Here is a 114,016-nt window from a genome sequence, read left to right on the forward strand (position 1 = left end):
AACTGGCACACCAACCAGCCAGTCCTACGGTCCCTGACCGCATACGACCACTGACCCCCTTGGAATAGATCGTCTAGAGCACGCCCGGCAAGGGTGACATTTCCCGCCGGGTCCGCTTCTTCCGCGCCATGTTACCGGCGGGTTAACGTTGGCCCATGCCGATTGAGTCGTCCCGCGACGCCGTCATCGTCGCTACCGCCCGCTCCCCCATCGGCCGGGCGCACAAGGGCTCCCTGCGCGATGTCCGCTCCGACGACCTCGCCGCGACCATCGTCCAGGCCGCCCTCGACAAGGTCCCCCAGCTCGACCCGACCACCATCGACGACATCTACCTCGGGTGCGGCCTGCCCGGCGGTGAGCAGGGCTTCAACATGGCCCGCGTGGTGGCCACCCTACTCGGCCTGGACACCGTGCCCGGCGCCACGCTGACCCGCTACTGCGCCTCCTCGTTGCAGACCACACGGATGGCCCTGCACGCGATCCGCGCCGGGGAGGGCGACGTGTTCGTCTCCGCCGGGGTCGAGATGGTCTCCCGGTACGCCCGGGGCAGCTCCGACGGCCTGCCGCCGGAGGCACAGGCGCTGGTCGGCGGCGGCTGGGAGAACCCGCGGTTCGCGTCCGCCGCCGAGCGCTCGAAGCGCCGCGCGCAGGGCGGCGCCGAGACGTGGACCGACCCGCGCGACACCGGCGACCTGCCGGACATCTACCTGACGATGGGGCAGACCGCGGAGAACCTGGCCCAGGTGTACGACGTCACCCGCGCCGACATGGACGAGTTCGGCGTACGCAGCCAGAATCTCGCCGAGAAGGCCATCGCCGACGGTTTCTGGGCCCGGGAGATCACCCCGGTCACCACGCCGGACGGCACCATGGTCAGCACCGACGACGGCCCCCGACCCGGCGTCACCCTCGACGCGGTCGCCGGCCTGAAGCCGGTGTTCCGCCCCGACGGCCGGATCACCGCGGGCAACTGCTGCCCGCTCAACGACGGCGCCGCCGCCGTCGTCGTGATGAGCGCCCAGCGGGCCGAGGAGCTGGGCCTGACCCCGCTGGCCCGGATCGTCTCCACCGGCGTGACCGCGCTGTCGCCGGAGATCATGGGCCTCGGACCGGTCGAGGCGTCCAAGCAGGCGCTGCGCCGGGCCGGCATGACCATCGGTGACGTCGACCTGGTCGAGATCAACGAGGCGTTCGCAGCCCAGGTCATCCCCTCCTACCGCCAGTTGGGCATCCCCGAGGAGAAGCTCAACGTCATGGGCGGCGCGATCGCGGTCGGCCACCCGTTCGGCATGACCGGCGCCCGGATCACCGGCACCCTGCTCAACGCCCTCGAGTGGCACGACAAGACGATCGGCCTGGAGACCATGTGCGTCGGTGGCGGCCAGGGCATGGCCATGGTGCTCGAACGACTGAGCTGAGCCCGGTGCTCGAACGGCTGAGCTGAGCCCGGTGCTCGAACGGCTGAGCTGAGCCGTAGTCAGAGCGCGTTGCGGGTCGCCGTCACCTCGGCGGCGGCCCGCGCCAGCACCTCGGCGTCGGCCCCGGCGGCCAGCAGGTCCGCCGTCACCACCCGCACCTGGTCGGGCAGCGCCAGGTCGTTGTTCAGCCGCGGCACCGTCCGGCGCGGTATGCCCTCGGCGTCGGCGGCCAAATTGGCGATCTCCTGCGCCAGCCGGTGCACCAGGTCGGTGCGGGGCACGTTGCCGGTGGGCGCCGTCGCCGCCCAGCGCGGCTGCTCCCAGTGCCCGACCTGACGGACCAGCAGCTGTACGGCCTTGTCCAACTCCGCTGCGCTCACCGCGCCGAGTCTACGGCCGGCGTACGCCACCAGCCGGGGGACCGGTCAGCGGCGCAGGTAGCTGAGCAGTCGCAGCAGCTGCCAGTAGAGGAACACCAAACCGGTCACCAGGCCGAACGCGCTCAGCCACGCGTACCGGCGGGGTCGGCCGTCGCGCACCGACCGCTCGACCAGGTCGAAGTCGAGAATGAAGCTGAACGCGCCGGCGATGATCGCCACGACCGAGAAGGCGTACGGCAGCCAGCCGACCTCCCCGCTGACGCTGTAGACCGCCAGGCCCGGCCGTCCGGAGATCAGGTACGACACGAGGTTGACCACGCTCAGCACGGCGATGCCGAGGAGCGTGCCGATCACCAGGCGGGCCAGCCGGGGCGTGGCGCGGATCACCCGGGCCCGGTACAGCGCGGCCATGCCGAGGAAGACGCCGAAGGTGCCGGCCACCGCCTGCACGACGATCCCCGGGTAGACCTGCTCGAAGGCCCGGCTGGCCACCCCGAGCAGCAGCCCCTGGAGGATCGCGTAGCCGACGATCGGCACCGGGTTGGTGATCCCCCGCAGCGAGATGACCAGGACCAGCACGATCGAGGCCAGGGCGGTGCCGGCCAGGGCCGCCCCCAGCCACACCGCGTCGGGCACCACCGCCCAGGACAGCGCGGCGGTCGCGCCAGTAAGCAGGAGCAGTCCGACGGTACGCACCGACACGTCGTCGACGGTCATCGGCTCGACATCGCGGGAACTGACCACCCGGGACTCCAACCGGCCGGTCTCGTCCAGCCGGTTGAGCACCGGGTTGTTACTGCGCACCGTCGCCTCCATCGCCCGCGTACCCCTGGCAGTCACTCTGCCAAGGGCGGCCCGGCGGCGGCGAAACGGCGCGGACGACGGCGCCCGCCCCACGGGAAGCGGGAGCGGGCGCCGGTCGTGGGACGGACGAGGTCAGTCGTCGTCGCCCTGGAAGTAGCTCAGCAGGCGCAGGATCTCGATGTAGAGCCAGACCAGGCTGACCAGGATGCCGAACGCGGCGACCCAGGAGTAGCGCTGCGGCAGGCCCATCCGGACGCCGTCCTCGATCTCCTTGAAGCTGAGCACGAAGCTCAGCGAGGCGACCACGATGCAGACGAGGCTGAAACCGATGGCCAGCGGGCTGCCGTCCCGCAGACCCGTGTTGATGCCGAACAGCGCCAGCACCAGGTTGATCAGCATGACGGCGGCGAGGCCGACGATGGCCGAGGTCACGACCTTGACGAAGACCGGGGTGGCCCGGATGATCTTCGCCTTGTAGATGATCGTCATCACGAAGAAGATGCCGAAGCTCGCCACGGAGGCCTGGAGCACGATGCCGTCGTAGAAGGTCTCGAACGCCTTGCTGACTATGCCGACGAAGACGCCCTCGACCACCGCGTACGCGATGACGAGCGCCGGGTTGGCCATCCGGGAGAACGAGATGATCAAGCCGAGTACCAGGCCGACGACCGCCGCGCCGCCCCAGACGAGACCGAGAAGCGCGTCGGGCACGAGCACCCAGGCTGCCGCGGCGGTGATGCCGAGGACGCCGAGTAGGGCGACCGTCTTGACGACCACGTCGTCGACGGTCATGGGCGCCACCGTGGGCGGTGCGGCCGGGTAGCCGGCCTGGGACGGGTACTGCTGCGGAATGCCGGGCTGTCCGTACGGCCCGGTCGGTGCGTACCCGGCGGAGCGCTCCCGCTCGGCCGCCTGGCCGAGCCGGGCGAGCACCGGGTTCGAGGTCTTCACTGTCTGGCCTCCCTCAGGGGGTCGTTTGCACGTGAACGTGCACTTCAAGAGTAAACTGCCCGACCCACTCCTGGTGATCACGGATGGGAACGCGAGGCCGTGGACGACTGGTGCCCGGGGCGGGGGTCGAACCCGCACGCCTTTCGGCAGCCGCTTTTAAGGCAGCCGTGTCTGCCGTTCCACCACCCGGGCAGGTGGCACCCGCGCGTCGACACGCATGGTGCAGTGTCACCGTAGCCGGTGGGTGGCGGCCCGGCGTACCCCGCCAGGCTGACCGCATTAGGGCCTGTCTTGTGGATCAGGTTTCACGGGCGAGGTCGCGGAGCCAGATCTTGAGGTGATCCGGTAGTGGGCGGCGGCGCTCGGTCAACCAGTCGCGTAGCCCGTAGAGCTGGTTGGCGAGGTCTTCGTCCGGCTCGATGCCCGGATACAGGCCGGGTGGCTGATGGACGCGGCGACCACCGCGCGCGTCGAACACTGCTGCTCGGCGCGCGCCATCACGGCCCGGTCGGTCAGAACGAGGGCTCGTCGTTGCTGTTGCTCTCTCACGGGTTCGCCTCGGCCGTAGCCCGCGCGCTGTCACCGGTGCGGGTCAGGTTCTAGACCTGCGCGGTCGTGTAGCGCGACGACGAGCCCACCTCTTCCACGTCCAGCTGCCTGGCCTGGCGGTTCTCGGCCTCCGCAAGGCATGTGGGGCACTTCATAGTCGACTTGGCGAACCGTTCCTGGAGTGGACGCGTTGCTGAGTCCATCCCTACCAGAGGAGAAACCTCATGAACCGTAAGGCTTCCTGGCTGCGCTCCCTGCGCACGGCTGGTGTGGCGATCGCCACGACAGCGGTAGCGGTCATCGTCATGCCGACCGCCGCACACGCGACCTACATCAGCCAGTGCACCTCCGCCGCGACCCGCATCGATGCCGCGAACGGCCCCTGGTGCTTTGCTGGCTCGGGCAAAATCCCAGTCAACCTCTCCAACGCTGTATACATCAGCGCGGGCGACCGGGGTGTGGCCCTTTATTATTCCGACGGCTCGATCCAGTTCGTGGACAGGGGCCTTACAAGCTGCGTCTCTGTCCACCGCAACCTCTGCGAGGCCAAGAGCGTGGTCAGCATCAACCGCTTCTGAGCTGCCCTCTCGCGCGGCGGCGTCCCCCGATCCGAGTCCAGCGGTCTGGGCTAGTACTGCTACTAGGTGACTGGTGTTAATTATGGGATCCGGAGGGCCGCCGCGACCCTCGTCGGACGCAGCACGGCGGCCAGAGACCAGCACAACCGTGTTTTTGCCAACACGGCACGTGGTTCTTCCGTTTAACACCAGTCACCTAGGGTCGATGCCGTGAGCAGCACAGCCCCGACGGCACCCGATGCCGCCCCTGACCAGGCCATCCGCCTCGCCGATAGGGTCGAGGGCACCACCCGGGCCGTACGGCTGCGCACCGGCATCCGCCGCCACCGGACGGACCTTCTGGTCGCCCTCGTCTGGGTGGCACTGGCCGGTTGGTTGACCCACGGGCTGTGGCCCGACCCGGGTGGGCGCACGTTGGCGCTCAATCCCGAGGACCAGACGCTCTACGAATGGTTCCTGGCGGTCGACGCGAGAGCGCTGCTCGGTGACTTCCACCTGCTGACCGACCGGCTCAACGCCCCGGACGGGATCAACCTGATGGCCAACACCACGGTCATCGCGCTCGGCGTGCTCTGCGCGCCCGTCACATTGCTGTTCGGTGCGCCCACCACCTTCGCGCTGCTCTCCGCCGCCAACCTGGCCGGCACCGCCCTCGCCTGGTACCTGCTGTTCCACCGGACATTGCGCGTCCGTCGCCTCGCCGCCGCGCTCGGCGGGAGCCTGTGCGGCTTCGGTCCCGGCATGGTCTCGCAGACCAACAGTCACCTGCACATGACGGCGCAGTGGCTGGTACCGGTCATCGTCTGGCTGGTGGTACGGCTGCTGCGGGCGTCCGATCCAGGGCCCACGACACTCGACGGGACCGGGCGCGCCGGTTCGGTCGGCCCCGACGGACGGCGGATGGTCAGCTCCGCCGTAGGACTGGCGGCCGCCGTCACCGCGCAGGTGTTCGTCGGCGAGGAGGTGCTCTTCCTCTGCGCCGCCACGCTGCTGGTGATGGCGGTCGGTTACGCCGTCGCGGACCGGGACCTCGCCCGGCGGGCGCTGCCCGGGTTCGCCGGCGGGCTGGCGATCGCCGCCGGCCTGGCGCTGCTGGTGCTCGCCTACCCGCTGTGGTTCCAGTTCGCCGGACCGCAGGGCGTCGCCGACGGCATGTTCAGCCCGGCCTACTTCTCGGCCGACCTGAGCAGTTGGTGGGCGGTCTCCCCGCTGTCGGTCGCCGGCAGCGACGAGGCGTCCCGGCTCACCACCGGCCCGGCCGAGTACAACAGCTTCCTCGGCTGGCCCCTGCTGCTGGTCACCGCCGCCTGCGCGATCTGGGCCGGGCGACGCCGGATCGTGCTCCCGTGCGTGGTGGCGGCCCTCGTGATGGGCGCACTCTCGCTCGGCCCGGAGGTCGTGCTCGGCGGCACCCGCACCGCGCTGCCCGGCCCGTACGCCCTGCTGGACGGCCTGCCGGTGGTGGACGGCGCGCTGCCGATGCGGTTCGGCCTGGCGCTGCTCCCGATCGTGGCGACGCTGCTGACCCTCGCCGTCGACCGGGCGCTGCGCGGCACCGGACGGGCGCGCCGGCTGGTACCGCTGGCCGTCGTCGCGGCTCTGCTGCCGATCTTCCCGACCCCGCTGCCCACGGCCGGGCGGCCCGCCGTGCCGGAGTTCATCACCGCAGGGCACTGGCAGCAGTGCGTCGAGCCCGGTGGTGTGCTGGTCCCGGTGCCGCTGCCCACTCCCCAGGAGCCGTGGCCGATGCGCTGGGCGGCCGCCGCCGACGCCGGGTTCGGCCTGCCCGAGGGGTTCTTCATCGGCCCGTACGGGCGCGATGGCACCGCCGCCATGGGCACCTTCACGCAACCCACCTCGGCGCTGCTGGCCGACGTCGCCCGCCGCGGCGGCCAGCCGGCCATCGGTGACGAGCAGCGCCGGCAGGCCGCGAAGGACGCGGACTTCTGGGGCGCGTCCTGCGTGGCACTTGCCGACGATGCCCCACACGCGGCGAGTCTCAAGACCACCCTGGAGCAGCTCTACGGCCCGGCCACCAGGATCGCCGACGCGTGGACCTGGAAGGTCTGACCCACCCCGGACAGCGCGAAAGGGCCCCTCCTTCGCGGAGGGGCCCTTTCGTCACGGTCTGGTCAGACGCGCGGAGCGTCTACCGGCTGGGACGCCTCGACGAACTCCTCGCGGGGGTCGTGGAGCTGACCCAGCGCGACGACCTCACGCTTGAGGAAGAACGCCAGCGACCAGTCCACCACGACGCGGACCTTGCGGTTGAACGAGGGAATCCGGCTCATGTGGTACGTCCGGTGCATGAACCAGGCCGGCCAGCCGGTCAGCTTGATGCCGTACACCTGGGCGACGCCCTTGTGCAGGCCGAGGCTGGCGACGCTGCCAGCGTGCTTGTGCTTGTAGTTGACCGGCTCGCGACCCCGGATCACCGCGACGATGTTGTCGGCCATCCGCGCCGCCTGACGCACGGCGTGCTGCGCGCTCGGCGAGCAGAAGTTGCCCGGCTCCTTGGTCAGGTCCGGCACGGCCGCACAGTCACCGGCGCTCCACGCGCCCTCGACGACCCGGTCACCGTCGACCACCTGGAGGGTGGGGATGCAGGTGACCCGTCGGCGCTCGTCACGCGGGAAGTCCGTCGCGTCCAGCATCGGCGACGGCTTCACACCCGCCGTCCAGACGATCGTGTCGGACCGGAAGCTGTCCCCGTCGGAGAGCTTGACCACCCCGTCGACACAGGACTCCAGGCGGGTGTCCAGCCGAATGTCCATGTTGCGCTTCATGAGCTGCTGCACCGTGTAGGCGCCCATGTCCCGGTCGACCTCGGGCAGCACCCGCTGGGTCGCCTCGACGAGCACCCAGCGCATGTCCTCCGGCTTCAGCTCCGGGTAGTAGCGCAGGGCGTCGCGGGCCATGTCCTCCATCTCGGCGAGCGCCTCGATGCCCGCGTACCCGCCGCCGACGAACGTGAAGGTCAACGCCGAGCGACGGACCTCCGCATCCGGGGTCACGGCCGCGACGTCCAGCCGGTCCAGCACGTGGTTACGGAGGTAGATCGCCTCACCGATGGTCTTGAACCCGATGCCCTGCTCGTGCAGGCCCGGAATCGGCAGCGTCCGAGACACCGAACCCGGCGCGACGATCACGTGGTCGTACGCGATCTCCCGGGCCGGGCCGACGATCGGCTGCACGGTCGCCACCTTGCGGTCGTGCTCGACACGCGTCACCGCCCCCGCCACCACCGTGCACCGGCGCAGCTCGCGGCGCAGCGGCACCACGGCGTGCCGGGGGGAGATGTTCCCCGCCGCGGCCTCGGGGAGGAACGGCTGGTAGGTCATGTGGGGCTGGGGGTCCACGACAATGACCTCAGCCTCACGGGAGCTGAGCTTCTTCGACAGGCGCAGGGCGGCGTAGAGACCGACGTGCCCGGCACCCACCACAAGGATCCGCTTCGGATTCACGTCATATATCTTTCCCCGCCCTCCTCAGGTAATCCCGCTCGCGCCCCCCATCTGTGACGGAACACAACCCCTGTGACCTGCGTAACCCTGCCGCATCACAGGTTCACCTACGCCGCAGCAGCCAGCCCAGCAACGCGGCGACACCCACCGCCACCAGCAGCCCCAGCACCGTCACCCACTGGTGCCCGGTCTCCCCGCCCAGCCCCGCCACCTGCAACAGCAGCACCCCGAGCACGGCCGTACCCAGCAGCACCGCCGCCGCCCGCAGCAACCACCGGGTGATCAGCTCCGGGTCCACCACCCCGTCGTAGGGCAGCAGCGCCGCCAGCGCGCACAGGGAGTGCCCCAGGTACAGCAGCGCGGCGACGGCGAGCAGCCGCCACAATGCCACCGGTCGGCCGTAGCCGTCGGTGGCGAGCAACCAGCCACCGGCCATCACCAGCGCCGCGAAGGTGGGCCACAACCGCCGCGGACCCACCGCGGGCAGCAGCGCGGCCACCGCCAGGAACAGCAGCGGCCGACCGGTCAACACCTCGGCGGGGAACGCCACCGCGAACCCGACCAGCGTCGTGACGAAGATCGCGGCCCGCACCAGCAGCGGAACGGCGCTGATCCGGGCCACGGCGTCCTGAGCAGCCCGCGCCCGCTCCACGATGGCGTTCATCGCGCTCCTGTCGTTCGCGACTGCGGGGCTCGCAGACCCGGCTCACTCCTCGCGCTCACCGGCCACCCACCCTCGGGGCCGTCGCCAGCCGCGCCACGTCCCGCAGCACCTGGTCGAGGCTGCCCGCGCCGGCCCAGCGCACGACGGGTACGCCGTGCTCACGGAGCTGCCCGATCATGGTCTCCCGGTCCAGTCGCCACAGGCGGTACGCCACCTCGGCCCAACCCCGGTCCTTCGGCGGCGTCAGGTCCGCCGGCAGTGTGTCGACCGCCACCACGAACCGGCCGGCGCGGGCCAGCCGCGCCAGCATCTGCGCCGAACGCTCGTCCAGCAGCGGGGTGAGGACGACCACCAACGCGTCCGAGGAGAGCAACTGCGGGCCGAAAACCTGGTCGTACGGCTCGTGCTGGGCAGCCTCGGCGCGTACGTCGAGCAGCCACTCCAGCACCGTCAGGTACTGCCGGCGGCCGGCGGCGGGGCGCAGCCGGCGGGCTCCCGGCCCGTACTCCAGCAGCGACACCCGGTCTCCCCGGTGCAGGTAGTGCTCGGCGATCGCGGCGGTGGCCCGCACGGTGGTGTCCAGCACGGACGCGGCACCGTCCACCCCGCCGGAACGGCCCGCCTCGGCGAGCACGTCGAGCAAGACCACCACCTCCGCGTCGCGGTCGGACAGCGTGGCCGCCACGTGCAACTGCCGGGCCCGCAGCGACACCCGCCAGTCGACGCGTCGGAGCCGGTCGCCCGGGGCGAAGACCCGCACCCCGGCCAGTTCGCCGCCCTCTCCGGGACGGCGGGAGTGGTGCGCGCCCACCAGACCGGCGGCGCGGGGCATCGCCTCCACCGCCTCGAACGGCTCGGTACGCGGGTAGACCCGCACCCCGACCGGTTCGGTGATCACCGCACGGGACACCAGCAGGCCCCCCGCCGCGGCGACCCGCGCCCCGGCCGGTCCGACGGGGTGCCGACCCCAGCGCAGAGCCCGCCCGGCCAGTTCCAGGTCCACCGCCGCCTCGGCGGGCACCGACGTCACGAACGGCCGATCGGCGACCGAACGTCCCCTGCCGGCAGCGGTCGAGGTCTCGGCGGGCGGCGGCGCGTCGGCGGGTTCGGTGCTGGCGAAGCCGGCACGGCTGATCCGCAGCCACGGCGAGACCCGCGACCGCACCACCACGACGTCGTAGTCGACAGTGTCCGGGTTGCCGACACCTACCGCCGCCGACACCTCGCCGCCCTCGACCAGCGGGCCGTCCTCCGCGCTGGTGATCCAGACCTGCGGCAGCGCGGTGGGCCGGCGACGCAGGGCGTACGCGGTGCCCAGCGCGAACGGCGCCGCCAGCACGACGAGGTCGACGCGTCCCAGCAGCACCCCCGCCACCAGCAGCAGGCCGGCAAGCAGCACGGCGCGACCGAGCGCAGGGGTGGGCGCCCAGCCGGCGGTCGACTCCTGCTCGGTGGATCGCGGCGCGGACGCGGTCGGGCCGGACATCAGTGGCGGAGCCCGCCGGCGGCGTAGCTGGGCAGGGCGCCACTGGCCGGGGCGGGCGTCGCCTCCAACACCTCACCGACCACGAACGCCGGGTCGACGCGGCGGAGCCACATCTCGGGGCGCAGGGTGATCCGGTGGGCGAGGGCGGGCGCGGCGACCTCCTTGACGTCCTCCGGCACCACGTAGTCCCGGCCGTCGAACACCGCGCGTACCCGGGACAGCAGCAGCAGCGCCAACGAGCCACGCGGCGAGGCGCCGACCAGCACCGACGGGTGTTCCCGGGTGGCCGCGGTGAGCGCCACGATGTACCGGCCGATCGAGTCCTCCACCACCACGTCCTCCAGGGCGGCCTGCATCGCCCGCAGGGTGGCGGCGTCCACCACCGGTTTGATGTCCGCCTCCTCGCGACGGCGGCCCATCCGGCGGCGCAGCACCTCCCACTCCTCCTCCTGCTGCGGGTAGCCGAAGGAGACCCGCAGCAGGAACCGGTCGAGCTGCGCCTCGGGCAGCGGGTAGGTGCCCTCGTACTCGATGGGGTTGGCGGTCGCCAGCACATGGAAGGGTTCGTCCAGCTTGTACGTCACACCCTCGACCGAGACCTGCTTCTCCTGCATGGCCTCGAGCAGCGCGGACTGGGTCTTCGGCGGCGTCCGGTTGATCTCGTCGGCGAGGAGCAGGTTGGTGAAGACCGGCCCCGCGCGGAAGGTGAAGTCGCCGTTGCGCTGGTCGTAGAGGAACGAGCCGGTGACGTCGGCGGGGAGCAGGTCCGGGGTGAACTGGAGGCGGCGGAAGTCCAGCCCGAGCGCCTGCGCGAAGGAACGCGCGGTGAGCGTCTTGCCCAGACCGGGCAGATCCTCCAGGAGCACGTGCCCACCGGCCAGGATTCCGGCGAGGACCAACTCCAACGCGTCGCGCTTGCCGACCACGACGGTGCCGACCGCGTCCAGGACGGCCCGGGCCAGGCGACCGACCTCGGCGGCGGGCATGCTCCGGTCCACGTCGTTCATCAGATCTTCTCCAGTTCGGCGACGATCACCGCGAGATCGCGCGGCGACGGGGGGCGTCGGGGCGGGGTTTCCAGGAACGTCCACAGCCGGTCGCCCAGCAGGGCGCGGGCGCGGACCGGGTCCAACTCACGGGTCACGGAGTGCTTCAGGCGAAGCCGCTCGTCGGCCAGTTCCGCGAGCCGGGGCAGGATGACCTCGGTGAAGCGTTCGGGTCGGGTCGTGGACCAGTCCAGCGGCAGTTCCCAGCCGTTGATCGCGGCGCGCAGCGCGTCCCGGGCACCCCAGTTCCAGCTGCCGTCGTCGTACTGGGCGAGCGGAGGGCGGGACCTCGCCGCCGGTGGCGGTGCGAGCGCGGCGGCGACCCGGCGTACCGCGGACACGGCGAACACCCCGGCGACCAGGATCGCCAGCGAGACCTGTAGGCCGACCGCCCGGAGGCCGACGATGAGCACGGCCACCAGAGCTGCGTTGCCGGCCAGCGCCCGGAACACCCGCCCGGCCCGGCCACCCTGGCCTCGATCGTCGCGCCTCGGTCGCTCCTCCTCGAAGGTGAGCAGGTCGTCGATGCTGGCGCCGCCGCTCATGCCGGCACCTCGGGAGCAGCCGTCGTGACGATGGTGAGTTCGCCACGCAGCCGCCGCAGAGCGGCACGGGCCTGGTCGCGGGTGTCCGCGCCGACCTCGCGGGTGGCGTACCGGGCCTCGCGGTAGACGTGCGCGAACTCGGCCAGCACGTCGGCGCTGACGATCGCCGGGACTCCGGCCGACTCGTCGCCCCGCAGCAACCGCGTGACCAGGTCGGTCGGCGTGTCGCCGGGACGCCGGGACACACCTGCCGCGGCGGCCGCCTCCTCCAGACGTACCCAGCAGGCGATCACCGCGACACGGGGATCGGTGGCCTGGTCGTCCAACTCGACGAGGCCGGCGTCCAGGGCGGCGACCACCTCGCGGGCGGTGCCCTCGGCCGTACGCCGGGCCCGCTGCGCCGGCAGAGCCCGCGAGGTACGGCGCAGCGCGCCACGGAGCAGGATCCAGGTGAGGTAGCCCAGCGCCGCGAGGATGGCCAGCCCGAGCAGGGCCATCGCCACGGTGGCGATCCACTGCGGGATGTGCGCCTGGGTGGCCTCGCCGGCGTCTCTCGGCTCGACCGGGATCGACGGGGACGGCACGTCGGTCGGATATTCCGGCACCCAGGGCACGTTCTCGGCAGCAGGCGGAATCCGGCTGGCGCCGATCGACGAGTGGGCGGACGCCAGCGCGGCCGCCGCGAGCAGCGCTGCCACCGTGCCCACCGGCCACCAGCGGCGCAGCAGGCCGAGCACCGGGCGGACCACACCCGGCCCGGCGGGTGGCGACGGCACGGGCGGGCGTGTTCCGTTCGTCATCGCCACCACCCCACGGGTTCTCAGTCCACTTCGGCCAGTTGTTTGGCCCGGCCGAAGACGTCGTCCAACATCCCCGGTGTCAGCCGCCCAGTGAAGGTGTTCTGCTGGCTGACGTGGTAGCAACCGAGCAAGTCCGGCACGGCCGCGCCGGACCAGTGTGCCCCATGGCCGAACGCGGGTCGCGGGCTGGGCGGGCGCTGCTCGTACACCTGGCGCAGCACCGGCCACCACGCGGCCCAGGCGAACGCGCCCAGCGCCACCACGACGCGCAGGGTGGGCCGGATCAGCGTGACCTCGCGGTGCAGCCAGGGCGCACAGGTGTCCCGTTCGTCCGGGGTGGGCTTGTTGTCCGGGGGCGCGCAGCGGACCGCCGAGAAGATTCGGGTGTCGCGCAGGGCGAGGCCGTCGTCGGCGGCGACGCTTGTCGGCTGGTTGGCCAACCCGGCCCGGTGCAGGGCCGCGAAGAGCACGTCGCCCGAGCGGTCGCCGGTGAAGATCCGGCCGGTGCGGTTGCCCCCGTGCGCGGCGGGCGCGAGCCCGAGGATGGCGATCCGCGCGTCGCCGGGGCCGAAGCCCGGCACCGGTCGGCCCCAGTACTCCTGGTCGCGGAAGGCGGCCCGCCGGACGCAGGCCACCTCCTGGCGCCACCGAACGAGCCGGGGGCAGCCGAAACAGTCACTGACCGCCGCGTCGAGGTCGGCCAGGTCCGTCGCCCGCGCGGCGCGGGCGACGACCTGATCGGGGGTACGCGACTCAGCCAAGTTTGGCCCGGAAGAGTTCGAGGGTGCGCGCCCAGGCGCTGGCGGCGGCGCGCTGGTCGAACGCCTCCGGCCGGTCGTCGTCGAAGAACGCGTGCGACGTGCCCGGGTAGTCGTAGAGCTGGCAGGTGCCGCCGGCCTCCTCGATGGCCCGGCGGACGGCCTGCACACCCTCGTCGGTCGAGGTGCCGTCCTCTTCGGAGCAGTGGATGATCGCCGCCTTGCCGGCGTAGTCGACCCGGTCGGTACGCGTCGACTCCCCGGACAGGACGGGATAGAAGCCGGCGGTGGCCACGATCCGCTCGGAGAGGGACGCCGACCTGAGGGCCAGGCTGCCACCGGCGCCGAACCCGACCGCGCCGACCTTTCCGGTGACCTCCGGATGCCCGGCGAGGTAGTCGGCGGCGTCGGCGATGTCCTTCGCCGCCTCGTCCACCCGTGTCGCCAGCAGGCGCTGCGCCTCGGCGGGCTCGCCAAGCGCCGTACCGTGCCGGACGTCCGGGGCGAGTGCGACGAAGCCGGCCTCGGCGAACCGGTCCGCGACCGACCGGATGTGCGGGACGAGGCCCCACGACTCCTGTAGGACGATGACGGCGGGGCTGGCCGTGCCGCTCGCGGGTATCGCGAGATACCCCTCGCTCGTACCCCCGTTGCTGCGGAAGCTCACCATTTCGCCCATCGGCCGTCCTCCTAGCGGTCAGTCATCGTTGGCTGGTCGCCCAGTGGTCCTACGTGCCGGTAGCCTGCCACGCCGTGACCCCGGCCGGGAAGACGTCGGAACAGTGGCATTCACCTCCTGTTCGCCAAATAGTGACTGCGGGTACGCCGACGGCGGCGGGGAAGGATCCCCGCCGCCGTCATCGGTGCCTCAGGCCTGTGGCCAGGCCTTCTTGGCCAGGCCTTCTTGGCCAGGCCTTCTTCGTCAGGCCTTCTTCGTCAGGCAGAGCACGTAGCCCTTCTTGCCCGGCTCGATGTTGTAGAAGACGTACCCCTCCTCGCCTTCCTTGAAGAACTCGTTGCAGGTGGTGTCGGCCTTGGCCTGGGCCTCGGTCTGCCCGTCGACCCGACCGACCACGTTGTACGCCGCGTCGGTGGAGGTGCACTTGACGACCTTGGCGCCGTCGACCTCCTCCTCCTTGTCACCCTTGATCTCGGGCAACTCGGCGATGCAGTCGCCGGCCTTCGCGTCGGCGGTCTCGTCCTTGTTCACGAAGTTGCCGATGGCCGTGGCGAGGCCGAACTTCAGGCCGGCGATGACGAGGAAGATGACGACCGCGCCGATGATGCCGAGCGCCTTCTTTGCACCGGACTTACCCTCCGGCTCGGCCGGCGGCGGCGTCTCGACGGCCGGCTGGGCCGGCGTCTCGACGGCCGGCTGAGCCGGCGCGGCGTCGGACGCGGGGGGCGGTGCAACCTGCTCTGACACGGGGGTTCCTTCCGAGGGATGAATGAGCAGACGACACCGTAACGATCATTGATTTCCGGCGTCGTCCCGCTCACCTCGTCCGTTCAGCTATTTCCCAGCATCATGTGCATGATGTGGTTCACATCGATCCTCAGCTCGTCGGGGTCGGGGTGGGGGTCGGCCCGGACCCGCGCCACGTAGTCGGTGATCTCCTGCTCCGTGCTCCATCCCCCGATCGTGCTACTGCAGGCTCCAGGCGACGCCGTCCAGGATGTCGTGCTCCGACGCCACCACCGACGGCATGCCGGCCCGCTCCATGATCACGCGCAGCACCAACGCCCCCGCGCCGATCACGTCGGCCCGACCCGGGTGCATCACCGGAATCTCCAGCCGCTGCGCGCTGGTCCGCCCCAGCAGGTCCGCGGTCACCCGAGCCACCGCCTCGTACGACACGCGGGCGTGGTGGATGCGCTCCGGGTCGTACCCCTGAAGGTTCTGGGCGATGGCGACCACGGTGGTGACCGAACCGGCGAGGCCGATGAGGGTGGCGGCCTCCCGGCCGGGCACTCGGGCGAGCGCTTGGTCCACGACCGCGGCGATGTCGGCCGCCGCCGCCGCGACCTGCTCCGGCGTCGGCGGATCACCCGGCAGGTGCCGTTCGGTCATCCGGACGCAGCCGATGTCCACCGAGATCGCCGACCGCACACCGCCCCGGTCACCGACCACGAACTCGGTCGAGCCGCCACCGATGTCGACGACCAGGAAGGGCTCCTCGGCGTCGGACGGCAGCCCGCGCACCGCCCCCGTGAACGACAGCCGGGCCTCCTCGTCGCCGCTCACCACCTCGGGCGCCACGCCGAGGGTGCGCTGCACCATCTCGGTGAAGTCGGTGGCGTTGGCGGCGTCCCGGGAGGCCGAGGTCGCGCACATCCGTACCCGCTGGGCGCCCAACTTCTCGATGTCGGCGGCGTACGACGCCAGCGCCACCCGCGTCCGCTCGATCGCCTCCGACGCCAGCCGGCCCGTCCGGTCCACGCCCTGCCCGAGGCGGACGATCTCCATCCGCCGGGTCACGTCGGTCAGCGGGGCCTGCGGCCCGGCCGACTCCTCGGGCAGGTCGGCGACCAGCAGTCGGATCGAGTTGGTTCCGCAGTCGATGGCCGCCACACGCGTCGTCACCCGGCAACCCTACGACAGCCAGCCGCCGACGCCGCTCGGCTGGCGGCGGCCAGTCTCCGATGAGCGTGATGCCTCTGGGTCATCTTGATGACTCTCAGGCATCACGCTCAACCGAGCGGCCGGCCCCGACAGCTCGGCGCCGACGGTAACTACAACCGCAGCAGCATCCGGGTGTTGCCCAACGTGTTCGGCTTGACCCGTTCCAGGTCCAAAAATTCCGCGACACCCTCGTCGTACGAGCGCAGGAGCTGCTCGTACACCGGCTGCGGCACCGGAGCGCCGTCGATCTCCCGGAAGCCGAACGAGCCGAAGAACCGGGTCTCGAAGGTGAGCACGAAGATCCGGGCCACGCCCAGTGTGCGGGCAGCGTCGATCAGCTCGCTCACCAGCCGGTGCCCGATCCGCTGACCCCGGCAGGACGGGTCCACGGCCACCGTACGGATCTCGGCCAGGTCCTCCCACATCACGTGCAGCGCCCCGCAGCCCACCACGACGCCGTCGTCCGCTCGGACCGCGACCCGGAACTCCTGCACGTCCTCGTACAGGGTGACGGTGGCCTTGCTCAACAACCGCCGGTCGTCGGTGTACGTGTCGACCAGCCGGCGGATGCCCCGCACATCCCGGGTGCGGGCACGCCGCACCCGGATCTGCCCCTCGGCCTGTGCGGTCATTCGCTGTCGGGCACGTCCACGCACGGGCCCGCCGTCCACCACGGCTCGACCAGCGCCAACGTCTCGTCGCCGAACGGGTTCACGCCGGGGCCGGCGCCCAGGGCGTGGCCGAGGTGCACGTGCAGGCACTTCACCCGGCCCGGCATCCCACCGGCCGAGATGCCGGCGATCTCCGGCACCTCGCCGATCGCGTCCCGACGGGCGAGGTAGTCCTCGTGCGCCGCCCGGTAGTGGGCGGCCAGCTCCGAATCGGTCGCCAACCGGTCGGCCATCTCCCGCATCAGACCCGCCGACTCCAACCTGCTGCACGCCGCGGTCGCCCGGGGGCAGGTCAGGTAGAACAGCGTCGGGAAGGGGGTGCCGTCGGCGAGGCGGGGCGTCGTCTCCACCACGTCGGGCAGGCCGCACGGGCAGCGGTGGGCCACCGCCCGGGTGCCCCGGGGCGGGCGGCCGAGCTGCGCGGCCACCGCGGCCAGGTCGGCCTCGGTCGCCGGTTCCCGCTGCGGCAGGGGTACGGAATCCGCCGCCGGCTCCGACGGGGGTACGACAGTCACGGTGCTCGTCTCTCCTGGTGTGCTGGTCGGTGGGTCACTTGCCCGGCTGCTGGCTGTCCGCCGCGCGCACGCTCGACCAGAGGGTGTCGTACCAGGTCGAAGGCCCGGCCGGGGCACCCGAACCGGCCGGCTTGCCGGCGTCGCGGGCCGCGCCCTCCGCGTCGTTCAGGACCACCATCATCTTCTCGCCCGGCCGCCCCATGAAGAACCGCTCCCGAGCCTTGGTCTCGATGTACTCCTTGTCCTTCCACTTGGCGGCCTCGGCGGCGAGCTTGGCGATCTCCTCCTCCTGCGCCGTCTGCGCGGCCTCCATCCTCTCGATGTCGGCCTGCTGGTCCAGGTAGACCCGCACCGGATAGGTGTACGCCAGGGCGAGCGCGATCAGCACCGCGAACAGCACGGTGGCGCGGCCGGTGAAGCGACGGGGATGGGGTGCGGCGAGGCGCTTGACGGCACCACCACCGGCGGCGGTACGCCGAGCGGCGGCCGGTCGGCTCGCGGAGCGCACGCCCTCGGCGCCCCGGACCCCGCCCGGGGCTCGACCGGCGGCACCGCGCGCCTCGGCGCGTACGCCAGTGTCCCGGAGCGACCCGCGGGTGGCCCGCCCGGCGCCCGGCCGGCCGGACTGACCCGGTCGGCGGGCGGGTCGTTGACCACCCGGTGTGCGGCGCTGCATCGTCACACCCTCCCCCGAGGCTACGTGTGTTGCGTACGTTGGCCGGGAAGCCCCACCGCCGTGTGAGGCATCCCGGCGATCACACTCAGGCCGAACGGTAACGCGGGAACGCACCCGCGCCCGCGTAGCGCGCCGCGTCGGCCAGCTCCTCCTCGATCCGGAGCAGCTGGTTGTACTTGGCGACCCGGTCCGAGCGGGCCGGAGCGCCGGTCTTGATCTGACCGCAGCCGGTGGCGACCGCCAGGTCGGCGATGGTGGTGTCCTCGGTCTCGCCGGAGCGGTGGCTCATCATGCACTTGAAGCCGGCCCGGTGGGCCAGGTCCACCGCGTCCAGGGTCTCGGTCAGCGAACCGATCTGGTTGACCTTCACCAGGACCGCGTTGGCCGCCCTCTCGGCGATGCCACGGGCAATGCGCTGCGGGTTGGTCACGAACAGGTCGTCACCGACGATCTGCACCCGGTCACCGATCGACGCGGTCAGCGTCTGCCAGCCGGACCAGTCGTCCTCAGCCAGCGGGTCCTCGATCGACACGATCGGGTACTCGTCGGCGAGCTTGGTGTAGTAGGTGCTCATGTCCTCGGCGGACTTCGCGGCGCCCTCGAAGGTGTACGTGCCGTTGTCGAAGAACTCGGTGGCCGCCACGTCGAGCGCGAACACGATGTCGGTGCCGAGCCGGTAACCGGCCTTCTCGACCGCCTCGGCGATCAGGTCCAGAGCGGCGGCGTTGGTGGGCAGGTTCGGCGCGAAGCCGCCCTCGTCACCGAGCCCGGTCGACAGGCCCTTCTTCTTCAGCACCGACTTCAGCGCGTGGTAGACCTCCGCGCCGGAGCGCAGCGCCTCGCGGAAGGTGGGCGCGCCGATCGGCGCGATCATGAACTCCTGGACGTCGACGTTGGAGTCGGCGTGCGCGCCACCGTTGAGGATGTTCATCATCGGCACCGGCAGCAGGTGCGCGTTGGGGCCGCCCAGGTAGCGGAAGAGGCTCAGCTCGGCGCTGCTGGCGGCGGCCTTCGCCACCGCCAGGGAGACCCCGAGGATGGCGTTCGCGCCCAGCTCCGACTTGCTGTCGGTGCCGTCGATGTCGAGCATCTTCTGGTCGATGAGCCGCTGCTCGCTGGCCTCGTAGCCGATGAGCTGGTCGACGATCTTGTCTTCGACGTTGGAGACCGCCTTCTCCACGCCCTTGCCCTGGTAGCGGTCGGCGTCACCGTCGCGCAGCTCGATCGCCTCGAATGCGCCGGTGGAGGCGCCGGAGGGCACCGCGGCGCGGGCCACCGTGCCGTCGTCCAGGCCGATCTCGACCTCGACCGTCGGGTTGCCCCGCGAGTCGAGAATCTCCCGGGCGACGATTCCCTCGATGGTTGCCACTGAGTCGCTCCTCGTTGTTGTGATCCGGTCCGTGGGGGGGGCCGCGACGGTGCGGCTGAGGCAGATGTTGAACGCAGCGTATCGGGCGGCGAGATCGGACACGGCGTCGCCCGCGCACCCGAGTCGCCCCGCGATGACGGACATTCCCGGATTTCCGGGAGTCAACCGGCAACGGGTTTGCGCTGCGCCGACTAGATCCACCAGGCTGGTCGCCATGCCCGCCGCCACGACCACCCTCCGCATGCTCGCCGTGTCGGTCATCGCGTCGCTCACGGTCACCGGCTGTCAGACAATCGAGGACGCCGGCAGCGCCATGGGTCGCTCGGATCTCGTCAACGACCTCGCCGCCCGCCTCGACCGTGCGCTGGAGTTGACCTACACGGCCGACTACCAACTGCCCGGCGGTCAGACAGCCGCGATCGTGCAGGCGCAGGACCCGGCCCGCTCCGCCTACACCTACCCGGGTGGGCGGCTGACCGTCACTCCCGACGCCGTCACCCGCTGCACAGCGACCGGTGACCGGATGGCGTGCACGCTCGTCGCGCCACCCACCCCCGGCAGCAAGCCCACCGTGGCGCTGTTCACCGAGGCGAACCAGCAGGGTCTCGTCACCCCGCCGGTGGCGGTCGGCCTGCTAACCGCCGCCGCCCTCGACCCCCAGGCAGTGATCAAACAGAGCGACACCACCGTCGCCGGGCATCACGCCGCCTGCGTCGAGGTGCAGCGCTCGGACGGCGACTTCAGCGCCTGCGTCACCACCGAGGGCGTGCTCGGCAGCTTCCTCGGCTCGGTCGACGGCAAACCGATGGAGCTGGCGTTGAGCGACTACTCCGAGACGGTCGAGAAGAACGCGTTCGACCCGCCCGCCGGAGCAGGCGTGGTGGACAACCGGCCCGGCGCCTCCTGAGGTCCCTCAGACGCCGAGCAGGGTGCGCAGGTGGCGTGGGGGCGGGCAGTCGTGGGCGAGCATCGCGTCGTGCCAGTCGCGCGCCGACACGCCCTTTGGACGGGCGGCGGCGATCTCGGCCACCTCGCTGTACCCGACGAAGTACGTGGAGAGCTGCGTCGAGGTGAGCAGGGACCGGCGCCACTTGCCGGCAGCCTCGCCCTCCTCCTGGAAGCCGCGACCGGTCATCAACGCCATCGCCTCGACCTCGGGCAGCTCCTCGGCGTGCACCAACTGGTCGAGCAACGCGTTGATGGTCATGCGGAGCTGCATCTTGAGCTGCTGCAACCGCACCGGCAGACCGCCGAAGCCGAGACCGGCCATCAGCTCCTCGGCGTACACCGCCCATCCCTCGACGAACGGGCCGGAACGGGCCAGCGCCCGCACCCGCGTGCCGCCGACGTGACGTCGGGCGTGGGCGAGCTGGAGGAAGTGGCCGGGCATCGCCTCGTGCACGGTCAGGTTGCGGACCATGTGGTCGTTGTACTCGCGGTAGAAGGAGTCCACGCGCTGCGCCGACCAGTCCGCCGGGGTGGGCGCGATGCAGTAGAACGTCGGCACCGCCGCGGTCTCCAACGGGCCGGGCGAGTCGCAGTACGCCACGGCGACGCCCCGCGCGAACTCCGGCATCTCCTGGATCACGCACCGGTCGTCGACGAGGGTGACCAGGTCGTGCAGCCGGACGAAGTCGCTCGCCTCGTCCAGGGTCACACCGGCCAGCTCGACGATCGTCGAGTCGTCCGGGTGCTCGGCGGCGAGCACGTTCAGCGCCCGGCGTACCGTCTCGTCGTCGGCCGGGCCACCGACCAGCTCGACGGCCGCCGCTCGGATCTCCTCGGTGACCCGGTCCAGGTTGGCCCAGGCGCGGCGCTGGATCTCGGCGGCCCCCAGCTCAGTGTCGAGGGTGTGCCAGAGCCGCGCCTCCCAGCGGCGGCGGCCCAGTCGCGGGTCGCGGCCGGGGCCGGCGTCGGCGGCCAGGCCGGCACGCAGCCAGGCGACGAACTCCTCCAGCGCGGCGATCGCGGCGGTGGCCGCCGGCTCGACCTTCTCGAAGCCGCCGGGCGCCTGGGCGATCAGCCCGGGCAGCTCGTCGCGGATCAGCGCCGCCGTGCCGGTGAACTGCCCGACCGCCGTCTCCGCGTGGATCCGCGGCATGTCCCGCAGCGTCGCGCGGGCGGTGGCGAGGGCATCCGGTACGGCGGCGAGCCGGCCGGCCAGCTGCGCCAGGCGCACCTCGGCCGGGGCGTACGGCCGGGCCAGCGGCGGGTGCAGCAGCGGGCCGGGGTTGTGGCGCAGCGGGTCCCACTCGTGCGACCGGATCTCGGTCAGCTCGAACAACTCCCGGTCGACGAAGGAGGTGAGCAGCGCGTGGTCGACCTGCTCATCGACGTCCAGCGAGTCGGGGTCCAGTTCGGACAGCGCATTCGCCGCGTCGGTGAGCATCACCCGGTCGGCGGCCAGCGCGTCAGCAGACAGATCGGGGAGCCGATCGTCGAACCGGTGATCCCCAGCAGCGGTGGCGACCCCCGGCCGCGATTCCAGCAGTGCCTCGACCACGCGCTCGGCGAGTACCCCAAACTCCTCCACCCGCCAACCCTACCGACCACCCCTGCCCCTTCCGTTGATCATGAGGTTGTTACCCGCCGTGTCGGCGTGTCGCGGCAACAACCTCATGATCAGCGCGGTTCGGCGGGGGTGGGTGGAGGTTGGGGTGGACGTTCGGCGGCGCGGACGGTGTCGGCGTGGGCCAGGGTTGCGCTGCGTAGGGCCGCCTCGGGGTCCAGGTTGGTCTTGCGGGCTTCCGTCACCAGCGCCAGGAGGGTGGCGCCCAGCTTCGCCTCCTCGTCCACCGCGGTGTCGGGCGGTGGAGGCGGGACGATCAGGCCCGCACGGGCGGCGCGGTCGAGGATCTGCGCGGCCAGGGACAGGGCGGGTTGGCTGAGCGCCACGCCGTCCAGCACGGAGTCACGCGCCTTCTCGGCCCGCTTGATCCGCTCCCAGTTGGCGGTGATCTCCTCCAGACTGCCCGCCTCCGCACCGGCGAAGACGTGCGGGTTGCGCCGGATCATCTTGTCGACCAGGCCACCGGCCACGTCGTCGATGCTCCACCGCTCACCCTCCGGCAACTCCTCGGCGAGCCGCGCGTGCAGCACCACCTGGAGCAGCACGTCGCCCAACTCCTCACGGAGCGCGTCGGTGTCGTCGGCTGCGATCGCGTCGTACGCCTCGTAGCTCTCCTCCAGCAGGTAACCCGCGAGGCTACGGTGCGTCTGCGCCCGCTTCCACGGGTCGCCGCCCGGCGAGGCCAGCCGGTCCAGCACGGCCACCGCGTCGAGCAGCCGGGCGCCCGGCGGGTCCCACGAACCGTACATCAGCTCCATCTCGGCCAGCCCCGACTCCCGGGCCAGCCGCAGACCCAACTCCCGGGCCAACGACTCGTCACCGGCCGGGCCGGCCAACCAGACCGCCGTGCCGTGCGCCGCGACCGTGTCCAGCAGCGCCTGCGTGGCCGGGCCGTCCACGACGGTCACCTCGGCGCCCGCCTGACGCACGGCCGTGGTCAACTCGCTCTCCGCACCGGCCAGAACCGGATGCTGGCGTACGACGTCCCAGGCGGCCGAGGTCAGCAGGCCGGCCGGCAGCCGGGGTGACGTGACCAGCAGGACGATCCGTGCCGTCATGCTCAGCTTGCCGTGCCCTCGGTGTCCGGGTTGGGGCTCGACGGCGAAGCGTCCGGGGTCGAGATGTCGGTGACCGGCCCCTCCTCGTTGATGTACGGCAGCGAGTAGAAGATGACCGACTGACCGCTGCTCACCAGCGAGGGCACGCCCACCTCCCGGTACCGCGGGTTGATCGAGACGTCGGCCCGGTCGGCCTCGTCCTCCAGCACGACACTGAGCGCGGTGGCGCTGCCGACGAAGGCCCCCTCGCCGAACCTCTGACGGACCTCGGTCACCGGCAGCCCGCCCGGGATCGCGCCGACTTTGGCCAGCGCCTGGTAGACGGCCATCACCGACTCGTCGCTCACCTCGGCCGGCGGAAGCTGCTGGTTGAACGCCTGCAGCAGGTCGACCCACTCACCCCAGAGCTTGGTGTACTCGGTGGTGGCCGGCACCCGCAGGCTCTGCTCCAACTGCTGCGGACTGACCTCGTCGGGCACCTGGATGTTCTTGGCCTTCGCCACCCGCTTGCCCAGCTCCAGGCTGACCAGCAGGTTCACCACGTCCTGCCGGGTGACGGGCGACCGCAACTGCTCGGGCGACGGCGTCGCGCCGGTCTGGCCGGCCGCCTGACGGACGACGTCGCCGTACTTCGCCTGCGCCTCGTCGTAGATCCCGTCGACCCGGTCGAGCGAATACGTCGTGTCACCGACGTACGCGGCGACGTCCGGCGCGGACCTCTCGCACGCGGCGAGGGAGAGGACACCCAGAGCCGCGACGCTGGCGGCGGCGATCACACGGCGAGCACGCATGCCCGTCACTCTCTCATGCCCTCCCGGTCGCTGTGACGGCCCCCACCTCCCCATGCGGCCCGCGCGCCACGACACCCAGGTGGTCGTGGCGCGCACACGGCCGTCGCCCGCGCGGGGCCTTGACGCGCGTGCCGCCCTCAGGGGCCGTGCGGTCCTGGCCCGCACGCCGCCGTCAGGCGGTCGCGGCGGCGAGCGGGGCGGGGGCGCCCAGCACGTCGGAGAGCAGTTGCGCGCACCACTCGAGCAGCGCCTGGTCGCGCAGCGGTTCCCCACCGATCCGGCGGGTGCTCGGCCGGGGCACGCTGACCTGGTCGGTGGCCTGCTTGTAGACGGCGTCCGGGTGGTAGCGCTTGAGCCGCAGCTGCTTCGAGTCCGGCAGCGGCAGCGGCCCGAACCGCACGTGCTTGCCCTGCATGGACACGTCGCTGAGCCCGTACCGGCGGGCCAGCAGACGGAACCGCGCCACCGCCACCAGGTTCTGCACCGGCGCGGGCGGCTCGCCGTACCGGTCGGTCATCTCGGCGACGACCTCCCGCAGACGGTCCTCGTCGCGCGCCTCGGCGAGCTTGCGGTACATCTCCAGACGCAGCCGCTCCACGCCCACGTAGTCGTGCGGGAGGTTCGCGTCGACCGGCAGGTCGATCTTGACGTCGGTCTCCTCGTCCTGGCGCTCGCCCTTGAACGCGGAGACCGCCTCGCCGACCATCCGCACGTACAGGTCGAAGCCGACGCCCTCGATGTGGCCGGACTGCTCGCCGCCGAGCAGGTTGCCCGCGCCCCGGATCTCCAGGTCCTTCATGGCCACGTACATGCCGGCGCCCAACTCGGTGTGCTGGGCGATGGTCGCCAGCCGCTCGTGAGCGTGCTCGGTGAGCGGCTTCTCCGGCGGGTAGAGGAAGTACGCGTACGCCCGCTCCCGGCCCCGGCCGACCCGACCACGGATCTGGTGCAACTGGGCCAGGCCGAGCAGGTCGGCCCGCTCCACGATCAGGGTGTTGGCGTTCGGGATGTCGATGCCCGACTCCACGATGGTGGTGCAGACCAGGACGTCGAACTCCTTCTCCCAGAAGCCGACCATGACCTTCTCCAGGGCCTCCTCGCCCATCTGACCGTGCGCCACGGCGACCCGCGCCTCGGGCACCAGCTCGCGCAGCCGCCGCGCCGCCCGGTCGATAGACTCGACCCGGTTGTGCAGGTAGAAGACCTGCCCGTCGCGCAGCAGCTCGCGGTGGATGGAGGCGGCGACCTGTCGGTCGTCCTGCGCGCCGACGAAGGTGAGCACCGGGTGGCGCTCCTCCGGCGGGGTGGCGATGGTGGACATCTCCCGGATGCCGGTGATGGCCATCTCCAGGGTGCGCGGGATCGGGGTGGCCGACATGCTCAGCACGTCCACCGACGCGCGCAGGGTCTTCAGGTGCTCCTTGTGCTCGACCCCGAAGCGCTGCTCCTCGTCGACGATGACCAGGCCCAACTGCTTGAACCGGGTCGCCGTCTGCAACAGCCGGTGGGTGCCGATGACGATGTCGACGGTGCCGTCGGCGACCATCTCCAACGTCCGCTCGGTCTCCTTCGCGGTCTGGAACCGGGACAGCTGCCGGATCTGCACCGGGAACTGGCTCATCCGCTCGGCGAACGTGTTGTAGTGCTGCTGCACCAGCAGGGTCGTCGGCACCAGCACCGCCACCTGCTTGCCGTCCTGCACGGCCTTGAACGCCGCCCGGACCGCGATCTCGGTCTTGCCGTAGCCGACGTCGCCGCAGATCAGCCGGTCCATCGGGACGGTCTGCTCCATGTCCCGCTTGACCTCGTCGATCGCGGCGAGCTGGTCGGGCGTCTCCTGCCACGGGAAGGCGTCCTCCAACTCCCGCTGCCACGGGGTGTCCGGGCCGAACGAGTGACCCTTGGACGCCTTACGCGCGGCGTAGAGCTGGATGAGCTGCGCGGCGATCTCCCGGACCGCCTTGCGCGCCCGAGCCTTGGACCTCTGCCAGTCCGAGCCGCCCATCTTGTGCAGGGTCGGCTGCTCACCGCCCACGTAGCGGGAGAGCTGGTCGAGCTGGTCGGTCGGCACGAACAGCCGGTCGCCGGGCTGGCCGCGCTTGCTGGCCGCGTACTCGATGACCAGGTACTCCCGGCTCGCGCCGTTGACGGTGCGCTGCACCAGCTCGACGTACCGGCCGATGCCGTGCTGCTCGTGCACCACGAAGTCGCCGGCCTTGAGCTCCAGCGGGTCGATCGTGTTGCGCCGGCGGCTCGGCATCTTGCGCATGTCCCGCGTCGAGGTGCCCCGACCGCCGGTCACGTCGTTGCCGGTCAGCAGCACGAAACGGGACGCCTCGTCGACGAATCCGCTGGTCAGCGCGCCGCAGGTGACGACCAGGTCACCGGGTGCGGGTGCGGTGGGCACCTCCTCGGTGAGCCGGGCGCCCAGGCCGGCGTCACGCAGCACCTCCACCGCCCGCTGGGCGGGGCCGTGCCCCTCGAAGACCAGCGCGATCGACCAGCCTTCGCCTGCCCAGCGCTTGAGGTCGTCGACCACCCGCGCGGTCTCACCGTGGTAGAGCGGGGCCGGCTGGGCGGAGAGGGTCACCGCGATGGCGTCGTCCGGGGTGACGCTGGCCTGCTCGGGCGCGTCCTCCCAGGGCTGCCGCGCCTCGGCCGTCTCTGCCTCCACCAGGCCGAACGGGGACAGCGTCCACCAGGGCTGGCCGAGCGTGCCGGCGGTGGCGCGTACCTCGGCCAGAGTGCGGAAGGCGGCGGCGCCGACGTCCACCGGGGCCTGGCCGCCCACGGCGGCGGCGGCCCAGCTGGCCTGCAAGAACTCCTCAGAGGTACGCACCAGGTCGTGCGCCCGGGTGCGGATGCGCTCCGGGTCGCAGAGCAGGACGTGCGTGCCGGCCGGCATCGCGTCCAGCAGCAGCTCCAGCGAGTCGGGGCCGACCAGCACCGGGGCCAGCGACTCCATCCCCTCCACCGGAATGCCCTCGGCCAGCTTGTCCAGGATCTCGGCCAGCTCGGGATGCTGCTCGGCGAGCGCGGCAGCCCGCTCGCGGACCGCCGGGGTGAGCAGCAGCTCGCGGCAGGGCGGCGCCCACAGCAGCGGCACCTGCTCGATGGTGCGCTGGTCGGCGACGGCGAAGGTGCGGATCTCCTCCACCTCGTCGCCCCAGAACTCGACCCGGGACGGGTGCTCGTCGGTGGGCGGGAAGACGTCCAGGATGCCGCCGCGCACCGCGAACTCGCCGCGCTTGGTGACCAGGTCGACCCGGGCGTACGCCATGTCGGTGAGCCTGCGGGCGACCTCCTCCAGGTCGGCCTCCTCGCCGGCGGCGAGCTGCACCGGCTCCAGGTCACCCAGCCCCTTGAGCTGCGGTTGCAGCAGTGACCGGACCGGGGCGACCACCACCCGCAGCGGCCCGGTCCGGCCGTGCGCGTCGGCCGACTCGGGGTGCGCGAGGCGGCGCAGCACGGCCAGTCGTCGACCCACCGTGTCCGAGCGTGGGGACAGCCGCTCGTGCGGCAGCGTCTCCCAGGAGGGGAAGACCACCACCTGCTCCGGGGGCAGCAGCCCACCCAGCGCGGCGGCCAGGTCGTCGGCCTCCCGGGTGGTGGCGGTCACGGCCAGCACCGGTCGCCCGGCACCGCCGGTGTCGGCGGCGACAGCCGCAACAGCGAACGGGCGCAGCGCGGCGGGAGCGGTGATGTCGAGGCCGTCGACCTGGGCAGCACCGGAGCGCGCCAGGTCACGCGCCCGGGCCAGCCCGGGATCGGCCAGGGCGGCGGAGAGCAGACCGGTGAGCAAGGGAAACCTTCCAGGGTGGTCGACGCACACGAGCGAGGCCCCTCGTCCAGCCGGACGGGGGGTGTACGCCGACAAGCCTATCCCCGTCCACCGACACCCAACCCCTTCCGCCCAGGTCCCGCGCGCCCCACGTCCCGCGCCCCACACCCACGCCCCACACCGCGACGGCATGGCCACCCTGCCCGGCTGGCCGGGGCCACGGATCACCGACTGGCTGACGTACGAGGCGTCCCGGGAGCGGTACGCCCCGGGGACCGAGTTCCACGTGGCCCGGATCGACATGATCGCCAACACCGGCACGTACGTGGACACCCCCGCGCCGGACGGTGGCCGGGGTCGGACATCCGCAGGTAGAAACGTCGCAATAGCGGCATGTCGCCCCCTAGGCTGGCCTGGTGGACGAGGCGCAGGAGATCCGGGTACGCGACCAGCTCCCCCGTACCGTCGGCCTGCTGCTCGGCACCCTCGCGCTGGCCGTCGCGTTCATCGCCGCGTACGTCGGCGCCCTGCACCAACCCCACCCCCGCGACGTGCCGGTCGGCGTGGCGACCGGCGACCAGGCCGCACGCACGGTCCTGGCCGCCGTCCGCGACCGAACCGACAAGATCAAAGCCACCGAGTACGCCGACCCGGGCGCCGCCGAAGATGCCCTGACCAGCCGCGAGGTGTATGGGGTGCTCGGCTCCACCCCCGACGGCGGACTCGTCCTGACCACCGCCAGCGCCGGCGCGCCGGCCGCCACCGACGTGGTCGTCCAGGTGCTCACCACCGCCGCCGAGCAGGCTCGCCTGCCACTGCGGGTGACCGACGAGGTGCCGGTCGCCGACACCGACCCGCGTGGTCTGGTTCCGTTCTACCTGGCGATCGGGTACGTCCTCGGCGGGTACCTGGCCTCGACCGCGCTCGGCATCTCCGTCGGCACCACCCCGCGCACCCTGCGCCGCGCGGGCCTGCGGATCGGGGCGCTCGCCGTCTACAGCGTGGTGCTCGGCATCGCCGGTGCGGTGATCGTCGGCCCGGTGCTGGACGTCTGGCACCACGACCTGCCGGCCGTCGCCGGCACCGGCATGCTGGCCGCCTTCGCCGCCGCGATGGTGGCCGCCGCCGTACAGGGGTGGTTGGGCGTTCTCGGCACCGGACTGGTCATCCTGCTGCTGGTGGTGCTCGGCAATCCCGGCTCCGGCGGCATCTACGCCCCCGAGTTCCTGCCCACCTGGTTGCGCGGCATGCACCGGTGGAACGTGCCCGGCCTGGCCACCGACCTGATCAAGTCAGCGGTGTACTTCGACCGGCGCTCGATCGGCTGGCCGCTGACCGGGCTGGCGCTGTGGGCGGTGCTCGCCCTGGCGGCCCTGCTCGCCGCGACAGCGGTGCGGGGAGGTCGGGCAACCATCCGCGCAAGACCCTGAAGTGATCTCCGGGGTGTTCCGTTTCACGGCGCGGCATGTGGAGAGCCCCTCCTGCCGGCCGGCCCGACGCGGATACCATCCAGGGAGTCGGACAGCGCTGTCCTTCGTACTCACGTAAGGAGCGCATCGTGACCGACCAGCACGACCACGACGGCCCGGACGCCGCGCTGCGCGCCGACATCCGCCGGCTCGGCACCCTCCTCGGCCAGACCCTGGCCCGCCAGGAGGGCCGCCCGCTGCTCGACCTCGTCGAGGAGATCCGCGCCCAGGTACGCACCGACGTCCCGGCCGCCGCCCAGCGGCTCGGCAAGCTCGATGTGACGACCGGCACCAAGCTGGCCCGCGCCTTCTCCACCTACTTCCACCTGGCCAACATCACCGAGCAGGTGCACCGCGCACGGGACCTGCGCCGCCGCCGCGCCGTGCAGGGCGGCTGGCTGGACCAGGCGGCCAAGATGATCGCCGAGCGGGGGGTACCGGCCGAGGAGATCGCCGCCGCCGCTCGGCGACTGGCGGTCCGGCCGGTGTTCACCGCCCACCCGACCGAGGCTGCCCGCCGCTCGATCCTGTCGAAGCTGCGGGCCATCGCCGACGAGCTGGACACCGAGACCGCCAACGCGATCCTCTACGGCGCGAGCGACGAGGGCCCGGCCAACCGCCGGCTGGCCGAGCTGCTGGACCTCATGTGGCAGACCGACGAGCTGCGACTGGACCGACCGGACCCGACCGACGAGGCGCGCAACGCCATCTACTACCTGCGCGACCTGTACGCCGAGGCCGCCCCGCAGGTGCTCGACGACCTGGCCGACACGCTGCGCAATCTCGGCGTGGAGACGTCGCCGACGGCCCGCCCGCTGAGCTTCGGCACCTGGATCGGCGGCGACCGCGACGGCAACCCGTTCGTCACCCCGGCGGTCACCCGCGAGGTGCTGGCCATCCAGCACGAGCACGGCATCGCCGCCACCGAGAAGGCGATGGACCACCTGATCAACGAGGTCTCGGTCTCGCGCCGGCTGCGCGGGGTGTCGCTGGACCTCTCCGCCAGCCTCGCCGCCGACCTCGACGCGCTGCCCGAGGTGGCGGCCCGGTTCCGTCGGGTCAATGCCGAGGAGCCCTACCGGCTCAAGGCACGCTGCGTGAAGGCGAAGCTCGCCAACACCCGGCAGCGGCTGCGCCAGGGCACCGCCCATGTCCCGGGTCGTGACTACCGCGGCTCCGCCGAGCTGATCGCCGACCTGGACCTGTTGCGCGCGTCGCTGGCCCGCAACTCGGGGCAGCTCACGGCCGTCGGCCGGCTGGCCTCCACCATCCGGACGGTGTCCGCGTTCGGCCTGCACCTGGCGACCATGGACGTCCGGGAGCACGCCGAGGCGCACCACGCGGTCCTCGCCCAGCTGTACGAGGCCGTCGGTGAGGTGTCCGACTACCCGTCGTTGAGCCGGCTGGAACGCACCAAGCTGCTCGCCGACGAGCTGACCGGCCGCCGGCCGCTCTCCACCGCGGACACACCCCTCTCCGAGCTGTCCCGCAAGACGTTCGACGTGTTCAGCACCATCCGGGAGGCGCAGGACCGGTTCGGCGGCGAGGTCATCGAGTCGTACATCATCTCGATGACCCTGGGCGTCGACGACGTGCTCGCCGCCGTGGTACTCGCCCGCGAGGCCGGGCTGGTCGACGTGCACAGCGGCCGGGCCCGCATCGGTTTCGTGCCGCTGTTGGAGACCCCGGGCGAGCTGAACGCCGGCGGCGAGATCCTCGACGAGCTGCTGTCGCTGCCCGCGTACCGGGCGCTGGTCGCGGCTCGGGGCGACGTGCAGGAGGTCATGCTCGGCTACTCCGACTCCAACAAGGAGGCCGGGATCACCACCAGCCAGTGGTCGATCCACCGGGCCCAGCGCGCGCTGCGTGACGTGGCCGCCCGGCACGGCGTACACCTGCGGCTCTTCCATGGCCGCGGCGGCACGGTCGGGCGCGGCGGCGGGCCGACGCACGAGGCGATCCTGGCCCAGCCGTACGGCACGCTGGACGGTGCGATCAAGGTGACCGAGCAGGGCGAGGTCATCTCCGACAAGTACACCCTGCCCTCGCTGGCCCGGGAGAACCTGGAGCTGACCCTCGCCGCGGTGCTCCAGGCGACGCTGCTGCACACGGCGCCCCGGCAGCCGGCCGAGATGCTGGAACGCTGGGACGCGACCATGGACGTGGTCTCCGAGTCGGCGTTCCGGTCGTACCGGTCGCTCGTCGAGGACCCGGACCTGCCGGCGTACTTCTGGGCGTCCACCCCCACCGAGCTGCTCGGCGCGCTGAACATCGGCTCCCGGCCGGCGAAGCGCCCCAACACCGGCGCCGGGCTGTCCGGGCTGCGGGCCATTCCCTGGGTGTTCGGCTGGACGCAGACCCGGCAGATCGTGCCGGGCTGGTTCGGCGTCGGCTCGGGCCTGGCCGCCGCCCGGGAGGCCGGGTTGGCGGACGTGCTGGCCGAGATGCACCGCAACTGGCACTTCTTCCGCACGTTCCTGTCGAACGTCGAGATGATGCTGACCAAGACCGACCTCAGCATCGCCCGCCGGTACGTCGAGACCCTCGTGCCGAAGAAGCTGCACCCGATCTTCGAGCAGATCGAACGAGAGTACGAGCTGACCAAGCGTGAAGTGCTGGCGGTTACCGCCTCGCCGGCCCTGCTGGAGAACTCCCCGGTGCTCCAGCGCACCCTGGCCGTGCGCGACACCTACCTGGAGCCTCTGCACCACCTCCAGGTGGCGCTGCTGCGCCAGTACCGGGAGTCCGGCGCGGCGGGCCGGGCGGTCGCCACCGCACCGGGTGGTCGACGCGCTCCGAGCGACGGCACGGCACTGGAGCGGGCGCTGCTCACCACGGTGAACGGCATCGCCGCCGGCATGCGCAACACCGGTTGATCAGACAGCACGGCAACGGGCCCCGGTCGAGTCGACCGGGGCCCGTTACGCATGTCGGCCAGCGTTGTTCACGGGTCGCTGCCCCGCCGTTCACCAGTCGCCGCGCTCAGTCAACGCCGCCGACGCCCACCAGTCGCCGCGCTCAGTCAACGCCGCCGACGCCCACCAGTCGCCGCGCTCAGTCAGCGCCGCCGAAATCGCCGCCGCCGAAATCGCCGCCGCCGAAGTCACCGCCGGCATAGTCACCGCCGCCGAAGTCGCCCGCCTGGTCGGCGCCACCGAAGTCGCCACCCTGGTCGCCGTAGTCGCCGCCCTGGTCGCCGTAGTCGCCGCCCTGGTCGCCAGCGTCGGCGCCCTGGTCGTCGGCGTGGTCGGCGCCGTCGCCGAAGCCCTCCTGATAGCCCCGGTCGTAGCCGTACCCCGGATCGGCGAAGGCCGGCGAGAACAGCGCGTCGGCGATCAGCACGCCGCCGAGCACGCCGGCGCCCGCGCCCAGCGCGGTCTTCCACCACGGCGTCGAGTACCAACCGGCCGGCACCGGTCGGCCCTGGTACCGGCCGCCCGGGTAGTAGTAGGGCGTCTCCCGACCCGGCTGCGGGCCCGCCCGGAAGGTCTGGCCCTGCACGTCGACCTCGCGCTCCTTCGTGAGCTGCCCGACACCCCGCGCGGCGGCCAGCGCCGGCAACTCGGGCCCGGGATCGATGCCCAGCGCGGTCCGCGCCGCCCGGATGTACGCCAACCCCTCCAGCGCGGTCTCCCGGGCGAGCGCGAACTGGTGCGGCGTACGCGCCTGCTCCAACTGGGAGCCGGCCGCGTTGTAGCGCTCCCCCGCGTCGGCCAGCGCCTGCCGGACGGCGGGCTCCTCGCCGTGCAGGGTCAGCAACTGGCCGCCGAGGCGCTCGTACCACCGTTGCGCGTCGGCGCGGGCGTCGCCGAGCGCGGCGCGCCGCTGGGCGTTGGCCCGGGAGTAGGCGAGCAGGCCGGCACCCACCAAGCCGGCGAGGATGACCGCGAGGCACAGCAGAGCTTCCATGTCAACGAACGTACCCCCGGGTGTCACGTCGTACCCGTCTGGCAAGCTCCGATGATGGACGTCTCGACGTTGCTGGTGGTGGTCGTGTGCCTCGGTGCCGGCGGGGCGGTGGGCTGGCTCGCGGCCCGCTCCCGGTCGGCGGCCGACATCGCCAGACTGGACGCCACCCTGACCGCGACCCGCGAGGGCGAGGGACGGCTCGAGCAGTCCATGCGGGCGTTGAGCTACGAGGCCACGGCGCAGTCGCAGGAGGCGGTGGCCCGTGCCGTGGCACCGCTGCACGACAGCCTGCGCCGCTACGAGCAGCGGGTGGCCGAGCTGGAACACGACCGCGTCGACGCGTACGCCGAGCTCCGCGAGCAGGTCCGCTCGATGAACGCGGTCTCCGGGGAGCTGCGCACCGAGACCAAGCAGCTGGTCGCCGCGCTGCGCGCGCCGCAGGTGCGGGGCCGCTGGGGCGAGCACCAACTGCGCCGCATCGTCGAGGCGGCCGGGATGCTGGAGCACTGCGACTTCTCCGAACAGGTGACCGCCGCCACCGACGACCAGGTCGTCCGCCCGGATCTGGTGGTACGCCTGCACGGCGGCCGGTCGGTGGTGGTGGACGCGAAGGCGCCGTTCGACGCGTACCTCACCGCCATGGAGGCCCGCGACGAGCGTGGCCGGAACACCTACCTCGATGCGCACGCCCGGCACCTGCGGGGGCACGTCGATGCCCTGGCCGCCAAGTCGTACTGGTCGGCGTTCGACAGCTCGCCCGAGTTCGTGGTGCTGTTCGTCCCGGCCGACCCTTTTCTCGACGTCGCGCTCCAACGCGACCCGACGCTGCTGGAGCACGCGTTCGCCCGCAACGTCGTGCTGGCCACACCGGCCACCCTGGTCGCGCTGCTGCGCACGGTGGCCTACTCGTGGCGGCAGGAGGCACTGGCCCGCAACGCGCTGGCGGTGCACACCCTCGCCCGGGAGCTGTACGGCCGGCTCTCCACCCTCGGCGACCACGTGGGCAAGCTCGGGTCGTCGCTGGCCGGGGCAGTGACCGCGTACAACCGGGCGGTCGGCTCGCTGGAGGCGCGGGTGCTGGTCAGCGCGCGCAAGCTCGCCGAGCTGGGCGTCTCGGACGAGGAGCTGGCGGCCCCCGCCCAGGTCGAGCTGACCCCCCGCCAGCCGCAGGCCCCGGAGCTGCTCAACGACGCCGACCGCTGACGGTCGTTCGGGTCGCCGGCTAGCCGCGGTTGGCGCTCTCGACGACGAACGGGGTGCCCTGCTGGCACGTGCTCATCATGCCCGTCTCCACCCGACCGGTGACCCTCACGCGGGCTCCGGCGGTCAGCACGTCCCGGGGGCCGCCCACCAGCAGGTACCCGTCGAGAAGCAGGCAGTTCGGCTCCACCCCGGCGGTGACCGTGCCGATCAGTTCGGTGGCGCCGACCCGCGGCGGGACGGTGGGCCCGCCCGGCGACGTGAGCGGCGGGGCGGGAGTGCTCGGCGACGCGGGGGCGGGCTGCCCGGTCGTCGCCGACGGCGCGCCGGGGGTGGCGGGGCCGTCGGTCCCACCGCAGGCGCTCAGCGCCGCGCAGACGACCAGGGCGGGGACGACCAGCCGAAATGTCCTCATGCCGCCTTCGACGTACGGAACGGGCCAGGCGTTCCCACCGCGACGCGTGCGTCGCGGTGAGCGTTCGACGTGGCCGTGTGCGGCGGCGCTGCTACCGGGGCCGGGCTCGTCAGCCGCGGGTCGCGGCGGCCTTCATGTCCCGCTTCAGCTCCTGCGGAAGCGAGAAGGTGAGCCGCTCGTTGGCAGTGGTGATCTCCTCGACGTCGGCGAAGCCGCGCTCGGCCAGGTGCGTCAGCACGTCGCGGACCAGGTCCTCCGGCACGCTCGCGCCGGAGGACACGCCGACCGTCCGGGCATCGGCCAGCCAGGCGTCGTCGATCTCGTGGGCGAAGTCGATCAGGTGACCTGCGCGTGCTCCGGCGTCCAGGGCGACCTCGACCAGCCGGACCGAGTTGGAGGAGTTCGTCGAGCCGACGACGATCACGACGTCGCACTCCGGGGCGATCTCCTTGACGACGTGCTGCCGGTTGGACGTGGCATAGCAGATGTCGTCGCTGGGCGGGGACTGGAGTAGTGGCAGCCGCTGCTTGAGGCGGGCGACCGTCTCCAGGGTCTCGTCCACCGAGAGCGTGGTCTGGGAGAGCCAGACCACCTTCTCCGGGTCACGCACGGTGACCTTGTCGACGCCGTCCGGGCCGTCCACGAGCTGGATGTGCGCGGGCGCCTCACCGGCCGTGCCGATGACCTCCTCGTGCCCCTCGTGACCGATCAGCAGGATGTCGTAGTCGTCGGCGGCGAACCGCTTCGCCTCCTGGTGCACCTTGGTGACCAGTGGGCAGGTCGCGTCGATGGCCTTCAGCGAACGCTCCCGCGCCTGCTCGTAGACCTCGGGTGCCACGCCGTGCGCGGAGAAGATCACGGTCGAGCCCTCCGGCACCTCCTCGTTCTCCTCCACGAAGATCGCGCCCTGGGCCTCCAGGGTCTGCACGACATGCTTGTTGTGCACGATCTGCTTGCGGACGTAGATCGGGGCGCCGTACAGCTTCAGCGCCTCCTCGACGGTCTGCACGGCGCGGTCCACACCCGCGCAGTAGCCGCGGGGCTTGGCCAGGAGCACGCGCTTGCCGGTCCGGAGATCAGTCACCCCCCCATCGTACGTGCCCGACTCCGACCCACCACCGGGCCCGAACCTCGGTGATCTCAAGAAGTTTGCGTCAGGAACGCGCCCGGATCTGATGCAAACTTCTTGATCACCGAGGGTGTCCGTAGGGTTGAGGGGTGAGTGGTGTGGGTGGGGACGCTGCGCGGAGCAGCGCGGAGGAGCCCTGGCCTGTTCGGGTTGTTTCGCAGAAGGTCGGGGCGTGGATCGCCAAGCTGGGCTGGGTGTGGGTGGACGGGCAGGTGGCGCAGATCAGCCGCCGTCCCGGGGCCACCACGGTCTTCCTGACCCTGCGTGACCCGTCCGCCGACCTGAGCCTGACCGTCACCACCAACCGTGACGTGCTCGACGCGGGCGCACCGGAGCTGCGCGAGGGCGCCCGCGTGGTGCTGCACGCCAAGCCGGAGTTCTACGCCGCCCGGGGCACGTTGAGTCTGCGGGCCGACGAGATCCGGCAGGTGGGGCTCGGTGAGCTGCTGGCCCGGTTGGAGAAGCTCAAGAAGCTGCTCGCCGCCGAGGGACTGTTCGACCGGGCCCGCAAACGCCGGCCGCCGTTCCTTCCCGGCCGGATCGGGCTGATCACCGGCCGGGCGTCCGCCGCCGAGCGGGACGTGCTGACGAACGCGCGGCGGCGCTGGCCCGCCGTGGAGTTCCGCACGGTCAACGTGGCCGTGCAGGGGCCGTCCGCGGTGCCGCAGATCATGGACGCGCTCAAGGTCCTGGACGCGGATCCGAGCATCGACGTGATCATCATTGCCCGGGGTGGTGGAGGCATCGAGGATCTGCTGCCCTTCTCCGACGAGGCGCTCTGCCGGGCCGTCTTCGCCTGCCGTACCCCCGTGGTCAGCGCGATCGGCCACGAGACGGATGCTCCGCTGATCGACTACGTCGCCGACCTGCGGGCCTCCACCCCGACCGACGCGGCCAAGCGGGTGGTCCCCGACCTCACCGAGGAGGTACGCCTCATCGGCCAGGCTCGGCACCGACTCGAGCGGGCGGTGCGCAACCTGGTCGACCGCGAGTCCCACCGCCTCGACGGCCTGCGGTCCCGACCGGTGCTGGCCCGACCCCAGGTGATGGTGGAGCACCGCGCGACCGAGCTGGCGGCACTGCGTCAACGCGCCAACCGTTGCCTGGACCACCGGCTCGCGGCCGCCGACGACGACCTGCGGCACACCCTCGCCCGGCTACGCGCCCTCTCCCCCGCCGCGACCCTGGACCGGGGGTACGCGATCGTGCAGCGCGCCGACGGGCACGTCGTCCGGGCGGCGGCCGAGGTCGGCAAGGGCGACCCGCTACGGGTACGCCTCGCCGAGGGGGAGCTGGCCGCGACGGTCGACGGGGACGTGGCGACGCGGTGACGCCGACCGGGGTGTGCTGAGATGGACGCGATGACTGACGACACGAAGGCCGGGCCCGACGAGCGGCTCAGCTACGAGCAGGCCCGCGCCGAACTGGCCTCGGTGGTCGAGCGGCTGGAAGCCGGTGGCACGTCCCTGGAGGAGTCGCTGGCGCTCTGGGAGCGCGGCGAGGCGCTGGCGGTGATCTGCCAGCGCTGGTTGGACGGCGCCCGTGCGCGGATCGACGCCGCCCGCCAGGACCCGTCCGCCTGACCGCGGACCGAAGGTGACGCCGCCCCAGGGCGGCGGCGACATCGCGAACGACCATGTCTGGTGCGTACCGGGGTGCGGGGCAGATGAAGGGACCGGCACCGTCGGTGGGGCGACCGGAGCCACCCCACCGACGTACGGCGGGTCAGTTGAACAGGCTGTACAGCTCGGCGGGCGCCTCGACGACCTGGTCCGCCGGGGGCTTCTGTGCCGGGGTGGCGGAGCCGTAGTCGGAGTACGTCATCTTGATCTCCTGGGCGGTGGTCTGCCCGGAGGCCGGGAGTTGCAGCACCAGCTCGCTCAGCCGGCCCTGCGGGTCGACCTTCGCGGTGAACGGGACCGTCTTCGCCTGGGTGCCGAGCGCGGCGATCGTGGCGGCGTTCAGCGAGCCCGCCTCGGCGGCCTTGGTGACGTCGATGGTGCCGGCGTACGTGCCGGTGCCGGTGCTGCGGACCTCGGTGATGCCCTGGGTCAGCACAGCGCTGCCGGCCGGGTCGACCTTGTCGAAGTCGAAGCCGAGGTTCTTGTTGCCCTTGATGCGGGCCTGGTCGAGGTGCTGGTACTTGCCGAGGTTGAGCTGCTTGATGGCGGGCAGGCTGTCGGCGGTGGGGCCGGTCAGTTCCAGCTTCACCCAGCTGCCCGGCTTGGCGTGGATCACGTCGAGCTTCATGGCCAGGTCGGAGGAGGGACCGCCGACGGCGAACTTCAGAGCGGCGCTCTGACTCGGCTGGTGCACCTGCCCCTCGGCCGTGGACCCGGCGCCGGAGAGGGTGAACCGGAAGTTGCCGTTGCTGATCTCCTTGGTGGAGTCGAGCAGGGCCTGCTTGGCGTCACCGGACACCGGCGCACCGCCGGACTGGCTCGGCGCGCCGGACGCGCTCACCGTCGGGGACGCGGTCGAGCCGGCGGTGCCGGTCGTACCGCCGGCGCAGGCGGCCAGGGCGGGCGTGAACAGGGCGGCGGCTACCAGGCCGGCGCCGAGTCGTCGAACAGTCATACGTGTCTCCCAAGGGGTCACCCGACGACCTTGTCGGCGCCGGAAACCGGACGACGCGGCAGCCCTTCGGCCGCGTCGCGCGATCCGGGCCGAGCGGCGCGCCCGGATCACTCCCTCCTTGTTCCCTGCCGACGGGTCGGACAATCCCCTTGTGTCCGATTGCTCGGCACAACCGGCCGCGGACAGGCAGGACCGGGGTGACCCGTGGCCACCCCGGTCCGCGGTACCGCCTACTTGAACAGCTCGTACGTCTCAGCCGAGGCCTCGACGACCTTGTCCGCCGACGGCTTCTTCGCGCCGGTGCCGGTGCCGTAGCCCGCATACCCGATCTTGATGTCGTGCGCCGCGGTCTCGCCGGCGGCCGGCACCGAGATGACCAGCTCGGTGAGGCGGCCCTGCGGGTCGAGCTTGGCCGTGAACGGCAGCGCCTTGGCCTGCGCCCCCAGCGCCTTGGCGACGTCCTCGTCGAGGGCGACCGACTCGGTGGAGGCGGTGATGTCGATCTTGCCAGCGTACGTGCCCTCGCCCGTCTTTCGCACGTCGGTGACGCCCTTGACCAGGGTCTCGCTGTCGAGCGGGTCGAGCGTCTCCGGATCGAGCTGAAGGTCCTTGACGTCCTTGACCTTGGTCTTGTCGAGGTGCTGGTACTTACCCTTGTTCTTCGCCGCGCCGGGGATCATGGCGGCCATGGCGCCACCGATGTCCATCTTCACCCAGCTCTCCGAGTCGATGTAGAGAAAATCCATCTCCATCGACACGTCCTGGGAGGCGTCGCCCAGCTTCATGGTCAACTGCGCGCTGTTGCTGGGCTTGTGCACCAGGCCACTGCCGGTCAGGTCGGCGCCCGTCAGGGTGAAGGTGAAGTCGCCCTTGGCCATTTCCTTGGTGGAGGCGAGCAGCGCCTCCTTCGGGTCGGCCGGCACGGCCGGGGCGGACGGGCTGGGTGCGGCGGCCGGCTCGGCCGCGTCGGACTTGCACGCGGCCAGGCCGGGGACGAGCAGGGTGGCGGCGAGGAAGCCGAAGCTCCACCGTCGAATGTTCACTGAGTTCTCACTTCACCGAGATGGACATGGCCCGGCCGCAGCGTGCGGACCGAACCGAGCCGAGGCAGCGTAACGGATGCGCCACACGGCGTGGGGGCTTGTCGACGGTGGACTCGTCAGCGCAGCGCGCCTGCGAGTTCCCGCAGCTCATTGTCCCGTGCGTCGCCGATCACGAGCACCGCACGGCTCGGCTCGAGCAGGACCAGCGCCTGCTGGTTCCCGCGGGCCGTGTACCGCTGCCAGGTGCGGCCATCCAGCTCGGTCTGGCCCTGTGGCTGGCCCTGGTCGGTCAGCTCGGCCGGGAGCAGCCGCTCGGCCGGCACACTGCTCTGCACGAGCTGGACACCCCGCCCCTCCGGCGTGAGGTAGCCGATCCGCAGGGTCGCGCCGCCATCGACGGTCTGGTAGCGGGCGCTGACCGTACGCCAGCCAGACCCGAGCCCCTGCGGCTCGCTCACCGCGAAGGTGTTCGCGGACCGCGCCTGCTCGATGGCCGGGGCCGGGTCGACGGTGGTGGCCTGGTCGCCGCCGAGGAAACCCCGGTAGAACGCCAGCAGCAGCGCGATCGGGATGAGCAGCACCAGCAGCGAGATCGCCATGTCCTTCGGCGACCGCTCGGCCTTGGTCGTCGTCGCCGCGACCCGGGGCGGCGGCGCGGGCCGTTCACCGGTTCCCGTCACGTCGTCAGGCCCACCGGCGACGTCACCCGGCACCGGGTCACCCGGCACCGGCCGGGCCACCGAAGGCTGCACCGACGGGTCCGGCGCGACCGGCACCGGCTCACCGGCGACGAGGGCCGGCTCGCCGGCCCTCGTCGCCGGGTCCGTCGCGGCAGGCTCGGGGGCCACGAGGTCGGCCGGCGGCTGTCCGTCGGGCGGCGTGCGGTCGGCGGGTACGCGGTCAGCAGGCTGTGCGGGTTCCACCCTGCCATCTTCGCAGCAGCCCGACCGGCGGTATCCGGCCCATCACCGCCCCGCACCGCCGCTCGGTCGGCCATCGTGTGAGGATCAGCGACAAAGCCGGCAGCGGTGCCGCTCCGCCGCCGGCCGTCCCCGCACCGTCGCGAGGAGGAGCAGCCGTCATGACGAACACCAGGACGCGGATCCCACAGGATCTCGACCGTAACCTGGCCCTCGACCTGGTCCGGGTCACCGAGGCCGCGGCGATGGCCGCCGGCCGCTGGGTCGGTCGGGGCGACAAGGAGGGCGGCGACGGAGCCGCCGTCGACGCCATGCGCAAGCTGATCAACTCGATCCAGATGCGTGGAATCGTGGTGATCGGCGAGGGCGAGAAGGACAACGCCCCGATGCTCTTCAACGGCGAACACGTCGGCGACGGCACCGGCCCGGAGGTGGACGTCGCGGTCGATCCGGTCGACGGCACCACCCTGATGAGCAAGGGCATGCCGAACGCCCTCGCGGTGCTCGCCGTCTCCGAGCGCGGCGCGATGTTCGACCCCAGCGCGGTCTTCTACATGGAGAAGCTCGCCGTCGGCCCGGCGTACGCGGACGTGATCGACATCAACGCCGGGGTGGCCGAGAACCTACGCCGGATCGCCAAGATCAAGGGCACCGACGTCTCCGAGGTGACGGTCTGCGTACTGGACCGCAGCCGCCACGACGACCTGGTCACCCAGATCCGCCGGACCGGGGCGGGCATCCGGTTCATCTCCGACGGCGACATCGCCGGCTCGATCGCGGCGGCCCGCGGCGAGTCGGACGTCGACGTGCTCATGGGTATCGGCGGCACACCGGAGGGCATCATCTCGGCCTGCGCGCTCAAGTGCATGGGCGGCGCGATGCAGGCCAAGCTCTGGCCGCGCGACGCCGAGGAGCGGGAGAAGGCCCTCGCCGCCGGGCACGACCTGGACCGGGTACTCGGCACCGACGACCTGGTCACCGGGGACAACTGCTTCTTCGTGGCGACCGGGGTCACCTCCGGCGACCTGCTGCGCGGGGTGCGGTACCGGGCCGGTGGCGCGTACACCCAGTCGATCGTGATGCGCTCGAAGAGCGGCACCATCCGGGTCATCGACTCGTACCACCGGTTGGAGAAGCTGGCGCTCTACTCGGCGGTCGACTTCGACGGTCGTCCCCTGGCCGAACAGGAGTGAGCGGCACCGGCACCGCGACACCGCCGACCCTGCCAGCCACCCGCCGGATCGTCGGTGTCGCTCTGGCGTCGGCCTCCGGGGTCGCGGTGGCGGTGCAGTCCCGGATCAACGGCGAGCTGGGCGTACGCCTGGGCGACGGTTTCGCCGCCGCGGTGGTCTCGTTCGGGCTGGGCCTGATGGTGCTGCTGGTGCTGGTGCCGGCCACCCCGGGCGGACGGCGGGGGCTGCTCGCGGTACGGCGTGCCCTCACGGCCGGCACCCTGCGCCCCTGGCAGTGCCTGGGCGGGATGTGCGGCGCTTTCCTGGTGGCGACGCAGGGGCTCACCATCGGTGCGCTGGGGGTGGCGGTCTTCACCGTGGCGGTGGTCGCCGGTCAGTCCGGCAGCAGCCTCGCGGTCGACCGCGCCGGTATCGGCCCGACCGGTCGGCAGCCGGTCACCCGCCAGCGCCTGGCCGGCGCGGTGCTCACGGTGCTCGCGGTCGTCCTGGCGGTCGGTGACCGGCTCGGCGACCCCGGAGGGCTGGCGCTGGCCCTGCTGCCCCTGCTGGCCGGGGTGGGTATCGCCTGGCAGCAGGCGGTCAACGGCCAGGTCCGGGCAGCGGCCGACAGCGCGTTGACCGCGACGCTCGTCAACTTCGCCGTGGGCACGGTCACGCTGCTGGTCGCGTTCGCGATCGACATCGTCGTACGTGGCTGGCCCACCGGACACCTGCCGAGCGAGCCGTGGCTGTACCTGGGCGGTCCGATCGGCATCGTGTTCATCGCGATCGCCGCCGCGATCGTGCGCTTCACCGGTGTGCTGCTGCTCGGCCTGGCCACCATCGCCGGCCAGATCGTAGGGGCCGTCCTGCTGGACCTGTTGCTGCCCACGGCGGCCTCCCACCCCGGCGTGAACACCCTGCTCGGGGCCGCGCTGACGATGGTGGCCGTGCTGATCGCCGCGCTGGCGCCACCCGCCCGCCGCTGAAGCGGCTCAGTGGCAATCCCGCCCTGGCGGCACGACCTCGGGCCGCCTCACCCGCCATCGCTGGCGATCTTGGATACTTTCCGTAAGCAGCTAACGGAAAGTATCCAAGATCTACCCTGTCAGCGTGCAGGCGTCAGTGGTACGGCGCCCGTGGCGGCAGGGGTTGGTACGGCGGGTAGGGCGGCGTGTCGCGCCGGTTCTCCTCGCGGGTCGGGTCGGCCACCCAGCGGCCCGGCGCGGGGCCGAGCCACGGTACGAGGAGCAGCACCGCCGTCCGGTGACGTACGGGTCGCTTCCGGGCCCGTGTCCAGATCCACCACGCCAGGCCGAGCGCCGGAAGGGCGAGCAGGTCGGTCAGAATCGAGGGTCAGCCCGCGTCGGAGGAGTGCCCGGGGAACAGGTGCGCGCTCGGGTCGATGGCCACCGCCGCGTTGTTGACCGCCGTCGCGGCCTCGCCGAAGCCGGTGGCGATCAGGCGCACCTTGCCCGGGTACTCGGTGATGTCGCCGGCCGCGAAGACCCTCGGCAGGTTCGTCGCCATCGCGCTGTCCACCACGATGTGCCGGCGGTCGAGCCGGAGCCCCCATTCGGCGAGTGGGCCCAGGTCGGCGGTGAAGCCGAGGGCGGCGACCACCGTGTCCACCGGCAGGGTCTCGGCCGCGCCACCGCGCACGGTCACCTCGGCGCCGGTCACCGTGGCGTCCCCGATCAGGCGGGTGACCTCGGCGTTGACCACCACCCGTACCGGCAGGGACAGCACCCGGGCGACCGTGGAGGCATGTGCCCGGAACTTCTCCCGCCGGTGCACGAGGGTCACCGAGCGGGCCAGCGGTTGCAGGGCGAGTGCCCAGTCGAAGGCCGAGTCGCCGCCGCCGACGATCAGCACGTCCCGGTCGGTCAGCTCGGCCGGCTCGGTCACGAAGTAGACGATGCCGTCGCCGGGGGCGCCGCCGGCGCAGGGCAGCGGCCGTGGGCTGAAGCTGCCGAGCCCGCCGGTGACCACGACCGCGCCGCAGCCGAGCTGCTCGCCGCCGGCCAGGCCGAGCACCGGCCGGTCATCGGCGTACGACAGCTTCTCGGCCCTCGTGCCGAGCAGGTACTGCGGACCGAAGGGCGCCGCCTGGGCGACCAGGTTGGCGACCAGGTCGCGACCCTTGACGGCGGGGAACCCGGCGACGTCGAGGATGAGCTTCTCCGGGTACATGGCGGTGACCTGCCCGCCCGGCTCCGGAAGCGCGTCGATCACCGCCACGGACAGGCCTCGGAAACCCGCGTAGTACGCGGCGAAGAGGCCGGCGGGACCGGCCCCGATCACGGCGACATCGACCTCGCGCATGGCTACCGTCGCTTTCCCCTCGCGGATCAACGCGTGCTGATCTCGACGGTAGGCGGGGCGCAGCGGTCGGGCAAGCATGTCCCAGAGGCGCGCCGACGAGCAGGTCAGGGCAGGCTGAGGGTGGACCCCGAGTAGTAGTCCGGACCGTCCACCGTGGGCCGGCGACGACGGAACAGGATCGCCGCCACCACGCCGCCGAGCAGCCCGAACAGGTGTCCCTGCCAGGAGATCCGCTCGTCGGTGGGGAGGATGCCGACGAGCTGCCAGCCGTACAGCAGGCCGACGAGCAGGAAGACGGCGAAGTTCCACCAACTGCGCTCGACGATGCCGCGGGTGAGCAGGATGCCGAGGTAACCGAAGATCACCCCACTCGCGCCGACGACCACCGAGTTGGGTGAGCCGGTGAACCAGACCCCGAGCCCCGAGACCAGGATGATGATCAGGGTCGACCACAGGAACCGGCGCGCGCCGGCGGCCAGCACGAAGGTGCCCAGCAGGATCAGCGGGATGCTGTTGCTGTAGAGGTGGTCGAAGCCGTGGTGCAGGAACGGCGAGAAGAAGACCCCGTCGAGGCCGTCGATGCGGTGCGGGATGATGCCGGCGGTGGCGTCGAGGCCGAACCCGAGCCCCTGGTCGATAGCCTCGATGAGGAAGAGGAACGGGACCACCGCGCACATGGCCACGAAGGCCCGGCCGAGCGCGGCGTAGAACGCCTCGGTGCCGAACCGGAACGGGTCGCCGCTTGGCGGGTGCAGGCTCACCCCCCAACTGCTATCAGCAAAAGGGGCCGACCGCCACTCGCGTCCCGACCGGGGTACGCGCGACGGCGGGGCGGGTGGTCGTCCACCCGCCCCGCCGTCGGACGTCGTGTCAGTAGTGGCCGTTGTTCTGGAAGTAGGTCCAGGCGCCACAGGGCGACTTGTACTTGCCCTTGATGTAGCCCAACCCCCAGATGATCTGGGTGGCCGGGTTCGTCTGCCAGTCGTCCGCGACCGAGCCCATCTTGCTGCCCGGCAGCGACTGCGGAATGCCGTACGCGCCGGAGGAGGAGTTGCTGGCCTTGTGGTTCCAGCCGCTCTCCTTGGTCCAGAGCTTCTCGAGGCAGGGGAACTCGGCGATGCCGAAGCCCTTTTCGAGCATCAGCGCGCAGCCGATCTTGCGGTTGCCGCTGTACTCCGCGCAGGACGCCGGGATCGGCCCGTCGTACGGCTTGGCGGCCTTCTCTGCGGCGTCCCGCTCGCGCTTGCGCGACGCCGCGGCGGCCTCGGCCCTACGGGCCCGCTCGGCGGCCTCCTTGGCAGCCTGGGCCGCCCGCAGCTTGGCCTGGTACTCGGCGGCCCGCTGCCGGGCGAACGCGACCTGGTGGCTGGCCTGACGCTCGCGCTGGTAGGCGAAGTCGACCCGGTCGACCTCAACGCCGACCTGCGCGGTCAGGCCCTGCTGCTGAGTTTCCCGGTCTTCGCCCAGGTAGAAGCCACCGGCGACGCCCACGGAGAGCAACGCGACAGCGGCCGTACGGGCGCCCAACCGGCTCCACAGCCGACTCACGAAGTAGTCCCTTCGTCGGGGGCAAGGACACGGCGCGGCACCGGGCCACGTCAGCCCTCAGCCGTGCCATGAGCGCCCCGACCGGTGAGCCGGTCGCGCCGACGTACCGACCGTCACTGATGCCGCCCCGACCTGGGACGAACAATCACCGACGATGCCTGTGGTGCGTGGGCGCTCGTGGGACACCATCGCGCACAGTGAGGCACATGGGAAACCGACCGAGCTGTTTGTGATTCGTGCCACACAAAAAATAGGGATGAACAGCTACGAAACACCCATCACAGCGGGATGTCCTCCAAGAGATCGGTCACCATCGCGGCGATCGGCGACCGCTCCGAACGGCTGAGCGTGACGTGGGCGAAGAGAGGATGACCCTTCAACGCCTCGATCACCGCGGTCACACCGTCGTGCCGACCGACCCGCAGATTGTCCCGCTGGGCCACGTCGTGGGTGAGCACCACCCGCGACCCCTGCCCGATCCGGGAGAGCACGGTCAGCAGCACCCCGCGCTCCAGCGACTGGGCCTCGTCCACGATCACGAAGGCGTCGTGCAGGCTGCGCCCCCGGATGTGGGTCAACGGCAGCACCTCGAGGATGCCCCGCGAGGTGACCTCCTCCAGCACGTTCTCGTGCACCACGGCGCCGAGCGTGTCGAAGACCGCCTGCGCCCACGGCGACATCTTCTCCGACTCCGACCCGGGCAGGTAGCCCAACTCCTGGCCGCCGACGGCATACAGCGGGCGGAAGACGATGACCTTCTTGTGCCGGCGACGCTCCATCACCGCCTCCAGGCCGGCGCAGAGCGCCAGGGCCGACTTGCCGGTGCCGGCCCGGCCGCCCAGCGAGACGATGCCGATCGACTCGTCGAGCAGCAGATCGAGGGCGACCCGCTGCTCGGCCGAGCGGCCGTGCAGTCCGAACGCCTCCCGGTCGCCCCGGACCAGCCGGACCGACTTGTCCGGAAGCACCCGGCCCAGCGCGGAACCACGCGACGAGTGCAGCACCAGGCCGGTGTGGCAGGACAGACCCGCCGCCTCGTCGAGGTCGAGCGTCTCGCCGGCGTACAACGCGGAGATCTGCTCCTCACCCAACTCCAGCTCGGACATGCCCGTCCAGGTGGGGTCGCCGGCCTGGCCGTGGCGGTACTCGTCGGCGCGCAGACCCACCGAGGCGGCCTTGACCCGCAGCGGCATGTCCTTGCTGACCAGCGTGACCTCCCGGCCCTCGGCGGCGAGGTTGAGCGCCACGGAGAGGATCCGGGCGTCGTTGCTCTCGGTGCGGAACCCGGGAGGCAGCACGCCGTCGTCGGTGTGGTTCAGCTCGACCCGCAACGTGCCGCCGGCGTCGTTGGCGGGCACCGGCGTGTCCAGCCGGCCGTGCTCGATCCGCAGCTCGTCCAGCATCCGCAGCGACTGCCGGGCGAACCAGCCCAGCTCCGGGTGGTGCCGCTTGCCCTCCAACTCGGTGATGACCACCAGCGGCAGCACCACCTCGTGCTCGGCGAACCGATGGAACGCCGCGGGGTCGGACAGCAGCACGGAGGTGTCCAGTACGAACGCCTGGCCCGCTGGTCGCGGCTCCTTGGGGTCGGCCGGCGCGGCGTCCGCCCTACGGCGGCTCCGGGTGGCGTGGCGGGTCGTGGCAGTCGCGGCCGGGGTCTGGTCGGCACCGGCGGTGGTACGGCGAATCGTCACAGGCCTGCTCCGACGGATGGGCACCCGGCCACCCGTGTTCCGCCTCGTCCGGTGCCCGGGGACACGGGGTCGGATGCGGAACCCCGTGCGCGAGGTCGCAGATCCGGGCGGACCGGCTGGCTCGGGAGAACCCCGCGCCATGCCTAGACGCTAGCGGCGGCGGACCGTCCCGGCTAGGGGCGATCGTGGATCTCTGGAGACGGCCATGTGAACAGCGCCGAACGGACGAGCCGGCGAGTGGACGTCGCGCCACTGCTCGGCAACGCCTGGTTGGACGCCTCGACCGCGCGGCGGTGTCGTCGCGCGGCAGCGCCGACGGGAGCGACACGGCGAGCCGGCCGGGATGCATGCCCCCTGCGCGCATCCCGGCCGGCGGGGCCACCGTCACCGGTCTGACGTGGCCCCGACGGTGCGTGTCCGTCGCGGACGACGCACCGCGTTCCCGCGCGCCGGTCGGCGGGACGCTCGCGGCGGCCCGCCGGCCGGCTCAGCCGGTCCGTCGAACGAGCGTGCCGGTCGGGTACCGCCCGGTGATCGGGGCGGCCGGCGCGGTGAACGACGAGCCGGTGTAGGTGGTGCCGGGGCGGGCGGCCGCGGCGGGGCGGACCACCGTGCCGGCGGAGCGGACGGACGCGGGCGAGGAGACCGACAGCGCGGAGGCGATTGCCGCCTGGGCGTCGCGCCGACGGCGGTTCCAGGCGCCCCGATCGCCGTCGAAGTAGCCCTGGCGGTAGCCGAAGCGGTAGCCGATGCGGTAGCTGAGCTGTCCGTGCAGGCGACCGGCGGCGTAGCTGGTGGCGCCGAGCACCAGGACGAGGAAGACCACGAGGAACGGGCTCATCGGGCGGCCCCGACCCGGCCCGGACGCCTGCTCATCGCTCCTCCGGCTCGACGGTGGTGGGATCGGCGGTGGGGTCCGCGACCAGCAGCCGGTCCAGGTCGTCGGTGCTGACCTCCTCGACCAACTCGACGCTGATCCGGCAGCCGTCCAGCACGACCTCGGCGACCGAGGACCGGCGGATCTCCCCGCCGGCGTCGTAGACCCGGACGCTCAGCTCGGGGCAGCCGAGGTGGGTACGCCAGGCGTTCCACTCGGTGCGGTCGCCGACGCTCAGCGACAGGTATCGGCAGCCTCGGGCGAGGTAGAGGCGCCACGGGGCACTCAACCCCGCGGCCACTCCCTCGGCGATCAGCCCGAAGGCCTGGGCTCGGGTGGCGAGCTCGGTCACCACACCCCCTCGGCGCCGGGGGCGTGACGCATGTGAGCACCAGTCGTCTCATGCACGTGACACACCGTAGATTGTCCCATGAGCGTGACAGTATCAGCTTTTCGTCCGCTTACATTCGCCACGACGGGCATCTATTCTGCCCGGGTGACACCCCTCCAAAGCGGTTCTGGATCGTTTACCGCAAACCCGAGAGTGCTGTCACGTTCGCGTGACAGCAGCGTGCCTGGGCAAACACCCATGGACGCCTGGTCGTACCGTCACGGGGTGACCGAGACGGCCAACGCGCGAAAAATCGCCTTCGCCACCTTCGTTCGGCGCGCTCTCGAGGAGGCGCGGGCGACGCGCGCCTGGAGCGGCACCGAGGTGTCACGACGTACCGGCGTCTCACGGCAGACGATCAACCGGTGGGTCCGTGGCGACTGGGCCAGCGACCCCGAGGCCGAACGCGTGGTCGCCTTCTGCGAGGGCCTGGGACTGAATCCCGCCGCCGCCTTCGCCGCGCTCGGCTGGGACCGCACCGCGAGCGGTCCACGCGCCGGCCAGCCGGCCCCTCCAATGGACCCGGACGTGGAGGCTCTACTGCGCCGCCTGGTCGACCCGAACGTGTCGGACGCGGAGAAGTTCCACATCCGCGAAACCATTAGGTACCTCGCATACCGCCCAACGCTGCCCGTCGATGTCCGAAAAAGAGGCAATCAGGCCGGGTAGTTCCTCAGATGGCGAAAGAACGCCTGGTCAGGTTCATTCGTTTCGCTCCGGGGCAGGATCGGGCACGCTAGCGTCCCTATTCGTACTGCTTGGGCTCGTCATCGGCGGGGGGACGGGACAAGGCCGAACCCAGCCCTGCGGGACAGAAGGAGGGGTCTGTCCATGACCCTGAAGTGGTGGGCAGTCGTGGTCGCCACGGTGTCGTTGACACTGTGGGCGACCGGCAACGTGGTGACCCTCGCGGTCAACGGTGGGCAGCTACCGCTGCTCGTCAACCTTCTCGCGCTCACCAGCGCCGGCACGGCGGTCATCCTGGCCGTCGTCGCTGAGCTGCACGAGCGGCTCAACGACCGGATCAGCGCACTCACCGAGTTCCTGGTGGCACGCCTCACCGAGATAGAGACCCACACCGGGGATCGCAACAGCGGCTTCGTGGAGGGCTACCTGCTGAGCCACGGCCAGGAGGCGGCGGTGGTGCCGTTCGGCCGCCGTGGACGAGGAGCCGCCGAACGCTGACGAGCGCCGCCGAGTGGGTCCGCTCGGCCAGGAATGAGCCCCCAACGCCGGGGTACGCTGACGCGCGTGCCGCCGTTGAATCTGGGCAACCACCAGCCGAGGACCCCGTTGAACGCCGACCAGGCATGGCAGACAACTGCCGGCCGGGCCGCCGGGACCGTGCTGTTCTTCGACTTCGACGGCACACTCGCGCCCGTCGACGACGACCCGACAGCGGTCCGACCCGCGCCCAACGCGCTCGCCGCGATCGAGGCGCTGGCCCCGGTGGTGCAGCGGATCGCGATCGTCTCCGCGCGACCCGTCGAGTTCCTCCGCGACCGCCTCGGCGACCTGAGCGGCGTGGACCTCTACGGCCTCTACGGCCTGGAGCACAGCCACTCCGGTGGCGAGACCGTCACGGAGCCCACCGCCCTGCCGTGGGTGCCCACCATGTCCGAGCTGTCCGACCTGGCCCGGGAGGAGCTGCCACCCGGCACCCTCGTCGAGTTCAAGCGGCTCTCGGTCGCGCTGCACTGGCGTACGGCCCCACAGCTCGGCGCGACGGTGCAGCAGTGGGGTCAGGCGCAGGCCGATCGGCTGGGGCTGCGGGTCCAGGCCGGTCGGATGGTGCTGGAACTCAAGCCACCCGTCGACCGGGACAAGGGCATGGTGATCGGCGAGGTGGTCCAGGACGCCACCGGCGCGTGGTACTTCGGCGACGACGTCTCCGACATCAAGGCGTTCGCGGCGTTGCGCGCCCACGCCGAGGCGGACCCGGACTTCTTCGGCGTCTGCGTGGCCGTCGCCAACCCGGAGACGGGCCAGGAGGTGGCCGACGCCGCCGACCTGACCATCGAGTCCCCGGACGCGCTGGGCGACTTCCTGACCCGGGCCCTGAGCCAGCTGCCCTAGGGTTTGTTTCAGGAGGGCGGCTGGCCAGTTCTTATGGAACAGGCCTTAGGCGCCGTAGCGGCGCTGGCGGGTGGCGTACGACCGCAGTGCGCGCAGGAAGTCGATGTGCCGGAAATCCGGCCAGTTCAGCTCGCAGAAGTAGAACTCCGAGTGCGCGGACTGCCACAGCATGAACCCGGACAGCCGCTGCTCCCCGCTCGTGCGGATGACCAGGTCGGGGTCGGGCTGGCCACGGGTGTACAGGTGCTCGGCGATGTGCTCGACGTCCAGCACCTCGGCCAGCTCCTCGATGGTGCCACCGGAGGCGGCGTGCTCGAGCAGCAGCGAACGGACGGCGTCGGTGATCTCCCGCCGGCCGCCGTACCCGACGGCGATGTTGACCTCCGCGCCGCCGCTGCGGTCCCGGGTCCGCTCCTCGGCGCCCTTGAGCGCCGCAGCGGTCTGGGCGGGCAGCAGGTCCAGGGCGCCGACGATGCGCAGCCGCCAGGGATTGCCCTCCTCCGACAGCTCCACCACCAGGTCCTCGATGATCTGCAGCAGCGGGTCCAGTTCGCTGGCCGGGCGGCGCAGGTTGTCGGTGGCGAGCAGATAGAGGGTGACGTGCCCGATACCGGCCTGGTCACACCACCCGAGAACGTGCTTGATCTTCGCCGCGCCGACCCGGTGCCCGTCGTTCGGGTCGACGTAGCCCATCTCCCGGGCCCACCGGCGGTTGCCGTCGCACATCACTCCGACGTGTCGGGGCACCGGCTTGCCCGCGAGCTTCGCCGTGAGCCGGCGCTCGTACACGGAGTAGATAAGGTTCCGCAGCGTCATCACCTAGCAGCGTAGCGACCCTCGGGCCGGATCACCCCTTCGGAGGGCGATCCCCGGCGGACAGTTCGATGCCGATCATGCCCAGCGTACGGGCGGTGAGCCGCCCGTCGCCGAGCCCCAACTCGACCACATCGTCGAAGACCCGGTCATCCCGACGGGCGGCCCGCACCGCCGCGTCGACCACCCGCCGCCGCCGCGCCAACCAGGCGGCCACCGAGCTGTGGCGAAGGTGGGTGCCGAGGCGACGACGCAGACCCGCGGTGTAGCGGCGGGCCGCCGCCTCGGGCTCGCGGGCCGCCGCGGCCCCGGCCAGCGCACCGGAGAGCAGCGCGTAGAAGATGCCCTCCCCGGTGAACGGATTGATCAGCGACAGGGCGTCCCCGGCGAGCAGGGTGCGGTCCCGACCCGGCGCCGGCCGGTGCGTGGACAGCGGCAGGTGGTGGGCGCGCAACGCGGTCACCGTCGACAGGTCGGTGCCGGGCAGCAGCGCGGCCAGCCGATCCAGCAGGTACGTCCGGCTCAGCGGCTCACCGCGCAACACCTCCCCGTACCCGACGTTCGCCCGACCGTCGCCGATGGGAAACGACCAGGCGTACGCCGGCCAGCGCGCCTTGGAGGTGACGATGAGCTGCTCGGGTGGGCCGGGCAGGGCGGGGGCGTACCCACGGATGGCCAGCGCGAGGTGCCGGTCGGGGTTGACCGGATGGCCGAGGGCCCGGCGCACCACCGACCCGGCCCCGTCCGCGCCCACCACCACCCGGCCGGACAGTTCCCCGTCGAGCACTACCCGGTCACCACGCGGCTGGACCCGACGGACGCTGTGCCGGCGCAGGTGCGCGCCCGCGGCCACCGCGGCGGCCACCAGCCGCGCGTCGAACACCTCCCGAGGCACGGTGTACGCCGGTCGGGGCAGCGCCCGAGCCACCGCCTGGCCGCCCGGCGCGACCATCCGCAGCGCGGGCAGCGGGGCGTACCCGGCCACCGCCTCGGTCACGCCCAGCTCGCTGAGGACGTCCACCGAGTGCGCCGCGATCCCGTCGCCGCACGCCTTGTCCCGAGGGAAGTCGGCACGGTCCAGCAGCAACACGCTGGCACCCGCCCGGCAGGCCGTCAACGCGGCGGCCGCTCCGGCCGGACCCGCACCCACCACCACCACGTCGAACTCGTCGCTCACCGCGCGCCTCCCTCCGGCCGACGCGACTGCTCCCGCACCGCCCCGTCGATCCACCTGCCCGCCCGCGCCGATCGTTGTGACCGACGCCACCCGCCATCCTGCCCCCTGCCCGCCCGCGCAGACCGCACCTCGCGGCGCTGACGGCTCCCGGTCCTCGTCCGAGCGCACCGGCCGGCACGTCTGTTCACGCACCTGTAGACCTGCCCCGTATCTGGGGCACCGATCCCTGGGTCGCGCCCGCACGGGCACGGGCACGGGCACGGGCACGGGCACGGGCACGGGCACGGGCACGGGCACGGGCACGGGCACGGGCACGGGCGGTCCATATCTGGGGCAGCTCTACAGGGTCGGACCACACGGTGCTGGGTCCGGGCCTCGAGACCGCCGACCCGTCGGGTATGGGTTCGTGCCGCTGTCAGGTCGGCACGGAGTCGGGGGCGCGGGATGCTCGGCGCAGGCCGTAAAGGGCCAGGGCGGCAGCCGCCAACAGCGGGGCGCCGTCGCGGATCAGGCCGTCCAGGCCCAGCAACCACCAGCACAGCGGCAGGTCGACGGCGAGGACGCCCAGCGTGACGACGACCAGCAGGCCACGTGCCCAGTCCTTGCCGCGCATCAGGAAGGCGGTGCAGAACAGCACGGCGTAGCTGGCCGCGATGCCGGCGCCGAACCAGAACAGCACGGCCGGTACGGCGGAGAGCCGATCGTCCAGGATGGCGCCTCCGGCCACCAGCGCCGGCACCAGCATCAGCGGGCTGTAGGTGAACGCCGCCACCCGGCTGGTCAACAACCACGCGTTCGCCTGTGGCCGACGCGGCGGGGTCTCCCGCCACGAGATGCCAGCGGAGTCGATGACCAGTCGGGACCGATGCCGCACGAGATGCCCGGCGAGCGCCGACGAGCGGTAGAGCAGCCAGACCACCGCCACGCAGAGCGCGGTGAGCACGGCGAAGCCGAGCAGGCCTGGCAGCGGCGGCACTCCCTGCCGAGGGACGATGAGCCGGCCGACGGCGAAGATCGTGGTGACCGCGAGGATCAACCCGAACGGGCGGGCCACTGTCCGGCCCCGGTGCACGTGCCCGATCAGCAGCAGAAAGCCGAACGAGCGCAGCATGGCCCAGCCGGTGCGTACCGCCAGGCCGAAGCCCTGCTCCGGGGCGTACCACCAGTTGAGCAGCTCGACCACGACGGTCGCCGCCGCCGTCGTCGCCAGCAGGAAGGTGAGCGCCCGGACGGCGGACGGCCGCCGGACCTCGGTCCCGGCGGCCGTCCTCATGGAATCCGTTGTTGCCCGCGACGAGCGATGTTCACACCTGGCGCTGGGGCTGCGCCGCGTCCAGTCGGGCACGCAGCGCGTCCAGCTCGGCCCAGAGCACGCCGGGCAGCTTGTCACCGAACTTCTCGAACCACTCGGTGATCATCGGCAGCTCGTTGCGCCACTCGTCCGGGTCGACCTTCAGCGCGATCCGGACGTCCTCCGGGGTCATGTCCAGCCCCTCGACGTCGAGCGCGTCCTGTGCCGGCACCATGCCCACCGGGGTCTCGACCGCGTCCGCGGTGCCCTCGATCCGCTCGACGACCCACTTGAGCACCCGGGAGTTCTCCCCGAAGCCCGGCCACAGGAACGAGCCGTCCGGGTCCTTGCGGAACCAGTTGACGTAGTAGATCTTCGGCAGCTTGGCCTCGTCGCCGTCGGTGCCCTTGCCCATCTCGATCCAGTGCCGGAAGTAGTCGCCCGCGTGGTAGCCGATGAACGGCAGCATGGCCATCGGGTCGCGGCGGACCACGCCGACCGCGCCGGACGCGGCGGCCGTCGTCTCCGACGAGAGCGTCGCGCCCATGTAGACCCCGTGCACCCAGTCGCGGGCCTCGGTCACCAGCGGGATGGTGTCCTTGCGCCGGCCGCCGAAGAGGATCGCGTCGATCGGCACGCCGTTCGGGTCGAAGTACTCGTCGGCGAGGATCGGGCACTGCGTGATCGGGGTGCAGAACCGGCTGTTCGCGTGGGAGGAGAGGCTGTCGCTCTCCGGCGTCCAGTCGTTGCCCTTCCAGTCGATCAGGTGCGCCGGGGGCTCGCCCATGCCCTCCCACCAGACGTCGCCGTCGTCGGTGAGGCCCACGTTGGTGAAGACCGAGTTGCCCCGGTCCAGCGTGCGCATGGCGTTGGCGTTGGTCTTCCAGTCGGTGCCGGGCGCCACGCCGAAGAGGCCGTACTCCGGGTTGACCGCGTAGAGCCGGCCGTCCGGGCCGAAGCGCATCCAGGCGATGTCGTCGCCGATGGTCTCGACCTTCCAGCCCGGGATGGTCGGCTCGACCATGGCCAGGTTGGTCTTGCCGCAGGCGGACGGGAAGGCGCCGGCGATGTGGTGGACCTTGCCCTCCGGCGAAGTGATCTTGAGGATGAGCATGTGCTCGGCGAGCCAACCCTCGTCCCGACCCATGACGCTGGCGATACGCAACGAGTAGCACTTCTTGCCGAGCAGCGAGTTGCCGCCGTAACCGGAGCCGTACGACCAGATCTCGCGGGTCTCCGGGAAGTGCGAGATGTACTTGGTCTCGTTGCAGGGCCACGGCACGTCCTGCTGGCCCGGGGCGAGCGGGGCGCCGATCGAGTGCAGCGCGTGCACGAAGTTCGCGTCGTCGCCCATCGCCTCGAGGATCGCCGCGCCCATCCGGGTCATGATCCGCATCGAGGCCACCACGTAGGGGCTGTCGGTGATCTCGACACCGAACATGGGGCTCTCGGCCTCGACCGGCCCCATCACGAACGGGATGACATACATGGTGCGTCCGCGCATCGAGCCGCGGTACAGCTCGGTCATCGTCCGCTTCATCTCGGCCGGTGCCATCCAGTTGTTGGTGGGGCCGGCGTCCGCCTCGTCGACGGAGCAGATGAAGGTGCGTTCCTCGACCCGGGCGACGTCGGACGGGTCGGTGCGCGCGTAGAACGAGTTCGGCTTCTTCTCCGGGTTCAGGCGGATGAGAGTGCCGGCCTCGACCAGCTCGTCGGTGAGGCGACGCCACTCCTCGTCGGACCCGTCCACCCACACGACCCGGTCGGGGGTGGTCAGTTCCGCGACCTCACGGACCCAGGCAAGCAGTTTCGGATGGGACGTCGGGGCCTGATCGATACCCCGCACGACAGCCGGAGCAACCATGACACATCTCCTTGTGGTCGACGCTGACCGTTCTATGGGATGCACGAGTCTCAGCGACGCGATGCGCCGCCTTCGTGGAAACCTGGGATTGGGCTCAGCGTAAACCGGGCAGCCTTCCGAGTCAGTGGGACTGGTTGTGAAGAACTGCACAAGGTACGGCTACGCTGCGGCATCACGATCTGATACCCGCTTTCCTGCGCAGTTTCACGCAAATCTTGTTGTGCACCCCGGCCGACGCGCGTTGCGGTTGGGCCGTCAACCCACCCTGCCGACCGGTTGGCGGATTCCCGTTCCGAGGCGCGTCAGTCATGCCAACTGGTTACGCTGCGTTCAACTGCCCCACACCGCGTGAAAGGGGCCGGCGTGGGCGACGATGTCCGGTCGCCGTTGCTCCCCCGCCGACACCTCGACAGCCGGTAGGCTCGCCCCGTGGCCGCCACGATGACCGGGGAGCAACCGGGTCCCCGGCAGACCCGACCGGGTCTGGTCCGCGGACTGCTCGACCGTTTCGGTCACCTCGTACGCGAGTTGAGCAAGTTCGCCACCGTGGGCGGGATCGCCTTCCTCATCGACTTCGCGCTCTTCAACTACCTGGCGACCGCGCGCGGCATCGAGCAGGTGACGGCCAAGACGATCTCGACCGTGATCGCCGCGACCTTCGCCTTCCTGGGCAACCGTTTCTGGACCTGGCGGCACCGCCAGCGCAGCAACCCGGCCCGGGAGTACGCGCTGTTCTTCTTCTTCAACGCTGTCGGCCTGGGGATCGCGGTGGCCTGCCTCGCGATCAGCCGGTACGGGCTCGGCAGCATCTGGCCGGCCGTCTTCCAGACGCAGTTGGCCGACAACATCGCCAGCTTCGTGGTGGGCACCGGCCTCGGGACACTGTTCCGATTCTGGTCCTACCGGCGGTTCGTCTTCGTCGAAGCGGGAACTCCGCTCGTTCCGCGGGTGGAGCACAAGCGGGACCACGGGGCGTGACCTGCCGCCCACCTCGTCCGGCCGGTGATCGCCGGCTTCACCGACTGACCTAAGGTGTTTCGCATGCGTCTTGTCCGTCTGCTGCCTGAGCGCTGGCAGAAGTTCATCCACGAGGCGCTCAAGTTCGGCATCGTCGGCGGCGTGAACACCGTCATCAATTACGCGGTGTTCAATGTCCTTGCACTTACCGTTTTCGTCAACGGTCAGTTGAAGGCGAACGTGATCGCGACCCTCGTCGCCACCATCACGTCGTATCTGATGAATCGTCACTGGACGTACCGGGATCGCCCGAAATCGGCGATGCGTCGGGAATACGTCCTGTTCTTCGTGTTCAACGGTATCGGGCTGCTCATCGAGCTGGGGGCCGTCGCGGCGGCGAAGTACGGGCTGGGCGTACACGGTCTGCTGGCCCTGAACGTGGCCAAGACCGCCGGTGTCCTGCTCGGCACGCTGTTCCGGTTCTGGTCGTACCGCACCTTCGTCTTCCAGCCCGTCACTCCGGCCGAGGACGCCGCGAAGACCGAGCCCACCTGGCACGACATCCCGCGCGACGAGTGGGACACCATGGCCGGGATGGACCCGGTCGCCGACCTTGCCGAATCGGTCTCCGAGCTGAAAGAGGCGCAGTCCGCCGAGCGTCCCGACCCGACACCCGGCCCGACACCCGGCCCGACCGGCGCCGCTCCGGCCCAGGGGCGGCCGTTGACCGCCGGCCTTCCGGCCGACCTGGACGCGGAACTCGCCGCGGAGCTGCACGCCGGCACTCGTCGCGCACCCCGCCGGTGACGCCACCCGCCCTCCGCTCCGGCACCGGGGCGCCCGCCGAGCTGTTCTTCGAGGACCTCGTCCCGGGGCTCCCCGTCGACCTCGGGACGGTGACCGTGGACGGCGACGAGATGCGGGCGTTCGCCCGGCGCTTCGACCCGCAGTGGTACCACGTCGACCCGGAGCTGGCCGAGGCCAGCCGGCACGGTGGCGTCATCGCCAGCGGCTTCTACACGGTCAGCCTGTTCATGCGGGCGTACGTCGACCACCTGCTGTCCCGCGCGGCGGCCGACGCGTCCCCCGGCCTGGAGGAGTTGCGGTGGCTCGCCCCGGTACGCGCCGGGGACCGTCTCGCCGTCCGGGTCGACGTGATCGGCGCCCGCCCGTCGGCCGCCCGCCCAGGGCTCGGCACCGTCATCCTCACCGGCACCATGCTCCGCCTCGGCCCGGACAACCGGCCCGAGCAGGAGGTGCTGCGCACGCGCTTCCGCGGCTGGTTCGCGCTGCGCCCGGTCGAGATGGACACCGAGCCGGAACCGTCTTCGGCAGGGCCGACGGTTGCCACGCCGCCAGCGGCCGAGCAGGCCGGAGCGGAGCCTCCCGCAACCGACCCGGCAGAGGCGGGAGCGGCGCAGGCCGGGCTGCCCCACGCCGGCCCAGCGCAGGCCGGGCTGCCCCACGCCGGCCCAGTGCAGGCGCGACCAGCCGAGCAGACGGCCGAGGCCGAACAGCACGCCTGAGCGCCCCGGCCGTACGCGCGGGCCGGGGCGATCAGCGCCGATCGGATCAGCTCGTGGTGTCGCGCAGCGGCTTGCCCTCGCGCATGTCGGCGAGGATGTCGCGCATCTCCCCGTCGCCCAGCGAGTGCTTGTCGTGCTGCGCCTCGACCAGTTCGTAGAGGGTGGTCTGCACCCGGCTGACCCCCGGTACGTCCTTGAGCACCGACTGGCCGCGCTCGCCGGCGGACTCGATGGTGAGGGTGCCGCAGCCGAGCATCCGCTCGAAGAAGTGCTGGTTCATCGAGTGGTCGTTGATCCGGGTGAGCGGGAGGTCCCGCCGGTCCCGGGAGAAGACACCCTGCTGCAGCAGCACGCGCTCGTTGGTGAACAGGTAATGGGTGGTACGCCAGACCAGGAACGGCCACAGACCGAGCCAGAGCACCGCGACCAGGCCGATCGCGCCGATCACGGCCAGCGCGATCGAACCGCCGGAACTCTCGGGTAGCAGGAGCACGCCGACCACCACCGCGGCGATGGCGACGACCAGCACCAGGATCGGCCGGACCAGCGCCTTCCAGTGCGGGTGCAGGTGTAGCACGACGTGCTCGTCCTTCGTGAGCACGTCTTCGGGGAACGCCACGACAACCTCCAACGCCTTTTCTTTGACGCGCCGACGGTAAACCCCGAAAGCCCTCCCACAACATCCGCCACGCGGCCCCACCCCAGCTTCCGCGATCTTGCAACTTCGGTCGCCGATACGCGGCCATGAGCCCGATACGCCACGACAGAAAGAGCAAGATCGCCGCGAAGAGGGGCTAGCGCAGGTGGAGGACGTCTCCGGCGGCTATGGCTCGGGTTTCGGTGGGGATGGTGACCAGGAGTTGGCCGTCGTTGTCTATGCCGGTGGCGGTGCCGGTCCGGATCTCGCCGTTGGGCAGCAGGACGCGTACCTCACGGCCGATCGTCGCGCAGGAGGCCAGGTAGGCGGCACGCAGGCCACTCGCCTCGGCGTCCCCGCCGGCGGTGCGCCAACGGTCGTACCAGTCGGCGAGCGCCCGCAGCAGCGCCCGCAGCAGGGGGTCACGGTCGGTGGCCGCCGCCCCGGCCAGTTGCAGCGACGTGGCCGGCAGCCCGGTCGGGTTCACCGGCAGCTCGTCGGCGCGCAGGGTCACGTTGAGGCCGATGCCGAGGACGATGGCGGGCGGTTGTGCCGGAGAGCGCCCCGGCACCGCCTCGGCCAGCACGCCGGCACACTTCGCGTCGCCGATGAGCAGGTCGTTGGGCCACTTCAGGGCGGCGTCCAGCTCGGCCAGCCGGGCCACCGCCTCGACCAGCGCCACGCCGGCGAGAAGGGGCAGCCAGCCGTACCCCGTGGGTGGAACGGGCGCCCAGTCGCGGTCCGGCGCGGCCTCGCCGGGCCGCAGTAGGACGCTGGTGGCGATGCCCGCGCGCGGCGGCGACTGCCAGACCCGGCCGCGCCGACCGCGCCCGGCGGTCTGCCGCTCCGCGACCACGACCAGGCCCTCCGGCTCGCCCGCGACGGCGGCCTCGGACACGTCCGCGTTGGTGGAGCCGGTCTCGGCGTGCAGCTCCAGGCGGGTCCACGGTCCGTTCGGCGCGACCAGCGCGCGCCGCAGCCGGGCCGCCGACAGCGGCGGTCGGTCCAGATCGGTGTACGGGGAACCCGGCATTCCGTCAGCCTACGGCGGCGGCCGACGCGGGCGTTGAGGCGTACTGCACAGCCGCTCCGACCTGAACCATCGTTATATTCCCTGGGTGACTACCGAGACCGGGACCAACATCCACAGCACTGCCGGCAAGCTGGCGGACCTGGAGCGCCGGGTCGACGAGGCGGTGCACGCCGGGTCGGCGCGTGCGGTCGAGAAGCAGCACGCGCGGGGCAAGAAGACCGCCCGCGAGCGGATCGAGATGCTGCTCGACGAGGGCTCCTTCGTCGAGCTGGACGAGCTGGCCCGGCACCGGTCCACAGCCTTCGGCCTGGAGCGCAACCGTCCGTACGGCGACGGCGTGGTGACCGGCTACGGCACGGTCGACGGCCGGCAGGTGTGCGTCTTCGCCCAGGACTTCACGGTCTTCGGCGGCTCGCTCGGCGAGGTCTTCGGCGAGAAGATCGTCAAGGTGATGGACCTCGCCATGAAGATCGGTTGCCCGGTCGTGGGCATCAACGACTCCGGCGGCGCCCGCATCCAGGAGGGCGTGTTGTCGCTCGGCCTGTACGGGGAGATCTTCTTCCGCAACGTCCGGGCGTCCGGGGTCATCCCGCAGATCTCGCTGGTGATGGGGCCCTGCGCCGGCGGCGCGGTCTACTCCCCGGCGGTCACCGACTTCACCGTCATGGTCGACCAGACCTCGCACATGTTCATCACCGGCCCCGACGTGATCAAGACGGTCACCGGCGAGGACGTCGGGATGGAGGAGCTGGGCGGGGCCCGTACGCACAACACGCGCAGCGGCAACGCCCACTACCTCGCCAGCGACGAGGACGACGCGGTCGACTACGTCAAGGCACTGCTGTCGTACCTGCCGTCGAACAACCTCGACGAGCCGGTCGTCTTCGCGGCCCCGGCGGATCTGGAGATCAGCGACGAGGACCGTGAGCTGGACACGCTCATCCCGGACTCGGCCAACCAGCCGTACGACATCCACACGGTCATCGAGCACGTCCTCGACGATGGGGAGTTCCTGGAGGTCCAGCCGCTCTACGCGCAGAACATCGTGGTCGGCTACGGCCGGGTCGAGGGTCGGCCGGTCGGCGTGGTCGCCAACCAGCCGATGCACTTCGCCGGCACCCTGGACATCGCCGCCTCGGAGAAGGCCGCCCGGTTCGTGCGCACCTGCGACGCGTTCAACATCCCGGTGCTGACCTTCGTGGACGTACCCGGCTTCCTGCCCGGCACCGGCCAGGAGTGGGACGGCATCATCCGCCGGGGCGCCAAGCTCATCTACGCGTACGCCGAGGCGACCGTCCCGAAGGTCACCGTGATCACCCGGAAGGCGTACGGCGGGGCGTACGACGTGATGGGCTCCAAGCACCTCGGCGCGGACCTGAACTTCGCCTGGCCGACCGCGCAGATCGCCGTGATGGGCGCGCAGGGCGCGGTGAACATCCTCTACCGCTCGGAGCTGGCCGGCGCCGAGGACCCGGCGGCGGTCCGGGCCGAGAAGATCGCCGAGTACGAGGACACGTTGGCCAACCCGTACGTGGCGGCCGAGCGTGGGTACGTCGACTCGGTGATCGCGCCGCACGAGACGCGCACCCAGATCGTCCGCGCGCTGCGCGTCCTGCGCACGAAGCGGGAGACCCTGCCGCCCAAGAAGCACGGCAACATCCCGCTGTAGAGCGCGGTCCGCGCGCCGGCCTGACCGCGCGCCGGCCCGATCGCGCTTCGGCCTGACCGCGCTTTGGCCTGACCGCGCTTCGGCCTGACCGCGCTTCGGCCTGACCGCGCTTCGGCCTGACCGCGCTTCGGCCTGACCGCGCTTTGGCCTGATCGCGCGCCGGCCTGATCGCGCTTGATCCGCGCAACTTCGGGGAAATTGCTGCTCCCGGGTGTGCCGTGAGGCGGCAACATCGCTGAAGTTGTGCGGATCAAGCAGGGTCAGCAGGCTGGGTTGGCGGCGGTGCTCCTCGGGCAGCCGACGCAGAGCGGCGACCACTTCGACGGTGTCGGTACGCCGTGCAGCCGGCCGAGCAGCGCGACCTCCCCGTTGAGGTGGTCGACCTCGATCGAGCCGGCACCCCGGGCGAGGCTCTGCCAGGTGGACCCACCGGACCGGTTAGCGCCACCGACCGGGCGCTGCTACACCAGGTCGCCGCGTTCGGCCCGCTCCTCCTCGGGGGACGTGTGCGGGATGCCGGCGGCCGCGAGGGCGGCGAGCCGAGCGGTCACGTCGCCGTCAGGCTGGCGCAGCGTCAGGCCGCGCTCCCGGATCACGTCCAGGTGCGCCCCGCGGGCCCCCATTGTCACGTCCAGGTGCGCCCCGCGGGCCCCCACTGTCACGTCCAGGTGCGCCCCGCGGGCCACCATTGTCACGTCCAGGTCGGCCTGCGCCAGCCGTACGCCGATCGTCCCGCCGACCGCGCCCGCCCCGATGATCACATACCGCATGGGCCCATTCTTCCCGTGCCCTCCCTCGACTCAACCGTCGATCATGGAATCGTGGTGCCCGGATGCAGGAGAATCATGGCTTTCGTGCCCCACCACAACTCCACGATCGACGGGGAAGAGAGGGCTGGGGTCAGACGGCCAGGCCGGCGTCGGTGAGGATGGGGCTGGCTAGCAGTAGTGCGCCGGCTACCAGGGCGACCAGGTTGACCAGGGCGAAGACGACCACCCAGAAGAACGCCGGGAACGGGGTCAGCCCTGCGAGCTGGTCGGCGTCGGAGGCGGGCATCCGGCCACGCGAGCGCAGGCGTTGCAGCTCCACCACCGGCCGCACCCCGCCGAGCAGCAGGAACCACACCCCGGTGTACGCGAACGCGGCCTGCACCTGCGGCGTCGCGTACCACGAGACGGCGAACACCACCGCTCCGGTGACCAGGAGCGACACCACACCGAACGCGTTACGGATCATGACCAGCATGGCGAGCAGCAGCACCACCGCGACCCAGAGCAGCAGGGTGATCCGGTTGCCGCCGAGCAGCCAGGCGCCGGCCAACCCGACCAGCGGCGGGGCGACGTATCCGGCGAGCAGGGTCAGGATCATGCCCGGTCCGGTGGGTCGACCGGCGGAGAGCGTCAGACCCGACGTGTCCGAGTGCAGCCGGATGCCGCGCAGCTTACGGCCGGTGAGCAGGGCGACGAGCGCGTGCCCGCCCTCGTGGGCGATGGTGATGGCGTTGCGGGCGATCCGCCACGGCAGCCGGGTGGACACCACCAGCAGCGCGACAGCCGCGGTGACCAACACCAGCAGCGGGGGTGGGTCCGGCTGCGCGCCGAACAGCGTGTCCCACATGTCGCCCAGTCCGTCGATCGACATCATGGGGCGCGAGCCTACCGGCGGCGTTCCGGGTCGCTGCCGAGGCACCGGCTCGTATCTTGTGAGACTGATCAGGTGGCGAGTGAAGCGGGAGGTGAGGGCCGATGAGCGCGGAACCCCTGGGACACCACATCGGGCTCTGGACCGAGGCCGACTATTTCGCCCTGGGCGAGACCCCGGACCGAATCGAGCTGCTCGACGGAAGCCTGATCGTGAGCCCTGCCCCGAGCCGTTGGCACCAGCGGGTGTCGCGTCTACTGGCGAACAGCATCGAGGCAGCGGCGGATCCCGACGGGCTTTCGGTCTACGAGGCCATCAACGTCCGGCTTGGCATCGACCGGATCGTCATCCCGGATCTCGTCGTGACCGACATCGACGGCGACGGCATCTTTCTCGACGCAAACCGGGTATCTCTCGTTGGCGAAATCGTCTCGCCGGGCACCGCAGCGGCCGACCGGCTGGTCAAGATGCAGCTCTACGCGATCGCGCGCATCCCCTGGTACCTGCTGGTCGAGCAGGACGGTGACGGTCACTCGCCGCGCCTGTACCGGCTCGACGGCGAGCACTACGTCGAAGACCAGGTCGCCAAGGCCGGCGAGACGTTGAGCATCGCGGAGCCGTTCCGCTGGCAGCTCGACCCGGCCGCGCTGCGCTGATCCGCTCCCACCGCAGTCATCGGAGACCATCGACAGCCGTCGTGAAAGTTTTCTCGACAGCTCTTGCGATCAAGGGCATTTACCTCCAAAGATAGGCGTCAATAGACCGGCGTTCCTGGAGGCACTCATGGCCCGTACCCGATCATCGCTGCGCCGCGCGCTCGCGGCCGGCCTCACCATCCTCGCCACCGCGGCGGCGACCCTGGTCGCGACCGCCGGCCCGGCAGCGGCGGCCACCACCGCCGGCATCGACGTGTCCCACTACCAGGGCACCATCAACTGGACGAGCGTCCGTAACGCGGGCATCGAGTTCGCCTTCATCAAGGCGACCGAGGGCACCAGCGTCAAGGACTCCGCCTTCAACGCGAACTACGTCAACGCGTACAACGCCGGCGTGATCCGCGGGGCGTACCACTTCGCCCGGCCGAACATCTCCGCCGGCTCGACCCAGGCCGCCTACCTGGCGTCCAACGGTGGCGCGTGGTCGGCGGACAGCCGCACCCTGCCGGCCGCGCTGGACATCGAGGCGAACCCGTACAGCGGCGGCTACTGCTACGGACTCAGCACCACCGGGATGCGTAACTGGGTGCAGGACTTCCTGAACACCTACCGGTCGCGCACCGGCCGGTACGCGGTCATCTACACCACCACGAGCTGGTGGAACCAGTGCACCGGCAGCTGGACCGGCCCGTGGGCCAACCACCCGCTCTGGCTGGCCCGCTGGTCGAGCACGCCGGGCGCCCTGCCGGCCGGCGCACCGGTGTGGAGCTTCTGGCAGTACACCAGCAGTGGCGCCGTCTCCGGGATCAGCGGCAACGTGGACCGCAACTACTGGAACGGCGACCGGAGCCGACTCATCGCGCTGGCCAACAACACCTGATCGGGCCGTTGGCGGCAGCGGGATCGACGGTCACCTCACGGTCGACAATCGGTCCGGCTGCCGCCACACCACCGGTTACGGTCAGGCCCGCCGTCGGCTCAGGGCAGGCACCTGGTTCTCCTCGGGAACCAGTGCGCCACGCCGGGTCAGACGCCACGCGCCGACCCCGCCGACGGCAATGGTCACGACGCTGAGCAGTGCGATGAGCGCCGGCATTCCCACGGCGACCAGCAGCAGGACCGCGTCGCCGAAGGCGACGAGCATCCACAGTGCCAGCCGGGGCCGGCCGTCCCTCCGTCGGTAACCCATGTCGTACCTCCTTCCGTCGTCGAAGGTCATTTACCCACGACAACGGAAAGTCATGCGAATGAGTTTCAGTCCTTGCGGTCGGGCTCGAAGCCCTTGGCGATCCGGTCGAAGTTCGGCAGGTTGGCCTGCCAGTCCTTGTCCGCGATCTCCCACCGCAGGGCGTACCCGCGGTTGCTGGCCGTCACGAACCCTCGGTTACGGACGTGGATCCGCTGCCCGTCACGGGTCTCCAGCCACTCCCAGTCGCCACAGGTCTTCCAGAAGTCGCACGGCTTGATGCTGAGGAGCTTGTAGTTATTGACAAAGTCCTTACGGTTCGGCTCCTGCTCCTGCCAGTCCGCGACCGCATCCTTCTTCGGGGTGCTGGTCCACTGCACGAGCAGCTTCCCCGGCCCGTTGGACTGGTTGAAGACGACCGTGTTGCTGTCGACCTGGCTGCGGACCCACCCGTCGGGGATCGGCAGCGTGAAGCCGGCCGGGTCCTTGTGCAGCTTCCAGCCCGGCGGCAGCGCGTTGGGGTCCACGGACTGCGTGGCCGACGGGGTCGGGCTTGGAGCGCCACTGGTCGGCGGGGGCGCCGCCGGAGCGGTCGTCGGCGCCACGGACGTGGCGGCGGCGGTCGTCGGGTCGGCCTGCGGGGTCGTGTCGTCGTCCTTGGTCAGCATCGGCACGATCACCACGAGACCGACCAGCAGCAGGGCCACCAGCGCACCGATCAGCACGTTCCGGCGGGTGTTGTTCGGCTTCGTACCGTCGAACTGCGGGACCGCCGCGCGCCCCGCAGGACTCACCGGGGGCATCACCGACGTGGGCGTCGAGGGTTTGCGCTGCTCCGGCGCCACCGGGGGGCCGTCGACGGCCGTCGGCTCGTCGTCGGCGTCCGTCGTACCGTCGCCGCCGCTATCGCCCCCGGCGGACACCACGGCGGTCGGGTCGGCCTCCGGCGTGGCCGGGCGGTCGATCGTCGCGGTCGGCTCGGCCGGTACCGTGGCCGTCGGCTCGGCGTCCGCACGGCCCGGCATGACCTCCGTCGGCGTCGCGTCGGCCACCGCCGGCCCGGCCGCGGCGGCGGCGACCGGATCAGGGGTACGCGCAGCAGGCGGCGACACCGGGCGGTCGGTGACCTCCTCGGCCGGACGCGGTGCCGGTACGAGCGGTGGGCGCGGTTCACGCGGGCCGTTCGGCCCCGGCCGGCGTACGCCGTCGAGCAGGGAGATCCCCCGCGTCCGCTTGCCACCGGCGCGGCGCAGCAGCCGTTCCGCCGCCTCGGCGGTGATGCGCTCCTTCGGGTCCTTCTGCAGCAGCCCGGTGAGGACCGCCTTGAGCGGGCCGGCGTTCTTCGGCGGCGGCATCGGCTCGGTGGCCAACGCGGCCAGCGTGGCGATCGCGGACGGCCGTGCGTACGGCGACTTGCCCTCCACCGCCGCGTACAGCGTCGCGCCCAGCGACCACAGGTCGGCCTCCGGCCCGGCGGTGCCCTCCCGGGCCCGCTCCGGCGAGATGTACGCGGGCGAACCGAGCACCATGCCGGTACGGGTGACGTTCGGGTCACCGGGGATCGTGGCGAGACCGAAATCGGTCAACACGACCCGGCCGTCCTCGCCCAGCAGCACGTTGCCCGGCTTGACGTCGCGGTGCATGACGCCCGCCTTGTGCGCCGCGTTCAGCGCGCCGAGCACGCCCAGACCGATCTCGATCGTGCGGGCGACCGACACGGGCCCGTCCTCGGCGAGGGTGTCCTGCAACGACCTCGACGCCACGTACTCCATGACGATCCACGGGTCGCCGTCGGTCCGCAGAACGTCGAAGATGCGTACCACGTTGACGTGGTTGAGCCGGGCGATGGCCCGCGCCTCGCGCAGCGAACGTTCCCGCATCTCGCGGCGTTCCTCGTCGGTGAGGCCGGGCGGCGGCACCAACTCCTTGATGGCGACGTCCCGGTGCAGCACCTCGTCGCGCGCCTTCCACACCCGACCCATGCCGCCCTGGCCGAGCGGCGACAGAAGCCGGTATCGGTCAGCGACGAGTTGGGGAAGCGCGTTCGACATCGGTGAGACGGTACCCGGACCCGCCGACCGTCACACCGCCGGCACGCCACTGTGCGTCTGACGTGACTTCTGGCCGCGTACCCTGGCGGCATGTCTGCCGAAGAGCCGCTGTTCCGGGTCGTGCGCGGCGTGCCCACCGCCGACGAACTGGCCGCCCTGGTGGGGGCGGTCATCGTGCGGTCCCGTCCGACCGCGGCGGCCGCACCGGCCACCGCGTCCGCGTGGACGCGCAGCGGCCGGCCGGCGCGCCCCGACACCTGGCGCACCTCCGGTCTCCCTCGCTGACCACGGCTCGCTCCCTTGCGGGGCTGCCAGGATCGCAGTGCAGCCGTTAACCTCACTCAGGGAGATGGTGCAGTGACAGGCAGGGAGGACCGATGATCCCGGAAGAGGACCAGCCGACGCCCTGGCTGCACAGCTACGGCGGCATCGAGGCCGACATCCGTCAACTCCGCGAGTTCGCCGACCGGCTCGCCGCCGAGGTCGAGAGCAACTACGCGCCCCACCTGTCGTACATCGCCGACGACATGTCCGCCAAGGTGCCCAACCCCTGCGACGCGTTCATCGAGCTGGTCACCTTCCTGCACGCCCATCACGAGACCCAGCAGGCCACGACCGACATGGTGTACGCCGTCCGCGGTGCCACCGGTCACCTGGCCGCCGTCGCCGACCGGGTCGCCACCCAGTACGCCGACAGCGACGCCTTCTCCGCCGCCCGAGCCGTGGACGTCCAGCGGGCCCTCGCCGACCCGGGGACTGTCCTGCCCAGCGGCCGGACCCCGACATTGAGCGACCCCACCGGCCCCGACAGCGAGAGGCCGGTGGTCCTGCCGTGATTGAGCGTGGTGGCGGCCGCACCTCCGGCCAGACCGACTGGCACCTGATGGACCTCAACAGCATGTGGACCTGCCTCCAGGACCACGACACCACCAACCACTGGAAACAGGTCGCCGGCTGGCGCAAGGTCTGCGACCTGGCCCAGATCCACCTCGGCCGACTCCAGGAATACCGCCGAGGGCTCGCCGAAGCGTGGCCCCCCGAGACCAGTGCCGCCTCCGGCACGTACCTCGCCCAACTCGACGACCTGATCGCCAAGGTGCGCCACACCCACGACGCCGCCGCCGCCAACTACACCGCGCTGTCCGCCGCCACCCAGGCCATCGGCACCACCCGCGCCGAGCTTCGCAAGCTCCACGAGGAGTACGCGGTCAAGCTCAAACAGAAGCAGGCGTACGAGGCGACCGCCGCCGACCCGAAGGCAATCATGGGCAATCGGGCCGTCAATGCGCCGGTGACGGATGGCGACCTGGAACGGCTGAACGTGCAGGCACGCGCCATGATGTTCAACCTCAGTGGCGAGCTCCAACAAGCCCAAGCCACCCTCCAAAAACCCCCAGCCCCACCACCCAGGTTGAGGCGAGACCCCTCAAGCAAAGACGCCTACGATTTCAGCACCGGACCAATGATTCCGCCGATCATTCCAGTGCCCTTTGGCCAAGATGCGACCGCTCGCCAGCCCTCAATAAATCCGGGAAACAGGTCGAATCCCATACAGACACCGGCCGGCGTCGGACCAGTGCTCGGCAGCGCTAGCGCTGTTACGCCGCCAAACCCGACGATTACGGGATTGCAAGGATCTGCACCGAGCATCCCGACGGCGGGTTCCGGGACAACTCACATACCACTCACCTCATTCGCTCAACCACAGTTGCCATCGCAAGAGAAACTGAACGGTATTGGCCGGCCCACTAGAGGAGCCACCAACAACGTTTCACACCCTGCAATGCCTCCGCAAATGCGGTCTACGCCAACCAACGGCCTAATTGGCGGCGCACCTAGCCCAGGAGTCAATCCACCTCCCTCTGGCGCCAACTCAATGCGAAAGGTCAATCCAATCGGCGGCGTAATCGGCGGTGGCGGCGCTGGCACCACGCCGACCGGCGGTGCCGGCTCCCGACCGGGCAGCGGTCGTGGTGTAGCCGGAGGGCAGGGACTTACGCCCATCGGCGGCGCCCCTGGCTTCGGCGGCAATACCGGCGCGCATCCTTCCCTAGGTCATTTAGCCATAGAAGAACACGGCAAGGATGGGCATGCTTGGGATCCCGACAATCCGTGGGAGACCGAACAGGGTGTGAGCCCTATCGTTCGCTCTCCAGATGAGCCTGGACCATCTGACCCAGGTCCGGCCATCGGGCTTGATCGGTGAACTCCGTCATCCGGCGAACCTTTACAGCCTTGGCCACCGTTCTTTCATTAATCGCCCCTACGGGATCATTCATTCACGGGATGAGCGGTCAGGCGAGTCTCGAGCCGAGCTGGGCTGAACGGATCCGTGGAGACCAGTGGCATCTCAAATACCTTAAAGCTCTCGATGCTCAACGGATTACGCGGGGGGCGGGCGTTATCGTCGCAGTTCCAGATACAGGAGTTCAGCCCCATCCCGATTTACGCAACAATTTGTTAAACGGGATCGATCTCATTTCAGGGACCGGCAACGGCCAGAACGATCAGAACAGTCACGGCACCGGCATGGCCGGTTTAATTGCCGCTCACGGGCAAAGCGACACGCTCGGCGCATTGGGGCTAGCTCCAGACGCCAAAATTCTGCCGATACGCGATACGTCAAGCGATGGCCGAGGAGAACCTGACACATTAGCAGCCGGCATTGATTATGCGGTTCGCAACGGGGCTGACGTGATCTGCATATCTTCGGTCGGCGGTGCCGGAATCCCTCTGCAGCGATCTATCGAAGCGGCAGTTGCTGCAAATGTCGTTCTGGTCGCAGCCGCCGGCAACATGCCAGAAGACACTTCCATCGGTTATCCAGCATCGGAGGACGCAGTCATCTCGGTCGGAGGGATAGATCGAGATGGGAACCATGCTGACGTCTCTGTGACTGGCCCCGAAGTTGACGTCGTCGCGCCGGCGGTGGACATTTACAGCACGAGTATTAACGGCAAGTACCGCAAGGGCACTGGCACCTCTGATGCCACGGCGATTGTGGCCGGGGCTGCGGCGTTGATCAGGTCGAAGTATCCCTACCTGCCGGCACAGGAGGTAGCCCATCGGCTCACGGCCACGGCCATTGACAAGGGGCCGCCCGGCCGGGACGACGAGTACGGGTACGGCGTGATCGATCTTGTGGCGGCGCTGACGGCAGACGTACCCCCGTTGGGGTTTGAATCGGTGAGCGCGCCCGCCGGGGGTGGCCCGACCACGACGGCCGATGTTCGGCCGGACGAGGATGACGGCGCAACCGCCCGCGGCCTTGCCACCCTCGGAATGATCGTCGCCGGCGGGGTGGGGTGGGCGCTCGTGGCGCGTCGGCGGCGGCGCGGTGATGATCCTCCGCCCAGAATCAGTCGGTAGTCGGGCCCAGGTCCCCTGATCGACTCGGGTTCCTTGAAGTCGGGGCATCCCACGCCACCGGATACCCCGCTGTTGCACGAAGACGCGTAGATCACGGCGGCGGGCGGGTCGATCGGCTCCATATCGGCGATGTGGGGTGTCGGCGTGGGTTGATGGCGCAATATCGGCGATGGTCTGGATCAAGAGTGGGCGTGTGGCGGACCGGTGTGGTGGGCGGTGGGCCGGTAACGTCGGGCTGGTGTCTGACACTCTGCCGCTCCGCCTCGTGCTCGCCTCGGCCAGCCCTGCTCGTCGAAAATTGCTCCAGGCCGCCGGCATCGAACCGGACGTGCTGGTCAGCGGGGTGGACGAGTCCCTGGTGGTGACCGACCGGGCCGAAGATCTGTGTCTGGAGTTGGCCCGGCTCAAGGCAGAGGCAGTGCTGAGCCGGCTGAGCCCTACCGCCACGGCAACCGGGCCAGACGGCACCAGCGCAGGTACCAGCACGGACGCAGGGACCGGTCAGCGGACTCTGATCATCGGCTGCGACTCGGTGCTCGCGTTCGACGGGAAGATTCTTGGCAAACCGGCGGATTCGGCGGACGCTACCCGGCGCTGGTTGCGGATGCGGGGGCGCAGCGGAGTCCTGCACAGCGGGCATTGCCTGATCGACCTGGTCAGCGGGCGGCGGGCGGAGGCGGTCGCGTCGACGATCGTCCACTTCGCGGACATCAGCGACGACGAGATCGCCGCGTACGTCGCCACGGGTGAACCGTTGGCGGTGGCGGGCGCATTCACCATCGACGGGTTGGGCGGGGCGTTCGTGGAGCGGATCGAGGGTGATCCGGGGACCGTGGTCGGGTTGTCGATGCCGTTGCTGCGTCGGCTTCTGGCGGAACTGGGTCTACAGATCACGGACCTGTGGACAAAGGTCGCGCCGGGCGGCCAATCGGTCGAGCCGCTCGGTAACGTCCTTTCATGACCACCAAGTCGATCCCGCTCACCGACGAGTTGCACGCGTACCTGGTCGCGCACGGCGCACCACCGGACGAGATCATCCGTGATCTGGCCGAGGAGACCCGGTCGGTGCTGCCGGAGCACGCCAGCATGCAGGTGGCGCCGGAGCAGGCCGCGTTCCTGACGTTCCTGACCCGGCTGCTCGACGTACGGCAGGCCGTCGAGGTCGGCACGTTCACCGGCCTGTCGGCGCTGGCTATCGCCCGAGGGTTGCCTGACGGTGGGCGGCTCACCTGCTTCGACATCTCCGAGGAGTACACCGGGATCGCCCGGCGTTACTGGTCCCGCGCCGGTGTGCAGGACCGTATCGACCTGCGCATCGGCCCGGCCGGCGACACGCTGCGGGAATTGCCGCAGGAGCGCCACCTGGACTTCGCGTTCATCGACGCCGACAAGACCGGGTACCCGGTCTACTGGGCCGAGCTTGTGCCGCGGATGCGGCCGGGCGGGGTGATCGCCGTCGACAACGTTTTGCGCGGCGGGCGGGTGATCGCCCCGCGGGACGTCAACGACCGGGCCATCGCCGCCTTCAACGACGAGGTGCTGGCCGATGTACGGGTCGACCCGGTGATGCTGCCCATCGCCGACGGCCTCACCCTCGCCCGGGTGCGCTGACTGCCGCCGTACAGACGACGATCGGGGTGCCCCGGGACAGGGCACCCCGATGGTCGACTACGTCAGCGGACGCTGCGGGCGAACTGGCGGGCGGCCCAGAAGACGCCCAGCGCGGCGAGGACCGCGGTGATGGTCAGGCCCTGCCACACCTTGTCGCTGCCCAGGTCGCCGGCGAACAGCGCCCGGGTGCCGTCGACCGCCCAGGAGAACGGGTTCCACTCGGCGATGCCCTGCAACCAGCCGGGTGCGAAGGTCAGCGGCAGCAGGATGCCGGAGAGCAGCAGCACCGGCTGCGCCACGGTATTCATCAGTGGGGCGAGCGCGTCCTCGCTCTTGACCTTGAGTGCGACGCCGTAGGAGACGGCCGAGGTCATGAGCGCGATGAGGGCGAGCATCAGGTACGCCAGCAGCAGGTCACCGATGTACACCCGCAGGTCGAACAGGAGCGCCAGCAGGGTGATGATGACGGCCTGCACGATGAGCGAGACCACGTCGCGCAGCGAGCGGCCGAGCAGCAGGGCGAGCCGGCTGATCGGGGTGACCCGGGAGCGTTCGATGACGCCGGCGCGCAGTTCGGCGATCAGGCCGAAGCCCTGGAACAGGCCGCCGAAGATGGCCAGCAGCACCAGCAGGCCGGGTACGAAGATCTTGTAGGCGGCGGCCTGGGTGGGCGCGTTCAGGGCCGGCTTGAGCAGTGGGGCGAAGAGCAGCAGGTACATCACCGGCTGGAACACGCCGACGAAGACCCAGACCGGGTTGCGCAGCAGGAGCTGGATCTGCCGCTGGAAGATCAGCCACGTGTCGCGGGCGAATTTCATGAGTCGTCTCTCCGGGGTCAGGACTCGCGCAGCGAGCGGCCGGTCTTGGTCAGGAAGACGTCGTCCAGGCTGGGCCGGTGCAACTCGATCGAGCGCAGCTCCAGACCGGCGTGGTCGAGTCGGCGCAGCACCTGGGGAATGGCGGTGGCACCCTCGTCGACGTAGAGGCGCAGGCCGCCCTCGTCGGCGGTCTCCAGCTTGTTGACGTACGGCTCGCCGTCGAGCGCCTTCGTGGCCTGCGGGGTGGCGGCCAGGTCGAGGCCGACGAGCACCACGTCCCCGGAGATCTCCCGCTTGAGTTCGGCCGGCGTGCCCTCGGCGACGACCTCGCCGTTGTCCATGATCGCGATGCGGTCGCAGAGGGCGTCGGCCTCGTCCAGGTAGTGCGTGGTGATGAAGACGGTCATCCCGTCGTTGCGCAGCCGCCGGATCTCGTCCCACATGTGGGCGCGGCTCTGCGGGTCGAGGCCGGTGGTCGGCTCGTCCAGGAAGACGATCTTCGGCTCGTGGATGATGCCGAGCGCGATCTCGACCCGCCGACGCTGGCCGCCGGAGTAGGTCTTGCACTTGCGGTCGGCGTACTCGGTGAGCTGGAAGGCATCCAGCGCGCGGACGGCGCGCTGCTGCGCGTCGGCCTTGCCGATGCCGTACATCCGCGCGTGCAGGACCAGCTCCTCGCGGGCGGTCGACTCGTCCCAGGTGCTGCCGCCCTGCGGCACGTACCCGATCCGGCGGCGGACCTCCGCCGGGTCCTTGCGCAGGTCGGCGCCGGCGATGGTGGCCTCGCCACCGTCGGGCTCGATCAGCGTGGCGAGCATCCGCAGCGTGGTGGTCTTGCCGGCGCCGTTGGGGCCGAGGAAGCCGAAGATCTCGCCCTCGGCGACCTGAAGGTTGACGCCGCGCACGGCGTCCACCGTCTTCGTCTCTCGACCCGCGCGGGAGCGGAACGACTTCCGCAGCCCCCTGGTCTCGATCATTTCTGCTCCTGGTCGGTGGGTCGGGCCGGCCGCGCCGGCCGTCGAGTGGGACGACGCCGGACGGCGCACTCCCCCGCTGTGCCGACAGCAGGCTAACGCGATATAGCTTCTTTAGTCAACGTTGATTATTCCGATGGCGAATCGCCGTCCCGGAAACTCGACCATCCGGCGGCGTTCTCCAGCTCAGCAGGTAGGTACGACACGCCGGACTCGATCCGTTCCGCGATCCGCTCGCACCAGCGCAGCTCCGCCTCCGCCCGCTCGGACCAGAGCTCGAACAGCCACGCGACGTGCACCGGCTTGCTCTTGCGGATCCAGTCGGACTCGAGCGAGGCCCGCATCGAGGCGACACTGGCGCGCAGCAGGTTGGCCCGGTTCCGTAGGGCCGCCGCCGCCTCGGAGCGGGGCAGCGCCGGCAGGAAGCCGAACGCCGCCGAGAACGGATCGAGCGGCTCCGACAGGCCCCACCAGAAGCCGCGCAGGAGCGTCTGGAACTCGTCCTCCCCCACCGGCGTCACCTCGTAGGTGGTGCGCGCCGGACGGGCGCCGACCTGCTCGGTGGCGACGGCCCGCAGCAGCCCTTCCTCGGTGAGTTTGCGCAGCGCGTGGTAGATCGAACCGGGCTGCACGTTCGCCCACTTGTCGGCGCCCCAGCTCAGCAGCTCGCGGCGCACGTCGTAGCCGTGCACGGGCTGCATCCACCGCACCAGCCCGAGGATCATCATCCGAGTCGCAGACACCAGACAAGCGTAATAGCCAAGTTTGACTAAGCTCAGTGCCCCATCCCACACTGAGCGATCGTTAGGGGCCGCCTGGGGTGGCCGATACACTCCCCGTCAGTAACCTGCCGGGAGGAGCCACGAAGGTGCGCAAGGTACTCATCGCCAACCGCGGCGAGATCGCCGTCCGGGTCATCCGCGCCTGTCGTGACGCCGGCCTGGGCAGCGTCGCCGTGTACGCGGACTCCGACCGCGACGCCCTGCACGCCACGCTCGCCGACGAGGCGTACGCGCTCGGCGGAGACAGCGCGACCGAGACGTACCTGCGCATCGACAAGCTGCTCGACATCGCCGCCCGGGCCGACGCCGACGCGGTGCACCCGGGCTACGGCTTCCTCAGCGAGAACGCCGACTTCGCCCAGGCCGTCATCGACGCCGGGCTGACCTGGATCGGCCCCACCCCGCAGGCGATCCGCGACCTGGGCGACAAGGTGACCGCCCGGCACATCGCCCAGCGCGCCGGCGCGCCGCTGGTCCCCGGCACCCCGGACCCGGTGGGCAGCCCGGACGAGGTGATGGCGTTCGCCGTCGACCACGGCCTGCCGGTCGCCATCAAGGCCGCCTTCGGTGGCGGCGGTCGCGGCCTCAAGGTCGCCCGCACCATGGAGGAGATCCCCCAGCTCTTCGAGTCGGCCACCCGCGAGGCAGTCGCGGCGTTCGGTCGGGGCGAGTGCTTCGTCGAGCGCTACCTGGACCAGCCCCGGCACGTCGAGGCGCAGGTCCTCGCCGACCAGCACGGCAACGTGATCGTGGTGGGCACCCGGGACTGCTCGTTGCAGCGCCGGCACCAGAAGCTCGTGGAGGAGGCCCCCGCGCCATTTCTCACCGACGCGCAACGCGCACAGCTGCACGACAGCGCCAAGGCGATCTGCCGCGAGGCCGGCTACCACGGCGCCGGCACCGTGGAGTACCTGGTCGGCAAGGACGGCACGATCTCCTTCCTGGAGGTCAACACGCGACTCCAGGTCGAGCACCCGGTCACCGAGGAGACCGCCGGCATCGACCTGGTCCGCGAGCAGTTCCGGATCGCCGACGGCGAGAAGCTGCGGATCACTGAGGACCCGACGCCGCGCGGGCACGCCATCGAATTCCGGATCAACGGCGAGGACCCGGGCCGCAACTTCCTCCCCGCGCCGGGCACCGTCACCACGCTGCACCTGCCCACCGGGCCCGGCGTCCGGGTGGACACCGGCATCTCGGCCGGTGACGTGATCGGCGGCAACTTCGACTCGCTGCTGGCCAAGGTGATCATCGTCGGTGAGACGCGGACCGAGGCGCTGGAACGCGCCCGCCGCGCCCTCGACGAGATGGTCGTCGACGGCATGGCGACCGCGCTGCCGTTCCACCGGCTCGTCGTGCGGGACGAGGCGTTCACCGCCGAGCCGTTCACCGTGCACACCCGGTGGATCGAGACCGAGTTCCACAACACCGTGCCGCCGTTCGCCGCCGCCGCCGGCACCGCCGAGGCGCCGGCCGAACGCGACACCGTCGTGGTCGAGGTCGGCGGCAAGCGCATCGAGGTCAGCCTCCCCGCCGGCTTCGGCGGGAGTACGACCGCCGCCTCACCCGCCTCCCGCAAGCCGACCCGGCGCGGGGGCGGCGCCAAGGCGGGCGCACCGGTCGGCGGCGACGCGCTCACCTCCCCGATGCAGGGCACCATCGTCAAGATCGCGGTCGCCGACGGCGACACCGTGGCCGAGGGCGACCTGGTGGTGGTGCTCGAGGCGATGAAGATGGAGCAGCCGCTGCACGCCCACAAGGCGGGTACGGTCAGCGGACTCGCCGCCGAGGTCGGTGCCGTGATCACCGCGGGCGCGCCCATCTGCACGATCTCCTGAGCCGCAGCACCCCCGTACGCGTGCTTGCTGGCAGTTTGTCCGCGTAGGCGGCCTCGGTGAGGGTGGTTTGCCGCACCGAGACGGGCGGGGGCGGCCGTGGGCAGGAATGATGGCCGGGTGCGGTTCCTTTCCGGCGCGGCCCCCGCGCACGACCTGACCTATACCGACGTCTTCATGGCGCCGGCCCGCTCCGACCTCGGCTCCCGCCTCGACGTGGACCTGTCCACCGGCGACGGCACGGGCACCACCATCCCGCTGGTGGTGTCGAACATGACGGCGGTCGCCGGACGGCGGATGGCCGAGACGGTGGCCCGGCGGGGCGCGATCACGGTGATCCCGCAGGACATCCCGATCGAGGTCGTGGCGAACGTCGTCGCCTGGGTCAAGCAGCGGCACCTGGTCTACGACACGCCCATCACCCTGGGCCCGACCGAGACCGTCGGCGACGCGATCCACCTGCTGCCGAAGCGGTCGCACGGCGCGGTGATCGTGGTCGACGAGGCCGGACGACCGATGGGCGTGGTCACCGAGGCGGACACCATGGGCGTCGACAGGTTCGCCCAACTGCGGCACGTGATGTCGACCGAGCTGCACACCGTCCCGGCGGACGCGGACCCGCGTACCGGCTTCGACAGGCTCTCCGCCGGCCGCCGTCGACTCGCCCCGGTGGTGGACGCCGACGGCCGGCTAATCGGGGTGCTGACCCGGCAGGGCGCGCTGCGCGCCACCCTCTACACGCCGGCCGTGGACGATCGGGGTCGGCTGCGCATCGCGGCGGCGGTCGGGATCAACGGGGACGTCACCGGCAAGGCCGCCGCGCTGCTCGAGGCCGGGGTGGACACGCTGGTCGTGGACACCGCGCACGGCCACCAGGAGCGGATGATCTCGGCGTTGCGGGCGGTCCGCAAGCTGGACCCGGGCGTACCGGTAGCGGCCGGCAACGTGGTCACCGCCGAGGGGGTACGCGACCTGGTCGAGGCCGGCGCGGACATCATCAAGGTCGGTGTCGGTCCGGGCGCGATGTGCACCACCCGGATGATGACCGGCGTGGGCCGGCCGCAGTTCTCCGCCGTCCTCGACTGCTCGACGGCGGCGCGGGAGCTGGGCCGGCACGTCTGGGCCGACGGCGGGGTGCGGCACCCCCGCGACGTGGCGCTCGCGCTGGCGGCCGGCGCGTCGAACGTGATGATCGGCTCCTGGTTCGCCGGCACCTACGAGTCCCCCGGTGACCTCTACATGGAGCCGGACGGGCGGCGGTACAAGGAGAGCTTCGGCATGGCCTCGGCGCGGGCGGTCAGCGCGCGTACGGCCGACGACAGCCCGTACGACCGGGCCCGCAAGGCGGTGTTCGAGGAGGGCATCTCCTCGGCCCGGATGTACCTGGACCCGAACCGGCCCGGCGTCGAGGACCTGATCGACGAGATCATCGCCGGGGTGCGCAGCGCCTTCACCTACGCCGGTGCCCGTAACCTGACGCAGTTCCACGAGCGGGCCCTCGTAGGCGTACAAAGCGCCGCCGGTTACACCGAAGGAATGCCCCTCCCCACCAGCTGGTAACCCCCCACCCCCATCGGGTCGATCATGGAATTGTGGTGCCTCACAGAACGGGCAGCGACGGGTGAACCGCCCACCTCAATTCCATGATCGACGCTGGGAGAGGCTACGGAGCCAGGCGGCGCACCCCGCTCGGGCAGCGCACAGTCCTGCAACTCGTGTTCGTCGCCACGGCTGCGGCCATTTCGTTTGGCTCCTGACTATCAGGGAGCTAATGTGCTTCCGTGGAACTCGTCACCCTCCAGGATGTGCCGCTCGGCCGGCTACTGGTCGTGGCCGGGCACCTCGTCGGGCAGCGGTGGAACCGCTACCTCGCCGAGGAGCACGGCCTCACCCAGGCCGGCATGATCACGCTGATGACGCTCGCCCGGCACGGCGAGCTGCCCCACCGCCAGGTCGCCGAGAAGGGCTTCGTCCGCCCCGCCACCCTGACCGGCATCGTCGACACCCTCGAACGCGACGGTCTGGTCGAGCGGCAGCGCGACGACAGCGACCGGCGCAGCATCCGACTCGCCATCACCCCCGCCGGCCGAGAGCGGGTGGCCGCCCTCGGCGCTCTCATGCACACCGGACGCCCGCTCACCTCGGTCGATGCCGACCCGGCGAAGGCCCAGGTAATCCGGGAGTTCCTACTCGAAGTCATCGGCAGCGGCCACGACCCGCAGATGACCGGACGACCCACCGACGCGGAGGAACCGTCGTGCTGATCCAACTGTTGCGCGGTCAACTGCGCCCGTACCAGAGACCACTGCTGGCGGTGGTGCTGCTCCAGTTCGTGGGCACCATGGCCTCGCTCTACCTGCCCAGCCTCAACGCGGACATCATCGACAAGGGCGTGGCCCGGGGCGACACCGGCTACATCGTGCACACCGGCGGCTGGATGCTGCTGGTCAGCCTGATCCAGATCGTCTGCTCGATCGCGGCCGTCTACCTCGGCGCGCGGGTCGCGATGGGCTTCGGCCGGGACGTCCGCGCCCGGCTGTTCTCGCACGTCAACCGCTTCTCCGCCCGTGAGGTGGCCCGGTTCGGCGCACCGTCGCTGATCACCCGCAACACCAACGACGTCCAACAGGTGCAGATGCTCGTGCTGATGAGCTGCACCATGCTGGTCGCCGCGCCGATCATGAGCATCGGTGGGGTGTTCATGGCGCTGCGCGAAGACATCGGGCTCTCCTGGCTGATGCTGGTCAGCGTGCCGGTGCTGGCCGTCGCGCTGAGCGCGATCATCCGGCGGATGGTGCCGGGCTTCCGGCTGATGCAGACCCGGATCGACACGGTCAACCGGGTCCTGCGTGAGCAGATCACCGGCATCCGGGTGGTCCGCGCCTTCGTCCGCGAGCCGTACGAAACGGACCGCTTCGGTGTCGCCAACGCCGATCTGACCGCCACCGCCCTGCGTACCGGACGGTTGTTGGCGTTGATCTTCCCGGTGGTCATGCTGGTGCTGAACGTGTCCAGCGTGGCGGTGCTCTGGTTCGGCGCGCAGCGGGTCGACTCCGGCGCGATCCAGATCGGTGCGCTCACCGCCTTCCTGGCGTACCTGATGCAGATCCTGATGGCCGTGATGATGGCCACCTTCATGCTGATGATGGTCCCCCGCGCGGCGGTCTGCGCCGAGCGGATCGTCGAGGTGCTGGACACCGACTCCTCGGTGGTCCCCGCCGCCGCGCCGGTCACCGAACTGCCCAGCCGGGCCGAGCTGGAGCTGCGCCGGGTGCGCTTCCAGTACCCGGGCGCGGTCGAACCGGTGCTGCGCGACATCTCCTTCCGGGCCACCGCCGGCACCACGACGGCGATCATCGGCAGCACCGGTGCCGGCAAGACGACACTGCTGTCGCTCATTCCCCGCCTGGTCGACGTCACCGACGGCGCGGTCCTGGTCGACGGGGTGGACGTACGCGAGTTGGAACCCGACGAGCTGTGGCGACGCATCGGGTTGGTGCCGCAGCGGCCGTACCTGTTCACCGGCACGGTCGCCAGCAACCTGCGCTACGGCAACCCGGACGCCACGGACGAGGAACTGTGGGCGGCGTTGGAGATCGCCCAGGCGCGCGACTTCGTCGCCCAGATGCCCGGCGGGCTGGACGCGCCGATCGCCCAGGGCGGCAGCACCGTCTCCGGCGGACAGCGGCAACGCCTGGCCATCGCCCGGGCACTGGTCCGGCAGCCGGAGATCTACCTGTTCGACGACTCGTTCTCCGCGCTCGACCTCGGCACCGACGCACGGCTGCGGGCGGCGCTGCGGCCGGTCACCGCGCAGGCGGCAGTGGTGATCGTGGCGCAGCGGGTGTCCACGATCGTCGACGCCGACCAGATCATCGTGCTCGAGAACGGAGGGGTCGTCGGAGTGGGACGACATGACCAGTTGTTGGAGACCTGCCCGACGTACGCCGAGATCGTGGCCTCCCAGCAGACGGCGGAGGTGGCGGCATGAGCGAGCGCGACGAACCACGGACCCCGGCCGTACCCAGTCAGAAGCCGGCCGGCGACACACCGACGCCGACCGACGGGACGCCACAGCCCGGCGGCGACACACCGACGCCGACCGACGGGACGCCACAGCCCGGCGGCGACACACGGACGCCGAAGCGGCTGCCGGCGGGCCGGCCGGGCGGCGGGCCGCCCTGGATGAGCGCGGGGATGCCCGCCGAGAAGTCGATGAACTTCGGGCCGTCGGCCCGCCGGCTGCTCGGCCGGCTGCGCCCACACCGGCTGCACCTGACCGCGATCATCACGCTCGCGCTGGTGAGCGTCGGCTTCAGCGTGGCCGGCCCGAAGATCCTCGGCCACGCCACCGACCTGATCTTCAGCGGGGTGATCGGCCGGCAACTACCCGCCGGAACCACCCCCGACCAGGCCGTCGCGGCGGCCCGGGCCAGCGGCAACGACAGCTTCGCCGACATGCTGGCCCGGATGGACGTGGTGCCCGGCGTGGGCATCGACTTCGACGCGCTGGGCCGGGTGCTGCTGTTGGCGCTCGGGCTCTACCTGGCGGCGAGCGTGCTGTCGTGGTGGCAGGGCTGGCTGCTCAACGGGGTGGTCCAGCGCACGGTGCTGCGGCTGCGCGCCGAGGTGGAGGAGAAGCTCAACCGACTGCCGCTGCCCTACTTCGACCGGCAGCCCCGCGGTGAGCTGCTCAGCCGGGTCACCAACGACATCGACAACATCTCGACCAGCCTCCAGCAGACCCTCAGTCAGCTACTCACCTCGCTGCTGACCGTGATCGGCGTCCTGGCCGTGATGTTCTGGATCTCGCCGCTGCTGGCCCTGGTGGCGCTCGTCGCGGTGCCGCTGTCGGTGCTGGTCACCCAGCGCATCGCCAAGCGATCCCAGAAGCAGTTCATCGCCCAGTGGACGCACACCGGCGAGTTGAACGGCCAGATCGAGGAGGCGTACACCGGGCACGAGCTGGTGAAGGTCTTCGGCCGGCAGCGCGAGGTGGAGGCCGCGTTCCACGCGAAGAACGAGGAGCTGTTCCGGGCCAGCTTCGGCGCGCAGTTCATCTCCGGGATCATCATGCCATCGATGATGTTCATCGGGAACCTGAGCTACGTGGCCATCGCCGTGGTCGGCGGGCTGCGGGTGGCCTCCGGGACGATGAGCCTCGGTGACGTGCAGGCGTTCATCCAGTACTCCCGCCAGTTCACCCAGCCGCTCACCCAGCTCGCGTCGATGGCGAACCTGCTCCAGTCCGGGGTGGCATCGGCCGAGCGGGTCTTCGCGGTGCTCGACGCCGACGAGCAGAGCCCCGACCCGGCCCAGCCGGCCCGGGTCGCCGACCCGCACGGCCGGGTCGAGTTCGAGCACGTCTCCTTCCGGTACGCGCCGGACAAGCCCCTGATCGACGACCTGTCACTGGTCGCCGAGCCGGGGCACACGGTGGCGATCGTCGGCCCGACCGGCGCCGGCAAGACCACCCTGGTCAACCTGGTCATGCGGTTCTACGAGTTGGACGCCGGCCGGATCACGCTCGACGGTGTGGACATCACCACGATGCGCCGCGACGAACTGCGGGGACGGATCGGCATGGTGCTCCAGGACACCTGGCTGTTCGGCGGCACCATCCGCGACAACATCGCCTACGGCCGCCCCGACGCCACCGAGGAGGAGATCGTCGACGCGGCCCGGGCCACCTTCGTGGACCGGTTCGTGCGCAGCCTGCCCGACGGCTACGACACGGTCATCGACGAGGAGGGCAGCAACGTCAGCGCCGGCGAGAAGCAGCTCATCACCATCGCCCGGGCGTTCCTCGCGGAGCCGTCCCTGCTCATCCTCGACGAGGCCACCAGCTCGGTGGACACCCGTACCGAGGTGCTGCTCCAGCGGGCGATGGCGGCGCTGCGCTCGGACCGGACGAGCTTCGTCATCGCACACCGGCTCTCCACCATCCGCGACGCCGACCTGATCCTGATGATGGAGGAGGGCCGCATCGTCGAACAGGGCACCCACGAGCAGTTGCTCGCCGCCGAGGGCGCGTACCACCGGCTCTACCGCTCGCAGTTCACCGGCGCCGCGGTGGACGAGGAGCCGGCCGCCCCCGCCGCGCAGCCCGCGTCGGTCTGAGGCCGGCAGGTCGTGCACGCAACCGGATCGGCGGGCGGGTCAGCCCGGCGGGAGCAGGTCGGCCGCGCGGGCCGCGACCTGCCCGCCGATCAGGGCGAGCGCGGCGTCGGCGGGCATCGGGGCCAGGGCACGACCGTCGCGCAGTCGCAGGGCGAGCGCGCCGTCGGCGGCCTCGGAGGCACCGAGCACCCCGAGGTACGGGATGCGGCGTCGGGCCGCGTCCCGTACCCGGGCACCCAGCGAACCGGCGGCGTCGACCTCGGCCCGCAGGCCGGCGTCCACGGCCCGCCGGGCCAGGTCGGCAGCCGCGTCGACCTGGCCGTCGCTCACCGGCAGCACCACCAACTGCACGGGCGCGTACCAGGCCGGGAACGCCCCCTCGTGCGCCTCGATGAGGTACGCGAACAGCCGTTCCATGCTGCCGACCAGGCTGCGGTGCAGCATCACCGGCCGACGCCGGCTGCCGTCCGAGTCGGTGTACGACAGGTCGAACCGCTCCGGCTTGTCGAAGTCCACCTGAATGGTGGAGATGGTCGACTCACGGCCAGCCGCGTCCACGATCTGAATGTCGATCTTCGGGCCGTAGAAGGCGGCCTCTCCCGGGGCCTCGGCGTACTCCACCCCGGCCAGCGCGCCGCGGAGCAGATCCTCGGCGCGGGTCCACTGCGCGTCGTCGCCGACGTATTTGTCGCCCGACCCACGCAGCGACAGCCGGAACCCCGCCGGTCGTACGCCCAGCGCGGCGTGCGCGGCGCGGATCAGCCCGAGGATCTCGGCGACCTCCGTGCCGACCTGCTCGGGGGCGCAGAAGGTATGCGCGTCGTTGAGGGAGATGGCGCGTACCCGGGACAGTCCGCCGAGCACCCCCGAGCGCTCCGAGCGGTACATCCCGCCCAACTCCGCGATCCGCAGCGGCAACTCCCGGACGTACTCCTCGACGGCGTGCCGGGCGGCGGCGCCGGCCGGCAGCCAGATGGGCAGGCCGGCGCCGGCCAACGGATCGGAGACGAAGAGGTCCAGCTCGCGGCCGAGCCTACGGTGGTCGATCATGTCGGGCTCCTGGATCGGGTACGACCCGGAGGCGACCTGGACACCGAACGCCGAACGGCCCTCGGGGGCGGATCGCCCCGGGGCCTGGTCGACGGTGGTTACGTCAGAGCGGCACGCCGGGGACACCCGGCGTCGTCGTCATCACTACCGCGCTGCGCATGCGGCGACGCTACCCGTCGGGCGGTCGTGGACGCACCCGGATTTGCGGCGGTGGGCAGGAAGGCGGGCCGCCGGCGCGGGACCCGCCGGCGGCCCTGGGCGGCCCGCGTCGTCAGGAACGGGGGACCCGACGTGCTGGGCCGCGCCGACCACGGTACGCCGACGGACGCCGATCCGGCGACCGCCTCGGGCCGGGTTGGGCCCGTCACCAGCGGGTGCCTGCCTCGTTGGAACGGGGTGGCCCTGTGGTGTCGACGGTCACGACGCCACGGGGCTGTCCACGGTGACGCCGGCCACGCCGTCAGGCTCAAGACACCCAATCGGCCGCATCCGGCGAGGTGGCAGGCGTGCCTGAACTACTGACTGACGTCGCATCGCCGACGTGGGCGTACCTGGTGCTGCTCGGGCTCCTCATCGTCGACGCCTTCGTACCCGTCATCCCCACCCAGATCGTCATGATCACCAGTGGTGCGCTGACCGTGTACGGCGGCCTCAGCCTGCCGGTCACCATCGCCGTCGGCGCGCTCGGCGTGTTCGCCGGTGACCTCGCCTGCTACCTGCTCGGCCGCGTCGCCCCCGACCGGCGGGCACCCCGGCACGCCGAGCCCAGCCGCGCCCGCCGCGTCGCCAGCCGGGTGACCCAGGGACTCCGACAACCCGGCCCGCTGGTCATCCTGCTCTGCCGGTTCGTGCCCGGTGGACGGATGGCAGCCTGCTTCTCGGCCGGCCGCAGCCGCTACCCGTACCGACTGTTCGCGCTCTACGAGACGATCGCCGCGCTGGGCTGGGCCACCTACGGCGCGCTGATCGGGCACCTGGGCGGCACCGCGCTCACCGAGTCGGCCTGGCGGCTGGCCATCATCGCCGTCGCCGCGGCGGCCGGCTTCGCCGCGGCGGGATGGGCGATGACAGTGTTCAGCGCCCGTCAGGCCCGCGCCGCCGCCGTCGACATCCCAGTCGACTGAGTGTCGTTGGACCAGCTGGTCGGCGTCGATCCGACGACCTACCTGGGCGGCATCGCGTCCTTCGACGAACTGGACGCCGGCGGGTTGGCGCAGCTGCTCGAGTCACGGTTCGTCGACCCGTACGACCGCCAGAACGCCGCGCCGCCGGTGTGGCGGTATCTACGCGGAACGCGTCGACGCCGGCCTGAGCACCGACGCCACCGCGTTCCGCACCGAGGCCGACGCCGTCGTTCTAAACGGCCACCTGGAGTGCTTCTGGGGCTGAGCGCTCGCCGTCGTCACTCCAGCTCGTGCAGCATGAGCTGGCGGGCCGCCTCGGTGATCGAGCCGGAGAGGCTCGGGTAGATGGTGATGGTCTGGGCCAGCTCGTTGACCGTGAGGTTGTTCTCCACCGCCATGGTGATGGGCAGGATCAGCTCGCTGGCCTTCGGAGCCACCACCACACCGCCGACCACCTGACCGCTCGCCGGCCGGCAGAACAGCTTCACGAAGCCGTCGGCGAGGTCGTCCATCTTGGCCCGGGCGTTGCCGGACAGCGGCAGCATCACCTGCCGGGCCGGCACCTTGCCGGCGTCCACCTCGTCCTGCGAGACGCCCACGGTGGCCAACTCCGGGTCGGTGAAGACGTTCGCGGCGACCGTCCGCAGCCGTAGCGGGCGGACAGCCTCGCCGAGGGCGTGCCACATGGCGATCCGACCCTGCATGGCGGCGACGCTCGCCAGCAGCAGCACACCGGTGCAGTCACCGGCGGCGTAGATACCGGGCACGTTCGTCCGGGAGACCCGGTCGACGGTGACGTAACCGCCCCGGCCCAGCTCGACGCCGTACTCGGCTAGGCCCAGGTCAGCGGTGTTCGGGATCGAACCGACCGCGATGAGGGCGTGCGAACCGGTGACCTTGCGGCCGTCGGAGAGCTCCACCTCGACGCCGTCGGCGGTACGCCGCACCGCGTCGGCCCGGGAGTTGTTGAGGATGTTCATGCCCCGGTTGCGGAACACCCGCTCGATGGCCGACGCGGCGTCGGCGTCCTCGTGCGGCATCACCCGGTCGCGGCTGGAGACCAGGGTAACCTCCACCCCCATCGCGAGGTACGCACTGGCGAACTCGGCGCCGGTCACGCCCGAGCCGACCACGATCAGGTGCTCCGGCAACTCCGGCAGGTCGTACACCTGACGCCAGGTCAGGATGCGTTCACCGTCAGGTAGGGCGGTGGGCAACTGCCGGGGTGTCGAGCCGGTGGCCACCAGCACGGTGGACGCGGCGATCGAATATTCCTCGCCGCCGTCGGCGGGCGTGATGATGACCCGGTGGGTGTGCCCGAGCGCGTCCTCGCCCAGCCGGGCGGTGCCGGCCACGAAGATGACGCCCGCCTTGAGCAGCTTGGCGTGGATGTCGGCGGACTGCGCCAGCGCCAACCGCTTCACCCGCGCGTGCACCGCCTGCGCGTCCACGGTCACCGCCTCCAGGCCGTCCGAGTGCACCCCGAACTCCTCGGTGTCCCGGTAGCCGGTGACCACCTGAGAGCTGGCGATGAAGGTCTTCGACGGTACGCAGTCGGAGAGCACGCAGGCCCCGCCCGCGCCGTCGGCCTCGACCACGGTGACATCGGCGTCCAGTTGGGCGGCGACCAGTGCCGCCTCGTACCCGGCCGGCCCACCGCCGATGATCACGATCCGGCTCACAGCGCCATCCTTTCGCTCGCGACTGCGGGGCTCCGCTGCGCTGCACTCCTCGCGCTCACCACGTTCGCCCTTCGCTTGTGCTCACAGTGACTTTCTTCTCCCGAGCGCATCCGACACGCACAGTCGTATTCTCCCCCACCCATCCGCCGGGCTATCGTCATCGCCGTGGGTCATCACGCCGCCTACGGCTCAAACCTCGATCCGTCCCGGATGCGGGCCTACTGCCCGCACTCCCCGATGGTCGGCACCGGCTGGCTGGAGGGCTGGCGGCTGACCTTCGCCGGCGAGGACGTGATCGGCTGGGAGGGCGCGGTCAGCACCGTCGTCGAGTCCCCCGGCGACCGGGTGTTCGTGGCGATCTACGACATCCACCCGTACGACGCGGCGCAGCTCGACGAGATCGAGGGCGTCACCGCCGGCACCTACCGCAAGCTGCACGTACGGGTCTCCACCCTCGACGGCGACGTCACGGCGTGGATCTACGTGTTCGACGGGTACGAGGGCGGCCTGCCGACGTCGTGGTACCTGTCCGAGATCGCGAACGCCGCCGAGAAGGCGGGCGCGCCGGACGACTACGTCACCGAGCTGCGGTCCCGCCCCACCGGCACCGCGTCCCCGTAGCGCGTATCCCACTCCCCCAGTCTGCAACCGGCACCGATCCGGACGCCCGTCGGGCCCGGCCGGGGTCGTCAATCACACACCGGCGGCCGGGACGACCCGCTCGTACATGTCGGTCCACCCGGTCTCCCGCAGGCCCACCGATCGGTAGAGCGACACCGGGGCCGTCGGGTTGGTGAGGTCCACGCCGAGGCCGGCGAACTGCCGGCCCTTGTCGGCGTAGCGGGCGAACGCGCGGCGCAGCAGCGCCGCACCGACACCCCTGCGGCGGTACGCGGGCAGCACCGACAGACTCTTCACCCAGCCCTCCTGCCGGTCGAGCGCCTGGTCCGAGGACTGCAACGCGCCGGCGAGCACCCCGTCGACCTCGGCGACGAACCACTCGTCCCAGGCGGTCACGTCACCGATGCGGGCCCGCCACCGCTCGTACGACAGCGGCTCGTGGTCCGGGGTGTCGCCGAAGGCGGCGTCGTGGATCCGGTGGAACTCCCGCAGCTCGGCCTCGTCGTCGAAGCGGACCGGCCGTACCGTCACGCCCGGCGGCATCGCCGCCTCGGCGGGCAGGTCGCCCAACGTGCGGCGCATGCGCACGTACCGCTTGGCCAGGGTGAAACCCGCGGCCCGCAGGTCCCGGTCCCAGTCGCGCTCCGGGGCGAACACCGCACAGCGCGCGGTGAGCGCCGGCAACCCCCGCTCCGTTGCGCGCTCGGCGACCCGGTCGAGCTGGCGGGCGAGCAGCGGCGCACGGAGGTGGGCGGCCCGCTCGGGGTCGACGTAGACCTCCACGAACTCCCGGCCGACCCCGGTCGGGTTGTCCACCGTCGCCCAGGCGACGACGGTGTCGTCCGGGTCGAGCGCCAGCCAGGAGTCCCGGCTCGGGTCGAAGGAGGGCGCGGTCAGCGCCTGCTCGACATCCTCGGCGTCGAAGTCGGGATGGCCGACGGCGAAGGTGTCGGCGGCGTGCACCACCGCGAGGATCGCCGGGACGTCGTCGAGGGTGGGCCGGCGCGTGGTCCAGCCGGCGGGAAGGGTCACGGCAGTAGATCCTGGCAGCCGACGACCGAGCGCGCCGCCCATTTTCCGCCGGGCCCGGTGTACGGAGCCGTGAATCAGTTCTGGCCGGGACTCGCCACGGGTAACCCTGCTTCCTTGGCGCATTCGAGCAGTCGGCGATCGTAGGTGACGAAGGCGACGAGTGCGGTGCCGGACTCGTTGGTCAGGACCTGGGCGGTGGCCAGGTGGATGGCATCGAGACTGCGGAGCATCGGTTCGGCGAACGCGGCCGCAGTGGCGCGGATCGTACCGTCGATCTCCAGTCGAAAGAGCCGTCCGACGGCTGCGGGCACGCCGACCAACGCCTGCGGAGCCGATCGGCGCAGGGCCCGGGGCACCTCCACCTCGACAAGGGCGGAGGAGACCAGCGGCACGTCGGGGTGGGTGTTGAGCCAGGAGACGAGGTCGGCACTGCACGCCTCCTGCCTGACCAACTTCACGACGGCGGCCGAATCGAGATAGATCACCAGCGTTCCTCGTCCCGCATCGCGGTGAGCGTGGCCGCCACGTCGACTTCCCCGTCGCCCAGCTTTGGTGGAAGGGGTACCGGCCCTCCGCCGGTGGGGGCGACGGCACGGCCGGACGCCACCAGTTTGGCCAGCATCGACCTGTCGTCGCTCACCGGGACGAGTCGGGCGATCGGGTGACCACGGTCGGTGATCTCGACCGTCTCGCCACCGCTCACCCGCGCCAGTACCTGACTGGTGTTCTGGTTGAGCTCCCGGACTCCGATGCGTTCCATAAAACAAAGTGTAGAACGAGATGTTCTACACTTCCACCTCTTCGCATCCGCTACTCGGGCCGTTCAGGTGCGGCCGGCGCGGGTGTGGTGCAGCAGCTCCACCAGCTCGGTGCCGTCGGCGGGGCCGAGCGCCGCGAACGCGGGCGCGGCCAGCCGGTTGGTCACCGCCTCCGCCCACAGCCGCCGACGCACCAACGGCCCGACCGCGGGGTACGGCGGCGGCCAGCCGCACGCCACCGCGCCGGCCTCGCCCTCCGGCCCGGCCAGCACCGCCTCCAGCGGGGTCATGCCGGCGGCCCGTACCGCCAGCAGGTAGGCGCCCGTGAAGTGTTCACGCAGCAGTCGCAGCCCGGCCGCGCTCCGGGCGCCCGGAGAGTGGTCCGGCAGCGGCATCGCCCGCCACGCGGCGAAGAGCGGCATGCCGCTGGCGTCGGCCGCGGCGACCGCCCGCTCGACGAGGTCGGCCAGGCGCTCGACCTCGGGTAGCACGCCCAGCATCTCCGTCCCCCACCGGCAGCACTCGGCGAGACTCGCGGCGGCCACCTCGACCGGCGGCAGGACCCGGGCGGCGGCATCCCAGCCGTCCGCGACGGCGTCCGGCGCGACGAAGCCGATCGCCGCGGCGGCCGTCTCCGCGCGTACGTCGCCGAGCGCCCCGGCCCGACCGCTGATGTAGAAGGCCCAGCCGGAGATGCCGAGCAGCCGAGCCCGACGCAGCGTGCTCGGACACCTGCTGAACCCGTCGCCGAGGTCGAGGACGGCGGGTTTGCTGGCGGCGGCGAGCTGCTCCGGCGTCATCCGGACGCCACCCGCGCTCGCGGCTCGGGGACGGCCGCCCGTAGACGGCCCACCCACTCGTCGCCGTCCATCGATGTCAGTCTGCCGCCCCACCGGCCGCGTCCGCATCCCCCTCTTCGGCCACCAACGCCTCGACGGCCGCCTCGACCTCGCCCGCCCGGCGGCGGGCCACGGTCACCGCCCGTTCGGCCGCCCGCCGGGCCAGCTTGGACCGGCTCAGGTCCTGTTCCGCCACCGCGCGCCGGCGTTCCAACTCGGCCAGCTCCGTCTCGATCCCATCGAGTACGGCGACCCCGTCGCGCTCCTGCCCGACCGCGTCGGCCAGCTCGTCCTCGGCCCGCTGCTGGTCGGCGCGGGCACGGTCCAACTCGCGGTCCAGTGCCCGACGGCGGCGGGCCCGCTCGGCCCGGGCGGCTCGCTGCGCCGCCCGCTCGGCCTGCGCGGCACGCTCCCCGGCCCGGTCGGTACGGCGATTCGGCTCCGGGCTCTCGCGCTGGGCGCCCGGCTGTCGAGCCGGTGGCTCCTCCTCGTCGCCGGTGACCAGTCGCAACTGCGGGCGGGGCACCTCACCGAAGCCGGCGTAGGTGGCCGAGCGGAGCAGACGCCCCGCCCGTACCTGCTCGGCGACATCGGCGTCGGAGAGCGCCGCGTTCAGGGTCGCCTCCACCTCGGCCAGTGGCAGCCGGCTGGCCGGCGGCGCCTCGGGCTCCGCCGCGGCGAGCGTGCGGACCTCGGCGACCAGGGCCGCGACCACCGCCCGACGCTGGGCCGACAGCTCCCGCAGCCGTGACCCGCGCAGCTCCCGCTGGGCGGCCCGTAGCGCGTCGGCCAGACCGACCAGGTCGTCCACCAGCTCGGGTCGTTCGATGGCGAGCAGGTTGACCAGCCAGGCGGCGACGGTGGGGCGGCGCAGCCGGGCCAGTTGCCGGGCGGTGGTCGTGTCCCCGGCTCGCCGGGCCTCGGCCACCGCGGCGTCCCGGGCGGCCACGAACCGGTCCGGTGGGGTGCGGTAGAGCTGCCGCACCAGCTCCACGGAGGGGCCGGGCATCGCGTCAGACGTCCACCCGGGTACCGGGCTCCAGACGCTGGTACTCGGTGCCGGACATCGCCCCGTACTGGCGGTTGAGCACGCCCAGCCCGTGGTTGTTGAGCAGGGCGTCGTGCAGGGCGTACGCGCGGCGCGGAGCGACCGCCCGGATGAAGTCGAGCACCTCGGAGAACTTCGACCAGGGCGCGTGGATCGGCGCGAAGAGCGTGTCGACTGGCGACTCCTCCGGTACGACGAGGGAGTCGCCGGGGTGGTAGACCACGTCGTTGATCAGGTAGCCGAGATTGTCGATGACCGGGATGTCCGGGTGGATGACCGCGTGCCGCCCCCCGTACGCGCGGACCGCGACCCCGGCTGCGGTGAACGACTCACCGGATTCGACGGGGCACAGCGCCTCGGCCGCGTCGCCCAGGGCGTCGACCAGCGAGGCGGGGCCGTAGATCGGGAACGGCTGCCGGTCGAGCTGGAGACGCACCGCGGCCGGGTCGAGGTGGTCCGGGTGCTCGTGGGTGACGAGCACCGCGTCCGCGCCGTCCAGCGCCGTCCCGGGATCGCTGAACACCCCGGGGTCGACCACGAGCACTCCCCCGTCGTGTTCCACCCGGAGACAGGAGTGGGCGTACTTGGTGAGCCGCATCGTGACTCCTCGACTATCGAATCGTGACGTCCTCAGCGCAGTCTGCCGGAACCAGCGGGCGTGCGCGTCGCGTCCGAGCTATCGCCACTGAAGCTGACCACGATGGGAGCGGGGATGGACGGACGGACAGGACGGCGCCGCGGCGCACTACTGGCGGCAGGAACACTCACGGCGGCGCTGGCCCTTGCGGGGTGCAGCGCCGGCGACAGCGGATCGGCGGACTCGGCGGGTCCGGCGGGTCCGGCGGGTCCGGCGGGTCCGGCGGCCGAGGCCCCGGCCATGGACAGGGCGGCTGACAAGGGCAGCGGCGCGGAAGCGGCGGGGACGGCCGGGGCCGGTGCTCCGGATCTGCGGGTCGACCAGCGGTCGATCATCTACACCGGATCGATGCGGGTACAGGTGACCGATGTGGACGCGGCGGCCCGCGAGGTCAGCGCGGTGGTCACCCGGGCCGGTGGCTTCATCGGCGGCGACCTGCGACGCAGCGCCGAGGCCGACGCGGTGGCCGAACTGCAGTTACGGGTGCCGGCGGCCAAGTTCTCCGCCGTGGTGGAGGAGGTCGCGAAGCTCGGTCGGCAGCAGAGCCGGGAGATCAACACCCAGGACGTCACGGAGGAGACCGTCGACCTGGAGGCCCGGATCATCACGCAGCGGGCGCGCGTGGACAGCGCACGACGGCTGCTCGCCCGCGCCAACTCGATCGCCGACCTGGTGTCGTTGGAGAACGAGTTGGGTCGCCGGGAGGCGGACCTGGCCTCGTTGGAGGCCAAGAAGCGGCGGCTGGCCGACCTGACCGCGCTGTCCACGATCACGGTGGCGCTGGCCGGGCCGGCGGCGAAGACCAGCGAGGAGAAGACCGAGACCGGTTTCCTGGTCGGGTTCAAGGGCGGCTGGAAGGCGTTCACCACCTCGATGACCATCCTGCTCACCGTCGTGGGCGCGCTGCTGCCGTGGGTGGTGGCGCTCGGCGTACCGCTGGCGGTTCTGCTGCTGGCGCTGCGCCGGCGACGGAGGTCGCCGGCGCAGGCCGCCGAGGTCAGCGCGCCGCCGCCAGTGCCCGCAGCGCGGTCTGCACCATGACGCGTACGCCGGCCGGGATGGCCCGCTCGTCCACGTCGAAGGTCGCGCGGTGCAGGTCGACGTTGGGTCCGATACGTCCCACGCCGAGGCGGGCGAGGGCGCCGGGGACGTACTCCAGGTACCAGGAGAAGTCCTCGCCGCCCATGCTCTGCGGTGTCTCGGCGATCCCCTCCGGGCCGAGCGCGGCACCGGTGGCGGCGGTCAGCACCTGGATCGCCCGGGAGTCATTGCTCACTGGCGGCCGACCACGCAGGTACTCCAGATCGACCGTGGCACCGGTCGGGGCGATCACGTCCCGCACCACCTGAGCCACGATCTTGGGCGCCTTCTCCCAGGTGTCGCGGTCCATGACGCGCAGCGTGCCCGAGGCGGACGCCTCGGAGGGGATGACGTTGTAACGGGTGCCGGCCGAGGCGTGGCCGAACACCAGCAGCAGCCCGCTGTTGGCCGGCACCCGGCGGCTGACCAGGGCCGGCACCTCGGTGATCAGCCGGCCGAGGGCGTCGACCAGGTCGACGGTCAGGTGCGGGCGCGCGGTGTGCCCGCCCGGCCCGGAGAGCCGGACGGTGACGTTGTCGGCGGCGGCTGTGATCGGGCCGACCCGCAGGCCCACCTGGCCCACCGGCAGGTTCGGGTCGCAGTGCAGCGCGAAGATCTGCACGACGTCGTCCAGGCCGCCGGCCTCGATGACCTCCAGCGAGCCGCAGGGCAGGATCTCCTCGGCCGGCTGGAAGATCAGCCGGACCCGGCCGTCCAGCTCGCCGAGGTCGGCTAGCTGGGCGAGCAGCATGCCCACGCCGAGCAGGATCGAGGTGTGCACGTCGTGGCCACAGGCGTGGCAGACGCCCTCGACGGTGGAGCGGTACGGCACGTCCTTGGGGTCGTCGAGCGGCAGCGCGTCGATGTCGGCGCGGAGCGCGACGATCGGGCCGTCCGGACGGCCGTTGACGTCACAGATCACGCCGTTGCCCTTGGGTAGCAGCCGCGGGCGCAGACCCGCCAGCGAGAGTTCCCGCGCGATCAGGGCCGCCGTCTCGAACTCCGTACCCGACAACTCAGGGTGCGAGTGAAGGTGACGGCGCGTGGCGATGAGCCCCGGTACCCGAAGGGCGAGGAGGTGGTCCAGGTCGCGGGGCAGGGGCTGGGACCCGGGCGCGGTCTCCAGCCAGGACGACGCCAGCTGGCCGCCCGTGGGCAGCGTCAACGCACTCGTCACGTCGAATTCTCGATCACTAGAGATGGATGGATCATCGGGGACAGCAGACAGCCTAGACCTCCGGCGGTGACGCTGCGCAACCTCGTTACGGTGATGATCGGCTCGCGTAGCGTCACGTATGCCCTGCTGAGGGCGCTCATCGAGGTGCGGGACCGCAGGTAGATCGCGTTCGAACGCCGACATCCGCCCCCTCACCTCCTACAACGCGTAACCGGCCCGAGTGTCCATGAGTCGCGACGCCACGCATGGATCCCCACCGCGAATTGTCGCATTAGTCGGGGTGATGAACTGACACTCCGACAATAAGACGACCACGCTCCGCAACGGGCCGGACAAGGACGCTCACATACGCTCGCGCAACCCGACCGCACACGGTGTGCGTTCCGGCGCACCTTTGGCGTACCCCCGGAGCCGGGTGGGCACACCCGGCGCGGTCGGCGTCAGAACCGGTCGGTGGGCCGGTACTGGCCCCACACCTGCCGCAGCGTCCCGCAGACCTCGCCCACCGTGGCCCGGGCCCGCAGCGCCTCCCGCATCGGGTACAGCACGTTGTCCGAGCCTTCGGCGGCTGCCCGCAGGTCGGCGAGTGCCCGCGTCACCGCGTCGGCGTCCCGCCCGGCGCGCAGCCGGGCCAGCCTCTCGGCCTGCGCCGCCTCGATCGTCGGGTCGACCCGCAACGGCTCGTACGGCTCCTCCTCGTCGACCGTGAACCGGTTGAGCCCCACCACGACCCGCTCGCTGGAGTCGATCTCCTGGGCGATCCGGTACGCGGACTGCTCGATCTCCCGCTTCTGGAACCCGGCCTCGATGGCGTCGACCGCCGAGCCGTGGTCGGCCACCCGCTCCATCAACTCCACGGCGGCGGCCTCGATCTCGGCGGTCATCGCCTCCACCACGTACGAGCCGGCGAACGGGTCGACGGTGGCGGTCAGGTCCGTCTCGTACGCCAGCACCTGCTGGGTGCGCAGCGCGAGCCGGGCGGCCTTCTCGGTGGGCAGCGCGATCGCCTCGTCGAAACTGTTGGTGTGCAGCGACTGCGTGCCGCCGAGCACCGCGGCCAGGCCCTGCACCGCCACCCGGACCAGGTTCACCTCCGGCTGCTGGGCGGTGAGCTGCACACCGGCGGTCTGGGTGTGGAAGCGCAGCATCATCGACTTCGGATTCTTGGCGCCGAAGTCGTCACGCATGAGCCGGGCCCAGATCCGCCGGGCGGCGCGGAACTTCGCCACCTCCTCCAGCAGCGTGGTGCGGGCCACGAAGAAGAACGACAGCCGGGGCGCGAAGTCGTCCACCGCGAGCCCCGCGGCCAGCGCGGCCCGGACGTACTCCACACCGTTGGCCAGGGTGAACGCGATCTCCTGCGCGGGCGTCGCGCCGGCCTCGGCCATGTGGTAGCCGGAGATGGAGATGGTGTTCCACTTCGGCACCTCCTCACGGCAGTACGCGAAGGTGTCGGCGACGAGGCGCAGCGACGGCTTCGGCGGGAAAATGTACGTCCCCCGGGCGATGTACTCCTTGAGGATGTCGTTCTGGATGGTGCCGTTGAGCGCGGCGCCGGGGACCCCGTTCTCCTCCGCGACGAGTTGATAGAGCAGCAGCAGCACCGAACCGGGCGCGTTGATGGTCATCGAGGTGGAGACCTTGTCCAACGGGATGTCGGCGAAGAGCAGCCGCATGTCCTCGATGGAGTCGATGGCCACCCCGACCTTGCCGACCTCGCCGTGCGCGATCGGGTCGTCCGAGTCGTACCCCATCTGGGTCGGCAGGTCGAAGGCGACCGAGAGACCGGTCGTGCCGGCCCGCAACAGTTGGTGGTACCGCGCGTTGGACTCGGTGGCGGTGCCGAAGCCGGCGTACTGGCGCATGGTCCACGGACGGGAGGTGTACATCGTGGGGTAGACCCCTCGGGTGTACGGGAACTCGCCCGGGCCGCCCAGCCGGGAGTCCAGGTCCTCCGGAAGGTCAGCCGCCGTGTAGACGCCCTTGATCGGGAAACCGGACTCACTTGACCGCCGTTCACTCATCCCCGGATGGTAGGACGCCCTGGCCGAAGGTCGGGTGAGGGATACCGCACAGTGCGTCTCGACCGGTCGACGGGAGGTGAACACCCGGGCACGATCTGTGGACTTCGGTAAACGTCCGCCGCGTCGGCTTTCGCATCGGGCGTCGGAACCAGCAAGATAGGGGGGTTGTGTCCCAGCCCCCCTCGATTTCCCCCGGTGGCTTTTCTGTGACTCAGATCCCGACGTGGAGCGGCGGACAGGTAAGTCCCGCCAGCGGACGTGCAGCACCCGGCACCACCATCGGTGGCCGGTACTCGCTGCGGTCCGCAGTGGGCAACGGCGGCATGGGCACGGTGTGGCGCGCCACAGACACCCTGCTGCGCCGCGACGTGGCGGTGAAGGAGGTCGTCCTTCCGCCGGGGCTGGCGCCCAGCGACCGCGACGCCATGTACGAGCGGACGCTGCGCGAGGCCCGTGCCGCCGCCGCCATCCAGCACCCCGCCGTGGTGCAGGTGTACGACGTGGTCACCGAGGCCGGTCGGCCGTGGATCGTCATGGAGCTGTTGGACGCCCGCAGCCTCGCCGACATGGTCATCGAGGACGGTCCGGTCGCGCCCCGCGCGGTCGCCAAGATCGGCATCGCGCTGCTCGGCGCACTGGAGGTCGCCCACGCCATCGGCGTGCTGCACCGCGACGTCAAGCCGGCCAACGTGCTGATCTGCTCCGACGGGCGCTGCGTGCTGACCGACTTCGGTGTCGCCCGGATGCCCACCGACGTGCAGCTCACCACCCCCGGCATGGTGCTCGGCTCCCCGCACTTCATCTCGCCCGAGCGGGCCATGGGCCAGGAGTTCGGTCCGCCGAGCGACCTCTTCTCGCTGGGTGTGACGCTCTACACGGCCGTCGAGGGGCGTCCGCCGTTCGACAAGGGCGACCCGATCGAGACCATGCACGCCGTCGTCGAGGACCCGCCGGCGCCGCCGCAGCGCAGCGGCCCGCTGACCCGAGTGCTGATGGGCCTGCTGGAGAAGGACCCGGCCCGCCGGCTGGACGTGCACACCTCCCGGGGCATGCTGCGCGAACTGCTCGCCGGCCCGTTGGGCAGCACCGCCGCCGCGGTGCACTCGGTCACCGACCCGTACGCCGTCGTGCCGGTGCAGCAGCGCCCCGCCCCCGTGCACACGCCGGCCCAGCCCGAGTCGACGCCGGACAACCAGATCGGTGGCCGGGCCATGCTCGCCCCGGGTGAGTCGTTGACCGACCGGTTGGCCGCGCTACGCCGGGGCGAGCGTCCGCAGCCGGCCGCCGCGAGTGCCGCCGCGGCCCTCGACGAGACCAGCGCCGACGCGCTCGCCGGCCCGTTGCACACGCCCACCGGCGCGATGTCCGCCTCGGGCCGCCCCGCCGCGGGGCGCACCTACGGAGGCAGCGCGGACGCCACCCAGCGGGTGGACGCCGGGGCGCATCCCGACGCCACGCAGCGGGTCACCTACGGCAACCGGCCCGACGCCACCCAGCAGGTCAACTACGGCACGCCGGAGGCCACCCAGCGCATCGGCGGCACCTACGGCGGCGGCAACCAGTGGTCGGTTCCGGGCACCGGCCAGCCCTGGACGACGACGCCGGCCCCGGCCGGTGGTGGCGGCAGCGCCCTGGACAAGGTCCGCGCGACCGGCGGGCAACTCGTCACCACGGTCAAGGGCTGGCCGCGCAAGGTCCAGCTCGCCGCAGCCGGTGGCCTGGCCGTGCTGCTGCTGATCAGCATCGTGGCGCTCTCCGGCGGGGACGACCCCTCGCCGAGCACCCCGCAGGCGCAGCCGACCCCGTCCGCGCCGGCGGGCCCGGGTGTCGAGATGCAGGAGCACTCGGCCCGCGGCATCCAGGTGATGGTGCCGAAGGGTTGGAAGAAGGCCACCGGCGGCTCGTACACCGACTACATCGACCCGGAGGACGACGGTCGCAAAATCCGGATCCTCACCGAGAAGTGGACCGGGACGCCCACCCGCTGGGCGGAGAGCGCGCAAAACTTCCTCCGCACCAAGAGCACCAACTGCAAAAAGCCGTACGAGCAGGTGGCCATCGCCGAGCAGCAGTTGGCGGGCAGCCCGGGCGTCGAATTCGAGTACACCTGCGGCTCCGGTGGCGAGATGCGCCACGGGGTGTGGCGCGCGGTCGTCAAGGACGGCAAGTCGTACTCGTTCTACCTCTCCGCCACCGAGGACGTGTTCGCCGAGAGCAAGCCGATCTTCGACGAGATGGTGAAGACGTTCCAGCTCACCGGAAACGGCTGAGCCGGAGGGAACCGACAGTGGTGATCCGCCGCCGTGCTATCAAGGGGCATGGCGGCGGACACCACTGACATCGACGACATTCGCGAGCAAGCTCGGCGCTGGTTGGCCGACGACCCCGATCCGGCGAGCCGGGACGAGCTGACGGCGGTTCTCGACGGGCTGCCGGCGAGCGCCCCGGAGCTGGCCGACCGGTTCGCCGGCCCACTGACCTTCGGCACGGCCGGCCTGCGCGGTCCGCTGCGCGCCGGCCCGAACGGAATGAACCTCGCCGTGGTCACCCAGGCCGCCGCCGGCCTGGTCACCTGGCTCGCGGCCCAGGGTGGCACCGGCCCGCTGGTGATCGGGTACGACGCCCGGCGCGGCTCCCGCCAGTTCGCCGAGCGCACCGCCCAGGTGGCGACAGGCGCCGGCCGGCCGGCGCTGCTGCTGCCCCGGCCGCTGCCCACGCCGGTGCTCGCGTACGCGGTACGCCAACTGGGCGCGGTGGCCGGCGTGATGGTCACCGCAAGCCACAACCCCCCGCAGGACAACGGCTACAAGGTCTACCTCGGCGCGGAGCTGGGCGGTGAGCTGGGCGCCGGGGCGCAGATCGTGCCGCCGGCCGACGCCGGCATCGAGGCCGCAATCCGTGCGGTCGGCCCGCTGGCCGAGGTGCCGTTGGGGCGGGCCGGCGAGGTGCTCGGTGACGACCTCGTCGCCGGGTACGTCGCGCGGGCCACCGCCGTGATCGACCCGGACGGGCCACGGGACCTGTCGGTGGCGTACACCCCGCTGCACGGGGTGGGCGCGGCGGTGCTCACCGCGGCGTTCGCACGGGCCGGTTTCCCGGTCCCCGGCGTGGTGCCCGACCAGGCGGAGCCCGACCCGGCGTTCCCGACCGTCTCGTTCCCCAACCCCGAGGAACCCGGGGCGGTGGACCGGCTGATCGCGCTGGCCGACTCCACCGGCGCGGACCTCGCCATCGCCAACGACCCGGACGCCGACCGCTGCGCCGTGGTCGTCCGCGAGGGCGCGCCGGCAAGAAGTGAGCTCGCGAGCCCCGCAACCGGGAGCGAAGACCGGCACGGCTGGCGGATGCTGCGCGGCGACGAGGTGGGCGTACTGCTCGCCGATCACCTGATGCGGCGCGGGGTGACCGGGCTCTACGCCACCACCATCGTCTCGTCGTCCCTGCTGCGGGCGATGTGCGCGGCCCGGGGCCTGCCCTACGACGAGACGCTGACGGGCTTCAAGTGGATCGTGCGGGCCGGCGGCGGAAGCGCGCCGCTGGTCTTCGGCTACGAGGAGGCGCTCGGTTACTGCGTGGCCCCGGAGCATGTCCGGGACAAGGACGGCATCACGGCCGCGCTGACCGTGGCGGAGTTGGCCGCCGGCCTCAAGGCGCAGGGTCGTACGCTGACCGACCGGCTGGACGAGCTGGCCGCCGAGTTCGGCGTGCACCAGACCGATCAGCTCTCCGTCCGGGTGGACGACCTGCGGGAGATCGCCGACGCGATGGCCCGGATCCGGACGGCCACCCCGACCACGCTGCTCAGGCAGCCGGTCGACAGTGTCCGGGACCTGCTGCCCGAGTCGGACGTGGTGATCCTGCGTACCGCGACGGCTCGGGTGGTCATTCGCCCCTCGGGGACCGAGCCGAAGCTCAAGGCGTACCTCGAGGTGGTGGAGCCGGTGTCCGACGGCGATGTCGCCGCCGCCCGGAGCCGGGCGGCCGCGGCGGTCGCGCTGCTGCGCGCCGAGATCGCCGCCGCCCTCGGCATCTGACCGCGATCGCCCCCACCCACCTGCCACGCTCCCTTTGCTCTGCTTCAGCGGAGGCGACACACGGCGGCCGCCTGCGTTGCGCGGGTTGAAGCAGAGCAAAGGGCGTCAGGGAGGGGGCTGGCCCCGACCGTCAGGCGCGCTTGCCGAGTGCCGCGTCGACCGCTGCGGCCAGGGCGGCGACGACCAGACCGACCGACGGGCGGACCACCGAGTCGTCGGTGCTCACCTGGCCGGAGAAGCCCGCCCCGGTGGCGATCTCCTCCAGCCGCCGGCGGGCGGTGGCGGCTTCCTCCCCGCTCACGCCCAGCGCCGACTCCATCCGCAGCACCACGACCAGGGTGGCGAGGGCGGCGGTCCGCTCGTCCGGGGCCGCCGCGCCGGCCTGCGCCTCGGCCAGCCGCTGGCGGGTGTCCGCCTCGACGGAGCTGTCCACCACCGGATAACGGTGCACGTGGATGAAGCCCAGCTCGGTCTCGTCGACGTCGCGGACGACACCCTGGGCGCACAGGTCACCGAGGATCTTGTCGCGCAGGCCGTGCCGCAGGCGCTGCACCCACGACGCCGGGGTGTGCGGGGTGTCGGCGGCGATCCGGGCGAGCACCTCGTCCGTGATCGGCTCGCCGGTGGGCGTCGGATCGACCATGGTCAGCGACCCGTCGGCGTACGCGATCCGGCCAGCCAGGGCCAGCTCGACCAGCACCGCGGCGGCCATGCCCAGGTCCAGGCTGATCCGCGGCATGGTCGCCTTGCCGGTCGAGTCGTCGTAGGCGAGGAGCAGCAGCTCCTCGGCGAGCGCAACACCAGTCATGGCCGGAGACGGTAGCGGGTCCACGCACCACCGCGCGCGGACCTGCCGTCACCCGGCACCGACCGGGTAGAAGATCAGAACCGGGGCATGCCGCCGAACTGGCGGTCACCGGCGTCCCCGAGCCCGGGGATGATGAACATGCGGTCGTTGAGGCCCTCGTCGATCGAGGCCGTGACCAGGCGCAACGGCAGTCCGGAGCGTTCCAGCCGCTCGATGCCGACCGGCGCGGCGAGCACGCAGAGCACGGTGATGTCGGTGCAGCCCCGGTCGGCCAGCAGCCGACAGGAATGCTCCAACGAGCCGCCGGTGGCGAGCATCGGGTCGAGGACCAGCACCGGCAGGCCGGCGAGTTCCCGAGGCAGCGACTCCATGTAGGCGCGCGGCTCGTAGGTCTCCTCGTCCCGGGCCAGGCCGACGAAGCCCATCGAGGACTCGGGCAGGAGGCCGAGCGCGGCGTCCGCCATGCCGAGGCCGGCTCGCAGCACCGGCACCAGCAACGGCGGGTTTGCCAGCCGGGTGCCCTCGGTGCCGGTGACCGGCGTCTGCACCGGGTACCGCTCGACGGGGAAGGTGCGCGCCGCCTCGTACACCAGCATGGTGGTCAGTTCGTGCAGCGCCGCCCGAAACGTCGAGGAATCGGTGCGCGCGTCCCGCATGGCGGTCAGCCGAGACTGGGCCAGCGGGTGGTCAATGACGTGTACGTCCACGATCGCTCAACCTACCGGGCCGTTCGGCATATCGGTGGGGGTGCGGGCGGACCGGCGACGTCGCTCACGCCACCGCCGCCGTGACCAAGATCACTGAGCGGTTCCGTGCGTAGACTTCTCAGCATGACGGCGACAACGACGTCGGCCCGGTCGGACCTCTCCGAGCTGGGACGATCCGAGACCGCTCTGCGGACCTTCCTGCACGGCCTGCCCGGCGTCGACCAGGTCGGCGCGGAGCAGCGGGCGGCACAGCTCGGCACCCGCTCCATCAAGACCACCGCCAAGGCGCAGGCGATCGACCTGGCGATCCGCATGGTCGACCTGACCACCCTCGAAGGCGCGGACACCCCCGGCAAGGTGCGCGCGCTGGCCGCGAAGGCGCTGCGCCCGGACCCGGCCGACCCGTCGTGCCCGCACGTCGGCGCGGTCTGCGTCTACCCCGCGATGGTCCCGTACGTGGCCGAGGTGCTGCACGGATCCGGTGTCCACCTCGCCAGCGTCGCGACGGCGTTCCCGTCCGGTCAGGCGCCGTTGGAGATCAAGCTCGCCGACACCCGGGCCGCCGTCGATTCCGGCGCCGACGAGATCGACATGGTGATCAACCGGGGAGCGTTCCTGGCCGGGCGCTACAAGGAGGTCTACGACGAGATCGTGGCCACCAAGGAGGCCTGCGGGGACGCCCACCTCAAGGTGATCCTGGAGACCGGCGAGCTGGCCACCTACGACAACGTGCGCCGCGCCTCCTGGCTGGCCATGCTGGCCGGCGGCGACTTCATCAAGACCTCCACCGGCAAGGTCCCGGTCGCGGCGACGCTGCCGGTGACCCTGGTCATGCTGGAGGCCGTCCGCGACTTCCGCGAGGCGACCGAACGGCAGGTCGGCGTGAAGCCCGCTGGCGGCATCAAGACCACCAAGGACGCGATCAAGTACCTGGTGATGGTCAACGAGACCGTCGGCCCGGACTGGCTCGACCCGGACTGGTTCCGCTTCGGCGCGTCCAGCCTGCTCAACGACCTGCTGATGCAGCGCACCAAGCTGACGACCGGCACCTACTCCGGTCCCGACTACTTCACCCTGGACTGATAGCCGATGTTCGAATACGCCCCCGCCCCCGAGTCCCGCTCGGTGGTGGATCTCAAACCCTCGTACGGCCTGTTCATCGACGGGGCCTTCGTCGACCCGACCGGCGGCGGCAGCTTCAAGTCGATCAACCCCGCCTCCGAGGAGGTGCTGGCCGAGGTCGCCGAGGCCGACACCGAGGACGTGGAGCGTGCGGTCCGTGCCGCCCGCAAGGCGTACGACAAGGTCTGGGGTCCGATGCCCGGCCGGGACAGGGCGAAGTACCTGTACCGGATCGCCCGGCTCATCCAGGAGCGCTCCCGCGAGCTGGCCGTGCTGGAGTCGCTGGACAACGGCAAGCCGATCCGCGAGTCGCGCGACGTCGACCTGCCGCTGGTCGCCGCGCACTTCTTCTACTATGCGGGCTGGGCCGACAAGCTGGAACACGCGGGCTTCGGCCCGAACCCGCGACCCCTCGGCGTGGCCGCACAGGTCATCCCGTGGAACTTCCCGCTGCTCATGCTGGCCTGGAAGATCGCTCCGGCGCTGGCGGCGGGCAACACGGTGGTGCTCAAGCCCGCCGAGACCACCCCGCTGACCGCGCTGCTGTTCGCCGAGATCTGCCAGCAGGCCGACCTGCCGGCCGGCGTGGTCAACATCGTCACCGGCGCCGGCGACACCGGGCGGGCGCTCGTCGAGCACCCCGGCGTGGACAAGGTCGCCTTCACCGGCTCGACCGAGGTCGGCCGGGCCATCGCCCGGTCCGTCGCCGGCACCCGCAAGAAGCTGACCCTGGAGCTGGGCGGCAAGGCCGCCAACATCGTCTTCGACGACGCGCCCATCGACCAGGCCGTCGAGGGCATCGTCAACGGCATCTTCTTCAACCAGGGGCACGTCTGCTGCGCCGGCTCCCGCCTCCTCGTGCAGGAGAACGTGGCCGACCGCGTGCTGGAGTCGCTCAAGCGGCGGATGGCCCAACTCCGTGTCGGGGACCCGCTGGACAAGAACACCGACGTCGGCGCCATCAACTCGGCCGCCCAGCTGGAGCGGATTCGCGAGCTGTCCGACGCCGGCTCGGCCGAGGGCGCCGAGCGCTGGTCGGCCCCGTGCGAGCTGCCCGACCGGGGCTTCTGGTTCGCGCCCACCATCTTCACCGGCGTCACCCAGGCACACCGCATCGCCCGCGAGGAGATCTTCGGGCCGGTGCTGTCGGTGCTCACCTTCCGCACGCCGGCCGAGGCCGTGGAGAAGGCCAACAACACGCCGTACGGGCTGTCGGCCGGGATCTGGACCGACAAGGGTTCCCGCATCCTGTGGATGGCCGACCGGCTGCGCGCGGGTGTGGTCTGGGCCAACACGTTCAACAAGTTCGACCCCACCTCGCCGTTCGGCGGCTACAAGGAGTCGGGCTACGGTCGCGAGGGCGGCCGGCACGGGCTGGAGGGATACCTCAATGTCTGAGCGGGTCGCGGTACGCAAGACGTACAAGCTCTTCATCGGCGGGAAGTTCCCGCGCAGCGAGTCGGGACGGTCGTATCTCGTGCAGTCCTCGAATGTGTCACTGGCCTCCCGCAAGGACGCCCGGGACGCGGTGGTCGCCGCCCGCGCCGCCGTGAAGGGCTGGGCCGGCGCGACCGCGTACAACAGGGGTCAGATCCTCTACCGGGCCGCCGAGATGCTGGAGGGCCGCCGCGAGCAGTTCGTCGCCCTGGGCATCCCCGGCGACGAGGTGGACGCGGCGGTGGACCGCTGGGTCTGGTACGCCGGCTGGGCCGACAAGCTCGCCCAGGTGTACGGCGGCGCGAACCCGGTCGCCGGCCCGTACTTCAACATCTCCGCGCCCGAGCCGACAGGTGTGGTCGCGGTGGTCGCCCCGGAGCGTCCGGCGCTGCTCGGCCTGGTCAGCGTGATCGCCCCGGCGATCGTCACCGGCAACACGGTGGTGGTGGCCGCCTCGCCGTCCGAGCCGTTGGCGGCGGTGACGCTGGCCGAGGTGCTGGCCACCTCCGACCTGCCCGGCGGTGTCGTCAACATCCTCACCGGCGCGATCACCGAGACCGCGCCGACGTTGGCCTCGCACCTGGACGTCAACGCGATCGACCTGACCGGCGTGACCGACGCCTCGCTCGCCACCGAGCTGGAGGTCAAGGCCGCGGAGAACCTCAAGCGGGTGCTCCGACCGGCCCCGGTTGAGGTGGACTGGTCCGCCGACCCGGGCGTGACCCGGATGACCGCGTTGTTGGAGACGAAGACGGTGTGGCACCCCAAGGGGGTGTGAGCCTGTTCTCGGCCTTGGGAGTTTTCCGGGGGAGCCCACCCACTCCGGGCGGTCAGGCTTGATCCCTGCGTGGGCGGGCTCCCCCGGAAACCTGACGTCGGCCGGGTTCGTCGGGTGGGTCAGCTTGGGGTCCTGCCCGACGTCGGGTCGCCGGTCAGCGGGGCCATCGGCGCGGCGGCCGGGGCGGCCAGCGCACCCGGCGGCGCGGCCGGCGCGATCGGCGCGGCCGGCGCGGCCGGCGCGATCGGCGCGATCGGCGCGGCCGGCGCGATCGGCGCGGCCGGCGCGATCGGCGCGATCGGCGCGATCGGCGGGATCGGCGGCGCGGCCAAGATCTGCGCAACTTCAGGGGTGTTGCTGCCTCCATCGCCCTGGAGGCAGCAACACCCCTGTTCCTGTCTGGATCTTGTGCCGGCAGGCCCGCTCCGGCCTTCTTGGTCATGGGGTGGCGGGGGATCGGTCTCCCCTGGCCGGCTGACCTCATGACCGGCCTGGTCGGGTGGGTGAGGGGTCTACTACCGGGGGTAGGATTGGGTTTGTGACTCGGCTCGGTGATCTCGAACGTGCGGTGATGGACGTGCTGTGGGACGTGGTCCCAGGCACGTCGGACGGTGTGACCGTGCGCGAGGTGGCCGACGCGCTCGACGGCCGCGAGCTGGCGTACACGACGGTGATGACCGTCCTCGACCGGCTCGCCGGCAAGGGCATGGTGCAGCGGGAGCGGGAGGGCCGCGCCTGGCGGTACCGGCCGGCGGCCAGCCGCGAGGCACACATCGCCCAGCTCATGCTCGATGCCCTCGACCTGGGTGGCAGCCGGGACGCCGCGCTGGTGCGCTTCGCCCGCTCGGTGACCGGAACCGAGGCCGAGGTGCTGCGGGCCGCGCTGGGCAGCGAGGCCGGGCTGACCCCGCCGGGTTCCACCGACAGCGCCACGGGCGGGGCCGACGCCCTGACCGACCGGGTGGATCCGCCGGCGGGCCGGCGGCCAGCCGGCGAGGCAGCGGAGCGGTAGGGCACGCGCCATGGCCTACGCCGTGCACTTCGCCGCCACCATGCTGGCCTGCTATCTGACCGCCCAGGTGCTGGCCCGCTCCACCTGGACCTGGCGTAGCCCACGGGTGGCGATCGTCTGCTGGCAGGCCGTCGGGCTGGCGGTGGGCCTGTCCGCGATGGGCCTGCCGATGGCGCTCGGGCTGAGCGCGTACGACCTGCCGACCGGAAGCGCGCTGCTCGCCCTGGCCTCCGATCTCTTGCATGGCACCCTGCCCGTCGGGGAGACCGCCTTCCACCTGGCCGGTGTCGGGGTGGGCTTCGGCATCGGAGCGGTGCTCGGCACCACGACCGTCCGCAGCATCCACGGCACCATCCGCGCCCAACGCCGGCACCGGGACCTGCTCACCCTGGTGGCCCGGGATGACCCGGCCGCGCCGGGGGCGCTCGTCCTGGACCATCCGAGCGCCGCCGCGTACTGCCTGCCCGGGGTGAAGCCGCAGGTGGTGGTCAGCGCGGGCACGTTGAGCCTGCTGGACCGGGCCGAGCTGGCGGCCGTGCTCTCCCACGAGCGCGCGCACGCCCACGAGCGGCACGATCTGGTGCTGCTGCCGTTCACCGCCCTCTGCCGGGCGCTGCCGTGGTTCGGCTGGGTCCGGGACGCGCATGAGCGGGTCGCCCTGCTGGTCGAGATGCGCGCCGACGACAAGGCCCGCGAACTGCACGCCGAGGCGCCGTTGGCGGGCGCGCTGCGCCGGTTCGCCGCCGCCGGCCACCGGGTCACACCGGTAGGCGCGCTGGGTCTGGGCGACCGCGATCTGGACGTACGCGTGCAGCGCCTGCTGGTCGCCGACCGGCCTCCCCGGGCCCTCGGCGCCACGGCCCTCGCTGTGGCCGCCACCCTGGTCGCCCTCCCGATCACGCTCTTCCTGAGCTGATCCCCCGCGCGCCCTCGCTCGCGCGGATCACACCCGAGACCCACTTCTACTACGCCCCGTCGTAATATTTACTACGACGGCGCGTAGTAGAAGTAACATGTAGGCAAGCTACGTGTAGGGTTGCTACGACAAGGGAGCCAACAGCTACGAAAGAGCCGGCCATGGACACGCTGCTCCTCGCTCGCCTCCAGTTCGCCACCACCACGTCGATCCACTTCCTGTTCGTGGTCGTCTCGCACCTGGCCACCCCGTTCGCCGCCGCCGCCGGGCTGGCCCTGCTCGCCCTGGTCGCGGTGCACGGTGCGACCTTCCTCACGCTGCGACTGCCGGCCGACGGCGCCGCTGCCGCCGTGGCCGGCCGCACGGCCCGCCGACTGGTGCCGGTGGCACTCTGCGCGGTCGGCCTGGCCACCGTCGCGGGCCTGCTCTCCTCTCGGGTACGCGACGCCGTCCAGCGACCGGCGATGGCCGTACTCCTGCCGGTGGTGCTGGTGGCGGCGCTGCTGGCGGCCCGCGCGGCGCTGGCGCGGCGGCGGCCGGGGTGGGCTCTGGTCGCCACCGGCGCGGCCCTGGCGCTGCCGGTGGCGCTGGTCGGCGCAGCCCTGTGGCCCTACATCCTGGTGTCCACGACCGACCCGGACGCCTCGCTGACGGTGGCCGACGCCGCCGCCAGCGCGCCGACGCTGCGGCTGCTTGGCTGGGTGGCACTGCCGCTGCTGCCGGCCCTACTAGGCTTCCAGGCGATGTGCTGGTGGGTTTTCCGGGGACGGACCGACGGCAGGGCACCGGTGAACTGGTGAACCGCCGTCCCTTCGACCCGCGTCTACTGCGTCGGGTCCCTGCGGCCCGGCGCGATCTCGCCGTGCTCGCCCTCCTCGGCGTGCTCGCCGCCGCGTTGATCGTCGCGCAGGCCACGGCGTTGGCGGCCATACTGGCGACCGCCTTCGACGGACGCCTGAACCGGCCGGCGTTGGCGGGTTTCGTGCTCGCGGTCGCCGCCCGGTCGGCGCTGGTCTGGGCGCAGGGCACGGTGTCCGCGCGGGTCGCCGCCACGGTCAAGGCCACGTTGCGGGCCGACCTGCTCGGGGCGGTGGGCCGGCACGGGCCGGGCTGGGTGGCGGGGCAGCGGGCCGGCGAGCTGGCCACCCTGGCCGGCCGGGGGCTGGACGCGCTAGACGCGTACTTCACCGGATACCTGCCGCAGTTGGTGCTCAGCGTGACCGTGCCCGTGGCGGTGCTGGCGCGGATCGTCCTCGCCGACTGGAGCTCGGCGTTGATCATCGCGTTGACGCTGCCGTTGATCCCGGTCTTCGGCGTGCTGCTGGGCTGGCAGGCGCAGGCCGCCACCGAGCGGCAGTGGCGGCGGCTCTCCCTGCTGGGCGGGCACTTCCTGGACATGGTCGCCGGGCTGCCGACCCTGCGGACGTTCGGCCGGGCCCGGGCACAGACCGAGGTGGTGCGCCGGATGGCCGACGGGCACCGGGCCGCCACCATGAAGACGTTGCGGATCGCGTTCCTCTCCGCGCTGGTGCTGGAGCTGGTCGCCACCCTCTCGGTGGCGCTGGTCGCGGTGCCGGTCGGCATCCGGCTGCTCGGTGGCGGGCTGGCCCTGCACACCGCGCTGCTGGTACTGCTGCTCACCCCGGAGGCGTACCTGCCGCTGCGGGCCGCGGGCAGCCGCTTCCACGCCAGCATGGAGGGGCTGACGGCGCTGGACGAGGCGCTCACCGTCTCGGCCGCGCCCGCCACCCAGCGCGCCGCCGAGGGCGCGGCCGTCGCCGACGGGCGCGGGGAGATCCACCTCGAGGCCGTGACCGTGGCGTACGAGCGGACCACCGCGCTGCGCGACGTGACCCTGACCATCCGACCCGGCGAGCGGATCGCCGTGATCGGACCCAGCGGCGCCGGCAAGAGCACCCTGCTCGGCCTGCTGCTCGGCTTCGTGACGCCGACCGGCGGCCGGGTCACCGTCGACGGGGTCGACCTCGCCACCGTCGACCTGGACGCCTGGCGTCGACAGGTCGCCTGGGTACCGCAACGCGCCCACCTGTTCGCCGGCACGCTGACCGACAACATCCGACTCGGCGCACCGGACACCCCGCCCGAGGCGGTCGCCGCCGCGGTGCGCGACGCGGCCCTGGACGACGTGGTTGCCGGCCTGCCCGCCGGATTGGACACGCTGCTCGGCGAACGCGGTCACGGGCTGTCCAGCGGCCAGCGGCAGCGGGTGGCGCTGGCCCGGGCGTTCCTGCGGGACGCGCCGGTGGTGCTGCTCGACGAGCCCACCGCGCGACTGGACACGGCCAGTGAGGCGGTGGTCCTCGACGCCACCCGCCGGCTGGTCGCGGGGCGCACCGCGCTGCTGGTCGCGCACCGACCGGCGCTGCTGGCCGACGCCGACCGTGTCCTGCGCATCGAGGACGGCCGGATCACCGAGCTGACGCCCGTGCCGACCGGGGAGGCGACCCGATGAGCACCACGCCGGAGCCGGTGACCCTCGGGCCGGACGCCGACCCGTCACCGGCCGGGCGGATCGCCGCCGAGCGTGCCGTGCTGCGGCTGGCCCGCCCGTACCTGGGCCGCCTGGCCGGCGCCGGGATGCTCGCCGCCGCCACCGAGTTCGCCGGGCTGGCCCTGATGGCCACCGCGACGTGGTTGCTGATGAGCGCCGCCGGTCAGCCGCCCCTGGACCGGCTCACCGTGGCGATCGTCGCCGTCCGGGCCCTCGCCATCAGTCGGGGCGTCTTCCGCTACGCCGAACGGCTCGCCGGGCACGACGCGGTCCTTCGCATGATCACCGACGTGCGCGCCCGGGTCTTCGGCACCCTCGCGGCCCGTCGCCACGCCCCACACCGCTCGGGGGACGTCCTGAGCCGGCTGGTCTCCGACGTCGAGGCGGTCCAGGACCTGCTGCTGCGGGTCCTGGTGCCCGGCGCGGCGGCGGCCCTGGTCGGGGTGCTGGCGGTGGTCGGTGCGGCGTTGATCTCGCCACCGGCCGCCGGGGTGCTCACCGCCGGGCTGGTCGTCGCCGGTGTGGCGCTGCCGGCGCTGGCCACCGTGGTCACCCGGCGCAGCGCGGCCGAGGTGGCGCCGCTGCGCGGCGCGTTGGCCACCGACGCCGTCGACCTCACCCACGGTGCCGCCGACCTGGCCGCGTTCGGAGCGACCGACGCCGCGCTGCGCGCCGCCGAACAGCGGGCCGACCGGCTCGCGCGCCTGGAACGCCGACTGGCCGCCACGGGCTTCGCGGTGGACGCGGCCGGCGTGTTGGTCGCCGGCCTGACCGCCGCCGCGGTGGTGCTGGTCGCGCAGGCCTCCGACGTGCCGGGCGTCCTCGTCGGGGTGCTGGCCGTCGGCACCCTGGCCGCCCTGGAGGTGGCGCTGGCCCTGGTCTCGGCCGCCCGACAGTGGACCCAGTTACGGCCCGGCCTGGCCCGGGTGGCCGCCCTCCTCGACGCCGACACACCCACGGCCACGCCCGCTCCCCCGGTGACCGACCTGGCCGGCCCGCACGACCTGCGTTTCGTCGAGGTGACCGTGCGATACCGGGCCGGTGCCGCACCGGCGCTGGACCGGATCAGCGTGGACCTGCCCGCGGGCCGGCGCATCGCCCTCGTCGGCCCGAGCGGCGCCGGCAAGAGCACCCTCGCCGCGGTGCTGACCGGGGCGGTCCAGCCCACCGCCGGTCACGTCACCCTGGCCGGCCGCGACCTGTCCGCGTACGACGAGGATGAGCTGCCCTCCGTCGTCGGTGGGCTGCTCGCCGAGGCGTACGTCTTCCACGCCACCGTCCGGGAGAACCTGCTGCTCGGCCGGGCCGGGGCGAGCGAGGACGAACTGACCGGGGCGGTGACGGCCGCCGGCCTGCTGGACTGGGTACGCGCCCAGCCGGCCGGTTGGGACACGCTGGTCGGCGAGGAGGGTGGGCAGCTCTCCGGCGGCCAGCGGCAGCGACTCGCGCTCGCCCGGGCCCTGCTCGCCGCGCCGCCGGTGCTGGTGCTCGACGAGCCCACCGAGGGGCTGGACCCGGCCGCCGCCGACGCGGTGCTCGCCTCCGCTCTCGCCGCCACCCCCGCCGGGCACTCGGTCCTGCTGATCAGTCACCGGCTCAGCGGGTTGGCCGGCCTCGACGAGATCGTCGTCCTCGACGGGGGTCGGGTGATCCAGCGGGGCCGGCACGCCGAGCTGGTTGCCACCCCCGGCTGGTACCGGGACCAGTGGCTTCTCCAGGCGGCGGCCGAGCGCGGGTACCTGGCGCTGGCCCCCTGAGGTGTTTCGGGGACGGACCAGGGTTCTCCCCGACGTGGGTGCCCTTGCGCCCGTGGCAGGGTGGTGCCATGCGGCACGCGGAGGACTTCCTGGTCGACGAGCACCTGCGGGAGCTGGAGTCCCGGTTGCAGGGTCCGGCACGGCTGAAGTCCGACCTGCTGACCGAGGCGCGCCACGACCTGCTGGACGCCGTCGACGCGTACCGCGAGAGTGGCCTGCCGCCCGCCGAGGCGCAGCGCCGGGCGGTGGCCGAGTTCGGCTCACCGGCGCAGGTGTTGCCCTCCTGGCAGGCGGAGCTGGCGGTGGCCGCCCTGCGCGGCCTCTCCCTGCGAATGCTGGCCGTGGCCGGGGTCCTGGTGGCGGCCGGCGACCTCACCTGGCGCGGGTCGAGCTGGAGCGTCGGCCCACAACCGCCCGCGGCCTACCGGCTGCTGTCCGCCACGGTCGACTGGATCTGGGCCGGCGGGCTGCTGCTCGCGGTGACCGGTCTGCTGGTGATCTGGGCGGGTGCGCGGTCGTCGCGACCCCACCTGGCGGTGGCGCAGCGAGCGGTGGGCGTCGGCCTGACCGGCACGCTGGCCCTCGGCATGGCGGCCGGTGGCGCCCTCTTCGTGTGGTCGGTCGATCTGTGGGACGCGGCGCTGACGTGGCCGCCGATGATCGTCGGCATGGTGGTGGTGGGTGCGGCGTACTTCTCGCTGACGCGCGCGGCGCGCGGGTGGGTGCGGGGCACCGCCCGCTGACCCGGTTGCCGCTCAGGCGGGGGTGCCGGGCGGGCTGCCGGGGTCGAGGAACCGACCGACCGTCAGCCGGAACTCCTGCCATCCAACCCGCTCCGCGGCCAGCGCGCGGCGGCCGGAGTCGGTGAGCTGGTACGTCCGCCGCTCTCGACCGTTGACGGTGCTCCACGTGCTCGCCACGTGCCCGGCGCGCTCCAGCCTACGCAGCGCCGGATAGATCGTGCCGGTGGGTAGGTCGAGGCTGCCGTCACTGCGTGTCCGCAGGGACTCGATGATGGCGTAGCCGTGCAGCGCGCCCTGTTCGAGGACGGCGAGCAGAAGGGCGTCGAGGTGACCGTGCAGCGACTGAGCCTTCATGTGTAGCTACGCTACTTGTCAGGTGGCCGGTCCGCCACCATCGCTCACCCGCAGGTACGGGAGGTTCCTCGACCGGCCACCGGGGTGCGGGCTCCGGCCTTCCCGAGCCGCCGACTAGGGTATGTGCCCAGAGTCACTCGCCGGTCGGAGACCCCGGCGGGTGGGCAACCCGAAGCACACGGAGGTCAGCGTGGCCCGCCAGTCGCCCCAACGGCCCGACGCCGACGAGCCCGAGCTCGACGACACCACCGGCCCGGCCGAGCCAGACGAGGCCGACGAGGCCGACGACACCCCCCGCGCGACGGTCGACCGGTCGCTCTGGGAAGAGCTGCGGATCGAACCGGTGGAGATCGCCCTACCGGCGGGTACCGGCTTCACACTGCGGGCGTACCGGCCGGCCGGGTCGCTGACCCCGACCGACGTGACCGAGCGCGACCAGGACGACCCGTTCCTCGCCCGTCGTCAGGTCATCGAGGAGGAGGGCGACGAGAGCGTCGTCATCCTCGACGAGGGCCTGGCCGAGGAGTTCGCCGACAGCGACGACGAAGAGCCGTCGCGCCGTCGCCGCGACGCCGACGCCGACGCGACCGACGACGACGAAGAGGGCGAGGACGCCACCGACGAGGCGGACGACGAGGAAGTGCCCGTCTTCCTCAGCCACCGGGGCAAGTTGCTGCTGTTCAAGACCCCCGAGTCGCTGGTCAATTTCGTCCGTTCCGGCGCGCCCAACGACCTGTCCCAACTGGACAGCTGGCATGAATTGTCCGAACGGGTGAAGCCCGCCGACATCGTTCCGCTCGACGAGGACACCTACGAACTCGATCTCGTAGTGGAGAACCTGCGGGGCGGCCACGACACCTGGGATTCGACCCTGCTGATCGAGGCCGGCGAGGTCGCCCGCGACCTGTCGTACGCGTTGCGCCTGCCTGCGGTCCTGGACATGCTCTCCGCCGGCTCCAGCCTCGATGACCTGGACGAGGCGCTGCGCGCCACGGTCAACGGCGGCCTCGGCGCCTTCCTGGGCCGGCGGCGCCTGAAGAAAATCGGGGCACAAACCGCGAGTTTGGGTTGGCGCACCATTGTCGGCAAGATCTCTGCGGTGGTGGACTGGCGCGACTGACCCGTACCGGGGAGCATCAGTTGCTGGCAGTAGGAAGACCTGTCCCGGGAGGAGGACGACGCCGTGGCGCTCGTGCGCGTGTACTGCGGTCTGGCCTCGGCGGATCCGGCTGACCGACCGGCCTCGGCCGGTTCGACGCTGACGTCCGCTGTGGTCGACGACGCAGGCCGTCTGCTGCATGTCTGTGAGATCGGCGACGACGCTGCTGGTTACGCCCAGCTCGTCGCGCTGCTCGTGGAGCGGTCGGGCGGGCCGAGCGGTGCTGCCATCGCCGCCGACAGCGACGACCACACGGTCACCTCGCTGTTGAGCGCGGCGGGTCGGCCCCTGGCGATCGCCGACGACGACTCGGTGGACGACTTCGCCGAGCGCTTCGCGGACGACGACTCGCTGGACGAGATGCAGTCACCTCCGGCCGAGCGCCGAGCCGTCGGTCTGGCCCGCGCGTTGCAGGCCGGTGCTCTCTCCGCCGTCGCGCTGCCGGCGCCCCGGGACCTCGCCGGCTACAAGCAGGTGCTCGCCGCGCACGCCGCCCTGGCCAGCGGGCGGCACTCCGCCGCCGTGGCGCTGCGCGAGGTGCTGCGGGAGCTCTACCCGGCGGCGCTGCGCGCGTACCCGGACCCGGCCGAGCCGGTGTCGCTGGCCGTGCTGGACGCGCTGCCCGAGCCGGGCATGCTCGGCGGCACCATCGCCCGTGGCCGCGAGGTGTCCGTCGCCGCGGACGCCATCGCCGCACACCTGGCGGCGGACGGGGTCGCCGACGCCGAAGAGATCAACGAGGCGGTCACGGCGCTGCGGGTCGCCATCTCGGAGACGCCCCGTCGCGCCGCCGTCAACCGGGCGCTCACCTCCGCCGTGGCCGAGACGGTCCGGCAGGCCGTCGCCTCCGTACGGGCCTGCGACGCCGGCTGCGAGGCGCTGGTCAGCGCCCTCAGCGCGCGCGTCAGCACCCCCGACCCGGCCCCCGGCCGCCGGGCTGCGGCCCGTCGCGGCGAAGCGGTCGGCGAGCTGACCGGCCTCGCCGGCACCGCCGCCGGCCTCGCCGGCACTCCCGCCGGCCTGCGCTCCGTTCGACCGGCCCCGGCCACCCCGGCCGCCGCCGAGCCCACGCCTGTCGGCGGCCGGCGCAGCAGGCCGGAGCCGGCACCGGGCAGCGCCCCCCTGGCGTCACCTCGACCACTCGGGCCGCCACCCGTCGCCCCCGCTCCGATCACCCCGCCACCGGTCGCACCCGCGCCGGTCGCACCGGCCGCAATGGCCGGTCCGCCGGTGTCCGCGCCGCCCGGACGTGCCGAACCGCTTCCGAGCCGGATCGACGGCCCGACCAACCGGCCGGTCTCCTCGCCCCCACCCCCGCCCCCGGGCATCACCCCGATCGCGCCGGCCCAGCGCG

The 114,016-nt window shown here is 71.7% G+C and carries 109 protein-coding genes, 1 tRNA gene and 1 pseudogene (1 of these 111 cut by a window edge); 47 read left to right on the plus strand and 64 right to left on the minus strand.

Annotated elements, in window-relative coordinates; genetic code table 11:
• The first annotated feature begins 155 nt into the window (after nt 1–155).
• Entirely contained in the window at nt 156–1,418 is a 1,263-nt protein-coding gene (locus tag ACLQ24_RS00940) for an acetyl-CoA C-acetyltransferase (protein ID WP_425888487.1), read from the plus strand.
• Nucleotides 1,419–1,477: 59 nt separating this feature from the next.
• On the opposite strand, the gene ACLQ24_RS00945 is transcribed toward ACLQ24_RS00940, so the two are convergent.
• The 5 genes from ACLQ24_RS00945 to ACLQ24_RS00965 form a co-directional block, all read right to left on the minus strand.
• A complete protein-coding gene (locus tag ACLQ24_RS00945; protein WP_425888488.1) occupies nt 1,478–1,798 on the minus strand; it encodes a hypothetical protein in 321 nt (106 codons plus the stop codon).
• Nucleotides 1,799–1,843: 45 nt separating this feature from the next.
• Nucleotides 1,844–2,602, minus strand: a complete 759-nt coding sequence (locus tag ACLQ24_RS00950) for a Bax inhibitor-1/YccA family protein (RefSeq protein WP_425888489.1) — start codon at nt 2,600–2,602, stop codon at nt 1,844–1,846.
• 132 nt (nt 2,603–2,734) lie between these two features.
• Nucleotides 2,735–3,553: a Bax inhibitor-1/YccA family protein gene (locus tag ACLQ24_RS00955; protein WP_425888490.1), complete on the minus strand. Its 819-nt coding sequence runs from the start codon at nt 3,551–3,553 to the stop codon at nt 2,735–2,737.
• Between the two features lie 108 nt (nt 3,554–3,661).
• Nucleotides 3,662–3,745 (minus strand) — tRNA-Leu (locus ACLQ24_RS00960).
• A 106-nt stretch (nt 3,746–3,851) separates the two neighbouring features.
• Nucleotides 3,852–4,031: a hypothetical protein gene (locus ACLQ24_RS00965; protein WP_425888491.1), complete on the minus strand. Its 180-nt coding sequence runs from the start codon at nt 4,029–4,031 to the stop codon at nt 3,852–3,854.
• 295 nt (nt 4,032–4,326) lie between these two features.
• Between ACLQ24_RS00965 and ACLQ24_RS00970 the strand changes: the two genes are divergently transcribed.
• Together ACLQ24_RS00970 and ACLQ24_RS00975 are read left to right on the plus strand one after the other, a co-directional pair.
• Nucleotides 4,327–4,680, plus strand: a complete 354-nt coding sequence (locus ACLQ24_RS00970) for a hypothetical protein (protein ID WP_425888492.1) — start codon at nt 4,327–4,329, stop codon at nt 4,678–4,680.
• A gap of 210 nt (nt 4,681–4,890) precedes the next feature.
• The gene (locus ACLQ24_RS00975) at nt 4,891–6,750 is read left to right on the plus strand and encodes a hypothetical protein (RefSeq protein WP_425888493.1); all 1,860 of its coding nucleotides are present in this window, start codon (nt 4,891–4,893) and stop codon (nt 6,748–6,750) included.
• Between the two features lie 62 nt (nt 6,751–6,812).
• On the opposite strand, the gene ACLQ24_RS00980 is transcribed toward ACLQ24_RS00975, so the two are convergent.
• The 14 genes from ACLQ24_RS00980 to eno form a co-directional block, all read right to left on the minus strand.
• A complete protein-coding gene (locus ACLQ24_RS00980; protein ID WP_425888494.1) occupies nt 6,813–8,144 on the minus strand; it encodes an NAD(P)/FAD-dependent oxidoreductase in 1,332 nt (443 codons plus the stop codon).
• A gap of 103 nt (nt 8,145–8,247) precedes the next feature.
• On the minus strand, nt 8,248–8,808 hold the full coding sequence (locus ACLQ24_RS00985; protein ID WP_425888495.1) for a hypothetical protein: 561 nt from the start codon (nt 8,806–8,808) through the stop codon (nt 8,248–8,250).
• Nucleotides 8,809–8,863: 55 nt separating this feature from the next.
• Nucleotides 8,864–10,294 carry a DUF58 domain-containing protein gene (locus ACLQ24_RS00990; RefSeq protein WP_425888496.1) on the minus strand — a complete coding sequence of 477 codons (1,431 nt, stop codon included), beginning with the start codon at nt 10,292–10,294 and terminating at the stop codon, nt 8,864–8,866.
• Complete coding sequence (locus ACLQ24_RS00995; RefSeq protein WP_425888497.1) at nt 10,294–11,301, minus strand: AAA family ATPase; 1,008 nt, start codon at nt 11,299–11,301, stop codon at nt 10,294–10,296. The genes ACLQ24_RS00990 and ACLQ24_RS00995 overlap by 1 nt, the downstream gene beginning before the upstream one ends.
• Complete coding sequence (locus tag ACLQ24_RS01000; RefSeq protein ID WP_425888498.1) at nt 11,301–11,885, minus strand: hypothetical protein; 585 nt, start codon at nt 11,883–11,885, stop codon at nt 11,301–11,303. The genes ACLQ24_RS00995 and ACLQ24_RS01000 overlap by 1 nt, the downstream gene beginning before the upstream one ends.
• Nucleotides 11,882–12,685 carry a DUF4129 domain-containing protein gene (locus ACLQ24_RS01005; protein ID WP_425888499.1) on the minus strand — a complete coding sequence of 268 codons (804 nt, stop codon included), beginning with the start codon at nt 12,683–12,685 and terminating at the stop codon, nt 11,882–11,884. The genes ACLQ24_RS01000 and ACLQ24_RS01005 overlap by 4 nt, the downstream gene beginning before the upstream one ends.
• 20 nt (nt 12,686–12,705) lie before the next feature.
• Nucleotides 12,706–13,446 carry a uracil-DNA glycosylase gene (locus tag ACLQ24_RS01010; RefSeq protein WP_425888500.1) on the minus strand — a complete coding sequence of 247 codons (741 nt, stop codon included), beginning with the start codon at nt 13,444–13,446 and terminating at the stop codon, nt 12,706–12,708.
• A complete protein-coding gene (locus ACLQ24_RS01015; protein ID WP_425888501.1) occupies nt 13,439–14,122 on the minus strand; it encodes a dienelactone hydrolase family protein in 684 nt (227 codons plus the stop codon). Before ACLQ24_RS01015 ends, ACLQ24_RS01010 begins: the two co-directional genes overlap by 8 nt.
• 243 nt (nt 14,123–14,365) lie before the next feature.
• Nucleotides 14,366–14,869 (minus strand): LppU/SCO3897 family protein, encoded by a 504-nt coding sequence (locus ACLQ24_RS01020; protein WP_425888502.1) that lies wholly within the window; start codon nt 14,867–14,869, stop codon nt 14,366–14,368.
• A 219-nt stretch (nt 14,870–15,088) separates the two neighbouring features.
• A complete protein-coding gene (locus tag ACLQ24_RS01025; protein WP_425888651.1) occupies nt 15,089–16,015 on the minus strand; it encodes an exopolyphosphatase in 927 nt (308 codons plus the stop codon).
• A gap of 161 nt (nt 16,016–16,176) precedes the next feature.
• Nucleotides 16,177–16,698 carry an amino-acid N-acetyltransferase gene (locus tag ACLQ24_RS01030; RefSeq protein WP_425888503.1) on the minus strand — a complete coding sequence of 174 codons (522 nt, stop codon included), beginning with the start codon at nt 16,696–16,698 and terminating at the stop codon, nt 16,177–16,179.
• Nucleotides 16,695–17,252 carry a DUF501 domain-containing protein gene (locus ACLQ24_RS01035; protein WP_425888504.1) on the minus strand — a complete coding sequence of 186 codons (558 nt, stop codon included), beginning with the start codon at nt 17,250–17,252 and terminating at the stop codon, nt 16,695–16,697. Before ACLQ24_RS01035 ends, ACLQ24_RS01030 begins: the two co-directional genes overlap by 4 nt.
• Before the next feature lie 34 nt (nt 17,253–17,286).
• Nucleotides 17,287–17,928: an FtsB family cell division protein gene (locus ACLQ24_RS01040; RefSeq protein ID WP_425888505.1), complete on the minus strand. Its 642-nt coding sequence runs from the start codon at nt 17,926–17,928 to the stop codon at nt 17,287–17,289.
• 85 nt (nt 17,929–18,013) lie between these two features.
• Nucleotides 18,014–19,297 carry a phosphopyruvate hydratase gene (gene eno / locus ACLQ24_RS01045; RefSeq protein WP_425888506.1) on the minus strand — a complete coding sequence of 428 codons (1,284 nt, stop codon included), beginning with the start codon at nt 19,295–19,297 and terminating at the stop codon, nt 18,014–18,016.
• 214 nt (nt 19,298–19,511) lie between these two features.
• Between eno and ACLQ24_RS01050 the strand changes: the two genes are divergently transcribed.
• Nucleotides 19,512–20,204 (plus strand): hypothetical protein, encoded by a 693-nt coding sequence (locus ACLQ24_RS01050; RefSeq protein ID WP_425888507.1) that lies wholly within the window; start codon nt 19,512–19,514, stop codon nt 20,202–20,204.
• 6 nt (nt 20,205–20,210) lie between these two features.
• Here the strand turns inward: ACLQ24_RS01050 and ACLQ24_RS01055 are convergent, their stop codons facing one another.
• The 4 genes from ACLQ24_RS01055 to mfd form a co-directional block, all read right to left on the minus strand.
• Nucleotides 20,211–21,830 (minus strand): DUF885 domain-containing protein, encoded by a 1,620-nt coding sequence (locus ACLQ24_RS01055; RefSeq protein WP_425888508.1) that lies wholly within the window; start codon nt 21,828–21,830, stop codon nt 20,211–20,213.
• 89 nt (nt 21,831–21,919) lie between these two features.
• On the minus strand, nt 21,920–22,924 hold the full coding sequence (locus ACLQ24_RS01060) for a nucleoside triphosphate pyrophosphohydrolase (RefSeq protein ID WP_425888509.1): 1,005 nt from the start codon (nt 22,922–22,924) through the stop codon (nt 21,920–21,922).
• 2 nt (nt 22,925–22,926) lie between these two features.
• Nucleotides 22,927–23,715 carry a hypothetical protein gene (locus ACLQ24_RS01065; protein ID WP_425888510.1) on the minus strand — a complete coding sequence of 263 codons (789 nt, stop codon included), beginning with the start codon at nt 23,713–23,715 and terminating at the stop codon, nt 22,927–22,929.
• 172 nt (nt 23,716–23,887) lie between these two features.
• Nucleotides 23,888–27,517 carry a transcription-repair coupling factor gene (gene mfd, locus ACLQ24_RS01070; protein ID WP_425888511.1) on the minus strand — a complete coding sequence of 1,210 codons (3,630 nt, stop codon included), beginning with the start codon at nt 27,515–27,517 and terminating at the stop codon, nt 23,888–23,890.
• A gap of 395 nt (nt 27,518–27,912) precedes the next feature.
• Between mfd and ACLQ24_RS01075 the strand changes: the two genes are divergently transcribed.
• Nucleotides 27,913–28,926, plus strand: coding sequence for a hypothetical protein (locus ACLQ24_RS01075; protein WP_425888512.1), 1,014 nt, complete (start codon nt 27,913–27,915; stop codon nt 28,924–28,926).
• Nucleotides 28,927–29,054: 128 nt separating this feature from the next.
• Nucleotides 29,055–31,841, plus strand: coding sequence for a phosphoenolpyruvate carboxylase (gene ppc, locus ACLQ24_RS01080; protein WP_425888513.1), 2,787 nt, complete (start codon nt 29,055–29,057; stop codon nt 31,839–31,841).
• 178 nt (nt 31,842–32,019) lie between these two features.
• On the opposite strand, the gene ACLQ24_RS01085 is transcribed toward ppc, so the two are convergent.
• Nucleotides 32,020–32,874: a hypothetical protein gene (locus ACLQ24_RS01085; protein WP_425888514.1), complete on the minus strand. Its 855-nt coding sequence runs from the start codon at nt 32,872–32,874 to the stop codon at nt 32,020–32,022.
• Between the two features lie 54 nt (nt 32,875–32,928).
• On the opposite strand from ACLQ24_RS01085, the gene ACLQ24_RS01090 reads away from it, so the two are divergent.
• Nucleotides 32,929–34,077 (plus strand): DNA recombination protein RmuC, encoded by a 1,149-nt coding sequence (locus tag ACLQ24_RS01090; protein ID WP_425888515.1) that lies wholly within the window; start codon nt 32,929–32,931, stop codon nt 34,075–34,077.
• A gap of 19 nt (nt 34,078–34,096) precedes the next feature.
• Here ACLQ24_RS01090 and ACLQ24_RS01095 read toward each other — a convergent pair whose 3' ends face one another.
• Nucleotides 34,097–34,489 (minus strand): hypothetical protein, encoded by a 393-nt coding sequence (locus tag ACLQ24_RS01095; RefSeq protein ID WP_425888516.1) that lies wholly within the window; start codon nt 34,487–34,489, stop codon nt 34,097–34,099.
• Nucleotides 34,490–34,598: 109 nt separating this feature from the next.
• Nucleotides 34,599–35,573 carry a 4-hydroxy-3-methylbut-2-enyl diphosphate reductase gene (locus tag ACLQ24_RS01100; RefSeq protein ID WP_425888517.1) on the minus strand — a complete coding sequence of 325 codons (975 nt, stop codon included), beginning with the start codon at nt 35,571–35,573 and terminating at the stop codon, nt 34,599–34,601.
• Between the two features lie 143 nt (nt 35,574–35,716).
• On the opposite strand from ACLQ24_RS01100, the gene xseA reads away from it, so the two are divergent.
• Together xseA and ACLQ24_RS01110 are read left to right on the plus strand one after the other, a co-directional pair.
• Nucleotides 35,717–36,949: an exodeoxyribonuclease VII large subunit gene (xseA, locus tag ACLQ24_RS01105; protein WP_425888652.1), complete on the plus strand. Its 1,233-nt coding sequence runs from the start codon at nt 35,717–35,719 to the stop codon at nt 36,947–36,949.
• Nucleotides 36,950–36,979: 30 nt separating this feature from the next.
• Nucleotides 36,980–37,201 carry an exodeoxyribonuclease VII small subunit gene (locus tag ACLQ24_RS01110; RefSeq protein WP_421474551.1) on the plus strand — a complete coding sequence of 74 codons (222 nt, stop codon included), beginning with the start codon at nt 36,980–36,982 and terminating at the stop codon, nt 37,199–37,201.
• A gap of 142 nt (nt 37,202–37,343) precedes the next feature.
• Here the strand turns inward: ACLQ24_RS01110 and ACLQ24_RS01115 are convergent, their stop codons facing one another.
• From ACLQ24_RS01115 to ACLQ24_RS01125, 3 genes are all read right to left on the minus strand, one after another.
• The gene (locus ACLQ24_RS01115) at nt 37,344–38,195 is read right to left on the minus strand and encodes a hypothetical protein (RefSeq protein ID WP_425888518.1); all 852 of its coding nucleotides are present in this window, start codon (nt 38,193–38,195) and stop codon (nt 37,344–37,346) included.
• Nucleotides 38,196–38,425: 230 nt separating this feature from the next.
• Complete coding sequence (locus ACLQ24_RS01120) at nt 38,426–39,238, minus strand: hypothetical protein (RefSeq protein WP_425888519.1); 813 nt, start codon at nt 39,236–39,238, stop codon at nt 38,426–38,428.
• 116 nt (nt 39,239–39,354) lie between these two features.
• A complete protein-coding gene (locus ACLQ24_RS01125) occupies nt 39,355–40,161 on the minus strand; it encodes a DUF4245 family protein (RefSeq protein WP_425888520.1) in 807 nt (268 codons plus the stop codon).
• 158 nt (nt 40,162–40,319) lie between these two features.
• Between ACLQ24_RS01125 and glpX the strand changes: the two genes are divergently transcribed.
• Together glpX and ACLQ24_RS01135 are read left to right on the plus strand one after the other, a co-directional pair.
• Nucleotides 40,320–41,351: a class II fructose-bisphosphatase gene (gene glpX / locus ACLQ24_RS01130; protein WP_425888521.1), complete on the plus strand. Its 1,032-nt coding sequence runs from the start codon at nt 40,320–40,322 to the stop codon at nt 41,349–41,351.
• On the plus strand, nt 41,348–42,319 hold the full coding sequence (locus ACLQ24_RS01135; RefSeq protein WP_425888522.1) for a DMT family transporter: 972 nt from the start codon (nt 41,348–41,350) through the stop codon (nt 42,317–42,319). Before glpX ends, ACLQ24_RS01135 begins: the two co-directional genes overlap by 4 nt.
• Nucleotides 42,320–42,452: 133 nt before the next feature.
• On the opposite strand, the gene ACLQ24_RS01140 is transcribed toward ACLQ24_RS01135, so the two are convergent.
• From ACLQ24_RS01140 to ACLQ24_RS01170, 7 genes are all read right to left on the minus strand, one after another.
• Nucleotides 42,453–42,587: a hypothetical protein gene (locus ACLQ24_RS01140; RefSeq protein WP_425888523.1), complete on the minus strand. Its 135-nt coding sequence runs from the start codon at nt 42,585–42,587 to the stop codon at nt 42,453–42,455.
• Between the two features lie 99 nt (nt 42,588–42,686).
• Complete coding sequence (locus tag ACLQ24_RS01145; RefSeq protein WP_425888524.1) at nt 42,687–43,655, minus strand: NAD(P)/FAD-dependent oxidoreductase; 969 nt, start codon at nt 43,653–43,655, stop codon at nt 42,687–42,689.
• A 104-nt stretch (nt 43,656–43,759) separates the two neighbouring features.
• Nucleotides 43,760–44,416: a rhomboid family intramembrane serine protease gene (locus ACLQ24_RS01150; protein WP_425888525.1), complete on the minus strand. Its 657-nt coding sequence runs from the start codon at nt 44,414–44,416 to the stop codon at nt 43,760–43,762.
• A gap of 109 nt (nt 44,417–44,525) precedes the next feature.
• The gene (locus tag ACLQ24_RS01155; protein ID WP_425888526.1) at nt 44,526–45,203 is read right to left on the minus strand and encodes a lytic transglycosylase domain-containing protein; all 678 of its coding nucleotides are present in this window, start codon (nt 45,201–45,203) and stop codon (nt 44,526–44,528) included.
• Between the two features lie 278 nt (nt 45,204–45,481).
• Entirely contained in the window at nt 45,482–46,897 is a 1,416-nt protein-coding gene (locus ACLQ24_RS01160; RefSeq protein ID WP_425888527.1) for a PhoH family protein, read from the minus strand.
• A gap of 487 nt (nt 46,898–47,384) precedes the next feature.
• The gene (locus ACLQ24_RS01165) at nt 47,385–47,738 is read right to left on the minus strand and encodes a hypothetical protein (protein ID WP_425888528.1); all 354 of its coding nucleotides are present in this window, start codon (nt 47,736–47,738) and stop codon (nt 47,385–47,387) included.
• Nucleotides 47,739–47,769: 31 nt separating this feature from the next.
• Nucleotides 47,770–48,126 (minus strand): hypothetical protein, encoded by a 357-nt coding sequence (locus ACLQ24_RS01170; RefSeq protein ID WP_039907344.1) that lies wholly within the window; start codon nt 48,124–48,126, stop codon nt 47,770–47,772.
• A 264-nt stretch (nt 48,127–48,390) separates the two neighbouring features.
• Between ACLQ24_RS01170 and ACLQ24_RS01175 the strand changes: the two genes are divergently transcribed.
• The 3 genes from ACLQ24_RS01175 to otsB all read left to right on the plus strand — a co-directional run bounded on the left by ACLQ24_RS01175 (nt 48,391) and on the right by otsB (nt 50,241).
• Entirely contained in the window at nt 48,391–48,834 is a 444-nt protein-coding gene (locus ACLQ24_RS01175; RefSeq protein WP_425888529.1) for an XRE family transcriptional regulator, read from the plus strand.
• A gap of 162 nt (nt 48,835–48,996) precedes the next feature.
• Nucleotides 48,997–49,350 (plus strand): hypothetical protein, encoded by a 354-nt coding sequence (locus tag ACLQ24_RS01180; protein WP_425888530.1) that lies wholly within the window; start codon nt 48,997–48,999, stop codon nt 49,348–49,350.
• Nucleotides 49,351–49,416: 66 nt separating this feature from the next.
• Nucleotides 49,417–50,241 carry a trehalose-phosphatase gene (otsB, locus tag ACLQ24_RS01185; protein ID WP_425888531.1) on the plus strand — a complete coding sequence of 275 codons (825 nt, stop codon included), beginning with the start codon at nt 49,417–49,419 and terminating at the stop codon, nt 50,239–50,241.
• Nucleotides 50,242–50,286: 45 nt separating this feature from the next.
• On the opposite strand, the gene ACLQ24_RS01190 is transcribed toward otsB, so the two are convergent.
• The 4 genes from ACLQ24_RS01190 to ACLQ24_RS01205 all read right to left on the minus strand — a co-directional run bounded on the left by ACLQ24_RS01190 (nt 50,287) and on the right by ACLQ24_RS01205 (nt 55,386).
• Nucleotides 50,287–51,057 (minus strand): isoprenyl transferase, encoded by a 771-nt coding sequence (locus ACLQ24_RS01190; RefSeq protein WP_425888532.1) that lies wholly within the window; start codon nt 51,055–51,057, stop codon nt 50,287–50,289.
• A 31-nt stretch (nt 51,058–51,088) separates the two neighbouring features.
• On the minus strand, nt 51,089–52,285 hold the full coding sequence (locus ACLQ24_RS01195; protein WP_425888653.1) for an NAD(P)/FAD-dependent oxidoreductase: 1,197 nt from the start codon (nt 52,283–52,285) through the stop codon (nt 51,089–51,091).
• A 361-nt stretch (nt 52,286–52,646) separates the two neighbouring features.
• Nucleotides 52,647–53,504 (minus strand): hypothetical protein, encoded by an 858-nt coding sequence (locus ACLQ24_RS01200; RefSeq protein WP_425888533.1) that lies wholly within the window; start codon nt 53,502–53,504, stop codon nt 52,647–52,649.
• Between the two features lie 31 nt (nt 53,505–53,535).
• Nucleotides 53,536–55,386 (minus strand): phosphoenolpyruvate carboxykinase (GTP), encoded by a 1,851-nt coding sequence (locus ACLQ24_RS01205; RefSeq protein WP_425888534.1) that lies wholly within the window; start codon nt 55,384–55,386, stop codon nt 53,536–53,538.
• A 441-nt stretch (nt 55,387–55,827) separates the two neighbouring features.
• On the opposite strand from ACLQ24_RS01205, the gene ACLQ24_RS01210 reads away from it, so the two are divergent.
• The 3 genes from ACLQ24_RS01210 to ACLQ24_RS01220 all read left to right on the plus strand — a co-directional run bounded on the left by ACLQ24_RS01210 (nt 55,828) and on the right by ACLQ24_RS01220 (nt 57,869).
• Nucleotides 55,828–56,364, plus strand: coding sequence for a GtrA family protein (locus ACLQ24_RS01210; protein WP_425888654.1), 537 nt, complete (start codon nt 55,828–55,830; stop codon nt 56,362–56,364).
• A 63-nt stretch (nt 56,365–56,427) separates the two neighbouring features.
• On the plus strand, nt 56,428–57,150 hold the full coding sequence (locus tag ACLQ24_RS01215; RefSeq protein WP_425888535.1) for a GtrA family protein: 723 nt from the start codon (nt 56,428–56,430) through the stop codon (nt 57,148–57,150).
• Nucleotides 57,147–57,869, plus strand: a complete 723-nt coding sequence (locus ACLQ24_RS01220) for a MaoC/PaaZ C-terminal domain-containing protein (RefSeq protein WP_425888536.1) — start codon at nt 57,147–57,149, stop codon at nt 57,867–57,869. Before ACLQ24_RS01215 ends, ACLQ24_RS01220 begins: the two co-directional genes overlap by 4 nt.
• 46 nt (nt 57,870–57,915) lie before the next feature.
• Here the strand turns inward: ACLQ24_RS01220 and ACLQ24_RS01225 are convergent, their stop codons facing one another.
• Both ACLQ24_RS01225 and ACLQ24_RS01230 read right to left on the minus strand, forming a co-directional pair.
• On the minus strand, nt 57,916–58,488 hold the full coding sequence (locus tag ACLQ24_RS01225) for a PH domain-containing protein (protein WP_425888537.1): 573 nt from the start codon (nt 58,486–58,488) through the stop codon (nt 57,916–57,918).
• 175 nt (nt 58,489–58,663) lie between these two features.
• Entirely contained in the window at nt 58,664–59,539 is an 876-nt protein-coding gene (locus tag ACLQ24_RS01230) for a biotin--[acetyl-CoA-carboxylase] ligase (protein ID WP_425888538.1), read from the minus strand.
• A gap of 85 nt (nt 59,540–59,624) precedes the next feature.
• On the opposite strand from ACLQ24_RS01230, the gene ACLQ24_RS01235 reads away from it, so the two are divergent.
• A complete protein-coding gene (locus ACLQ24_RS01235) occupies nt 59,625–61,208 on the plus strand; it encodes an acyl-CoA carboxylase subunit beta (protein WP_425888539.1) in 1,584 nt (527 codons plus the stop codon).
• Between the two features lie 260 nt (nt 61,209–61,468).
• On the opposite strand, the pseudogene ACLQ24_RS01240 reads toward ACLQ24_RS01235, so the two are convergent.
• The 3 genes and pseudogenes from ACLQ24_RS01240 to ACLQ24_RS01250 form a co-directional block, all read right to left on the minus strand.
• Nucleotides 61,469–61,627, minus strand: a pseudogene (locus tag ACLQ24_RS01240) (hypothetical protein); the annotation flags it as partial.
• Between the two features lie 42 nt (nt 61,628–61,669).
• Complete coding sequence (locus ACLQ24_RS01245) at nt 61,670–61,978, minus strand: ketopantoate reductase family protein (RefSeq protein ID WP_425888540.1); 309 nt, start codon at nt 61,976–61,978, stop codon at nt 61,670–61,672.
• A gap of 130 nt (nt 61,979–62,108) precedes the next feature.
• Entirely contained in the window at nt 62,109–62,852 is a 744-nt protein-coding gene (locus ACLQ24_RS01250) for a M50 family metallopeptidase (protein ID WP_425888541.1), read from the minus strand.
• Nucleotides 62,853–62,953: 101 nt separating this feature from the next.
• Here ACLQ24_RS01250 and ACLQ24_RS01255 point away from each other — a divergent pair, with 101 nt between their 5' ends.
• Complete coding sequence (locus ACLQ24_RS01255; protein ID WP_425888542.1) at nt 62,954–63,505, plus strand: Uma2 family endonuclease; 552 nt, start codon at nt 62,954–62,956, stop codon at nt 63,503–63,505.
• Between the two features lie 127 nt (nt 63,506–63,632).
• The gene (locus ACLQ24_RS01260) at nt 63,633–64,385 is read left to right on the plus strand and encodes a GH25 family lysozyme (protein ID WP_425888543.1); all 753 of its coding nucleotides are present in this window, start codon (nt 63,633–63,635) and stop codon (nt 64,383–64,385) included.
• An 81-nt stretch (nt 64,386–64,466) separates the two neighbouring features.
• Here ACLQ24_RS01260 and ACLQ24_RS01265 read toward each other — a convergent pair whose 3' ends face one another.
• Both ACLQ24_RS01265 and ACLQ24_RS01270 read right to left on the minus strand, forming a co-directional pair.
• Nucleotides 64,467–64,694 carry a hypothetical protein gene (locus ACLQ24_RS01265; RefSeq protein ID WP_425888544.1) on the minus strand — a complete coding sequence of 76 codons (228 nt, stop codon included), beginning with the start codon at nt 64,692–64,694 and terminating at the stop codon, nt 64,467–64,469.
• A gap of 65 nt (nt 64,695–64,759) precedes the next feature.
• Nucleotides 64,760–66,742, minus strand: a complete 1,983-nt coding sequence (locus tag ACLQ24_RS01270; protein WP_425888545.1) for a protein kinase domain-containing protein — start codon at nt 66,740–66,742, stop codon at nt 64,760–64,762.
• 90 nt (nt 66,743–66,832) lie between these two features.
• On the opposite strand from ACLQ24_RS01270, the gene ACLQ24_RS01275 reads away from it, so the two are divergent.
• From ACLQ24_RS01275 to ACLQ24_RS01300, 6 genes are all read left to right on the plus strand, one after another.
• Nucleotides 66,833–67,027, plus strand: coding sequence for an acyl-CoA carboxylase subunit epsilon (locus tag ACLQ24_RS01275; protein WP_425888546.1), 195 nt, complete (start codon nt 66,833–66,835; stop codon nt 67,025–67,027).
• A 92-nt stretch (nt 67,028–67,119) separates the two neighbouring features.
• Nucleotides 67,120–67,578: a hypothetical protein gene (locus ACLQ24_RS01280; protein ID WP_425888547.1), complete on the plus strand. Its 459-nt coding sequence runs from the start codon at nt 67,120–67,122 to the stop codon at nt 67,576–67,578.
• Nucleotides 67,575–68,948, plus strand: a complete 1,374-nt coding sequence (locus tag ACLQ24_RS01285) for a hypothetical protein (RefSeq protein ID WP_425888548.1) — start codon at nt 67,575–67,577, stop codon at nt 68,946–68,948. Before ACLQ24_RS01280 ends, ACLQ24_RS01285 begins: the two co-directional genes overlap by 4 nt.
• Before the next feature lie 80 nt (nt 68,949–69,028).
• Nucleotides 69,029–70,111, plus strand: coding sequence for a type VII secretion-associated serine protease mycosin (gene mycP / locus ACLQ24_RS01290; protein WP_425888549.1), 1,083 nt, complete (start codon nt 69,029–69,031; stop codon nt 70,109–70,111).
• A gap of 238 nt (nt 70,112–70,349) precedes the next feature.
• Nucleotides 70,350–71,072, plus strand: a complete 723-nt coding sequence (locus ACLQ24_RS01295; protein WP_425888550.1) for a Maf family protein — start codon at nt 70,350–70,352, stop codon at nt 71,070–71,072.
• Complete coding sequence (locus tag ACLQ24_RS01300) at nt 71,069–71,722, plus strand: O-methyltransferase (RefSeq protein ID WP_425888551.1); 654 nt, start codon at nt 71,069–71,071, stop codon at nt 71,720–71,722. The genes ACLQ24_RS01295 and ACLQ24_RS01300 overlap by 4 nt, the downstream gene beginning before the upstream one ends.
• A gap of 62 nt (nt 71,723–71,784) precedes the next feature.
• Here the strand turns inward: ACLQ24_RS01300 and ACLQ24_RS01305 are convergent, their stop codons facing one another.
• From ACLQ24_RS01305 to ACLQ24_RS01315, 3 genes are all read right to left on the minus strand, one after another.
• Nucleotides 71,785–72,540, minus strand: a complete 756-nt coding sequence (locus ACLQ24_RS01305; protein ID WP_425888552.1) for an ABC transporter permease — start codon at nt 72,538–72,540, stop codon at nt 71,785–71,787.
• Nucleotides 72,541–72,557: 17 nt separating this feature from the next.
• A complete protein-coding gene (locus tag ACLQ24_RS01310; protein WP_425888553.1) occupies nt 72,558–73,517 on the minus strand; it encodes an ATP-binding cassette domain-containing protein in 960 nt (319 codons plus the stop codon).
• A 125-nt stretch (nt 73,518–73,642) separates the two neighbouring features.
• Nucleotides 73,643–74,242: a PadR family transcriptional regulator gene (locus ACLQ24_RS01315; RefSeq protein ID WP_425888655.1), complete on the minus strand. Its 600-nt coding sequence runs from the start codon at nt 74,240–74,242 to the stop codon at nt 73,643–73,645.
• A gap of 140 nt (nt 74,243–74,382) precedes the next feature.
• On the opposite strand from ACLQ24_RS01315, the gene ACLQ24_RS01320 reads away from it, so the two are divergent.
• The 5 genes from ACLQ24_RS01320 to ACLQ24_RS01340 all read left to right on the plus strand — a co-directional run bounded on the left by ACLQ24_RS01320 (nt 74,383) and on the right by ACLQ24_RS01340 (nt 82,251).
• Nucleotides 74,383–76,134, plus strand: a complete 1,752-nt coding sequence (locus ACLQ24_RS01320; RefSeq protein WP_425888555.1) for an acetyl/propionyl/methylcrotonyl-CoA carboxylase subunit alpha — start codon at nt 74,383–74,385, stop codon at nt 76,132–76,134.
• A gap of 117 nt (nt 76,135–76,251) precedes the next feature.
• Entirely contained in the window at nt 76,252–77,691 is a 1,440-nt protein-coding gene (locus tag ACLQ24_RS01325; RefSeq protein ID WP_425888556.1) for a GuaB1 family IMP dehydrogenase-related protein, read from the plus strand.
• Between the two features lie 221 nt (nt 77,692–77,912).
• Nucleotides 77,913–78,395 carry a MarR family winged helix-turn-helix transcriptional regulator gene (locus ACLQ24_RS01330; RefSeq protein WP_425888557.1) on the plus strand — a complete coding sequence of 161 codons (483 nt, stop codon included), beginning with the start codon at nt 77,913–77,915 and terminating at the stop codon, nt 78,393–78,395.
• The gene (locus ACLQ24_RS01335; RefSeq protein ID WP_425888558.1) at nt 78,389–80,122 is read left to right on the plus strand and encodes an ABC transporter ATP-binding protein; all 1,734 of its coding nucleotides are present in this window, start codon (nt 78,389–78,391) and stop codon (nt 80,120–80,122) included. The genes ACLQ24_RS01330 and ACLQ24_RS01335 overlap by 7 nt, the downstream gene beginning before the upstream one ends.
• Nucleotides 80,123–80,316: 194 nt before the next feature.
• Nucleotides 80,317–82,251, plus strand: coding sequence for an ABC transporter ATP-binding protein (locus ACLQ24_RS01340; protein ID WP_425888656.1), 1,935 nt, complete (start codon nt 80,317–80,319; stop codon nt 82,249–82,251).
• 39 nt (nt 82,252–82,290) lie between these two features.
• Here the strand turns inward: ACLQ24_RS01340 and ACLQ24_RS01345 are convergent, their stop codons facing one another.
• Nucleotides 82,291–83,301 (minus strand): aminoacyl--tRNA ligase-related protein, encoded by a 1,011-nt coding sequence (locus ACLQ24_RS01345; protein WP_425888559.1) that lies wholly within the window; start codon nt 83,299–83,301, stop codon nt 82,291–82,293.
• A gap of 506 nt (nt 83,302–83,807) precedes the next feature.
• On the opposite strand from ACLQ24_RS01345, the gene ACLQ24_RS01350 reads away from it, so the two are divergent.
• Nucleotides 83,808–84,425 carry a DedA family protein gene (locus ACLQ24_RS01350; protein ID WP_425888560.1) on the plus strand — a complete coding sequence of 206 codons (618 nt, stop codon included), beginning with the start codon at nt 83,808–83,810 and terminating at the stop codon, nt 84,423–84,425.
• Nucleotides 84,426–84,703: 278 nt separating this feature from the next.
• Here the strand turns inward: ACLQ24_RS01350 and ACLQ24_RS01355 are convergent, their stop codons facing one another.
• Entirely contained in the window at nt 84,704–86,107 is a 1,404-nt protein-coding gene (locus ACLQ24_RS01355; protein WP_425888561.1) for an NAD(P)H-quinone dehydrogenase, read from the minus strand.
• A 165-nt stretch (nt 86,108–86,272) separates the two neighbouring features.
• On the opposite strand from ACLQ24_RS01355, the gene ACLQ24_RS01360 reads away from it, so the two are divergent.
• Complete coding sequence (locus ACLQ24_RS01360; protein WP_357175024.1) at nt 86,273–86,728, plus strand: gamma-glutamylcyclotransferase; 456 nt, start codon at nt 86,273–86,275, stop codon at nt 86,726–86,728.
• 72 nt (nt 86,729–86,800) lie between these two features.
• Here the strand turns inward: ACLQ24_RS01360 and ACLQ24_RS01365 are convergent, their stop codons facing one another.
• The 6 genes from ACLQ24_RS01365 to ACLQ24_RS01390 form a co-directional block, all read right to left on the minus strand.
• Nucleotides 86,801–87,760 carry a GNAT family N-acetyltransferase gene (locus tag ACLQ24_RS01365; protein ID WP_425888562.1) on the minus strand — a complete coding sequence of 320 codons (960 nt, stop codon included), beginning with the start codon at nt 87,758–87,760 and terminating at the stop codon, nt 86,801–86,803.
• A 74-nt stretch (nt 87,761–87,834) separates the two neighbouring features.
• Nucleotides 87,835–88,245: a type II toxin-antitoxin system VapC family toxin gene (locus ACLQ24_RS01370; protein ID WP_355048914.1), complete on the minus strand. Its 411-nt coding sequence runs from the start codon at nt 88,243–88,245 to the stop codon at nt 87,835–87,837.
• Entirely contained in the window at nt 88,242–88,520 is a 279-nt protein-coding gene (locus tag ACLQ24_RS01375) for a type II toxin-antitoxin system Phd/YefM family antitoxin (RefSeq protein ID WP_355048915.1), read from the minus strand. Before ACLQ24_RS01375 ends, ACLQ24_RS01370 begins: the two co-directional genes overlap by 4 nt.
• A gap of 63 nt (nt 88,521–88,583) precedes the next feature.
• Nucleotides 88,584–89,318, minus strand: a complete 735-nt coding sequence (locus tag ACLQ24_RS01380) for an SCO6745 family protein (protein WP_425888563.1) — start codon at nt 89,316–89,318, stop codon at nt 88,584–88,586.
• Nucleotides 89,319–89,394: 76 nt separating this feature from the next.
• On the minus strand, nt 89,395–90,366 hold the full coding sequence (locus ACLQ24_RS01385; protein ID WP_425888564.1) for a hypothetical protein: 972 nt from the start codon (nt 90,364–90,366) through the stop codon (nt 89,395–89,397).
• 4 nt (nt 90,367–90,370) lie between these two features.
• Nucleotides 90,371–91,003: an MBL fold metallo-hydrolase gene (locus ACLQ24_RS01390; RefSeq protein ID WP_425888565.1), complete on the minus strand. Its 633-nt coding sequence runs from the start codon at nt 91,001–91,003 to the stop codon at nt 90,371–90,373.
• Nucleotides 91,004–91,117: 114 nt separating this feature from the next.
• On the opposite strand from ACLQ24_RS01390, the gene ACLQ24_RS01395 reads away from it, so the two are divergent.
• The gene (locus ACLQ24_RS01395) at nt 91,118–92,083 is read left to right on the plus strand and encodes a DUF4349 domain-containing protein (protein ID WP_425888566.1); all 966 of its coding nucleotides are present in this window, start codon (nt 91,118–91,120) and stop codon (nt 92,081–92,083) included.
• On the opposite strand, the gene ACLQ24_RS01400 is transcribed toward ACLQ24_RS01395, so the two are convergent.
• Both ACLQ24_RS01400 and ACLQ24_RS01405 read right to left on the minus strand, forming a co-directional pair.
• Nucleotides 92,040–93,299 carry an amidohydrolase gene (locus tag ACLQ24_RS01400; protein ID WP_425888567.1) on the minus strand — a complete coding sequence of 420 codons (1,260 nt, stop codon included), beginning with the start codon at nt 93,297–93,299 and terminating at the stop codon, nt 92,040–92,042. The genes ACLQ24_RS01395 and ACLQ24_RS01400 overlap by 44 nt on opposite strands.
• Before the next feature lie 440 nt (nt 93,300–93,739).
• Complete coding sequence (locus ACLQ24_RS01405; protein WP_425888568.1) at nt 93,740–95,323, minus strand: acyl-CoA mutase large subunit family protein; 1,584 nt, start codon at nt 95,321–95,323, stop codon at nt 93,740–93,742.
• Nucleotides 95,324–95,529: 206 nt separating this feature from the next.
• Here ACLQ24_RS01405 and ACLQ24_RS01410 point away from each other — a divergent pair, with 206 nt between their 5' ends.
• Both ACLQ24_RS01410 and ACLQ24_RS01415 read left to right on the plus strand, forming a co-directional pair.
• Nucleotides 95,530–97,593, plus strand: coding sequence for a serine/threonine-protein kinase (locus ACLQ24_RS01410; protein WP_425888569.1), 2,064 nt, complete (start codon nt 95,530–95,532; stop codon nt 97,591–97,593).
• A gap of 48 nt (nt 97,594–97,641) precedes the next feature.
• A complete protein-coding gene (locus ACLQ24_RS01415; protein ID WP_425888570.1) occupies nt 97,642–99,357 on the plus strand; it encodes a phospho-sugar mutase in 1,716 nt (571 codons plus the stop codon).
• A gap of 130 nt (nt 99,358–99,487) precedes the next feature.
• Here ACLQ24_RS01415 and ACLQ24_RS01420 read toward each other — a convergent pair whose 3' ends face one another.
• On the minus strand, nt 99,488–100,165 hold the full coding sequence (locus ACLQ24_RS01420) for a GOLPH3/VPS74 family protein (protein ID WP_425888571.1): 678 nt from the start codon (nt 100,163–100,165) through the stop codon (nt 99,488–99,490).
• A 74-nt stretch (nt 100,166–100,239) separates the two neighbouring features.
• Nucleotides 100,240–100,872 (minus strand): uracil phosphoribosyltransferase, encoded by a 633-nt coding sequence (gene upp, locus ACLQ24_RS01425; protein WP_425888572.1) that lies wholly within the window; start codon nt 100,870–100,872, stop codon nt 100,240–100,242.
• Between the two features lie 123 nt (nt 100,873–100,995).
• On the opposite strand from upp, the gene deoC reads away from it, so the two are divergent.
• From deoC to ACLQ24_RS01440, 3 genes are read left to right on the plus strand one after another with little or no spacing between them, the layout of a single operon-like run.
• Nucleotides 100,996–101,955, plus strand: a complete 960-nt coding sequence (deoC, locus tag ACLQ24_RS01430; protein WP_425888573.1) for a deoxyribose-phosphate aldolase — start codon at nt 100,996–100,998, stop codon at nt 101,953–101,955.
• A 6-nt stretch (nt 101,956–101,961) separates the two neighbouring features.
• Nucleotides 101,962–103,392 carry an aldehyde dehydrogenase family protein gene (locus ACLQ24_RS01435; RefSeq protein WP_425888574.1) on the plus strand — a complete coding sequence of 477 codons (1,431 nt, stop codon included), beginning with the start codon at nt 101,962–101,964 and terminating at the stop codon, nt 103,390–103,392.
• Complete coding sequence (locus ACLQ24_RS01440) at nt 103,385–104,209, plus strand: aldehyde dehydrogenase family protein (RefSeq protein WP_425888575.1); 825 nt, start codon at nt 103,385–103,387, stop codon at nt 104,207–104,209. The genes ACLQ24_RS01435 and ACLQ24_RS01440 overlap by 8 nt, the downstream gene beginning before the upstream one ends.
• A 119-nt stretch (nt 104,210–104,328) precedes the next feature.
• On the opposite strand, the gene ACLQ24_RS01445 is transcribed toward ACLQ24_RS01440, so the two are convergent.
• Complete coding sequence (locus tag ACLQ24_RS01445) at nt 104,329–104,541, minus strand: hypothetical protein (protein ID WP_425888576.1); 213 nt, start codon at nt 104,539–104,541, stop codon at nt 104,329–104,331.
• Between the two features lie 206 nt (nt 104,542–104,747).
• Here ACLQ24_RS01445 and ACLQ24_RS01450 point away from each other — a divergent pair, with 206 nt between their 5' ends.
• From ACLQ24_RS01450 to ACLQ24_RS01475, 6 genes are all read left to right on the plus strand, one after another.
• A complete protein-coding gene (locus ACLQ24_RS01450; RefSeq protein WP_425888577.1) occupies nt 104,748–105,221 on the plus strand; it encodes a BlaI/MecI/CopY family transcriptional regulator in 474 nt (157 codons plus the stop codon).
• A 10-nt stretch (nt 105,222–105,231) separates the two neighbouring features.
• Nucleotides 105,232–106,137, plus strand: coding sequence for a M56 family metallopeptidase (locus ACLQ24_RS01455; protein ID WP_425888578.1), 906 nt, complete (start codon nt 105,232–105,234; stop codon nt 106,135–106,137).
• Between the two features lie 161 nt (nt 106,138–106,298).
• The gene (locus tag ACLQ24_RS01460) at nt 106,299–106,937 is read left to right on the plus strand and encodes a cytochrome d ubiquinol oxidase subunit II (protein WP_425888579.1); all 639 of its coding nucleotides are present in this window, start codon (nt 106,299–106,301) and stop codon (nt 106,935–106,937) included.
• A complete protein-coding gene (gene cydD / locus ACLQ24_RS01465; protein WP_425888580.1) occupies nt 106,934–108,610 on the plus strand; it encodes a thiol reductant ABC exporter subunit CydD in 1,677 nt (558 codons plus the stop codon). Before ACLQ24_RS01460 ends, cydD begins: the two co-directional genes overlap by 4 nt.
• Nucleotides 108,607–110,406 (plus strand): thiol reductant ABC exporter subunit CydC, encoded by a 1,800-nt coding sequence (cydC, locus tag ACLQ24_RS01470; RefSeq protein ID WP_425888581.1) that lies wholly within the window; start codon nt 108,607–108,609, stop codon nt 110,404–110,406. Before cydD ends, cydC begins: the two co-directional genes overlap by 4 nt.
• Nucleotides 110,407–110,474: 68 nt before the next feature.
• The gene (locus tag ACLQ24_RS01475) at nt 110,475–111,149 is read left to right on the plus strand and encodes a permease prefix domain 1-containing protein (protein WP_425888582.1); all 675 of its coding nucleotides are present in this window, start codon (nt 110,475–110,477) and stop codon (nt 111,147–111,149) included.
• A gap of 12 nt (nt 111,150–111,161) precedes the next feature.
• On the opposite strand, the gene ACLQ24_RS01480 is transcribed toward ACLQ24_RS01475, so the two are convergent.
• Nucleotides 111,162–111,503 (minus strand): PadR family transcriptional regulator, encoded by a 342-nt coding sequence (locus ACLQ24_RS01480; RefSeq protein WP_425888583.1) that lies wholly within the window; start codon nt 111,501–111,503, stop codon nt 111,162–111,164.
• Between the two features lie 160 nt (nt 111,504–111,663).
• Between ACLQ24_RS01480 and ACLQ24_RS01485 the strand changes: the two genes are divergently transcribed.
• Together ACLQ24_RS01485 and ACLQ24_RS01490 are read left to right on the plus strand one after the other, a co-directional pair.
• A complete protein-coding gene (locus ACLQ24_RS01485; protein ID WP_425888584.1) occupies nt 111,664–112,623 on the plus strand; it encodes a DNA primase in 960 nt (319 codons plus the stop codon).
• Nucleotides 112,624–112,662: 39 nt separating this feature from the next.
• Nucleotides 112,663–114,016: the 5' portion of a transposase gene (locus tag ACLQ24_RS01490; protein ID WP_425888657.1), read on the plus strand. It continues 1,076 nt past the right edge of the window; 1,354 of the gene's 2,430 nt are visible here — the first part of the coding sequence; it begins with the start codon at nt 112,663–112,665; its stop codon lies beyond the right edge, outside the window.

Origin of the sequence: Micromonospora sp. DT4 (assembly GCF_049841675.1) — a bacterium.
In the GTDB taxonomy this organism is placed as follows: Bacteria; Actinomycetota; Actinomycetes; order Mycobacteriales; family Micromonosporaceae; genus Micromonospora.

Coding starts and splice junctions, on each gene's coding strand:
- ACLQ24_RS00940 (WP_425888487.1), top strand. CDS start 156: ATGCCGATTGAGTCGTCCCGCGACGCCGTCATCGTCGCTACCGCCCGC.
- ACLQ24_RS00970 (WP_425888492.1), top strand. CDS start 4,327: ATGAACCGTAAGGCTTCCTGGCTGCGCTCCCTGCGCACGGCTGGTGTG.
- ACLQ24_RS00985 (WP_425888495.1), bottom strand. CDS start 8,808: ATGAACGCCATCGTGGAGCGGGCGCGGGCTGCTCAGGACGCCGTGGCC.
- ACLQ24_RS00990 (WP_425888496.1), bottom strand. CDS start 10,294: ATGTCCGGCCCGACCGCGTCCGCGCCGCGATCCACCGAGCAGGAGTCG.
- ACLQ24_RS00995 (WP_425888497.1), bottom strand. CDS start 11,301: ATGAACGACGTGGACCGGAGCATGCCCGCCGCCGAGGTCGGTCGCCTG.
- ACLQ24_RS01000 (WP_425888498.1), bottom strand. CDS start 11,885: ATGAGCGGCGGCGCCAGCATCGACGACCTGCTCACCTTCGAGGAGGAG.
- ACLQ24_RS01005 (WP_425888499.1), bottom strand. CDS start 12,685: ATGACGAACGGAACACGCCCGCCCGTGCCGTCGCCACCCGCCGGGCCG.
- ACLQ24_RS01015 (WP_425888501.1), bottom strand. CDS start 14,122: ATGGGCGAAATGGTGAGCTTCCGCAGCAACGGGGGTACGAGCGAGGGG.
- ACLQ24_RS01030 (WP_425888503.1), bottom strand. CDS start 16,698: ATGACCGCACAGGCCGAGGGGCAGATCCGGGTGCGGCGTGCCCGCACC.
- ACLQ24_RS01040 (WP_425888505.1), bottom strand. CDS start 17,928: ATGCAGCGCCGCACACCGGGTGGTCAACGACCCGCCCGCCGACCGGGT.
- ACLQ24_RS01050 (WP_425888507.1), top strand. CDS start 19,512: ATGCCCGCCGCCACGACCACCCTCCGCATGCTCGCCGTGTCGGTCATC.
- ACLQ24_RS01060 (WP_425888509.1), bottom strand. CDS start 22,924: ATGACGGCACGGATCGTCCTGCTGGTCACGTCACCCCGGCTGCCGGCC.
- ACLQ24_RS01065 (WP_425888510.1), bottom strand. CDS start 23,715: ATGCGTGCTCGCCGTGTGATCGCCGCCGCCAGCGTCGCGGCTCTGGGT.
- ACLQ24_RS01085 (WP_425888514.1), bottom strand. CDS start 32,874: ATGGAAGCTCTGCTGTGCCTCGCGGTCATCCTCGCCGGCTTGGTGGGT.
- ACLQ24_RS01090 (WP_425888515.1), top strand. CDS start 32,929: ATGGACGTCTCGACGTTGCTGGTGGTGGTCGTGTGCCTCGGTGCCGGC.
- ACLQ24_RS01095 (WP_425888516.1), bottom strand. CDS start 34,489: ATGAGGACATTTCGGCTGGTCGTCCCCGCCCTGGTCGTCTGCGCGGCG.
- ACLQ24_RS01110 (WP_421474551.1), top strand. CDS start 36,980: ATGACTGACGACACGAAGGCCGGGCCCGACGAGCGGCTCAGCTACGAG.
- ACLQ24_RS01115 (WP_425888518.1), bottom strand. CDS start 38,195: ATGACTGTTCGACGACTCGGCGCCGGCCTGGTAGCCGCCGCCCTGTTC.
- glpX (WP_425888521.1), top strand. CDS start 40,320: ATGACGAACACCAGGACGCGGATCCCACAGGATCTCGACCGTAACCTG.
- ACLQ24_RS01145 (WP_425888524.1), bottom strand. CDS start 43,655: ATGCGCGAGGTCGATGTCGCCGTGATCGGGGCCGGTCCCGCCGGCCTC.
- ACLQ24_RS01165 (WP_425888528.1), bottom strand. CDS start 47,738: ATGAGCCCGTTCCTCGTGGTCTTCCTCGTCCTGGTGCTCGGCGCCACC.
- ACLQ24_RS01180 (WP_425888530.1), top strand. CDS start 48,997: ATGACCCTGAAGTGGTGGGCAGTCGTGGTCGCCACGGTGTCGTTGACA.
- ACLQ24_RS01190 (WP_425888532.1), bottom strand. CDS start 51,057: ATGACGCTGCGGAACCTTATCTACTCCGTGTACGAGCGCCGGCTCACG.
- ACLQ24_RS01200 (WP_425888533.1), bottom strand. CDS start 53,504: ATGAGGACGGCCGCCGGGACCGAGGTCCGGCGGCCGTCCGCCGTCCGG.
- ACLQ24_RS01205 (WP_425888534.1), bottom strand. CDS start 55,386: ATGGTTGCTCCGGCTGTCGTGCGGGGTATCGATCAGGCCCCGACGTCC.
- ACLQ24_RS01210 (WP_425888654.1), top strand. CDS start 55,828: ATGACCGGGGAGCAACCGGGTCCCCGGCAGACCCGACCGGGTCTGGTC.
- ACLQ24_RS01215 (WP_425888535.1), top strand. CDS start 56,428: ATGCGTCTTGTCCGTCTGCTGCCTGAGCGCTGGCAGAAGTTCATCCAC.
- ACLQ24_RS01230 (WP_425888538.1), bottom strand. CDS start 59,539: ATGCCGGGTTCCCCGTACACCGATCTGGACCGACCGCCGCTGTCGGCG.
- ACLQ24_RS01245 (WP_425888540.1), bottom strand. CDS start 61,978: ATGCGGTATGTGATCATCGGGGCGGGCGCGGTCGGCGGGACGATCGGC.
- ACLQ24_RS01250 (WP_425888541.1), bottom strand. CDS start 62,852: ATGATGTCGATCGACGGACTGGGCGACATGTGGGACACGCTGTTCGGC.
- ACLQ24_RS01255 (WP_425888542.1), top strand. CDS start 62,954: ATGAGCGCGGAACCCCTGGGACACCACATCGGGCTCTGGACCGAGGCC.
- ACLQ24_RS01260 (WP_425888543.1), top strand. CDS start 63,633: ATGGCCCGTACCCGATCATCGCTGCGCCGCGCGCTCGCGGCCGGCCTC.
- ACLQ24_RS01265 (WP_425888544.1), bottom strand. CDS start 64,694: ATGGGTTACCGACGGAGGGACGGCCGGCCCCGGCTGGCACTGTGGATG.
- ACLQ24_RS01270 (WP_425888545.1), bottom strand. CDS start 66,742: ATGTCGAACGCGCTTCCCCAACTCGTCGCTGACCGATACCGGCTTCTG.
- ACLQ24_RS01275 (WP_425888546.1), top strand. CDS start 66,833: ATGTCTGCCGAAGAGCCGCTGTTCCGGGTCGTGCGCGGCGTGCCCACC.
- ACLQ24_RS01280 (WP_425888547.1), top strand. CDS start 67,120: ATGATCCCGGAAGAGGACCAGCCGACGCCCTGGCTGCACAGCTACGGC.
- mycP (WP_425888549.1), top strand. CDS start 69,029: ATGAGCGGTCAGGCGAGTCTCGAGCCGAGCTGGGCTGAACGGATCCGT.
- ACLQ24_RS01300 (WP_425888551.1), top strand. CDS start 71,069: ATGACCACCAAGTCGATCCCGCTCACCGACGAGTTGCACGCGTACCTG.
- ACLQ24_RS01305 (WP_425888552.1), bottom strand. CDS start 72,540: ATGAAATTCGCCCGCGACACGTGGCTGATCTTCCAGCGGCAGATCCAG.
- ACLQ24_RS01310 (WP_425888553.1), bottom strand. CDS start 73,517: ATGATCGAGACCAGGGGGCTGCGGAAGTCGTTCCGCTCCCGCGCGGGT.
- ACLQ24_RS01315 (WP_425888655.1), bottom strand. CDS start 74,242: ATGATGATCCTCGGGCTGGTGCGGTGGATGCAGCCCGTGCACGGCTAC.
- ACLQ24_RS01340 (WP_425888656.1), top strand. CDS start 80,317: ATGAGCGCGGGGATGCCCGCCGAGAAGTCGATGAACTTCGGGCCGTCG.
- ACLQ24_RS01345 (WP_425888559.1), bottom strand. CDS start 83,301: ATGATCGACCACCGTAGGCTCGGCCGCGAGCTGGACCTCTTCGTCTCC.
- ACLQ24_RS01375 (WP_355048915.1), bottom strand. CDS start 88,520: ATGGAACGCATCGGAGTCCGGGAGCTCAACCAGAACACCAGTCAGGTA.
- ACLQ24_RS01380 (WP_425888563.1), bottom strand. CDS start 89,318: ATGACGCCGGAGCAGCTCGCCGCCGCCAGCAAACCCGCCGTCCTCGAC.
- ACLQ24_RS01385 (WP_425888564.1), bottom strand. CDS start 90,366: ATGCCCGGCCCCTCCGTGGAGCTGGTGCGGCAGCTCTACCGCACCCCA.
- ACLQ24_RS01390 (WP_425888565.1), bottom strand. CDS start 91,003: ATGCGGCTCACCAAGTACGCCCACTCCTGTCTCCGGGTGGAACACGAC.
- ACLQ24_RS01395 (WP_425888566.1), top strand. CDS start 91,118: ATGGACGGACGGACAGGACGGCGCCGCGGCGCACTACTGGCGGCAGGA.
- ACLQ24_RS01405 (WP_425888568.1), bottom strand. CDS start 95,323: ATGAGTGAACGGCGGTCAAGTGAGTCCGGTTTCCCGATCAAGGGCGTC.
- ACLQ24_RS01415 (WP_425888570.1), top strand. CDS start 97,642: ATGGCGGCGGACACCACTGACATCGACGACATTCGCGAGCAAGCTCGG.
- ACLQ24_RS01420 (WP_425888571.1), bottom strand. CDS start 100,165: ATGACTGGTGTTGCGCTCGCCGAGGAGCTGCTGCTCCTCGCCTACGAC.
- deoC (WP_425888573.1), top strand. CDS start 100,996: ATGACGGCGACAACGACGTCGGCCCGGTCGGACCTCTCCGAGCTGGGA.
- ACLQ24_RS01435 (WP_425888574.1), top strand. CDS start 101,962: ATGTTCGAATACGCCCCCGCCCCCGAGTCCCGCTCGGTGGTGGATCTC.
- ACLQ24_RS01440 (WP_425888575.1), top strand. CDS start 103,385: ATGTCTGAGCGGGTCGCGGTACGCAAGACGTACAAGCTCTTCATCGGC.
- ACLQ24_RS01455 (WP_425888578.1), top strand. CDS start 105,232: ATGGCCTACGCCGTGCACTTCGCCGCCACCATGCTGGCCTGCTATCTG.
- ACLQ24_RS01460 (WP_425888579.1), top strand. CDS start 106,299: ATGGACACGCTGCTCCTCGCTCGCCTCCAGTTCGCCACCACCACGTCG.
- cydC (WP_425888581.1), top strand. CDS start 108,607: ATGAGCACCACGCCGGAGCCGGTGACCCTCGGGCCGGACGCCGACCCG.
- ACLQ24_RS01475 (WP_425888582.1), top strand. CDS start 110,475: ATGCGGCACGCGGAGGACTTCCTGGTCGACGAGCACCTGCGGGAGCTG.
- ACLQ24_RS01480 (WP_425888583.1), bottom strand. CDS start 111,503: ATGAAGGCTCAGTCGCTGCACGGTCACCTCGACGCCCTTCTGCTCGCC.